The 115,343-nt window shown below is 37.9% G+C and carries 96 protein-coding genes, 2 pseudogenes and 2 riboswitches (2 of these 100 cut by a window edge); of the genes and pseudogenes, 80 read left to right on the top strand and 18 right to left on the bottom strand.

The genetic code is table 11. The features are described 5' to 3' along the window. The 4 genes from BQ7352_RS13675 to BQ7352_RS13660 form a co-directional block, all read left to right on the top strand. On the top strand, nt 1–718 hold the 3' end of the coding sequence (locus BQ7352_RS13675) for an HAL/PAL/TAL family ammonia-lyase (protein WP_072449721.1). It extends 824 nt beyond the left edge of the window; 718 of the gene's 1,542 nt are visible here — the last part of the coding sequence; the start codon falls outside the window, past its left edge; its stop codon occupies nt 716–718. 127 nt (nt 719–845) lie between these two features. Continuing rightward, entirely contained in the window at nt 846–1,229 is a 384-nt protein-coding gene (locus BQ7352_RS13670) for a hypothetical protein (RefSeq protein WP_072449720.1), read from the top strand. A gap of 20 nt (nt 1,230–1,249) precedes the next feature. Continuing rightward, complete coding sequence (locus BQ7352_RS13665; protein ID WP_072449719.1) at nt 1,250–1,804, top strand: CDP-alcohol phosphatidyltransferase family protein; 555 nt, start codon at nt 1,250–1,252, stop codon at nt 1,802–1,804. A 90-nt stretch (nt 1,805–1,894) separates the two neighbouring features. Next, complete coding sequence (locus BQ7352_RS13660; RefSeq protein WP_072449718.1) at nt 1,895–2,653, top strand: EFR1 family ferrodoxin; 759 nt, start codon at nt 1,895–1,897, stop codon at nt 2,651–2,653. A 217-nt stretch (nt 2,654–2,870) separates the two neighbouring features. On the opposite strand, the gene BQ7352_RS13655 is transcribed toward BQ7352_RS13660, so the two are convergent. Continuing rightward, nucleotides 2,871–3,320, bottom strand: coding sequence for a hypothetical protein (locus tag BQ7352_RS13655; RefSeq protein ID WP_072449717.1), 450 nt, complete (start codon nt 3,318–3,320; stop codon nt 2,871–2,873). Nucleotides 3,321–3,538: 218 nt separating this feature from the next. On the opposite strand from BQ7352_RS13655, the gene rsxC reads away from it, so the two are divergent. The 8 genes from rsxC to BQ7352_RS13615 all read left to right on the top strand — a co-directional run bounded on the left by rsxC (nt 3,539) and on the right by BQ7352_RS13615 (nt 10,211). Then, entirely contained in the window at nt 3,539–4,888 is a 1,350-nt protein-coding gene (gene rsxC / locus BQ7352_RS13650; protein ID WP_072449716.1) for an electron transport complex subunit RsxC, read from the top strand. After that, the gene (locus BQ7352_RS13645; RefSeq protein WP_072449715.1) at nt 4,888–5,835 is read left to right on the top strand and encodes an RnfABCDGE type electron transport complex subunit D; all 948 of its coding nucleotides are present in this window, start codon (nt 4,888–4,890) and stop codon (nt 5,833–5,835) included. Before rsxC ends, BQ7352_RS13645 begins: the two co-directional genes overlap by 1 nt. A gap of 12 nt (nt 5,836–5,847) precedes the next feature. Continuing rightward, entirely contained in the window at nt 5,848–7,146 is a 1,299-nt protein-coding gene (locus tag BQ7352_RS13640; RefSeq protein ID WP_072449714.1) for an FMN-binding protein, read from the top strand. An 18-nt stretch (nt 7,147–7,164) separates the two neighbouring features. Beyond that, complete coding sequence (locus BQ7352_RS13635) at nt 7,165–7,932, top strand: hypothetical protein (protein WP_072449713.1); 768 nt, start codon at nt 7,165–7,167, stop codon at nt 7,930–7,932. Between the two features lie 148 nt (nt 7,933–8,080). After that, on the top strand, nt 8,081–8,902 hold the full coding sequence (locus tag BQ7352_RS13630) for an Rpn family recombination-promoting nuclease/putative transposase (RefSeq protein WP_072449712.1): 822 nt from the start codon (nt 8,081–8,083) through the stop codon (nt 8,900–8,902). 153 nt (nt 8,903–9,055) lie between these two features. After that, entirely contained in the window at nt 9,056–9,418 is a 363-nt protein-coding gene (locus BQ7352_RS13625) for a VOC family protein (RefSeq protein WP_072449711.1), read from the top strand. A gap of 15 nt (nt 9,419–9,433) precedes the next feature. Continuing rightward, complete coding sequence (gene gloA2, locus BQ7352_RS13620; RefSeq protein ID WP_072449710.1) at nt 9,434–9,814, top strand: SMU1112c/YaeR family gloxylase I-like metalloprotein; 381 nt, start codon at nt 9,434–9,436, stop codon at nt 9,812–9,814. A gap of 13 nt (nt 9,815–9,827) precedes the next feature. Further along, nucleotides 9,828–10,211: a multidrug transporter gene (locus BQ7352_RS13615; protein WP_242948596.1), complete on the top strand. Its 384-nt coding sequence runs from the start codon at nt 9,828–9,830 to the stop codon at nt 10,209–10,211. 49 nt (nt 10,212–10,260) lie between these two features. After that, nucleotides 10,261–10,446, top strand: a riboswitch (cobalamin riboswitch). Nucleotides 10,447–10,638: 192 nt separating this feature from the next. Here the strand turns inward: BQ7352_RS13615 and BQ7352_RS14680 are convergent. Both BQ7352_RS14680 and BQ7352_RS13610 read right to left on the bottom strand, forming a co-directional pair. Further along, entirely contained in the window at nt 10,639–10,815 is a 177-nt protein-coding gene (locus tag BQ7352_RS14680) for a hypothetical protein (RefSeq protein ID WP_200791387.1), read from the bottom strand. Nucleotides 10,816–10,866: 51 nt separating this feature from the next. Continuing rightward, nucleotides 10,867–12,018 carry an IS91 family transposase gene (locus BQ7352_RS13610; RefSeq protein ID WP_072449873.1) on the bottom strand — a complete coding sequence of 384 codons (1,152 nt, stop codon included), beginning with the start codon at nt 12,016–12,018 and terminating at the stop codon, nt 10,867–10,869. Between the two features lie 213 nt (nt 12,019–12,231). On the opposite strand from BQ7352_RS13610, the gene BQ7352_RS14675 reads away from it, so the two are divergent. Together BQ7352_RS14675 and BQ7352_RS14935 are read left to right on the top strand one after the other, a co-directional pair. Continuing rightward, nucleotides 12,232–15,072: a hypothetical protein gene (locus tag BQ7352_RS14675; protein WP_242948594.1), complete on the top strand. Its 2,841-nt coding sequence runs from the start codon at nt 12,232–12,234 to the stop codon at nt 15,070–15,072. Between the two features lie 28 nt (nt 15,073–15,100). Then, nucleotides 15,101–16,219, top strand: a complete 1,119-nt coding sequence (locus tag BQ7352_RS14935) for an N-acetylmuramoyl-L-alanine amidase family protein (protein ID WP_072449707.1) — start codon at nt 15,101–15,103, stop codon at nt 16,217–16,219. Between the two features lie 144 nt (nt 16,220–16,363). Here the strand turns inward: BQ7352_RS14935 and BQ7352_RS13595 are convergent, their stop codons facing one another. After that, the gene (locus BQ7352_RS13595; protein ID WP_072449706.1) at nt 16,364–17,401 is read right to left on the bottom strand and encodes an FAD:protein FMN transferase; all 1,038 of its coding nucleotides are present in this window, start codon (nt 17,399–17,401) and stop codon (nt 16,364–16,366) included. Between the two features lie 101 nt (nt 17,402–17,502). Between BQ7352_RS13595 and BQ7352_RS13590 the strand changes: the two genes are divergently transcribed. From BQ7352_RS13590 to BQ7352_RS13535, 12 genes are all read left to right on the top strand, one after another. After that, the gene (locus BQ7352_RS13590) at nt 17,503–18,162 is read left to right on the top strand and encodes a polysaccharide deacetylase family protein (RefSeq protein ID WP_072449705.1); all 660 of its coding nucleotides are present in this window, start codon (nt 17,503–17,505) and stop codon (nt 18,160–18,162) included. A gap of 16 nt (nt 18,163–18,178) precedes the next feature. After that, the gene (locus tag BQ7352_RS13585) at nt 18,179–19,498 is read left to right on the top strand and encodes a replication-associated recombination protein A (protein ID WP_072449704.1); all 1,320 of its coding nucleotides are present in this window, start codon (nt 18,179–18,181) and stop codon (nt 19,496–19,498) included. 56 nt (nt 19,499–19,554) lie between these two features. Then, nucleotides 19,555–20,775 (top strand): aminotransferase class I/II-fold pyridoxal phosphate-dependent enzyme, encoded by a 1,221-nt coding sequence (locus BQ7352_RS13580; protein WP_072449703.1) that lies wholly within the window; start codon nt 19,555–19,557, stop codon nt 20,773–20,775. Between the two features lie 248 nt (nt 20,776–21,023). Then, nucleotides 21,024–21,470, top strand: coding sequence for a MarR family winged helix-turn-helix transcriptional regulator (locus BQ7352_RS13575; RefSeq protein WP_242948593.1), 447 nt, complete (start codon nt 21,024–21,026; stop codon nt 21,468–21,470). A gap of 18 nt (nt 21,471–21,488) precedes the next feature. After that, on the top strand, nt 21,489–23,600 hold the full coding sequence (locus tag BQ7352_RS13570) for an ABC transporter ATP-binding protein (protein ID WP_072449701.1): 2,112 nt from the start codon (nt 21,489–21,491) through the stop codon (nt 23,598–23,600). Next, entirely contained in the window at nt 23,593–25,419 is a 1,827-nt protein-coding gene (locus BQ7352_RS13565; protein ID WP_072449700.1) for an ABC transporter ATP-binding protein, read from the top strand. The genes BQ7352_RS13570 and BQ7352_RS13565 overlap by 8 nt, the downstream gene beginning before the upstream one ends. 126 nt (nt 25,420–25,545) lie before the next feature. Beyond that, nucleotides 25,546–26,262, top strand: coding sequence for a polyphosphate polymerase domain-containing protein (locus BQ7352_RS13560; protein WP_072449699.1), 717 nt, complete (start codon nt 25,546–25,548; stop codon nt 26,260–26,262). 17 nt (nt 26,263–26,279) lie between these two features. After that, nucleotides 26,280–26,897 carry a DUF4956 domain-containing protein gene (locus BQ7352_RS13555; protein WP_022239103.1) on the top strand — a complete coding sequence of 206 codons (618 nt, stop codon included), beginning with the start codon at nt 26,280–26,282 and terminating at the stop codon, nt 26,895–26,897. Between the two features lie 15 nt (nt 26,898–26,912). After that, nucleotides 26,913–27,767, top strand: coding sequence for a ComEC/Rec2 family competence protein (locus BQ7352_RS13550; RefSeq protein ID WP_072449698.1), 855 nt, complete (start codon nt 26,913–26,915; stop codon nt 27,765–27,767). A gap of 9 nt (nt 27,768–27,776) precedes the next feature. Continuing rightward, nucleotides 27,777–28,418 carry a DUF4956 domain-containing protein gene (locus tag BQ7352_RS13545; RefSeq protein ID WP_072449697.1) on the top strand — a complete coding sequence of 214 codons (642 nt, stop codon included), beginning with the start codon at nt 27,777–27,779 and terminating at the stop codon, nt 28,416–28,418. Between the two features lie 36 nt (nt 28,419–28,454). After that, nucleotides 28,455–29,123 carry a sigma factor gene (locus BQ7352_RS13540; protein WP_072449696.1) on the top strand — a complete coding sequence of 223 codons (669 nt, stop codon included), beginning with the start codon at nt 28,455–28,457 and terminating at the stop codon, nt 29,121–29,123. Next, nucleotides 29,113–29,991 carry an anti-sigma factor domain-containing protein gene (locus tag BQ7352_RS13535; protein ID WP_072449695.1) on the top strand — a complete coding sequence of 293 codons (879 nt, stop codon included), beginning with the start codon at nt 29,113–29,115 and terminating at the stop codon, nt 29,989–29,991. The genes BQ7352_RS13540 and BQ7352_RS13535 overlap by 11 nt, the downstream gene beginning before the upstream one ends. A 172-nt stretch (nt 29,992–30,163) precedes the next feature. Here BQ7352_RS13535 and BQ7352_RS13530 read toward each other — a convergent pair whose 3' ends face one another. Further along, the gene (locus BQ7352_RS13530) at nt 30,164–30,685 is read right to left on the bottom strand and encodes a shikimate kinase (RefSeq protein ID WP_072449694.1); all 522 of its coding nucleotides are present in this window, start codon (nt 30,683–30,685) and stop codon (nt 30,164–30,166) included. 30 nt (nt 30,686–30,715) lie between these two features. Further along, on the bottom strand, nt 30,716–32,716 hold the full coding sequence (locus tag BQ7352_RS13525; protein ID WP_242948592.1) for an immunoglobulin-like domain-containing protein: 2,001 nt from the start codon (nt 32,714–32,716) through the stop codon (nt 30,716–30,718). 175 nt (nt 32,717–32,891) lie between these two features. Here BQ7352_RS13525 and BQ7352_RS13520 point away from each other — a divergent pair, with 175 nt between their 5' ends. From BQ7352_RS13520 to BQ7352_RS13510, 3 genes are all read left to right on the top strand, one after another. Then, the gene (locus BQ7352_RS13520; protein ID WP_072449692.1) at nt 32,892–33,416 is read left to right on the top strand and encodes a nitroreductase family protein; all 525 of its coding nucleotides are present in this window, start codon (nt 32,892–32,894) and stop codon (nt 33,414–33,416) included. Then, nucleotides 33,403–33,912 (top strand): GNAT family N-acetyltransferase, encoded by a 510-nt coding sequence (locus tag BQ7352_RS13515; protein WP_072449691.1) that lies wholly within the window; start codon nt 33,403–33,405, stop codon nt 33,910–33,912. The genes BQ7352_RS13520 and BQ7352_RS13515 overlap by 14 nt, the downstream gene beginning before the upstream one ends. Before the next feature lie 97 nt (nt 33,913–34,009). After that, nucleotides 34,010–34,651: a phosphoribosyltransferase gene (locus tag BQ7352_RS13510; RefSeq protein ID WP_072449690.1), complete on the top strand. Its 642-nt coding sequence runs from the start codon at nt 34,010–34,012 to the stop codon at nt 34,649–34,651. 87 nt (nt 34,652–34,738) lie between these two features. On the opposite strand, the gene BQ7352_RS13505 is transcribed toward BQ7352_RS13510, so the two are convergent. Continuing rightward, nucleotides 34,739–34,933, bottom strand: a complete 195-nt coding sequence (locus tag BQ7352_RS13505) for a hypothetical protein (RefSeq protein WP_072449689.1) — start codon at nt 34,931–34,933, stop codon at nt 34,739–34,741. A 395-nt stretch (nt 34,934–35,328) separates the two neighbouring features. Between BQ7352_RS13505 and BQ7352_RS14465 the strand changes: the two genes are divergently transcribed. The 23 genes from BQ7352_RS14465 to BQ7352_RS13385 all read left to right on the top strand — a co-directional run bounded on the left by BQ7352_RS14465 (nt 35,329) and on the right by BQ7352_RS13385 (nt 67,811). After that, complete coding sequence (locus BQ7352_RS14465; protein WP_143143402.1) at nt 35,329–35,487, top strand: 5'-methylthioadenosine/S-adenosylhomocysteine nucleosidase; 159 nt, start codon at nt 35,329–35,331, stop codon at nt 35,485–35,487. 18 nt (nt 35,488–35,505) lie between these two features. Continuing rightward, nucleotides 35,506–36,654 (top strand): DUF4178 domain-containing protein, encoded by a 1,149-nt coding sequence (locus BQ7352_RS13495; protein ID WP_072449688.1) that lies wholly within the window; start codon nt 35,506–35,508, stop codon nt 36,652–36,654. 25 nt (nt 36,655–36,679) lie between these two features. Further along, a complete protein-coding gene (locus BQ7352_RS13490) occupies nt 36,680–37,102 on the top strand; it encodes a DUF350 domain-containing protein (protein ID WP_072449687.1) in 423 nt (140 codons plus the stop codon). Then, nucleotides 37,102–38,628, top strand: coding sequence for a polyamine aminopropyltransferase (locus BQ7352_RS13485; RefSeq protein ID WP_072449686.1), 1,527 nt, complete (start codon nt 37,102–37,104; stop codon nt 38,626–38,628). The genes BQ7352_RS13490 and BQ7352_RS13485 overlap by 1 nt, the downstream gene beginning before the upstream one ends. 83 nt (nt 38,629–38,711) lie before the next feature. Then, entirely contained in the window at nt 38,712–41,630 is a 2,919-nt protein-coding gene (locus BQ7352_RS13480; protein WP_072449685.1) for an insulinase family protein, read from the top strand. Nucleotides 41,631–41,641: 11 nt separating this feature from the next. After that, nucleotides 41,642–42,547 carry a GTPase Era gene (era, locus tag BQ7352_RS13475; protein ID WP_004223108.1) on the top strand — a complete coding sequence of 302 codons (906 nt, stop codon included), beginning with the start codon at nt 41,642–41,644 and terminating at the stop codon, nt 42,545–42,547. Further along, nucleotides 42,547–43,290: a DNA repair protein RecO gene (gene recO, locus BQ7352_RS13470; protein WP_072449684.1), complete on the top strand. Its 744-nt coding sequence runs from the start codon at nt 42,547–42,549 to the stop codon at nt 43,288–43,290. The genes era and recO overlap by 1 nt, the downstream gene beginning before the upstream one ends. Nucleotides 43,291–43,507: 217 nt before the next feature. Next, the gene (locus tag BQ7352_RS13465) at nt 43,508–49,009 is read left to right on the top strand and encodes a beta-N-acetylglucosaminidase domain-containing protein (protein WP_242948591.1); all 5,502 of its coding nucleotides are present in this window, start codon (nt 43,508–43,510) and stop codon (nt 49,007–49,009) included. A gap of 116 nt (nt 49,010–49,125) precedes the next feature. Next, nucleotides 49,126–50,520, top strand: coding sequence for a glycine--tRNA ligase (locus BQ7352_RS13455; protein ID WP_072449683.1), 1,395 nt, complete (start codon nt 49,126–49,128; stop codon nt 50,518–50,520). A 316-nt stretch (nt 50,521–50,836) separates the two neighbouring features. Then, nucleotides 50,837–52,633, top strand: coding sequence for a sensor domain-containing diguanylate cyclase (locus BQ7352_RS13450; RefSeq protein WP_072449682.1), 1,797 nt, complete (start codon nt 50,837–50,839; stop codon nt 52,631–52,633). Then, nucleotides 52,630–54,852: a bifunctional diguanylate cyclase/phosphodiesterase gene (locus tag BQ7352_RS13445; RefSeq protein ID WP_083429910.1), complete on the top strand. Its 2,223-nt coding sequence runs from the start codon at nt 52,630–52,632 to the stop codon at nt 54,850–54,852. Before BQ7352_RS13450 ends, BQ7352_RS13445 begins: the two co-directional genes overlap by 4 nt. 21 nt (nt 54,853–54,873) lie before the next feature. Continuing rightward, nucleotides 54,874–56,157, top strand: coding sequence for a CapA family protein (locus tag BQ7352_RS13440; protein WP_072449681.1), 1,284 nt, complete (start codon nt 54,874–54,876; stop codon nt 56,155–56,157). Nucleotides 56,158–56,297: 140 nt separating this feature from the next. Further along, nucleotides 56,298–57,545 (top strand): 6-phosphofructokinase, encoded by a 1,248-nt coding sequence (locus tag BQ7352_RS13435; RefSeq protein WP_072449680.1) that lies wholly within the window; start codon nt 56,298–56,300, stop codon nt 57,543–57,545. A gap of 148 nt (nt 57,546–57,693) precedes the next feature. Then, nucleotides 57,694–58,617, top strand: coding sequence for a nucleotidyltransferase family protein (locus BQ7352_RS13430; protein WP_072449679.1), 924 nt, complete (start codon nt 57,694–57,696; stop codon nt 58,615–58,617). An 87-nt stretch (nt 58,618–58,704) separates the two neighbouring features. Further along, nucleotides 58,705–60,051, top strand: coding sequence for a phosphoglucosamine mutase (gene glmM / locus BQ7352_RS13425; protein WP_072449678.1), 1,347 nt, complete (start codon nt 58,705–58,707; stop codon nt 60,049–60,051). 18 nt (nt 60,052–60,069) lie between these two features. Next, entirely contained in the window at nt 60,070–61,104 is a 1,035-nt protein-coding gene (locus tag BQ7352_RS13420; protein ID WP_242948590.1) for a tetratricopeptide repeat protein, read from the top strand. Nucleotides 61,105–61,146: 42 nt separating this feature from the next. Next, nucleotides 61,147–62,247: a DUF3048 domain-containing protein gene (locus BQ7352_RS13415; protein ID WP_072449677.1), complete on the top strand. Its 1,101-nt coding sequence runs from the start codon at nt 61,147–61,149 to the stop codon at nt 62,245–62,247. 134 nt (nt 62,248–62,381) lie between these two features. Beyond that, entirely contained in the window at nt 62,382–63,275 is an 894-nt protein-coding gene (locus tag BQ7352_RS13410; RefSeq protein ID WP_072449676.1) for a DegV family protein, read from the top strand. 115 nt (nt 63,276–63,390) lie between these two features. After that, nucleotides 63,391–63,867 (top strand): COG2426 family protein, encoded by a 477-nt coding sequence (locus BQ7352_RS13405; RefSeq protein WP_072449675.1) that lies wholly within the window; start codon nt 63,391–63,393, stop codon nt 63,865–63,867. Nucleotides 63,868–64,324: 457 nt separating this feature from the next. Further along, the gene (locus BQ7352_RS13400; protein WP_072449674.1) at nt 64,325–64,810 is read left to right on the top strand and encodes a GNAT family N-acetyltransferase; all 486 of its coding nucleotides are present in this window, start codon (nt 64,325–64,327) and stop codon (nt 64,808–64,810) included. Between the two features lie 3 nt (nt 64,811–64,813). Next, nucleotides 64,814–65,686, top strand: a complete 873-nt coding sequence (locus BQ7352_RS13395; protein WP_072449673.1) for a methionyl aminopeptidase — start codon at nt 64,814–64,816, stop codon at nt 65,684–65,686. Nucleotides 65,687–65,728: 42 nt separating this feature from the next. Beyond that, nucleotides 65,729–65,807, top strand: a riboswitch (ZMP/ZTP riboswitch). A gap of 85 nt (nt 65,808–65,892) precedes the next feature. Next, the gene (locus BQ7352_RS13390) at nt 65,893–66,606 is read left to right on the top strand and encodes an IMP cyclohydrolase (RefSeq protein ID WP_072449672.1); all 714 of its coding nucleotides are present in this window, start codon (nt 65,893–65,895) and stop codon (nt 66,604–66,606) included. A gap of 20 nt (nt 66,607–66,626) precedes the next feature. Further along, the gene (locus tag BQ7352_RS13385) at nt 66,627–67,811 is read left to right on the top strand and encodes a phosphoribosylaminoimidazolecarboxamide formyltransferase (protein WP_004223071.1); all 1,185 of its coding nucleotides are present in this window, start codon (nt 66,627–66,629) and stop codon (nt 67,809–67,811) included. Between the two features lie 217 nt (nt 67,812–68,028). Here the strand turns inward: BQ7352_RS13385 and BQ7352_RS13380 are convergent, their stop codons facing one another. Continuing rightward, the gene (locus BQ7352_RS13380; RefSeq protein ID WP_200791386.1) at nt 68,029–68,649 is read right to left on the bottom strand and encodes a type II toxin-antitoxin system PemK/MazF family toxin; all 621 of its coding nucleotides are present in this window, start codon (nt 68,647–68,649) and stop codon (nt 68,029–68,031) included. Nucleotides 68,650–68,935: 286 nt separating this feature from the next. Continuing rightward, nucleotides 68,936–69,127, bottom strand: coding sequence for a DUF4230 domain-containing protein (locus BQ7352_RS14460; RefSeq protein WP_143143401.1), 192 nt, complete (start codon nt 69,125–69,127; stop codon nt 68,936–68,938). A gap of 39 nt (nt 69,128–69,166) precedes the next feature. Between BQ7352_RS14460 and BQ7352_RS13370 the strand changes: the two genes are divergently transcribed. The 4 genes and pseudogenes from BQ7352_RS13370 (at nt 69,167) to BQ7352_RS13355 (ending at nt 72,949) form a co-directional block, all read left to right on the top strand. Further along, nucleotides 69,167–70,326, top strand: a protein-coding gene (locus BQ7352_RS13370) for an IS3-like element ISRgn1 family transposase (RefSeq protein ID WP_118401458.1) whose coding sequence is annotated in 2 segments (ribosomal slippage) — nt 69,167–69,419 and nt 69,419–70,326 — 1,161 coding nt in all. Because the reading frame shifts where the segments join, the coding sequence is not laid out codon by codon here. Nucleotides 70,327–70,338: 12 nt separating this feature from the next. Further along, nucleotides 70,339–70,872, top strand: a pseudogene (locus tag BQ7352_RS13365) (ATP-binding protein); the annotation flags it as partial. Nucleotides 70,873–71,071: 199 nt separating this feature from the next. Continuing rightward, nucleotides 71,072–72,058: a diaminopimelate dehydrogenase gene (locus BQ7352_RS13360; protein ID WP_072449669.1), complete on the top strand. Its 987-nt coding sequence runs from the start codon at nt 71,072–71,074 to the stop codon at nt 72,056–72,058. Nucleotides 72,059–72,070: 12 nt separating this feature from the next. After that, nucleotides 72,071–72,949, top strand: coding sequence for a YitT family protein (locus BQ7352_RS13355; protein ID WP_072449668.1), 879 nt, complete (start codon nt 72,071–72,073; stop codon nt 72,947–72,949). Nucleotides 72,950–72,986: 37 nt separating this feature from the next. On the opposite strand, the gene BQ7352_RS13350 is transcribed toward BQ7352_RS13355, so the two are convergent. Then, nucleotides 72,987–74,405, bottom strand: coding sequence for an amidophosphoribosyltransferase (locus BQ7352_RS13350; protein ID WP_072449667.1), 1,419 nt, complete (start codon nt 74,403–74,405; stop codon nt 72,987–72,989). Between the two features lie 167 nt (nt 74,406–74,572). Here BQ7352_RS13350 and BQ7352_RS13345 point away from each other — a divergent pair, with 167 nt between their 5' ends. Genes BQ7352_RS13345 through BQ7352_RS13330 form a run of 4 tightly spaced genes read left to right on the top strand, consistent with a single transcriptional unit; the run spans nt 74,573 to nt 77,275 of the window. After that, nucleotides 74,573–75,328 carry an exodeoxyribonuclease III gene (locus BQ7352_RS13345; RefSeq protein ID WP_072449666.1) on the top strand — a complete coding sequence of 252 codons (756 nt, stop codon included), beginning with the start codon at nt 74,573–74,575 and terminating at the stop codon, nt 75,326–75,328. Nucleotides 75,329–75,351: 23 nt separating this feature from the next. Next, a complete protein-coding gene (locus BQ7352_RS13340) occupies nt 75,352–76,629 on the top strand; it encodes a DNA polymerase Y family protein (RefSeq protein WP_072449665.1) in 1,278 nt (425 codons plus the stop codon). Beyond that, complete coding sequence (locus BQ7352_RS13335) at nt 76,626–76,838, top strand: ubiquinone biosynthesis protein UbiE (RefSeq protein ID WP_072449664.1); 213 nt, start codon at nt 76,626–76,628, stop codon at nt 76,836–76,838. Before BQ7352_RS13340 ends, BQ7352_RS13335 begins: the two co-directional genes overlap by 4 nt. Then, nucleotides 76,832–77,275: a GNAT family N-acetyltransferase gene (locus BQ7352_RS13330; protein ID WP_072449663.1), complete on the top strand. Its 444-nt coding sequence runs from the start codon at nt 76,832–76,834 to the stop codon at nt 77,273–77,275. The genes BQ7352_RS13335 and BQ7352_RS13330 overlap by 7 nt, the downstream gene beginning before the upstream one ends. On the opposite strand, the gene BQ7352_RS13325 is transcribed toward BQ7352_RS13330, so the two are convergent. Beyond that, nucleotides 77,272–77,808: an ECF transporter S component gene (locus BQ7352_RS13325; RefSeq protein ID WP_072449662.1), complete on the bottom strand. Its 537-nt coding sequence runs from the start codon at nt 77,806–77,808 to the stop codon at nt 77,272–77,274. The genes BQ7352_RS13330 and BQ7352_RS13325 overlap by 4 nt on opposite strands. A 106-nt stretch (nt 77,809–77,914) precedes the next feature. Further along, the gene (locus tag BQ7352_RS13320; RefSeq protein ID WP_072449661.1) at nt 77,915–78,487 is read right to left on the bottom strand and encodes a xanthine phosphoribosyltransferase; all 573 of its coding nucleotides are present in this window, start codon (nt 78,485–78,487) and stop codon (nt 77,915–77,917) included. A gap of 109 nt (nt 78,488–78,596) precedes the next feature. Here BQ7352_RS13320 and BQ7352_RS13315 point away from each other — a divergent pair, with 109 nt between their 5' ends. The 5 genes from BQ7352_RS13315 to BQ7352_RS13295 all read left to right on the top strand — a co-directional run bounded on the left by BQ7352_RS13315 (nt 78,597) and on the right by BQ7352_RS13295 (nt 83,045). Next, nucleotides 78,597–78,836 (top strand): hypothetical protein, encoded by a 240-nt coding sequence (locus BQ7352_RS13315; RefSeq protein ID WP_072449660.1) that lies wholly within the window; start codon nt 78,597–78,599, stop codon nt 78,834–78,836. A gap of 68 nt (nt 78,837–78,904) precedes the next feature. After that, nucleotides 78,905–79,240 (top strand): metal-sensing transcriptional repressor, encoded by a 336-nt coding sequence (locus tag BQ7352_RS13310; RefSeq protein WP_072449659.1) that lies wholly within the window; start codon nt 78,905–78,907, stop codon nt 79,238–79,240. Nucleotides 79,241–79,260: 20 nt separating this feature from the next. Continuing rightward, a complete protein-coding gene (locus BQ7352_RS13305) occupies nt 79,261–80,103 on the top strand; it encodes an Mrp/NBP35 family ATP-binding protein (RefSeq protein WP_072449658.1) in 843 nt (280 codons plus the stop codon). A gap of 270 nt (nt 80,104–80,373) precedes the next feature. Beyond that, nucleotides 80,374–80,601: an HPr family phosphocarrier protein gene (locus BQ7352_RS13300; RefSeq protein WP_072449657.1), complete on the top strand. Its 228-nt coding sequence runs from the start codon at nt 80,374–80,376 to the stop codon at nt 80,599–80,601. 89 nt (nt 80,602–80,690) lie between these two features. Next, complete coding sequence (locus tag BQ7352_RS13295; protein ID WP_072449656.1) at nt 80,691–83,045, top strand: ATP-dependent DNA helicase; 2,355 nt, start codon at nt 80,691–80,693, stop codon at nt 83,043–83,045. Here BQ7352_RS13295 and BQ7352_RS13290 read toward each other — a convergent pair. After that, nucleotides 83,042–83,935 carry a LysR family transcriptional regulator gene (locus BQ7352_RS13290; RefSeq protein WP_072449655.1) on the bottom strand — a complete coding sequence of 298 codons (894 nt, stop codon included), beginning with the start codon at nt 83,933–83,935 and terminating at the stop codon, nt 83,042–83,044. The genes BQ7352_RS13295 and BQ7352_RS13290 overlap by 4 nt on opposite strands. A gap of 446 nt (nt 83,936–84,381) precedes the next feature. Here BQ7352_RS13290 and BQ7352_RS13285 point away from each other — a divergent pair, with 446 nt between their 5' ends. The 7 genes from BQ7352_RS13285 to BQ7352_RS13255 all read left to right on the top strand — a co-directional run bounded on the left by BQ7352_RS13285 (nt 84,382) and on the right by BQ7352_RS13255 (nt 99,492). Further along, nucleotides 84,382–88,149 carry a phosphoribosylformylglycinamidine synthase gene (locus BQ7352_RS13285; RefSeq protein WP_072449654.1) on the top strand — a complete coding sequence of 1,256 codons (3,768 nt, stop codon included), beginning with the start codon at nt 84,382–84,384 and terminating at the stop codon, nt 88,147–88,149. A 170-nt stretch (nt 88,150–88,319) separates the two neighbouring features. Beyond that, nucleotides 88,320–93,326 (top strand): immunoglobulin-like domain-containing protein, encoded by a 5,007-nt coding sequence (locus BQ7352_RS13280; RefSeq protein ID WP_242948589.1) that lies wholly within the window; start codon nt 88,320–88,322, stop codon nt 93,324–93,326. 232 nt (nt 93,327–93,558) lie between these two features. Further along, nucleotides 93,559–94,524: a glycosyltransferase family 2 protein gene (locus tag BQ7352_RS13275; RefSeq protein WP_072449652.1), complete on the top strand. Its 966-nt coding sequence runs from the start codon at nt 93,559–93,561 to the stop codon at nt 94,522–94,524. After that, complete coding sequence (locus BQ7352_RS13270; RefSeq protein WP_242948588.1) at nt 94,502–96,991, top strand: YfhO family protein; 2,490 nt, start codon at nt 94,502–94,504, stop codon at nt 96,989–96,991. The genes BQ7352_RS13275 and BQ7352_RS13270 overlap by 23 nt, the downstream gene beginning before the upstream one ends. Before the next feature lie 24 nt (nt 96,992–97,015). Further along, nucleotides 97,016–97,960, top strand: a complete 945-nt coding sequence (locus BQ7352_RS13265) for a tRNA dihydrouridine synthase (RefSeq protein ID WP_072449650.1) — start codon at nt 97,016–97,018, stop codon at nt 97,958–97,960. 3 nt (nt 97,961–97,963) lie between these two features. Next, the gene (locus tag BQ7352_RS13260; protein WP_072449649.1) at nt 97,964–98,563 is read left to right on the top strand and encodes a YdcF family protein; all 600 of its coding nucleotides are present in this window, start codon (nt 97,964–97,966) and stop codon (nt 98,561–98,563) included. 170 nt (nt 98,564–98,733) lie between these two features. Further along, nucleotides 98,734–99,492: a methyltransferase domain-containing protein gene (locus tag BQ7352_RS13255; protein WP_072449648.1), complete on the top strand. Its 759-nt coding sequence runs from the start codon at nt 98,734–98,736 to the stop codon at nt 99,490–99,492. A gap of 19 nt (nt 99,493–99,511) precedes the next feature. Here the strand turns inward: BQ7352_RS13255 and BQ7352_RS13250 are convergent, their stop codons facing one another. Then, a complete protein-coding gene (locus BQ7352_RS13250) occupies nt 99,512–100,333 on the bottom strand; it encodes an Abi family protein (protein ID WP_256381165.1) in 822 nt (273 codons plus the stop codon). Nucleotides 100,334–100,692: 359 nt separating this feature from the next. Here BQ7352_RS13250 and BQ7352_RS13245 point away from each other — a divergent pair, with 359 nt between their 5' ends. Then, the gene (locus BQ7352_RS13245; RefSeq protein WP_072449647.1) at nt 100,693–101,277 is read left to right on the top strand and encodes a hypothetical protein; all 585 of its coding nucleotides are present in this window, start codon (nt 100,693–100,695) and stop codon (nt 101,275–101,277) included. 65 nt (nt 101,278–101,342) lie between these two features. Here the strand turns inward: BQ7352_RS13245 and pflA are convergent, their stop codons facing one another. The 4 genes and pseudogenes from pflA to BQ7352_RS13220 all read right to left on the bottom strand — a co-directional run bounded on the left by pflA (nt 101,343) and on the right by BQ7352_RS13220 (nt 106,554). Further along, nucleotides 101,343–102,092: a pyruvate formate-lyase-activating protein gene (gene pflA / locus BQ7352_RS13240; protein WP_072449646.1), complete on the bottom strand. Its 750-nt coding sequence runs from the start codon at nt 102,090–102,092 to the stop codon at nt 101,343–101,345. Next, nucleotides 102,079–104,421: pseudogene (grcA3, locus tag BQ7352_RS13230) on the bottom strand (autonomous glycyl radical cofactor GrcA3). Before grcA3 ends, pflA begins: the two are co-directional and overlap by 14 nt. A gap of 163 nt (nt 104,422–104,584) precedes the next feature. After that, on the bottom strand, nt 104,585–105,253 hold the full coding sequence (locus tag BQ7352_RS13225) for a YesL family protein (RefSeq protein ID WP_072449644.1): 669 nt from the start codon (nt 105,251–105,253) through the stop codon (nt 104,585–104,587). Nucleotides 105,254–105,279: 26 nt separating this feature from the next. After that, nucleotides 105,280–106,554, bottom strand: a complete 1,275-nt coding sequence (locus BQ7352_RS13220; protein WP_072449643.1) for an HlyC/CorC family transporter — start codon at nt 106,552–106,554, stop codon at nt 105,280–105,282. 208 nt (nt 106,555–106,762) lie between these two features. On the opposite strand from BQ7352_RS13220, the gene BQ7352_RS13215 reads away from it, so the two are divergent. The 7 genes from BQ7352_RS13215 to BQ7352_RS13185 all read left to right on the top strand — a co-directional run. Beyond that, nucleotides 106,763–108,745: an LPXTG cell wall anchor domain-containing protein gene (locus tag BQ7352_RS13215; RefSeq protein ID WP_072449642.1), complete on the top strand. Its 1,983-nt coding sequence runs from the start codon at nt 106,763–106,765 to the stop codon at nt 108,743–108,745. A gap of 58 nt (nt 108,746–108,803) precedes the next feature. Beyond that, complete coding sequence (locus BQ7352_RS13210; protein ID WP_072449641.1) at nt 108,804–109,178, top strand: TIGR04086 family membrane protein; 375 nt, start codon at nt 108,804–108,806, stop codon at nt 109,176–109,178. A 98-nt stretch (nt 109,179–109,276) separates the two neighbouring features. Continuing rightward, nucleotides 109,277–109,417: a six-cysteine ranthipeptide SCIFF gene (scfA, locus tag BQ7352_RS13205; protein WP_004222992.1), complete on the top strand. Its 141-nt coding sequence runs from the start codon at nt 109,277–109,279 to the stop codon at nt 109,415–109,417. 196 nt (nt 109,418–109,613) lie between these two features. Continuing rightward, complete coding sequence (scfB, locus tag BQ7352_RS13200; protein WP_072449640.1) at nt 109,614–110,984, top strand: thioether cross-link-forming SCIFF peptide maturase; 1,371 nt, start codon at nt 109,614–109,616, stop codon at nt 110,982–110,984. Nucleotides 110,985–111,002: 18 nt separating this feature from the next. After that, on the top strand, nt 111,003–113,240 hold the full coding sequence (locus BQ7352_RS13195; protein ID WP_072449639.1) for a protein translocase subunit SecDF: 2,238 nt from the start codon (nt 111,003–111,005) through the stop codon (nt 113,238–113,240). 107 nt (nt 113,241–113,347) lie between these two features. Then, nucleotides 113,348–115,063, top strand: coding sequence for a single-stranded-DNA-specific exonuclease RecJ (gene recJ / locus BQ7352_RS13190; RefSeq protein ID WP_072449638.1), 1,716 nt, complete (start codon nt 113,348–113,350; stop codon nt 115,061–115,063). 98 nt (nt 115,064–115,161) lie between these two features. Then, a protein-coding gene (locus tag BQ7352_RS13185) for an adenine phosphoribosyltransferase (RefSeq protein ID WP_072449637.1) crosses the window boundary here: on the top strand, nt 115,162–115,343 show its 5' end (the start). It continues 358 nt past the right edge of the window; 182 of the gene's 540 nt are visible here — the first part of the coding sequence; it begins with the start codon at nt 115,162–115,164; the stop codon falls past the right edge of the window.

The following is a 115,343-nucleotide window of genomic DNA, read 5'->3' as shown; positions in this document are numbered from 1 at the left end:
CCGTGTACAGGATGCCTTATCTTTAAGATGTATGCCCCAGCTTCACGGTGCGTCCAGAAAAACTTTGGAAGATGCAAGAAGAACATTGGAAATTGAAATAAATTCCTGCTGTGACAATCCGATTATCTGGAGCGAGCCGGGAGAGGAAGATGTGATTTCTGCTTGCAATGCAGACTCTTCCTATGTAGGGCTGGAGATGGATAGCGCCAGTATTGCTGCCTGCACTTTAGGTAAAATGTCTGAGCGGCGAAACAACAGAATTATTGATGAAAATCTGTCCGGATATCCGTGGTTCTGTATCAGCAAACCGGGGTTGAATTCAGGACTTATGATACCCCAATATACACAGGCGGGACTTCTCAATGAAATGAGAGTGCTATGTTCACCGGCAACTATTGATAACACACCTACCTGCGGAAATCAGGAGGACTATGTTGCAATGGGATATTTTGCCTGCAGAAAGGCAGTAACAGTAGCAGAAAAGCTGGAATACATTCTTGCCATAGAACTTTTATCCGACTATGAAGCCCAGCAGTTTCAAGATAAGGAGGTGGAAGTAAGTTCTGTGTCAAAAGCTGTATACAGTGAATTAAAAATGACAGTTCCTGTTATGGAAAAAGACATGATTTTGCATCCACATATTGAACATATTAAAAATCTTATTCATTCCGGAAGAATTTTGGAAATTGCGGAAAGCGTAGTAGGAAACTTAAAATAATATAGAAAGCATCATGGATATTTGGTATAATATGAAATATCCATGGTGCTTTTTGGATTTATAGAAAATTGTGTTCTATGAAATAAAAACTGCTCCATGAGGATTGCACTGCGCAGGGGAGGTAATTATGAAAAAGAAAAAAATTGTTTATTCAGGTATATTCATTGTAATTTTATTCTGCATTGCAGTGATTTTTTATTGTATAGGCTATGAGAAATCTTTAAAAGAAAATCAAACAGTAACTTTTCATGCTATTATTACGGATATAGGAGCAAATGATAGCTATATTCAGGTGGAAGGACTGGAAACTAATGATATCAACAGCCGAGGAGCATTTGAGTTTTCAATAGAAGACGATACAAAATTAGAATGGCATAATACCCCTATAAAGCTTTCGGAATTTGATGTGGGAGATTGTGTTGCCGTAACTCATACAGGAAGTATTATGGAAAGTTATCCGGGAAAAATTGAAAAGGTAACAAAGCTTCAGCTTTTAGATGATGAGAAATAAAGAAAGAGAGTGAGAATAAAATGGAAAAAATCAAAAAGGAAGAAATCTGGTCAATACCAAATTGTATGGGATATTTTCGTATTCTGCTGATACCGGTTTTCTGCGTAATTTATTTGAATGCAGACAGTGTGAAGGATTACTATCTGGCAGCGGGAATTGTTCTGGTATCAACGATTACCGATTTGTTTGACGGAAAAGTAGCACGAAAATTTAATATGGTAACGGAACTTGGGAAGTTCGTAGATCCTTTTGCAGATAAACTGACTCACGGGGCAGTGGCATTATGTTTGTGTACCAGATATAAGCGTATGATATGGCTGGTAGTGCTCATGGCAATTAAGGAAGGTTTTATGGCAATTATGGGATTGATAAATCTGCGCCGAGGCAAGAAATTAGACGGAGCAAAATGGTACGGAAAAGTATGTACCGCAACTTTATTTATAATTTTAGGTGTGCTGGTCTTTCTACCGGAAATTCCAAGTGGAATTGCAGATGTATTGATTTTAAGCGAAATGGTAATTATGGCGATTGTGCTGGTTTTGTATGCCTTTGAATTTCGGAAAATGGCAAAATGATTTTTCGGGAATTGGTTCTTGCATCTTTGGCAGAAAAGAACTATAATTGTCTATTTATAAGCAATAGTTTTAGGAAGGAATAGTGAAAGTATGAGTGTCTATGCAATTTATTTTAGCCCAACAAGAAGTACAGAAAAAATTGTGAAATTATTAGCTAAGGAATTTGGTACATATGGGGAAATTGATTTAAGCAAACAGAATTCAGGGGAAAACGTAAGAGCTTTTAAAGAAGATGATATCTGCATTTTCGGTGTGCCTTCTTATGGCGGAAGAGTACCTGCGCCTGCACTGGAGCGTATGAAAAAAATGAAGGGAAATAAGGCAAAGGCTGTTTTGGTTGCCGTATATGGAAATCGTGCTTATGAAGATACATTGCTGGAATTAAAGGAACAGGTGGACTTATGCGGATTTCACGTAACAGCCGCTGTGTCAGCCGTAGCAGAACATTCCATTATGCACCAGTTTGCAAGAAAAAGACCGGATGCAAGAGATAAAAAAGAACTAAAAGAATTTGCTCAGAAGATTATACATAAAATCAAATCCGGTGATGAGAAAGAGATTTCCGTACCGGGGAATAAGCCTTACCGTAAATATAATGGCGTTCCGTTAAAACCAAAAGCTGGAAAAGACTGCAAAGGCTGCGGCTTATGTGCTCAGGTCTGTCCGGTAGGCGCAATATCTTCCGAGTCACCGAAAAAGACGGACAAAAGTAAATGTATTTCTTGTATGCGATGCGTTCAGGTTTGCCCGAAAAAAGCAAGAAAAGTGAATAAGCTGAAATTAAAAATTGCATCTATGAAAATGAAGAAAGTTTGTGAAGACAGAAAGAAAGACGAACTGTTTCTTTAAGATTTGTAAAAATACAGCAGGATAAAGGAGAAGTGCCTTTTGTCCTGCTGTGTTTTAATTTATGGAGCTGTCATTTTAAGTGCATATCCGGAGATATTGATACATTTTATGCTCAGTCTGCGCTCACTTTGAGCTTGTAATCTCAAAGCGTGCTCGACAAATTCGTTAAAAGTGTATCAATATCTCGAACAATACTTAAAAATGACAGTTCCGTTTTTTATAATATAGTTTCTAAAATGTGCAACAGTAAAGGTAGATTTGCTGAAAACAGACCTCCATAAGTGGAAAACTTTGAAAAATGAATAGGAGTTTCTTTTTTATAGGCATAAAATGTACTTACATTGTTATCGACTTCAGGAGTTTCCTCTGTGAGAGGATGAGACTCTATTGTGACGTAAGGGGTTATATCTATAGGAGGTTCATCCTCAGAATGGTATTCAATATCTGGCTCTGTGGAAGTATCAGACTCCTCTTCTTCTGTCAGTGATTTTTCTAAATCTTCATAATAGGTAGACTCCGGTTTATCAGCGTTAAGCTCGTCAGGTGACATCAGAAAACCATTTTCATCGTATTCAGGTCCAACGTAATCTTCGGCTTGTACAATAAGACAGGAACTCATGCACAGAGATATTGACATCAGAAAACCTATCATTTTTCTTTTCTTCATAAAAACCTTCCCTCCGTTATTAAGACAGTAACATTCATGGTGACAAAAATTTTTTGTTTTATAAACTCATTATATCCTATATAGAGGGACATATCAAATTGTTTCGTCATTTCCAAATAGAAAAGTCAAAAAACAATCTTGCCAAAAGCGGTCTAATATGTTATTTTATTAAAGTATGTCAATAATTTAACGATAAAAACAGTGGAGGAAGACAGAGTATGTGGAAAAAGAAGCAGAATAAATTCCCCGGCGGAATTCATCCCACAGATGGTTATGACAAGGCAATGACCATGGACCTGCCTGTCCATGAATATTGGCCTGAGACAGTTACGATTTTGTCAGAGCAGTCTTTTGGCGGAAAATGTCAGTTGTTAGTCAAGCCACAAGATAAAGTAGAAGCAGGACAGCAAATCGGAATTCCTGAGGCATTTATGGCAGCTCCTTTACATGCAAGTGTAAGCGGAGAGGTTCTCCGAGTAGAAGAAGTAAACAATCAGGGAAGAAATATTCTGGCGTGTATTATTAAAAGAGGGGAAACCTCAAAACAGGATGCACAGGAATATGAAAGCAAACTGGTAGATATTGAGAATTTTACAAAAGAAGAAATTATTGCGGGAATTCGTGACGGCGGTCTTACAGGAATGGGCGGCGCAGGATTTCCGACTCATAAGAAATACGAAACAGATAAAAAAATCGATGCGCTGCTGATTAATGCAGCAGAATGTGAGCCGTTTTTAACATGTGATTATCGCTTGATGCTGGAATATAGCTATGCAGTAGTAAATGGTATTCGTCTTTTGTTAAAGGCTTCCGGCGCTCCAAAAGCATATCTTTGCATGGAAGACAATAAACCGGAGGCGGCAAAAATTCTTGGTAAAATTTTAGAAAATACAAAAGATATAGAAGTAAAGGTACTGCCGACACAGTATCCTCAGGGTGGAGAGCGTCAGCTCATTCAGGCTGTTATGGGCAGAGAAGTGCCAATGGGAGGACTTCCGGCAGAGGCAGGAGCGATTGTGTCCAATGTAGGAACAGCCAAAGCCACAGCAGATATGCTTCTTGGAAAGACACCTCTTATCAGAAGGATTGTGACAGTAACAGGCTGTGTGAAAAATCCGGGGAACTATTTGGTTCCAATCGGAACTTCAGCAAAAGAGCTGGTAGAGCTTTGCGGAGGAGTGACAGTAAAGAATAACAGAGTCATTGCAGGCGGACCGATGACAGGTCCTTGTGTAGCTTCTGACTGGAATGGTGAAAGTGAACTTTTCTATGTAACAAAGAACACTTCCGGAATTTTAGTTCTTCCTGACAGTCAGTATGAGGAACAGCCATGTATTCGATGTGCAGGCTGTGAAAGTGTGTGTCCGGCGGGATTAGTTCCTTATCAGATTGAATTTGCATATTTAGAAGAAGATTACGATTTGTGTGAGAGCTTATACGCCAGTGAGTGTATTGCCTGTGGCTGCTGCTCTTATATCTGCCCTGCCAAGAGAGAACTGTCTGTAAGGACAAGAATGGCAAGAGATATGGTGAAACAGAGAATGAGAGAAAGGGCGGTGAAAAAATAATGAGTCAGACAAGAGTAATTAACGGACCGCATCTTCGTACTCCAAGAACAACCAGAAATGTTATGATGCACGTAACAATTTCCTTAATTCCGGCACTTTTAGGAGCAATATATTATTTTGGAATTCAGGCATTATACTTGTCAGGTCTTTCTGTGGCAGTATGTGTGCTGACAGAATTTATATGGCAGAAAATTACAAAAAAGCAGGTGACAGCAGGGGATTTCAGCGCTGTGGTTACAGGTCTTTTATTAGCCTTTAATATGCCGGTTACGGTTCCGGTGTGGACACTTGTTGCAGCAGACGTATTCAGTATTTTAGTTGTAAAGCAGATGTTCGGCGGAATTGGAAATAACTTTGTAAATCCTGCTCTTATGGGAAGACTTCTTGTTATGGTAGCATGGCCGGCAGCCGTAATGCAGTATGTGGTGCCGAGAACAATTTCCGTAGATGCTGTTTCAGCGGCAACTATTCTGGGAACAGCGAAAAGCGGTGCAGAAACAGGTTACAGCTATCTTCAGATGTTTTTGGGCGAAATGCCGGGAGCAATGGGAGAAACAAGTAAATTACTGCTTTTAATCGGTTTTGCTTACATGTGTTATAAAAAAATCGTAAATGCGGAAGCAGCAGTTACCTATATCGGAACAGTTACAATTTTAACGTTTATCTTCGGACCGGATGGTCTCTTTACAGGCGATATTTTATTAAATCTTTTCGGCGGCGGTCTGATTATGGGCGGTTGTTATATGCTGACAGATTATGCCTTTGCATCCAGAAAAGGTAAGTTGATTTATGCGGCTGTGGCAGGTATTATTACTGCGGCAATCCGAATTTTCAGCGTTTATCCGGAAGGTATTTGTTTCGGTATTTTAACAGCAAACTGTATGGCAGGTATGTTGTCTGTGCTTTATAAAAAGCATGTGTATGGAATGAAGAAAAAAGAAGCGTAGTGGAGGAAAAATATGAAGAATAAAAACGTAAGAGGGATTATTGCATTAGCAGTTGTTACAGCACTTTCTTTCGGAGTGATTATGGGCTCTAAGGCTCTCGCAAAGGACATGGGAACAGGTGCTTCTAATACAGCAGAAGAACAGGTAAAAGAAGAAATCGATACCAAAGGTGCAGAAGGTATTGAAAAAGCTGTTAAGACAGAAAATGGTTACATGGTAACTGCAAAAGTAAAAGGATATGGCGGAGATATTGTGATGAACGTATCCTTTGATGCAGAAAAGAAAAAAGTAACAAAAGTAGAAGTAACAGAACAGAAAGAAACAGAAGGTCTTGGAGCAAAGGTTGCAGACGCAGAATTCCTCAGCCAGTTTGAAGGTGTGGAAGCTCCTGTATTCTTACCGGGCATGAGCCTTGAAAAAGAAGAAAAAGTATCTGATGAAGAACTTTTAAAAGAATTAAAAGACGGAACTTATGAGGCAAAAGCAGATGCTCCTGACAATAACGGATTTACAGATGTAGTAACAGTAACCGTAAAAGACGGAAAAATTGCAGAGGTAACCTGGGAAGCAGTGGGAGCAGACGGAAGTACAAAGAGTGTGCTGTCTGAAAACGGAGAATATGTAATGACAGAAGACGGACTTACATGGAAGGAACAGGCAGAAGCTCTTGCAAAAGCAGTAGTAGAAAATCAGTCTTTAAGCTTTTTAAATTTAGATGAGCAGGGAAAAACAGATGCGGTTTCCGGTGTAAGTATTTCTATCGGCGGATTTACAGCTCTTGCAGAGAAATGTTTACAAGAAGCAGCAGGAATTGTTCAGACTTTAGAATTGAAAGACGGAACTTATGAAGCAAAAGCAGAAGCGGCAGATAATAACGGATTTACAGATGTAGTAACAATGACTGTTGCAGACGGAAAAATTACAGAAGTAAACTGGGAGGCAGTAGGAGAAGACGGAAGCAAAAAGAGTGTACTGTCTGAAAACGGAGAATATGTAATGACAGAAGACGGACTTACTTGGAAAGAACAGGCAGAGGCTCTGGCAAACGCTCTTATTGAAAATCAGTCCTTAGATTTCCTTCAGGTAAATGAACAGGGAAAAACAGATGCAGTTTCCGGTGTAAGTATTTCTGTTGGCGGATTTATCAGTCTTGCAGAAAAATGTATGAATGAAGCAGCTGGTGTTGAAGAAACAGAAGAAGCTCCTGCAAACGGAACACAGGTAGATGTAGTATCAGGAGCAACGATTTCTTCTACGGCAGTAGTAACAGGAATAAACAAAGCATTTGAATTTTTACAGACAGTGAAATAAGAAAACGGAGGATATAACATGAAATTAAGATATCCGGCAGAAGCCTTTGCTTTTGGGATTGTATTATTTTCAGCAGGAATGAAGGAAGCCTTTGCGGCAGGTATTCTTGTGATTTTGTCCGTAGTATTTGCTGAATTTCTGAAAAATCTTTTACAGGATTTTGTACCTGACTGGAGCTTAAAACTCTGTGTATTTATTGGGACAGGAGCGGTAAGTTCATCAGCATTTTTGCTGGCATTTTCCTATCTGGGAACTTCAGTAAGTACAGGACTTTGGATTATGACTGTTCTTCTGGGACTTTTTGCAGCAAAGCATGTATTGGCAGATAATATAGAAGCAGAGTACGGAGAGCTTTTCTGGGAATGTGCCATTGCATGGGGATTTTGGATACTTTTAAGTATTGCCAGAGAATTCTTCGGCTCAGGAATGGTCTTCGGAAACATGATTTTGGAAGCGGAAATGCAGTCTAAAGTATTTTTAGAAACAATTTTCGGATTTTTGACAGCAGGTATGACGCTTGCCTTTACCAACGGAATTATCAAGAAAAAGATTACAAATACACACAGCTTGCTGTTAGTTATTCCATTGGCAATGTTCATCAGACCATTTGATATGGAAAGCTTCGGAGAAATTGTGGGATTAGTATGGACTATTCTTGTTCCGATTATTTTATTTATTTCTGTAAAGAAAACCTTGAAATTTGCAAGAACAGGAAAAGCGTTCCGTGGATTACCGGTGGAAATGCTGGCAATGGGATTTATCTATATGATTTTAAGTATTTATTAAAAGAAAACTGTCGTCTTTGCAGTTGAAAACTGCGGGGCGGCAGTTTTTGTATAACTTGATTTAGAAATGGAATTATTCATCTTTGACACTATAAAATCTGCATGTTATAATTTTTTCATAGAATTCCTCTGGGAGATAGAGGAAGAATATGCAGAAAAGATGTTTAAGTGATCTTACAATTAAGAATGATTTTATGTTTGGTGCAGTGATGATAAATCCTGAAAATTGTAAAGAGTTTTTGGAAAGAGCATTGGAAATAGAAATTGACCATGTAGATGTCAGTCGGGAAAAAAGTATGGTCTATCACCCTGATTATAAAGGTATTCGTTTAGATGTCTATGCCAAAGATGAGAAAAATACTTGCTATAATGTGGAGATGCAGATGACGAAAAAACCTGCACTTGGCAGACGCAGCAGATATTATCAAAGTCAAATGGATATGGATATTCTTTTGTCAGGAAGAGAATATGCAGAATTACCCGATAGTTACGTGATTTTTATCTGTGATTTTGATCCTTTTGGTGAAAGAAAATATCGTTATACTTTTCAGATGCAGTGCAAAGAAAGCAATCGAACACCATTGGAAGATGGAAGAAGAATTGTATTTTTGAGTACTTGCGGAGAGAATAAGGATGAAATTTCCAAGGAACTGTTGGCTTTTTTGAAATTTGTAAAAGCAGATTTAAAAGAAAGTCAGGGGGATTTTCATGATGACTATGTGAAAAAGCTTCAGGAGTTTATCAGGCATGTAAAAGAAAGTCGCGAGATGGAGGAACGCTTTATGACTTTAGAAGAAATGTTAAAAGATGAGCGAAAAGAAGGATTAAAAGAGGGGATAAAAGAAGGAACAATAAAAGCTCATAAAAAAATTGTATCGAAAATGTTATCTAAGGGGCTAAGTGACGAGGAAATCATGGAGCTTTGCGATATTTCTTTGGAAGAATTAGAAAATCTCAAAAATCATAGATAAAAACAACATCTCAAAAAATTCTAATATCAAATCTGTTTTATATCTATTGTTTATAAGTCATATCTATTAGTAACTTTTCAGACGAAGTTAAAAAATCAGGGGAATTCTATGATTGAAAGAGAATTTGGAAATCTTCTTTTTAGGAGGCGGAAGATGAAACTAAAAAATGTATTGATTGTTGTAAAGGACATAGAAAAATCCAAAAAGTTTTATAAAGATTTATTTGGACTTGAGGTTGTTCTGGACAGCGGGGGAAATGTAATTTTAACAGAAGGACTGGTTCTTCAAGAGGAAAGCCTTTGGAAAGAAACAATACACAGAGAGTTATGCTCGAAGCATAATAAAACAGAGCTTTATTTTACAGAAAGAGATATGGAATATTTTTTAGAAAAACTTCAATCTTATGAAGATGTTATAGAATATGTGACGCCTTTGACAAGAAATCCATGGGGAAGACAAGTTGTGCGATTTTATGATTTGGACGGTAATCTTATTGAGGTTGCCGGTGAAGAATAAGGAGAAGTGATAGTGATGAAATTAGATACCATGCACCATATTGCAATTATTGGCAGTGACTATGAAAAGTCTAAAAAGTTTTATGTGGATATTCTGGGGTTTGAAGTTATTCGGGAAAATTACAGGGAAGAGCGGAAGGATTATAAAATTGACCTTCGTCAGGGAAATATAGAAATCGAATTGTTTATTATTCCGGGATGTCCTAAGAGATTAAGTTATCCTGAGGCAAATGGTTTGCGTCATCTGGCATTTAAAGTAGAGTCGGTAGAAAAAACGGCAAAAGAGCTGGAAAAGTTGGGAGTAGAGACAGAGCCAATTCGAATAGATGAATTTACAGGAGAGCAGATGACATTCTTCTTTGATCCTGATGGATTGCCTTTAGAATTACATGGATAAAGGAGGACGCAAAATGGATAAAAAGAAAAAATTAAGAAAACGGACATTGATTTTTGCTGGAATATCAGTGATTTGTATTGTCGTGGGAGCATTAAGCTGGGGATATTACAAGAAAGTAACAGAGTTTAAAACTTCAAAATGTGATTTTATACCATCGTCTACTTTTGACGCAGTAGTACAGAAGATTGATATAGAAAACAGCCAAATGGAGGTCATCATAGAAGAAGATACAGCAATACAGGAAGGGACAGAACCCCAAAGTGTGATGCTTGATTGTGAAAAGGTAGATTACAAATTGTATAATACAGAGCAGGGAGATAGGATTGAGTTTTCCTGTAAAGAAGAAAGGCTGGATGACGATAGTGTGAAAATATCTAATTTCACCAGAAAAGAGTGAAAATCACGTGCTTGACATATTTCTTTTAATTATGTACTATAAGAGTATATAACTGCATAGTCTAAGTGGTCGTTGAACCTTAGGTTCAAGGTTAAAAGGGAAACCGGTGCAATTCCGGTACAGTCACCTCTGCTGTGAAGCGGACGAGGAAATAGAAGCCATTGAATAGCAATTCGAGAAGGCATTTCCAAGGATGAAGCAAAGTCAGAACACCTGCCATGTATATAGAGTATTTCCGGGCTGAGGAGATTTTTTTGCGTACAGCAATATGCAGTGATAAAATTCATATTGAATGATTGAGTGAGAGGTTCTTTTGCCGATATGGGAAAAGAACCTCTTTTTATATAATAGGAAATTCCGACTTTTGTTGGAACAATGAATGAAAATAGCCCACACAAAGGTGGGCATAGGAACAAGATGACGCTCGTTAGAAGATATAAAAACCTTCTACACCAGCCTCATCGGCAAATAAATCATCTTCGTTTAAAAAGTAATCCATATCCAGAAGCTCCTCCTCGCTCATATTGCGAATGTCCTTAGGAGTCATTCCTTCTGGTGGATTGTCAATGTATTTTTTGCGTAATTCCTCGATATCTGTTTTCATGGGAACCATCCTCCTTTTAGAGGATTATAGCATAGAATGTAAAAAAAGAAATCATGCAGAAGAACGCTTTCCGAGAAATTTGGACATTGCTTTCTCATAAAGTTCTTCGAGGGATACGCGTTGGTGATTATAATAAAGTTCCAGGAACTCCATTTTGTGCCTGCAGCCGGGACATTCCAAAGGATCATAGCCGAAGGAAGAAAGAATGGCATTGCGCCACAGGTTGAAGCTTCGGTAAATGCGGTGCCTGCTTTTGGGGATAGCCCGGTAGAGTTTTGCATCTGTTTTTCTGTGTCTGGCATATAAGCCGCCATAACGGATCATTTTAAAGTGCTTTTCGGGGATATGGCGGATCAGCCTTTTTATGAAATCCATGGCAGGAATAGTTTCCTGTATATATTGATCATCCTCATGGCGGTTATAATGAAAAGTCACCATTTCGCCATCATAGGAGTCAATTCTGGAGACGGCGATGACAGGTCGGCCAAGATACCGGCCAATATAGCGGATGACTGCTTTAGGGTCACAGAGGTTTGGTCTGGCATAAACATAGAAGCCCTGCTTGTGTTCATCATAACATTTGGCTTTTACTTTTTTAAAAGAAGAACCGAGGAGAGTTTCCATCTCATTGAGGAGAGCGGTGCGGAAAGCATTCCGAAGAAAGGTGTAGTTAAAATGCTTTACGGGTTTCCAGAGTCCATCATCACTAAGACCGCCTTCGGAAATAAGGCAGTGAATGTGAGGGTTCCATTTGAGATCCCTGCCAAAGGTATGCAAAACCATGAGAAAGCCGGGGGTAAAATTTTTGGATTGATTGATTTTGAAAAACATACGGGAGACGACACTGTTGACGGAATGAAAAAGGCAGTCAAGGAGTGTGCGGTCTTTGAGAAAGAAATCCCGAAGGTTTTTGTCAATGGTAAAAACACAGTGGCGATGGCTGGACTGTATGAGTTTGAAAGCCATGCTGGTAGAGCGCTCCATGGAATATTTGATGCCGCAGGTAGGGCAAAAGCGGCTGTGACAGCGGAAAGGAACGAATTTTAGGTTACCGCAGTGGGTGCAGGCATACATGGCACCGCTGAAGGAAGGATCACCGCAGTGGATCATTTTATCAATGTTTTCCATTTCCGTTTTTCTGGGATGGAGGGTATATTTAATTTCTTCATAATAGTCGGTAAAAATTTTTTGAAGTATATTCATGAGAGTATTATGACAGATAGGGAAGGAAAAAGAAAGCCCCAACCCCTCAAAGATTGAGGGGCAGGGGAGTTGAAGTGTCGAAGACACTTTTTTATATAGGAAATTATGTCCTATACAATAAAAATGTTCCGCAAGGATTGTGCTGCGGTGGGCGGGGATTATGTTGCTTTTTTTGAGGATGCATATTATGCGTATGAAAGGGGAAAAGAAGATATGAAACAAAAGAGATATTCTTTTGGAAAACAGTTGCTCAGTATGATTTTAGCAATAGTTTTGTTTTTATCAGGATTTACAGTTCCAGTAAAAGCAGATAACAGTCAGAACGAGCAGTCAAACGCAGCAGAAAAGCCATACGTCTATTTTCAATATGACGATGGCAGAATTCAGGAAATGGGTGAGGATCAAACCTTTACCTTAAATTTATTTGATGCAGGAAAGTTTGTTCTTGCAGGAACAGATAAGGAAGCAGATTGGCAATTTTCAGCTGAGGTGCAGGTCACAGACACAGAATATATGACACATTACTGGGTTGACAGTGATGGAACTTATATTCCGTTTGATGTGAGAAAAATTGAGGGATATGTTTGTAACGCAGACAATCCTGACGAAATTTTTCAGGAATTTTCTATTGACAATGTTTCGGCAGAAGTTGAGGAAGTAAAAGCTTTTGTAGAAGAACAGGAAGTTTCTATGGATAAGCCATATCAGATGGCGGGAAACAGTGAGGGCAATGTAGTTGTAAAAGGAAGAGTAAAAGGAACAAAAGAGTTTAAAACTATTCCGACTGATGCTTTATACTATGAAAAGATAAGCGGCCCTGGTATGATTTTTGGAGCAGGAAGTTTCATGATGTTGGGAGATGGAGAAGCAGTATTCAAAGCTTCCCTTTATGAGGATAGAAGTCTTACTGTAGAATTTAAGGTGGTTTCCGGTGCGGTACAATTGCAGGATTTTGCAGTAAACGTCCCTGAGGTATGGTATATTGACTCTTGGAATGCTTTGGGGGGATATTATGTGGGAATTATTCAGGGACAGAACGCAGAGAATAATTTTAATTGTAGTTTTGTTCCAGAGAATGCTACAAATCAAAAGCTTGTATGGGAAGCATTGACACCGGATATTGCAGAATATATGGAAGCTTTCGGAAATGGAATTGTTCCGAAAAAAGCAGGTTTGGCAAAATTTAAGATTTCCAGTGAAGAAAATTCAAATATAGCTCATGAAGTCAGCGTGGAATTCCGTTATAAACATCCTTTAGAAGAGGCAAAAACAGAAAAGGAAGTTTATGAATTAGAAGAGGGAAAGAAAACTGAATTTAAAATCAATACAGTACCTTCTGAAGCAACAGAACAGAGATTTCAGTGGTCTTACAGCAACGAAGGAATTGTAAAAGTAACGGACAATGTAGAAACAGAAACAGGAAATGTAAACGCACCAAAGAAAACAATTCATTACCTGGAAGCCTTGAAAGCAGGAGAAGTTACAGTAACCGGTGTTCCATATGATACAACTGCCGACTGCAAAAATGTAGAATTTACTGTACGTGTTACAAAAGACGGAATTGTTCCGGAAGATATCAATTATCTGGAAATGGCAAAAAAAGATATTGAACATGGAACAGCATATTTGTCTAAGCAAAGTATGGAAAAGTACGGAGATGAATGGAACATTTTTACTGTTTTACGTTCCGGAAAAGAAATAGACCAGAAGACATTGGATAAATATTATGAGAGCGTAGAAAAACAGGTAAAAAAGAGTGCGGATAAAATGCGTGCTACAGATTTAGCCAGAGTAATTATTACATTAGAGGCTATGGGAGAGAACCCGGCGGATGTAGGTGGTGTGAACTTACTGGAAAAATTGTATAACAGTAAGACCATAGCATCTGATACATCGAACTGTCCGATTTGGGCATTGATTGCTTTAGATGGATGGAAGTCAGAAATTCCTGCTGATGCAATATGGACAAGAGAAGAGTTGATTGAGCAAATTCTTAGTTTTCAGACGGAACAGGGTGGATTTGGTTTATTTAATAATAAAACTTCAAGTATTGACATGACAGGTATGGCATTACAGGCGCTGGCTCCTTATTACAAAGATGATACATATCCTGAAGTGAAAAAGGCAGTAGATAAAACTTTAGAATATTTAAAGAGCCAGAAGACGGATAAAGCAGGATATTTAGATGGAGGCAAGGAAAACAGCTGTACAACAGCACAGGTACTTACCGCAGTTACTGCATTACAGATTGATCCAATCAGTGCAGAAACAGGATTTACATCAAATGAGAATAATATGGTGAAAAATCTTCACAGCTATAAAACAGAGGATGGATTTGGCTGGCAGGATGCAAAACAGACAAATGGTATGGCTGTTCAGCAAGTAACATATGCACTTGAAGCATACAGACGTTTTGCAGAGCAAGAAAATAGTTTATATGATATTACAGACACGAAAGTACAGAATGGTTGGGAAGAAACAGAAAACGGCTGGCAGTATTATGAAAACGGGAAAAAGGCAGTTGGTTGGAAATTAATTTCCGGATCATGGTATTATTTCAATGAAGACGGATATATGGAAACCGGCTGGGTACCGGTAGGAAATCACTGGTATTATATGAATAGCAGTGGAGCAATGGAAACCGGCTGGGTACTGGTAGGAAATCACTGGTATTATATGAATAGCAGTGGGGCAATGGAAACTGGCTGGGTATTGGTAGGAAATCACTGGTATTATATGAATAGCAGTGGAGCAATGGAAACCGGCTGGGTACTGGTAGGAAATCATTGGTATTATATGAATAGCAGTGGAGCAATGGAAACCGGCTGGGTACTGGTAGGAAATCACTGGTATTATATGAATAGTGATGGAGCAATGGAAACCGGCTGGGTATCAGTGGAAAACAACTGGTATTATTTGTATGGAGACGGAAGTATGGCAACTTCTCAGTGGATTGGAAATTATTATGTAAAGTCTGATGGAAGTATGGCAACTAGCCAATGGATTGGCGGATATTATGTAGATGCATCCGGAAAATGGGTACAAAATGCTTAAAATTTAAAATAAAAAAAGGAGAAAAGTTATGAAACAAAAAAAGCAACATATAAGTGGAAAAATTTTTAGTTTAATTTTAGTTATGTTTCTTATGATTATTGGTATTGCTTTTCCGATAAAAGCGCAAGCCGCAGAGAAAACAGGTCATGTAGTTATTTCCGTAGAACGTTTTACTATAGGACAAGGATATATTTATGAGCCGGTTTTTGTTCCGTTTGAAGAAGGGGATAATGCGGCAACTTTGTTGAAAAAAGTGATTGGTAAAGAGAACTTTGTAGGGCAAGACTCATATTTAGAAGCTATTGTAGGTGGTGATTTAGGAACAGATAAGGTAGTAGTACCTGAATATATTGAAAAACTTAGTAATGGGATGGTGACAACAGAAACAGCCAAAGAATATGGGAATGATGATGATGCGTTGGGTGAATTTGACTACAGTAATCTTTCTGGATGGATGTATCATGTAAACGGCGAAGAAGTAGGATATGGAATTTCTGCTTATGAACCTAAAGATGGGGATGTATTGAGATTTCAGTTTACTATGTATGGCTATGGAACAGATTTAACAGGTTATGAATGGGGAAATCCAGAACCTGTTATCGATATTTGCAATAAAGATGAGATTACAAAGTTAATGGCAGAAGTAAATGCAGATAGAGAAAAATTGATGGCAGTGCCTGAAGTAAAAGCAGCATATGATGAAGCGGTCCAATTAATATCTGCGGTAATTACACCAAAAGAGGAAATTGATTTAGCAACAGCAAAATTAAGAGAAGCAGTAGAAAATGTTAAAAAGGAAGGCTGGCAGGAAACTGCGGAAGGCTGGCAGTACTATGAAAACGGAAAAAAGGCAGTTGGCTGGAAATTAATTTCCGGAACATGGTATTATTTCAATGAAGACGGAGCAATGGAAACCGGCTGGGTACTGGTAGGAAATCATTGGTATTATATGAATAGTGATGGAGCAATGGAAACCGGCTGGGTATCAGTGGAAAACAACTGGTATTATTTACATGGAGATGGAAGTATGGCAACTTCTCAGTGGATTGGAGATTACTATGTGAAGTCTGACGGAAGTATGGCAACTGATCAATGGATTGACGGATATTATGTAGACGCCTCTGGAAAATGGGTAAGAAATGCATAAGTAAAGGACAAACATAATTCGAAACCGGGCAGAGAATAAGAGAAAAATTTGAAAAATAAGGCTGTCACATTAAGCAGTAATCAGGAATGCATATACATTTTTGATATACACTTAAAGTGACAGCTTTATAAGTGTTTCGATGTTTTATTTCATATAAGTAATCTTTAATTCTTCTTGAAAATGATCACTGTAATGCAGTTGATAATCGTCTGTAATGAAAACTGCATGAACATCAGGAAGGCTGTTGATTAATTCCAAACCTTTGTCCAGACCAAGAGCAAAGCAGGAGGTGCTAAGTCCATCTCCATCTACAGACTGGTCGGAAATAATCGTTACAGACACCAGATGATTATTGTAAGGATAGCCTGTATCAGGATTTAAAATATGATGATAGAAAGCTCCGTCTTTTTCAAAATAACGTTCATAAATACCGGAGGAAACTACGGATTTATCTTCAATATCAAGGACTGCAATGGTTTCACTTCTGTCTGCAAAAGGTTTTTGAATTCCAATACGAAAAGGGGTATTATCCGGCTTTTTGCCGATACAAAGAACATTTCCGCCGAGATTGATAGTAGCGCTTTTTACTCCTTTTGATACCAGAAACTCTTTCATTTTATCTGCAATATATCCCTTTGCAATCGCTCCCAAATCAAGCCCCATGCCTTCTTTGGCAAAAGTCAGTTTGTTTCCTTCTATTGATACATCTTCATAGTTTACTAAAGGAAGAGCTGCCTGGATAGCTTCGTCAGCAGGCACTTTTTTTTCTTCTGAGGTAAAATCCCACAGAGAAGATATGGGTGCAATGGCAATGTCAAAAGCACCATCTGAGAGACTTCCATAGTAGAGTCCCTTTGAAATTAATTCTGCTGTCTCAGAGGAAAGGATGAAAGCACCGTTTTCCTGTTTTAGAGTTTGATTGTTTAGCTGGGAAATTTCACTGGAGCTTAATGTTCTGCTAAAAAGTTTTTCATATTGATCGCATAATTCCATCACTTCATCCAGAAGTTTTTTATCTGCAGAGTCATAAATATTTACGGTGACAACAGTATTTAATTTAAAAGCAGTGGCAGAAATGGGTTCATCCGGCTGCTGTTTTTTTTCATAAATCGCAGCGAAACCTAAAAGGGTTACAAATAATAGTCCAATGGTAAATAGAAATAATGATTTTTTGTTTTTCATAAATGCTCCTCTTATTTGTTTAAATCAAAAATATTGTAAGGTTAAGGTGTTGTTTCTGTCAAGAAAGAATATAATAGAGTGATGATAATCAGAGGGTAATTATGAAAAAAATAGTTTTAATCCTGTGTTTTTTTGTTCTGTTTTGGGTAGGGGAAAAAGGAATGGAACGGGCCGTAGAAACAGTAAATGAGCTTTCGGATCAGGATCACCCGGAAATTGCATTGACCTTTGATGATGGTCCGCATGAAATTTATACGGAGAGACTTTTAGACGGATTAAAAGAGAGGGGTGTGCAGGCAACTTTTTTTCTCATTGGGCAGAACATAGAAGGAAGGGAAGATGTAGTAAAGAGGATGAAAGCAGAAGGTCATCTTATTGGAAACCATACTTATCATCATGTGAATTTAAAGGGAATTTCAGAGAAAGAGGCAGAAGAAGAAGTTATAATGGCTTGTAATAAAATTTATGATACTGTAGGCATTTGTACCTCTTTTGTACGTCCGCCTTTTGGAGAATGGAAAAAAAACTTAGATTTTGATATTACTATGATACCGGTGTCATGGAATGTGGACTCATTGGACTGGACAACAGAAAATGTAGAGAAAACTGTAAAAAGGGTAGTGAAAGATGTGAAAGAAGGTGATATTATTTTAATGCACGATATTTATGCTTCCTCTGTAGAGGCAGCGCTTCGTATTGTAGATATTTTACAGGAAAAAGGATATGAGTTTGTTACTGTAGATGAATTACTTTTAGAATAGAGGAGAAGAAACAGAGATGGATTTATTTGATTATATGAAGGAGCAGACACTGGAAAATGAGTCACCTCTGGCAGCCAGAATGAGACCTGTTACTTTAGAGGAAGTGGCAGGGCAGGAACATATTATCGGCAAGGATAAGTTGCTATACCGGGCCATTAAAGCAGATAAGCTGGGCAGTGTTATTTTTTATGGACCACCGGGAACAGGAAAAACTACCTTGGCAAAAGTCATTGCCAATACCACCAGCGCCAGATTTAAGCAGATTAATGCCACAGTAGCCGGCAAAAAGGACATGGAAGAAGTGGTGAAGGAAGCCCAGCAGTACTTGGGAATGTATGGAAAGAAAACGATACTTTTTGTAGATGAAATTCATCGTTTTAATAAAGGTCAGCAAGATTATTTACTGCCATTTGTAGAAGACGGTACCTTGATTTTAATAGGGGCAACAACAGAAAATCCTTATTTTGAAGTGAATGGAGCGCTTCTTTCCCGTTCCATTGTTTTTGAATTGAAACCTTTGGAAAAAGAGGATATCTGTAAACTTTTAGAGAGAGCGGTTTCTGATTGTGAAAGGGGCATGGGAAGCTATCACGCAGTTCTCCATGAGGATGCCAAAAATTTTCTGGCAGATATTGCAGGAGGAGATGCAAGAGCTGCTTTAAATGCCCTTGAATTGGGTATACTTACCACACAAAAAAGTGAAGATGGCAAGATACATATTGATTTAGAAACGGCTTCCCAGTGTATTCAAAAGAGAGTTGTCCGCTATGATAAGACTGGAGATAATCATTATGATACTATTTCTGCTTTTATTAAAAGTATGCGAGGTTCAGATCCGGATGCAGCAGTATTTTATTTGGCAAAAATGCTGTATGCAGGAGAAGATATTAAATTTATTGCCCGCCGTATTATGATTTGCGCTGCAGAAGATGTTGGAAATGCAGATCCTCAGGCGCTGCAGGTTGCAGTGGCAGCGGCACAGGCGGTGGAGCGTCTTGGCATGCCGGAGGCACAAATTCCATTGGCACAGGCAGTGACTTATGTAGCATCTGCGCCAAAGAGCAATGCAGCTTATATGGCTATTGCAGAGGCTATGGAAGCGGTGAAAAATACAAAAACTACTGTGCCGGTACATTTGCAGGATGCTCATTATAAAGGGGCATCTAAAATGGGACATGGAGCAGGATATAAATATGCTCATGATTATCCTAACCATTATGTAGAACAACAGTATATGCCTTCGGAACTTCAGGGAAGAGTATTTTATAGTCCTACTGAGAATGGATACGAGCAAAATATCAGGGATTATTTCAAAAAAATCAAGGAAAACAGTTGAGTTTCTTAAAGTAAAGTGATAAAATCAATCCAATAAAAACAAAGTGAGGCAGAGTTATGAGAACATTTCAGAAATCATCAAAACTAGAAAACGTATGTTATGATGTAAGAGGACCGGTTTTAGATGAAGCAAACCGTATGCAGGAAAGTGGTATTGACGTTTTAAAACTGAATATTGGAAATCCTGCGCCATTCGGATTCTCAGCCCCGGAAGAAGTGATTTTAGATATGATATATACGCTTCGGGATTCACAGGGTTATTCAGATTCCAAGGGGATTTTTTCTGCGAGAAAAGCGATTATGCAGTATTGTCAGATTAAAAAAATTCCCAATGTGACAATTAATGATATTTATACGGGAAATGGTGTCAGTGAGTTAATTAATATGGTGACACAGGGACTCTTAGACAATGGCGATGAAATCTTAGTGCCGTCACCTGATTATCCACTTTGGACAGGCTGTGTTTCTTTAGCAGGAGGAACACCGGTACATTATATTTGTGATGAGCAGTCAGAGTGGTATCCTGATATTGAAGATATTAAGAGCAAAATAACAGATAAAACAAAAGCAATTGTATTGATTAATCCCAATAATCCTACAGGAGCAGTATATCCAAAAGAGCTTTTGCAGGAAATTGTAGAAATCGCAAGAGAGCATGAGCTGATGATTTTCTCTGATGAGATTTACGACAGACTGGTGTTTGACGGAATTGAACATACTTCCATTGCTTCTTTAGCACCGGATGTATTTTGCATTACCCTAAACGGACTTTCAAAATCTCATATGATAGCAGGATTTCGATGTGGCTGGATGGTGTTAAGCGGTGCGAAGGAAAAGGCAAAAGGTTATATTGAAGGCTTAAATATGCTTTCTAATATGCGTCTTTGTTCCAATGTTCCGGGACAGGCAATTATTCAGACTGCTTTAGGTGGTTATCAGAGTGTAAATGAATATTTAATGCCGGGGGGCAGAATTTATGAGCAGAGAGAATATATTTATAACGCAATTAATGACATCCCCGGATTATCTGCAGTGAAACCAAAAGCAGCGTTTTATATTTTCCCGAAAATGGACACAAAAAAATTCAACATTTTAGATGATGAAAAGTTTGCTTTAGATCTTTTAAAAGAAAAGAAGGTACTTATTACACATGGAAAGGGATTTAACTGGGGAGAGCCGGATCACTTCAGAATTGTGTATCTGCCAAGTGTAGAGGAATTGAGAAAGGCAACGGGAAAATTAAGAGACTTTTTTGCAGGATATCATCAGAAATTATAAAGAAAAACGAACGTTATAAACAGAACTGTCACATGAAGAAATAATCGAGTGGCAGTTCTTTTCTCGTTATATAAGAAATTAAATTAGCTGACTAATAAATATCATGTGACTTATTTCTAAAAAAAGTGTAAAATATCAAAAATCTGCTTGATATTTCATAACTTCTGCCATAATATAAGTTAGTCGACTAAATAATATAGCGAAAACTTCGTATTCACTGTATGAAGGAAAGGAGCATAAAAATTAAAATGGAGAAGGATGACAGTCTGCATGGAAAATTTGTGCAGCTTACCCATCTGTATTACAGAAATACATTTAAGATTTTAAGTGAAACAGGCATTCATCCCAAGCAAATTCCACTGCTGATTTTATTGGATAAGCGGGATGGTATGAGCCAGAAGGAAATCTCAGAAGAACTGCATATCAGCGCCCCTACCGTGGCAGTTTCCATGAAGCGTATGGAGAAAGCAGGGATTATTGAGAGAAGAAATGATGAGCATGACCAGAGAATGGTGCGTATTTATCTTACGGCACAGGGAAAGAAAATGATTGAAAAATCCAGAAAATGTGTGGAAGAAAATGAAAAAATGGTCTTTTCCGGTTTTTCAGAGAGTGAAATGTGTCTCATGAAACGCTTTTTTGACCAGATGATTAAAAACTTGGGCGGAGATGATAAGCACCATTGTTGTATGTAGGCAGTAAAGGAGGACACTATGTTAAAAATGTTTCATTATATGAAAGAACGATGGCATTACATTGTAATGATTATCCTTCTTTTATTTGTTCAGGCATTTTGCGATTTGTCTTTGCCGGATTATACATCTAAGATTGTAAATGTAGGAATTCAGCAAAAAGGCGTGGAAGACGGAGTGCCAGAGACCATTGAACAGAAAAATTTGGAAACACTGCTGTTGTTTATGGAGCAGGAGGAACAGGATACGGTATTAAACGCTTATGAAATAGAGGATGAGCAGTATCGGTTAAAGAAAACCACAAAAGAGGAAAGAGAGGAACTCAATAGCATTTTGGGTATTCCGGAGCTGATTGCAGGCAGTATGAAGGAAGAGGAGCTTCAGGCAGCAGCGCAGATGCCCAAGGAGCAGAGAGAAGCTTTTTTAGAAGATGCCAGAGCAAAGCTTGAAGAAATTCCGGACTCTATTATTACGCAAAAAGCCGTAAGCTTTGTGCAGGAGGAATATAAGCAGCAGGGGCAGGATATGGATAAGCTCCAGACGAATTATATTTTATTCAGTGGTTTAAAGATGCTGGGACTGGCATTTCTTGCCATGGCAGCAGCCGTTATGGTTACCTTCTTGTCTTCACAGGTTGCGGCAACATTGGGAAGAAATTTAAGAAACAGTGTTTATCGCAAGGTGATTTCTTTTTCAGGAGAGGAATTAAACCATTTTTCCATTGCTTCTTTGATTACCAGAAGCACCAATGACGTGCAGCAGGTACAGATGCTCTTTACCATGCTGTTTCGTATTGTTCTGTATGCGCCGATTTTAGGAATTGGCGGTGTATATAAGGTGTTCCAGACAGACGCATCCATGACATGGATTTTAGCGCTGGCAGTGGTTGTGATTACACTGTTTGTTTTCCTTGTTTTCAAGCTGGTTATGCCGAAATTTACAAAGCTTCAGTATTTAATTGACGAGTTGAACCTGGTAGCAAGAGAAATCCTTACCGGTGTGCCGGTTATTCGAGCTTTCAGTCGAGAAAAGCATGAGGAAGAACGTTTTGAGGATGCCAATGCAAAGCTGACAAAAACCAATCTTTTTGTAAACCGCTGTATGACATTTATGATGCCGTTTATGATGCTTTTGATGAATGCCATTACCGTTTTAATTGTGTGGAACGGTTCTCATGCCGTAGACGCGGGCAATATGCAGGTAGGTAATATGATGGCATTTATGCAGTATGCAATGCAGATTATTATGGCATTTCTGATGATTACTATGATGTCTATTATGATACCGAGAGCCAATGTAGCGGCAAAACGTATCAATGAAATTATGGAAACAGAAGTCAGCATTAAAGACGAAGAAAATCCGGTGCAGCCGAAAGAAGAACAAAAAGGTGAAGTGGTCTTTGAACATGTGGGCTTTGCTTATCCCGGTGCAGACGGAAATTCTCTTACGGATATTAGTTTTTCTGCAAAAAGAGGAGAAACGGTTGCGTTTATCGGAAGTACAGGAAGTGGCAAGAGCACGCTGGTAAATCTTATTCCGAGATTTTTTGATGTGACAGAAGGAAGAATTTTGGTAGACGGTGTGGATATCCGACAGATGCCGTTGCATGAATTAAGAGAACGAATTGGCTATGTACCGCAAAAAGGTGTGCTGTTTTCCGGCACTATTGACTCCAATATCCGTTACGGAAAAGAGGCTGCCACAGAAGCAGAAGTACAAAGAGCAGCTGAAATTGCGCAGGCATGGGATTTCATAGAAGAAAAAGAAGACGGTGTGCAGTCAGCCATTGCACAGGGAGGAACCAATGTTTCCGGCGGACAGAAGCAGAGATTGTCCATTGCAAGAGCCATTGCAAAAAATCCGGAGATTTATATTTTTGATGACAGCTTTTCTGCATTGGATTATAAGACGGATGTAGTATTGCGAAGGGCATTGAAAAAAGAAACAAAGGATGCCACTACACTGATTGTAGCACAGAGAATTAGTACCATTCTTCATGCAGATAAAATTTTAGTTCTGGATGAAGGTCATGTGGTAGGACAGGGAACTCATAAGGAGCTTTTGAAATCCTGTGATGTATATCGCCAGATTGCCATGTCACAGTTATCAGAGGAGGAATTAGCCGATGAGTAATGGAAGACCAAGAGGACATGGAGGACACATGTCCGCAGAAAAAGCCAAAGATTTTAAGACAGCAATGAAAAGGCTGTTAAACTATATGAAGCGTTACAGACTTCAGCTTGCCGTGATGATGGTATTTGCAGTGGGAAGTACGATTTTCAACATTGTAGGTCCTAAGGTTTTGGGAAAGGCAACCACCGAGCTGTATGAAGGTCTTGTTTCCAAGATAAGCGGAGGAGCAGGCATTGATTTTGGAAAAATCGGTGAAATTCTTCTGTTTGCGTTGGGCTTGTATTTAATCAGCTCTGCCTTCTCGTTTATTCAGGGCTTTATTATGACGGGAATTTCCAATCAGGTTACTTATAATCTGAGAAAAGACATTTCCGTAAAAATCAATAAAATACCTTTGAAATACTTTGAGAGCAGAACACACGGAGAAATTTTATCACGTATTACCAATGATATTGATACCCTGCAGACCAGTATTAACCAGAGCTTTACCCAGTTGATTACCTCTGTTACCATGCTGATTGGTGTTCTGATTATGATGCTATCCATTAACGTATATATGACTGTGGCGGCAATTCTGATTTTGCCGATTTCCATGATGATTATCGGAAAAGTCATGAAACATTCGCAGAAATATTTCCAGCAGCAGCAGAAATATCTGGGAGAAGTCAACGGGCAGGTAGAAGAAATTTACAGCGGCCACAATGTAGTCAAAGCATTTAACAAAGAAGAAGATGTTATCCGTGAATTTGAGAAAACCAATGAAAAGCTGTATACCACAGGATGGCGTTCTCAGTTCTTCTCAGGAATGATGATGCCGATTATGCAGTTTGTGGGAAATCTGGGATATGTTATGGTAGCTCTTTTAGGTGGATTTTTAGTAATTAAAGAAAAGGTTATGGTAGGTGATATTCAGGCATTTTTCCAGTATATTCGAAACTTTACTCAGCCTATTCAGCAGATTGCGCAGGTTACCAATATGCTTCAGTCATCTGCAGCAGCGGCAGAGCGTGTCTTTGAATTTTTAGATGAGGAAGAAGAAGACCAGACAGCAGAAAATCCTGTGGATATCACAACCATAGAAGGAAATGTAGAAGCCCGTCACGTTGCGTTCGGCTATCAGCCGGAGCATTTGATTATTCACGACTTCAGCGGTGACGTGAAAGCAGGACAGAAGGTTGCCATTGTAGGACCGACCGGAGCAGGAAAAACTACCATGATTAAGCTTTTAATGCGCTTCTATGATGTAAATTCCGGTGAAATTCTCATTGACGGTCATAACATTAAAGATTTTAACCGCATTCAGTTAAGAGAATTATTCGGAATGGTATTACAGGAAACATGGCTGTTCCACGGAACAATTATGGAAAATATCCGCTACGGACGTTTGGATGCCACGGATGAAGAGGTTATTGCAGCAGCAAAGGCAGCGCATGCCCATCACTTTATTATGTCCCAGCCGGGAGGCTATCAGATGGTTTTAAATGAAGAGACCAGCAATATTTCACAGGGACAGAAGCAGCTTCTTACCATTGCAAGAGCGATTTTGGCTGACAATAAAATCCTGATTTTAGATGAGGCAACTTCCTCCGTAGATACCAGAACAGAGGAACGTATTCAGGCGGCTATGGATAACCTGATGAAAGGCAGAACCAGCTTTGTCATCGCACACAGATTATCAACCATTCGTGATGCAGACTTAATTCTGGTTATGAAAGACGGAGATATTATTGAACAGGGAACACATCAGTCCCTTTTGGCAGCAAACGGATTTTATGCAAATCTGTATAACAGTCAGTTTGAAAAAGCGGAAAGCATATAAAGAAAATATAGTAAAAAATGGAGAAAAGATAGTTTTTTTATCTTTTCTCTATTTTTTTGCAAAAAAGGGCCCGAAATAAAAAAAGCTCTCGGTATTATATAGTAAAAGACGAGAGGAGGTTTTTCTATGAGTCAGGAAAAGCAGACAAAGCTTTCTGTATCCAGAAAAGAAGTAAAATATTTGCTGTCATTGCAGGACCGTTTATTTTTATTAGATGCCCTTGACCATATCTTAACACCGGACGCTTACGGAGGATATGACGGCTATACCGTACGTAGTGTATATTTTGACAGTATTACAAATGAGGACTATATAGATAAGAAAAGAGGGGCAGATGAAAAAAAGAGAATTCGTGTGAGGATTTACCATACGGAGGATGCCACAGCGAAATTTGAACTGAAAAGGAAAAGCTTTGGAAGAGAACTAAAGGAGAGCTTAGTAATATCCAGAGAAGATGCGCAGCGGCTTTTAAAGAGAGATTTTACAGCGCTTTTAAATTATGACAGCGATGTGGCAGGATACGCCTATGATTTGATGACAAGCAGGCTGTACCGCCCTGTTTCCCTTATTGAGTATGACAGGAGGGCATACACACACGAGAATTTTAATACCAGAATTACGCTGGATAATCATTTAAGGTATTGTGATTTTTGCTATGACTTATACAGTGATAAATTAAATTTTAAATCAGCCATGCCAAAAGACCAGACAATTTTGGAAATCAAATACGACCGATTTTTATTTAAACAGATACAGGATGTGTTGGCACAATGCGACTTGAGTAAAAAGCCTCCCAGCAAATTCGGAACGTCAAGGCAGCTTTTAAAAGAATATTATTATTAACGGAAAGGGTGAAAAACATGAATGGAAATATAGAATTGGCAATCAGTATTGTATTTACACTTTTTACAGGAGGTTTGATGATGCTTGTGTATCGTTTTTGCCACGATGCACTGACCTATAACAGGCGGTTTAATATTACACTTTTGATGCTGGCATTTGTTTCTACAATTTTACTGACTTTAATTCAGGACAATCCTATGCTGTCCTTAGGCGTGTTGGGTTCTTTATCTATTTGCAGAATTCGAACCAATACAAAAGACCCTAGGGATTTAGGATTTGTCTTTTGGGCATTGTCCATTGGAATTTCTTCGGCAGTAGGTGCATTTGCAGTTTCCTTTGTCAGTTCCTTGCTGTTGGGTACGGTATTGCTGATTTTTAATCACAGCTTTGAGCGGAAAAAATCCAGAATGGTGATTGTACGTGGGGAAAAGCAGACCTTAGAGCCTGTACAGGAAATGCTGGGACAGGCGCAGGGCAGCTCTGTGCAGAGTAAAAATGTATTTGCAGATACCTTTGAACTGGTATATAAGGTGCGAGTAGAAGAAAAGGAGGAAGAAAATCTGCTGTGTAAAATCAGCAAAATGGAAGGTATTCACGGCGTAAATATTTTATCGCCGAAGACAAAGGTTGCATAAGAGCAGGAGGGCATTATGAAATATAGATTAGGATTGTGTGTGGGAATATTATTTTTCAGCTGTCTGTTGTTTGGATGCAGAGAAAAAGAAGAAAAATTTGAAGGAACCTTGACGATTTCTTTTATCACAATAGGAAAAGGAGACGCTTTTTTAATCGAAACACCGGATAAAAATTTTTATATGTGGGATACAGGAAAAAAGGAAGACAGAGAGCAAATTTTGGCAGTGCTTCAGAAAAAGGGAGTAAAAGAGCTGGAAGGAATTTTTCTCTCCCACGGACACAAGGACCATGCTGGAAATTTGGAGATGCTGTTACAGGAATATTCGGTAAAAAAGCTTTATCTGTCAGGGAAAGATGATGTTTCGTATAAAAAAACAGATGCAAAAGCTCTGGCAAAGGAATACGACGTATCGGTTACAGAGCTGGCAGGCGGAGAAGCCCTTGACTTGGGAGGTGCAACCGGAGAAATCTGGCTTCCCGATAAAACAAATTATGAAAATGAAAACAATAATTCGGTAGTAATGCGTTTAGTTTATGGGAAAACAGCTTGCCTTTTTACAGGAGATATGGAAGAAGAGGAAGAAGCAGAGTACCTGTCAGAAAATCGAAAAATTTCTGCAAATATTTTAAAGCTGGGCCATCATGGAGAAGAGGATGCAACAAGTCCTGCGCTTTTAAAACGAGTAAATCCGGAATACGGAATAATTACCGGAAATGCAGAAGAAAATCCGGAGTCCGTAAATACCAAAACGCAGGAAAATTTAGAAAAATGCGGTGTAAAACCATATTATTCAGAGGGAAATCAGCTTGGTATTGATTTTATTTTAGATGGAAAAGAAGTAAATGTTTGTTTGATTGAGAAAGAATGAGGTGGCAATATGAAAGAAATATTTAATATGATTAACCAGAAACCCGAACCTATAACAATTTTAATCAGTCTTGCGGCAGCGTTGCTCCTTTCTGTGATTTTGTATGGCGCATATCGGCTGGCAAATACCAAGGAAAGCTATCAGCCCCAATTTGCCGTTACCTTAGTGACAATGGCGCTGATTTCTACGGTGCTGATGGATTTGATACAATCCAATCTGGCGTTGTCTCTGGGGATGTTGGGCTCACTTTCCATTGTACGTTTTCGTACCAATATTAAAGACACCCGAGATATCGGATTTATTTTTTGGTCTATGGCAATCGGTTTGGCAGCGGCTACTCAGAGTTATTTTATCGGTGCAGCCGGTTCTCTGATACTGGCATGTGTGATGATTGGAACAAAGAAAAGAGCGGCAAAGCAGGCAGCCATGCTTATGGTAATTCGAGGCAGTCATACGGATTTGGACAAAATGCAGGAGTTGGTAAAAGAACAGACAGAAAGTGTAAAGATTAGAGCAAAAAATATTCTGGCAGAGTCTTTTGAGATTGTTTATGAGGTACAGCTTCCTGAAGAAAGAGGCAATCAAATCATAGAGGCAGTTTTTGGCATGGGAGGTATTGACAGCGTTAATCTTCTGGCTCAAAATAGTTAAGAAAATATACGGCAGGAAAACGGAAAAGGAGTTACCATGGGGCAGGAAGAAGAAATCAGTATAGAAAATATAGAATACCTGATTGAAAAGTATATGGCTTTTTTGATAAAAACAGTCAGCAGCTTTACAGGACGTTATATTTCTATTGAAAATGATGAAGAGTTTGAAATTGCACTTTTGGCATTTACAGAAGCCATAGAAAAATATCAGCCGGAAAAAGGTGTATTTTTAGCTTTTGCAAAGCTGGTAATTGTCAGCAGATTAAAAAATTATGTGGAAAAAGAAAAGAAGCACGAAAAGGTGGTGTCTCTGGATGCGCTTTATGAGACAGGGCAGGATTTTCAGGCAGAAGAGGCAGAGGAGCAGGATAATCATCTGAAACAGGAAATTTTAAAATATCAAAAGGAGCTTCTTTTCTTTGGGCTGACCTTTGAAAAACTGGCAGATGAAGCGCCTCGCCATAAGGATACAAGAGAAACAGCTTTAGATGCAGCCGAAAAAGCAGGAAAGGATGAAGAAATCGTAGAAGAAACGTACAGAAAACGAAAACTTCCCATACGAAGGGTAGCTGTTCTGGCAGAGCTTACAGAGAAGGTAATCAAACGAAGCAAAAGCTTTATTCTTGGCGCAATGATTATTTTTGCAAAGGAATTTCCAAGTCTTTTGTATTGGATAAGGGGAACGAGGTGTAAAAATGTATCATAAAGTGATTATTTTGGAAATAAAAGACGGATACGCATTAGCAATGACAGAAGATGGGGAGATTATTCGTATAAAAAAGAAAGCGGGAATGAAAGTAGGAGCTGCTGTCTATGTGCTGGAAGAAGATCGGTACAAAAAGGTGCGGACATTGCAGTGGCAAAAAGCAGCAGCCATTGCGGCAGCTATCCTTCTTTGCATCACTTCTTTGCTGCTGCCACAATTTAGCCAACAGGTATATGCTATGGTGGAATTAGAAGGTGTAAAATCAGTCAGCGTGAAAATTGATAAAAATTATAAAATTCAAGATGCTTATTCTTACGATGATACCGTGTCTTTAAAAGCCTTAAAGGATTTAGAAGGTCAAAAACTTCAGGATTTAAAAGAAATCGCAGAAGAACTCCGTGATGCGGATGGTAGCTTGACAGTTGTTTACGCAATGTATAAAGAAGACGAAAAGGTTTCAAAAGAACTTGAAGAAGCTTTACAGAAAATTTTCGGAAACGAGAATGTAACTTATATGAAAGGAAAAATAGAAGAAATTCAAGAACCTGATAAAAAACAAAAAACAGATATTATCACGGGAAAGAAAATCATAGCAGAACCAAAACCGGCAGAGGAAGATGACGAGGAGAATACAGAAACGGATATAGAAGATGCAGAGGAGCCGGAAAATGAAGAAGATGAAAGCTTTTCAGAGGAGGATGAACCTGACAGTGAGGAGACGGATATAGAGCCGGAAACAGAAGAACCGGAAGAGCCGGAGGTGACGGAACAGGAAAATAAGAAACCGGAGACGTCGGCACAGGAAAATCAAGAACCGGAGGATACAGAGGAAGAAGAACAAGAAGAAACGGAAGACGAGGAAGACTAAGAAATAAAAATGACACATTAGGAGATTGCGCTGTTGCGCAATCTCCTATGAAACAAAAAATATTGATACATTTTTAGCGAATTTGTCGAGCACACTTTGAGATTACAAGCTCAAAGCGAGCGCAGACTGAGCATAAAATGTATCAATATTTTTTTCATGAAGTTATGAAAAATTATTTTGTAACCATAGTTGTGATTTCTTCACAAATCTGAGAAAGCGATTTTCCGTCTGTGGAAATGAGAATATCGGCAGCCATGTGGTAGCGTTCTTCTCTTTCTTTCATCAATTTTGTGATATCGTCGATATTTTTCTTTCCGTTTAAAACAGGGCGGGATTGGTTATGCTGCACTCTTTTTAAAATGGTTTCCGGTTTTGCAGTGAGAAGAATAACAGTGCCGTGCTTTTTCATTGCCTGAATATTTTCGTCACGCAGTATAATTCCGCCGCCGCAGGACAGAATTCCTTTTTCTTCTTGGAGAAGCTTTTTTAAAAGCGCTGTTTCTAAATCACGAAAGTAAGCTTCTCCTTTTTCCTGAAAAATATTGGAAATTTCCATTCCCTGTTCCTGAACAATCATTTCATCCATTTCAAAAAACGGAAGTTCTAATTGTCTGCTTAACTGGCGGGCAACGGTGCTTTTTCCTGTTCCCATAAAACCAATTAAGATTAAATGTTGCTTTTGCAAAGAGTTCATATAAAATCCAGCCTTTCTGTGATGTTGTTTTTATTTGTTGTTTCTTCTGCGTTTCTTTCCGAGAGATAAGGACAAGACACCCGCAGAACCGGCAAACATGGAGCCAAGCAGACCTATATTTGCCATATCAGCTGTTTTCGGAGCTGTTTTTTTCTCGGTTTTCTTTTCCTTTATGGTTACTTTAATGGTCTTTTCCACAGAAGTGCCGTCTTTATCTGTAACCTTATAGGTAACAGAATAAGTTCCTGCCTTGGAGGTGTCCACATTATTTTTTATTACGTTATCCTTGGTAAGCTTCAGCTTTCCGTCTTCTTTATCGGTTGCGGTTACTTTGTCTAAAGGATTAAACTTATCGCCGACCGTCAATGTGATATCTTTTGCATCGATAACAGGCGGTGTGTTGATTTTGGCAGGTTTTGGATTGACGGTTATGGTGATTGTTTTTTCTGTTGAAGCACCGTTTTTGTCCGTAACCTTATAAGTGACATGGTAAGTACCTGCTTTTGCAGTGTTTACGTCATTTTTTATTACATTGTCATTGGTAAGTTTGATTTCGCCGTCTTCTTTGTCGGAAGCAGCTGCGTAATCCAAAGGATTAAAGGTATCGCCAACGGTTAATGTTATGTCGTTTGCTGTAATTGTCGGCGGGGTATTTGCAGCAGCTTCTTTTTCCCAAAGGGCATATAATGTAATATCCTTTGTCACAGGTGTGGTAAAATCATAAGGATTTGAAAATTCCTTATCCAGATACCATCCTTTAAAAAGGTATCCATCTTTTGTAGGAGCCGATGGTTCTGTAGCTGTTTTTCCATTGGCAATAATCTGGTCTTCTACAATACTTCCACCCATAGTGTCAAACTTTACAGTACAGTCATTTACAGCAGTAATTTCAGTATAGAATGTCCAATGGGTTGGTTTGTTGTTATTATCTTTTCCTGCCTGTAAGATTGTTTGTTTATCGCCGGCAGGTATGGTAAGGATACTTGTATCTTTGTTAAAAGAGGAGTGATTTTCCTTTGCCAAAACGTTGATGAGGGCAGGAGAAATCACTTTACTTAAATCTACGGATTTACTGCCATCTGGATTTACTGTGTAAAATCCATCCAAGTCAATAACCATATTGCCGGTATGATAGGATACAAGGTTACAGCCGACATATTTTGTCATACCGGCTGAGATATAAACTGTTTCCTGGCTGACAGAGTGGTAACCGACTTCTAAGCTATCGCAGCCTCTAAAATCAAGAGTAGTGAGTTCGAGATTGCCATGATAGTCTATTTCACGAAGCTTTTTGAAATTGGAAACATCAATGGAAGACAGATGATTACTGTAACAATCCAAAATTTCCAAATTCGGTAAATCAGAAAGGTTTAGAGTAGTCAGTTTTTTATTAGATGTTATCGAGAGCTTTGTTAATTTTTTTAGTCCTTTTAAGGAAAAAGAGGACAAATTAGAATTATAGATGCTGAGAGTCTGTAATTCTGTAAAGTATTCAATTCCCTTTGTATCTGAGATGTCTAAACTGGAAAGCATCATAGAGGTCACGCTATTGATTTCAGCTTGTGTTAAAATACCTTTTGAATTGTTTTCCTTGTCAATTTTATTTTCTATATATTTGCGGAAAACGGCATCAGGAAAGTTTTTCTCATCAATAGAAATACCTGTTGGTTTTTCCTGAGCTTCGGGAGTTGTTGCGGGTTCTTGAGCTTGCGGTTTTTCCTGAGCTTCAGGAGTAGTGGTCGGCTCTTGAGTTTGCGGTTTTTCTTGAGCTTCAGGAGTAGTAGTCGGCTCTTGAGTTTGTGGTTTCTCTTGAGCTTCAGGAGTAGTAGTCGGCTCTTGAGTTTGTGGTTTCTCCTGAGTTTCGGGGACTGTTGAAGGTTCTTGAGCTTCCGCTTTTTGACCTTCAGTTGCAGTTGCTTCTTCTGTTACAGTTTGCTCTTGCGCTAATGTGGTGGTAGGCATTCCTGTAAGTGCAGTTGATACACCAAAAATGATTGCAGAACTGATTGCTGCTATTTTTTTCGCTTTCATAAAAACAACTCCTTTCATCTTATATTTGTATATAAATTATACCATAAATGGAAGGAAAGGGAACTAAAATTTGCAGAAAATAATAGATTTTTAGAAAAGTTTTCTTGTTATATACGGTCCAATGCGGTAAAATATTGTAAAAAGTATAGATTGATAGGAAAGAGGGGATTTGTTTATGAATTTATTACAGATAATGCAGAATAGAAGAAGTGTAAGAAATTATACAGGAGAAAAAATCCCAAAGGAAAAACTGGATAAAATTTTACAGGCAGGACTTTTATCAGCGTCAGGAAGAAATAAAAAACCATGGGAATTTGTGGTAGTGCAGGAGAAAGAAACACTTGAAAAACTGTCTCACTGCAGAGTCGGAGCAGCAAAGATGTTGAAAAATGCCGGCTGTGCAATTTTGGTATTTGCAAATCCGGACAAAACAGATGTGTGGGTGGAGGATTGCTCCATTGCTATGAGCAATATGCATTTAATGGCAGACAGTCTCGGACTTGGAAGCTGCTGGATACAGGGAAGACTGCGGGAAGCAGAAAACGGAGAAAGTACAGAAGCATATTGCCGCACATTATTAAGTGTACCCAACGAGTATGTTTTAGAGGCTATTCTTTCCATAGGGATTTTGGAAGAACATCCGAAAGCGCATACTTTGGAAGAATTGGAGAGGGGAAAAATACATTATGAAGCTTATTAAACCAGATAAGAAGTATGCAGAAAGTTATTATAGGGCAGCAGAAATATATAAAGAAAAGAATATCAAATTATATGAATTTTTTGATATGCCTTTTGAGCAGATGGCAAAATACACAGAAGATATGGAAAAGGGAAAAAACTTGCCAAATGGCTGGGTTCCTGCTACCTGTCTTTGGTTTGTAGATGAACAGGAATTTTTGGGTGAAATAAGCATTCGCCATGAACTTACAGAAAATTTAGAACGACTGGGCGGACATGTAGGTTATGGTGTGCGATATGATAAATGGGGGCAGGGAATTGGAACGGAAATGCTTCGGCAGGCCATTCTTTATATTAGGAAAAATTTGCCGTTAAAAAAAATATTGCTTACCTGCAAAGATGATAATTATGGTTCTATCGCTGTTATTGAAAAAAATGGTGGAGTGATGCAAGACAAAATAGAGAATGTGGTAGATGGGAAAAAGAGATTGACGAGGAGATATTGGATAGAGATATAGAAAAAGATTAGAAAATATAAAGAAAAACATTCTTTATTTCTTCTTAAAAAGCTGATAAAATATAATTATCAGAAAACTTTAGCAAGGAGGGATTTTTATGGAGAAAAGGATGTTTAAGGTGTACGCGAAAAGCGATGAAAAAATCCAGTTAAAGGTTATTCCAGGACATTTTGTAACTTCACAGTCTCATATTACTCATTATTTGGACATGACTACTATGAAAACAAGATGTGCGGAAGCTGGTAGAATTGCCGCTGTATTAGCAGAGCGATATGAAACTACAACTCCGGTAGACTCTATTATCTGTCTGGACGGACTTGAAGTTGTAGGAGCATTTCTGGCAGAAGAGCTGGCACAGGCAGGAGTGCTTTCCATGAATGCACATAAAACCATTTATATTGTAACTCCTGAATTTCATCAGAATGGTCAGATATTATTCCGTGATAATGTCCAGCACATGGTAAGAAATCGAAACGTAGTTATTTTAATGGGTTCCATTACCACGGGGGAAACACTTCGCCAGTGTATGGAAAGTGTTTTGTATTACGGAGGAAAAATTCAGGGTGTATCATCTATTTTCAGTGCGGTAAATAAAGTGGTAGGAATTGACATTAATGCAGTTTTCCACAAACAGGATATTCCAAATTATGAGTCCTATCATGCACAGGATTGTCCGATGTGCAAGAGACATGAAAAAATTGATGCCATTGTAAACGGATATGGGTATTCTAAATTGTAAACAAAGAGAGCTGTCGCATTAAATACATATTCAGAATTTTTCTGAACGATATTTAACGTGACAGCTCTGTTTTGTGATTTTTATGTTTTACAAATCCCAATCAATGTCATTATGAGAAATTGTTCCATTTTCTTTTCTATCTTGTCTTCCCTCTAATAGAGCAGCCAGTTCATCTGGTTCTGGCTCAACTTCTGGAATGAATTTGATAATAACCTTATAGAGTACATCAATATCGCTTTCAGGTACTAGTTCAATTAGATTTTTTAACGTTTCCAGACTCATATTTAAAACCCCCTACAATCTTTTATATGCCTGACCTCGTGGGATAATATTTTCGATGTAAATAATATCGTTTTTCATTGAAAAAAGAATTCTTAAATCACCAACACGAAGCCTATAAGCTTCATTTATACCTTTTAATTTTTTAATATCACCTAAAGGGATTTTTTCAATTGCTTCTTTTAAGCGCTTTTTTCGTAAGTTTATCCGCAGAGTTTATATATTTTACTGCTTTTTTGCTGTATTCTATTTGTACTGCTTCAACCTTCTTTCTTTTATTATTATAATATCCCACTTTTTCATCCATAGCAATAGCGTAAATCATAAAAAAATTTCTGGCTATATTTTCCGTTTTCCTGTATACTGAAACCTATAAAAACACAGTGAATTTATGCAAAGTGAAAGAGGGGAGAAGAAAAGCTCCTTTTCTGGCAGTAAGAGCAATTACAGGTTGTACCGATAAAGAAGCAAAAGATAATTTTGAGGAAAACTGTAAAAAAGTATCGGAAAAGTCGGCAGAGTTTGTGAGACTGCTGTTAAAAAAGTGGAAAGAATAAGGAGAGAGGGGGAATAAGATGGAAGAAGCACTGAAATTCAGAAAAGGCGACCGCATTAAAATCGAAGGAGAACTTTATCAGGTTTTAGGGGGCATTGAGCTTGTAAACCGCAGTGACGGAGCCCGCTGGACAGAATATTATGTACAAAATCTTCAGAACGGAAAGGAACGCTGGTTAAGCGTGGATGAAATTTATGATGAGTATGCAATTTATACATCATGCGACAGTAAGGGATTTTCAGAAGAAGAATTGGATGCCCAAGGCTGGAAAAATGCAGACTCCGGTGTAGAAGAGGTGTTAGGCTGGTTTGGCAATGTGGACGCAGAGCAGGGGGAGAAAGCTTCTTATACAGAGTACGAAGACAGTACAGGGGAATATTTGATGTCCGTGGAACATTGGGACGGTGAAACAGAGTACGCAAAGGGCTATTATCTGGATAAAGATGAGATTGAAGTTGCCAGTGATTTGCAGCAGGCAGGAAATCGCCAGTTTCGTGTGGATTATAATAATTGCCAGCCAAGACATCCCCAGTCGGTGAAAAATAAGAAAAGAACTACCAATAAAATCATTGCATTAGTTCTAATAGCAGTCATGGCGTGGGGAATATGGGCAATTACCAGAAGTGTATCAAAAAAGGAAATTCGAAATTACTTGAAAGACTCATCTTTTTATTCTTATGAAACGTCCATTACTTCAGATTTGAATGAAGATGAGAAAGCGGATGTATATAGCACCCATCGCTCCATAGAAATGGCGGCAAAAGATATTATTATGGCGATTGATGGAAAAACCGAAGATGTACAGGAAAATACAGAGGATGAAAGTGTGGCAATTCTAACAAAGTATGAGTACTGTCTGGTGTATGAGAGCGAAGAAGGAAAAACTATGATACAGGTAAGCAGCAGGGCTTATACATATCAAAGTACCACAGACCCTTACCATGCCACACCTACAACATCAAGGCATTATCATAGTTTCTACTATTTCAGGGGATTTTCAAGAGATGCTTCCAGATATAACAATCGGGCAAGTGGTTATCAGAATTACAGTGGCACAGCGCCTGAGTATAATTACTCAGATACATATCAGAATTATTCTAATACGGTGCGTCAGGGGAGTACAGGCACAAGAACTTCTTCCGGAGGCGGAACTGGTTTTGGAAAATAAATAGAAAAAGATGGAGGACTATTTTATGGAAGAATTATTGTTAATTGTTATTTATTGTGTACTGGGAACCGGTTTGATGCTTTTAGGAAATATGGTGGTGGACTGGGTAATTCCCTGTCACTTTCCCACAGAAATTAAAAAAGGAAATGTGGCTGTAGGATGTGTGACTGCCGGTATTTCTGTAGCTATCGGTATTATTATTAAGGCAGCCATTATGTCTCCGCAGGCGGCAGTAGTGGAGGAAAGCATTTTAGAAGGCGTGGCGTCTACGGTTTATTATTATGTAATTGGACTGATTTTCTGTATTATCGGATATTTTATTACGCTGCTTTTAAACCGTAAATATGATTTGAATAAAGAAATCGGTGACGGAAATCCGGCGGCTGGTATTATGACAGCCGGTATTTTTGTAGGACTGGCAATTGTAATCAGTGGAGTAATTATGTAATGCAGGAAAAGAAATTTTCATACAGACGTTTAATGTTTACAACTTTTGTGATTTCCGGCTGTTCCATGGTGTATGAACTTTTAATCAGTTCTGTAAGTTCCTATCTTTTGGGAGACAGCATTTTGCAGTTTTCCATTACCATAGGACTTTATATGTGCGCCATGGGACTGGGTTCTTATTTATCCAAGTTTGTAAAGGTACAATTATTTGACTGGTTCATTTTCGTGGAAATCGGCGTGGGAATACTGGGAGGAACCAGCTCCATTTTGCTGTTTCTTGCAAATGTATATTTAGAAAGTTATTCCCTTGTCATGTACAGTGAAATTATTTTAATTGGTGTATTGGTTGGACTGGAAATTCCTCTTTTAACCAGAATTATTGAGGAAAATGCAGGGAATTTGCGTATTACCCTGTCCAGTATTTTCAGTTTTGACTATATTGGCGGATTGGCAGGTTCTATTGCTTTTCCACTGCTTTTGCTTCCCCAGCTGGGATATTTTTCTACGGCATTTTTAGTAGGAGCAATGAATTTGGGAATTTCTCTGTTTATTTTGTATTCTTATCGCCAATACATAAGAAGAACGGTTCTCTGGAAGGTGATGATTTATATTGCCGGTGCAGGAATGATACTGGGAATGTTGTTTTCAGAAAATCTGGCATCGAGTATTGAGCAGGGATTGTATCGTGATAAGATTATTTATTCGGAACAGACACCTTATCAGAAATTAGTGCTTACCAAGCATAAAGATGATGTGCGTCTTTATATTAACGGAAATATTCAGTTTTCTTCTTCTGATGAATATCGTTATCATGAGGTTTTAGTCCATGTGCCTATGTCAGCGGCAAAGAAACGGGAAAAGGTGCTGATTTTAGGAGGCGGAGATGGGCTTGCCGTGCGTGAAGTGCTGAAATATAAAGAAGTACAGCAAATTGATTTAGTGGATTTGGACGCAGGGGTAACAGAGCTTTGTAGAAGTCATAAAGATATTAAAAAATTAAATGAGGGCTCTTTAGACAGCCCTAAATTAAAGATTTATAATGAAGATGCCTATGAATTTCTGGAGAATAATGCTGGAAAAAGGACTTATGATGTTATTTTGGTAGATATGCCTGACCCCAACAGTGAGACTGTAAATAAATTGTATACGGATTTATTTTATCGCCTGTGCAGCCGTAATCTTTCTGAGGAGGGAGTTATGGCTGTTCAGTCTACCAGCCCTTATTATGCCGGAGATGCTTTTTGGTGTATTCATGAAACCGTAAAGCAGGAGCTGCCCTTTGTATATCCTTATCATGTGCAGGTTCCTTCTTTTGGAGACTGGGGATTTCAGCTGGCATCCAAAACAGAGATACAGACTGAAGGTTTGACCTTGCAGCAGGAGGGAAAATTTCTGACACAGGATAATCTGCAGGGGATTTTTCTTTTTGGAGAGGATGAACGTTCCCAAAAGGAACTGGGGGTAAATTCTTTGTCAAGTCCGAAGCTTTTACAGTATTATCTGGAAGCAGAGAAAAATTGGGAATAAAGTAAATGAGACAGTACCCTAGGAGAACAGGGCAATTTGTGCTATACTGTTATTTTAGAAAAAAGTAGTTTGGAGGAATTGCCATGAATATGGATAGAATACCGGCTTATGAGTTGATTTTAAAGGAAGAAATTTCGGATATTCATTCCGAAGGTTATTTGTTAAAGCATAAAAAAAGCGGTGCAAGAGTGATGGTGCTGAAAAACGAGGATGACAATAAGGTGTTTAATATTGCTTTTCGTACACCTCCCGCAGACAGCACAGGAGTGGCGCATATTTTGGAACACAGTGTATTGTGCGGCTCTGAGAATTTTCCATTAAAAGACCCTTTTGTGGAACTGGTAAAGGGTTCTTTAAATACCTTTTTAAATGCCATGACTTATCCGGACAAGACCATGTATCCGGTGGCAAGCTGCAATGAACAGGATTTTAAAAACCTGATGCACGTTTATCTGGATGCTGTGTTTTTTCCGAATATTTATGAAAAGGAAGAAATTTTCCGTCAGGAGGGCTGGCATTATGAGCTGGAAAACACAGATGCCCCTCTTACTTTAAACGGAGTTGTTTATAATGAAATGAAGGGTGCGTTTTCTTCACCGGAGGATGTGCTGGAAAGAGAAATTTTTAATTCCCTGTTTCCAGATACACCTTATGGTGTGGAGTCAGGAGGAGACCCTCAGTGTATTCCTGATTTGAAATATTCTGAATTTTTATCCTTCCACAGCCGTTATTATCATCCGGCAAACAGCTACATTTATCTGTATGGAAATATGGATATGGAAGAACGCCTGAACTGGATGGATGAGGAATACTTAAGCAAGTATGATGAAATTCCCGTTACTTCTGAAATCGGACGTCAGGAAGCTTTTTCGGAAATCAGAAATGTGGAAATGGAGTATTCTGTAACAGAAAGTGAACCGGAAGAAAATAATTCTTACTTATCCTATAATATTGTTGTAGGTGACAGTCTGGATATTGAAAGAAGCGTTGCTTTTGAAATTCTGGATTATACACTTTTAAGCGCTCCTGGAGCTCCTTTAAAAAAGGTTCTTTTGGAAGAAGGAATTGGAAAGGACATTATGGGCTCTTATGAGGACGGAATTTATCAGCCGTTTTTCTCTGTTATTGCGAAGAATGCAGACCCGGCAGATAAGGACAGATTTCTTTCTCTTATCCGCAGCACATTAGAAGATATTGTAAAGAACGGGGTAGATAAAAAAGCCATTGAAGCAGGAATTAACTATATTGAATTCCGTTTCCGTGAAGCTGATTATTCTTCTTTCCCTAAAGGGCTGATGTACGGAATTGATGTATTTGATACATGGCTGTATGATGATACAAAGCCATTTGAGCGTTTGAAATGTCTGGATATTTTTGATGCGCTGAAGAAGAAGGCGAATACAGGATATTTTGAAGAACTCATTGAAAAATATCTGCTTTCCAATACTCACGCATCTGTTGTAGTGGTAAATCCAAAGCGAGGCTTGGCAGCGGAAAAGGAAAAAGCTTTGGCAGATAAGCTGGCAGAGTATAAAGCATCCTTGAGTCAGGAACAATTGGAAAAACTGGTGGCTGATACAAAACATCTGAAAGAGTATCAGGATGCAGAAGAAACAGAGGAAGCTTTGAAAACCATTCCTCTTTTAAAAAGAGAGGATATCAGCAGAGAAAGTGCAAAAATCTATAATACAGAAAAGCATGTGGACGATACCTTGGTGCTTCACCACGAGATTGATACCAATGGAATTGGATATTTAGAACTGCTTTTTGACATGAAATATGTTCCGGAAGAATTAGTTCCTTATATGGGAATTTTAAAATCTGTCTTGGGATATGTAGATACAGAGCATTACGATTACGGAGATTTGTTCAATGAAATCAATGCCAGAAGCGGTGGTATTCTGTTTGGAATTAGTGTGTTTACAGACTCGAAAGACAATCAGAAATTCACACCAATGGCGGGAATAAAGGCAAAAGCACTTTACAAGGATATTCCTTTTGTTTTTGAAATGATAAAAGAAATTTTAAAAACATCAAAATTAGAGGATGAAAAGCGTCTGTATGAAATTATTGCGAAAATGAAGTCAAGGCTGCAGATGAGTCTGGTATCTTCCGGACATACCACAGCGGCTATGCGTGCGCTGTCATATTTTTCAGCAGGTTCTTGTTTTCAGGAAAAAATCAGCGGTGTTGATTTTTATCAGCTGGTAAATGATATTGAAGAAAATTTTGAACAGAGAAAAGCAGATGTTATTGCAAAACTAAAAGAATTACTGGAATTTGTTTTCAGGGCAGAAAATCTTATGGTAAGCTATACATCAGAAGAAAAAGGATATGAAGGTCTGGAAAAGAAAATCAAAGAATTTAAAGAAATTCTTTATACAGGTGAAAAACAAAATGCAGCTTCTTATTCATCCTGCGTTGTGAAAAATGAAGGTTTTAAGACGGCAGGACAGGTACAGCATGTAGCAGCGGCAGGTAACTTTAAAGAGGCAGGCTTTGAATATACAGGAGCACTGCGTATTTTAAAAGTGATGTTAAGCTATGAATATCTGTGGATGAATATCCGTGTAAAAGGCGGAGCTTATGGATGTATGAGCTCTTTCAGAAGAAATGGGGACGGATTTTTAGTTTCTTATCGAGATCCGAATTTGGGAAAAACACTGGAAGTATTCAGGAAAACAGGCGATTTTATCCGTTCTTTTGATGCAGATGAAAGAGAAATGACAAAATATATTATTGGAACGATTAGCGAATTGGATGTTCCTATGACACCTTCTGCAAAAGGAAATATGTCTTTAAATGCATGGTTTTCTAAAGTAACAGAAGAAGATATGCAAAGAGAGCGTCAGGAAATCTTAAATGCGCAGCCAAAAGATATTCGGGAACTGGCAGGGATTGTAGATGCCATGATGGAACAGAACCGTATTTGTGTAGTAGGCAGTGAAGAAAAGATAGAACAAGAGAAAAAGGTATTTGGAGAAACCAAACATTTACTGTAAAAGGAGAATTTATGAGGGCAGATTTTAAATCAGGATTTGTGGCAATTATCGGAAGACCAAATGTGGGGAAATCAACCTTGATGAACCACTTAATCGGACAGAAAATTGCCATTACTTCCAGAAAACCACAGACAACAAGAAACAAGATACAAACTGTGTATACAGGGGAAAAAGGACAGATTGTTTTTTTAGATACTCCCGGTATTCACAAAGCCAAGAATAAATTGGGAGAATACATGGTAAATGTAGCCCAGAGAACTTTTAAAGATGCAGATGTGATTTTGTGGCTGGTAGAACCAACTTCTTATATTGGAGCAGGAGAGCGGCATATAGCAGAACAGTTAAAAAACTGCAAGCTTCCGGTTATTTTAGTAATTAACAAAGTAGATACGGTAAAGAAAAGTGAAATTGCAGGCTTTATTGACGGATATCGAAAGCTGTATAATTTCTCTGATATCGTACCGGCATCCGCACTTCGGGCACAAAATCTGGATACTGTATTGGACTGTATTTTTAAATATCTGCCGTACGGACCGATGTTTTACGATGAGGATACCATTACAGACCAGCCTCAGAGACAAATTGTGGCAGAGATGATACGAGAAAAGGCACTTAGAACTTTAGATGAGGAAATTCCTCACGGAATAGCCGTTACCATTGACCAGATGAAGGAACGTACAGACAAAGATCTGGTGGATATTGACGCTACTATTATCTGTGAGAGAGACTCCCACAAGGGAATTATTATCGGAAAACAAGGGGCAATGCTGAAAAAAATCGGCAGTGCAGCCAGATATGAAATTGAACATTTCTTAGAAAAACCGGTAAATCTGAAATTGTGGGTAAAGGTAAAAAAAGATTGGCGTGACAGTGATTTTCTCATTAAAAACTTTGGATACGATAAGAAGGAAATTTAATGAATGATTTCATTACAGTAACGGGTATGGTTTTATCTGCCATGCCCGTAGGAGAATATGACAAACGTCTGGTGATTTTAACACGAGAAAAAGGGAAAATCACAGTTTTTGCAAAAGGTGTAAGAAGACAGAACAGCACGATGATGGCTGCCGCAAATCCTTTTGTGTTTGGCTCTTTTTTGATTTATGAAGGGCGCACAGCATATCAGCTGCGTTCTGCTTCTGTTAAAAATTATTTTTCAGAACTGGCAGGTATTCAGCCAGAAGTCTACTATGGATTTTATTTTTTGGAGCTGGCAGATTTTTATGCAAGAGAAAATACAGACGAAAAAGAAATGTTGAATTTATTATACATTACTTTGAAGGCATTGATTGCCCAGAGAATAGATCCAATACTTATTCGCTATATTTTTGAGTTAAAAACTGTTGCAATTAATGGGGAAGCTCCTTATGTGTTTGCCTGTGAAGAGTGCGGTACAACGGAGGGGCTGCAGTGGTTTTCTGTAAAGGAGTCCGGTGTTTTCTGCAAAACTTGTGGTAATGGAAAAAAAGGTGTAATGTATATCAGTCCTTCTGCTCTGTATACCATGCAGTTTGTTATTGCAGCAAAACTGGAAAAGCTCTATTCTTTTACTGTAACAAAAGAAGTACAGGAAGAATTGGGAAAGATTATGCGCTCCTATATGAAAGAGCAGATTGATAAAAATTTAAAAAGTTTGGAAATTTTACAGATGATGATTTAAAAGAGGCATTTGCTGAAGAAATTCAGAGAATGCTTCTTTTTTTACCAATAATTAAAAATAAACAAAAAATAGTATATAAATATATAAAAAATAAACAAAATGCCAAACGTTTGCTGAAAAATAGAGATAAAACAACGAAAAATTCATTGATTTATAATGCTCTTGTAGGTTAATATGGAAAACATGAAAACTATATATCAAAATGGAGGAGCATAATATGAAGCGATGGAAACAAGTTTGTAGTACCATGCTGGCAGGAACAATGTTATTTCAAATTCCGGTAGTGGCGGCACCGAAGGAAGAGAAAGAAATAAGGTCTCCTTGGGCATCTGATTGGAAACCGGAAGATGGTACAACTACAGGCGATGCCTATCAGATTTATCCGGTTCCGCAGGATATCCAATATCCGTCAAAAACAGAATTTGACATGGATAAGAACGTGGGAGTTATAAGTGGTGAAGATGTGGATAAAGCCACAAAAGACTATTTAAATGAAGTGTTGGAAGAGTTTGGAAGAACACCAAAGAAACAAAAGAAAGCTGGAAATGGCAGTGACATCATTGTTGGTGTAAAAGGCAGTGGGGATGAGGCAGATCAATACTTTGCAGATAAGGAGCTGGATAACAAGCTTTTTGGACAAAGTGGTGCGTATGCATTAAGTGCTGATGGAGAGGATATTATTATTTTAGGAAAGGATACAGAAGCAGCATTTTACGGAGTTGCTACTTTAAAAATGATGTTTTCTTCCTTTAACGGAGAGAAATTTTATCCTGTAGAAATTCGGGACTATGCTTCTATTGATGCCAGAGGCTATATTGAAGGATTTTATGGAAGCTGGACACACGAACAGAGAAAGAGTCTGATGGAATTTACCAGAGATGTAAAAATGAATTTGTATGTATACGCTTCCAAAACAGATGAGTACCATACTTCTAAATGGGCTGAAATGTATCCTGAGGACATGCTAAACCAGTTTAAAGAATTGGTAGCATTACAGGAGAAAAATAAAACAGAATTTTCATGGGCAGTACATATTGGAGATATGTTAAGAGGCCTACAGGATAATCAGGAGGAAGAATATCAGGCAAGAAAGAAAAAACTTATGGCGAAATTTGATCAGTTATATGATATTGGAGTGCGCCGTTTTTGTATCTTAAATGATGACTTTGGAGCAGGTTCGCCGGAATTGGTGGTTCGTCTTATCAATGAATTAAATCAGGAGTACATCAAAGCAAAAGGATGTAAACCGATTATTTACTGTCCGCAGGGCTACAATGTGGCATGGTCACAGGGAGCAAACGGACAGAAAGAACTGGAAACTATGAAACAGTTTGACAAAGACGTTCTGATTTTCTGGACAGGACAGGATGTAAACTCTCCGTTTACACAGGAGTCAATTACTTATGCAAAAGAAAAGACAGGGCACTCTCCGGTGTTCTGGGTAAATTATCCATGTAATGAGCATGCAAAATCAGGTATCTTTTTAGGAAGCAGCGCACATTACATCCGAGATAATATTACAGGGCTGGCAGGTGCGGTATCCAATCCTATCCACTTTGCAGAAGCGGATAAAGTGGCATTATTCCAGCTGGCATCTTATTTCTGGAATGTAAACGACTATTCACAGCATACAGAAGAAGTATGGGAACAGTGCTTTAAATACTTAGAGCCGGAAGTTTATGATGCATACCTGACCATTGCAAGAAATGTATCTAACTGCCCTGGTTCAGGACGTGTACCGGAAGGATTTGAAGAGTCCTTATATCTGGCAGATACCTTAGATGCAATCAAAAAAGCAGTAGAAGGAAATGCGTTTACTGCAGATATGCAGGAAGTGAAAGATTTAAAAGCAGAATTTGCTCATATTCTTTCTGCAATCAAAACTTTTAAAGAAGAATGCACAAATAAAGCTTTGGTACAGGAGCTTACCAATCCGGGAAACCGCGAAGGTGGAGAAGGCTGGCTGCAGGCTCTTGAAAATGTAGTAAAAGCAGGACAATACATTTTGCAGGCACAGGAAGAAATGGCAAAAGCAGAGCCGGATATGGGTATTGTATGGCAGAACTTCTCTGATGCATCAGCAGAGATGGATACTTATAATAAACGTACTTACGAATTCCCGGCAGGCGGTACACAGTCTGTAAAAGCGGGAAGCCGCAGACTGGTTCCATTTGTAAATGCTTGTATGAATGATGTGAAGGCAGTTGTAGACGAACTCCTGGCAACAGGAAATGCGGAAACACCTGCTGACAGAATTTATACAAATATAAGCAAATATGCAGCGACACCATTGACCATTGATGAAAAAGAATATGGTGTTCGCAATGTAAAAGTAACTTTAGAAAAAGGCCAGTACATTGGTATTAAGACAAAAGAAATTGCTGAAATTTCCAAAGTCATTCTGGAAGGCTCTGACTTAGCAGGACTGACTGTAGAATATGCTCTTTACGGTAATGACTGGAAAGAAGTAGAACCGGGAGATTTACAGGAAAACTTAGAAGCAAGATATTTACGTCTGGTAAATAAAGGAGAACAGCCGGTAACTGCTATGGTGAAAAAGCTGGCAGCAGTGATTGAAAACAGAGCAGTTTCCATGTCTGTAAAAGGAACAAATATCAAAGAGCTTCAGTCCGGTTCATGGGATATGATGTTTGACGGCAATGTAGAAACTTTTGTAATGACAAAAGGAGCACAGAAAACAGGAGATTATATTACCATTGACTTAGGAAGAACACAGGCAATCAATGACATTACTTTCCAGACAGCAGATGGAGACCAGAAAATTTATGATGCCAAGGTATCTATTTCCAAAAATAATAAAGATTTTGAGGAAGTTGCCACATGGAACAGCAACAGCGGAACTGTAAATCCTCCTCGCAGAGAGTACAAAGCCGATGCAAAAGGAAAAGAAGGACGCTATGTTCGTTTGCAGATAGCATCAGATAATAAAAATCAGTTAAAGATTTTTGAAGCAGAAGTAAATAAAGGTCAGAAAGCTCCGGGAACTATTTCTCCTGATTTTGCTCTGACAAGTGATGAAAAAGCAGATAAGAAAGCTCTGACAGATAAAAATCTGGCAACTGTATTCCAGATTTCTGAAACAGACAACAAGAGTTATCTGGAATATAGAATTACCGATAATATAAATCTGGATGGCTTTACTGTATTACAGGCAGGTTCCTGTGAAGCAAAAGTTACTTTAAAAACAGCAGACGGAAAAGCAAAAGATTTAGGAAAGCTGACAAAGAGTACACAGGAATTTACAGGCTGGGAAGAAAATGTTCATGCAGTGAGATTTGAATTCCCTGCAAAAAAAGATGTAAAACTTAACGAGATTATTCTTAAATATGGAGAAAATCCATCCGGTGATGTGGGACAGGTAGTTGAAAACATTCCTGTTGATCCGGGAGTAGAGGACTCAAAAGAAACGGTAAACCTTGCACTGAACCAGCCGGTAGAAGTGTCAGGTATTGAAACGAATAACGTAAAACCGGAAAGTGCAGTAGATGGTGATGAAAATACAAAATGGGACAGTGCTGCATTAAAAGGAAGCGGTGCTAAGAGCCCACAGTGGATTATTGTTGATTTAGGAACTTATACAAATATGATTTCTGAAATCAAAATGAGCTATTATAACAAAGTATATCCAACGGATTATGATGTACAGGTATCCAATGATAAGGAAAACTGGGTAACCATAAAAACTATTAAAAAAGAAAATAATGGTGCACCAAATCCGGTAGATACTGTAAAAGAAGAATTTGCACAGCCGGTAGAAGCCAGATATGTGAGAATTCTTTTTAGAAGTATCAATGCAGACGCAGCCGGTAACTGTATTGGATTAAAGGAACTTACTGTAAATGGTGTAAGACGTCATGTGCCGGTAAGTTATGTATCTGTTGCTGAGTTAGAAAATGTAAATGTAGAAGTGAATGCAGAAAATGTAGCATTACCTGCACTGGCAGAGACAACTGTAAAAGCAGGAGAAGAAAAAGAACAGTCATTACAAGTTATTCCTGTGTGGGAGACAGAAAAAATAGATACTTCTAAACCGGCAGATATTTTAGTGAAAGGTATGTTGCCGATCAATTATAGTCTTGTAAATCCAGAAGCTGTGGAAGCTCAGGTTCATGTAATTGTAGGAGAGGGAGAACAGCCGGAAGAACCGGAAAAACCAGAAAGAAGCAATCTGGCATTGAACCAGAAAGTAGAAGTTTCAGATGTGGAAACGGGATTTGACGGAAACAAAATGGAACATGTGGGTGAACATGCTGTTGATGGAAAAGCAGATACAAGATGGAGCAGTGGTCCTTTAAATGATAAGATGGGATTAGGTGGAGAACCAGGAGATCAATACATTTTGGTGGATTTAGGGGAAGGCAAAAATACGATAGATGAAATTAGGGTTTCTTATTTCAATAAAGTATGGCCAACTAATTATACTGTGGAGATATCAGCAGATAAAAATACATGGGAAACTGTAGCAACAGTAGAAAGAGAAGCTGAAAATATTTCTGGTGTTATAGATGAATTTAAATTAGAAGAAACTAAAAATGCAAGATATGTGCGCTTATCTTTCCCGAAAGATGGTTTGAATACCAATGCGGCAGGAAGCAGTGTTTCCATTACAGAGTTGGAAGTATATGGAATAAAAGAAAATGTTGAACAACCAGACAAAGAAGAATTGCTTAAAATTATTGCATTGGCAAAAGAAAAGCTGGCTAATAAAGATCAGTATACAGAAGACAGTGTAAAAGCGTTAGAGAAAGCTTTAAAAGAAGCAGAAGAAGTTGCAGCAAATGAAAAAGCAACTGCAGAAGAAGTTGCAGGATGTATGGAAAGTTTAAAAATTGCTATAGAACGTCTTGTTAAGGATACCAGTGAATTTAAAATTACTGCACAGGCAAGTATAGGAGGTTCTATTGAACCAGAAGGCATTATTGAAGTGAAAGCTGGTGAAAATCAGAAATTTACTATGATACCGGAAGACGGATATTTTATAAAAGATGTGTTGGTAGATGGAGAGAATATTGGTGCACAGGCAGAATATATCTTTGAAGCAGTAGAGGAGAACCATACAATTTATGTAGAATTTACAAAACAGGCAGATAAAAGTCTTTTGGAGCAAAAATTAGGAGAGGCAAAAGGATTGTTAGGACAGACGGATAAGTATACAGAAGAGTCCTTACAAAATCTTCAGAATGCTGTGACAGAGGCGGAAAAAGTTCTGGCAGATGAAACAGCAACAAAAGAAGCGGTTGATGGTGCAGTTGTTGCCTTAGATGAAGCCATGACCGGTTTACAGGAAAAACCAGAAGAACCGGGTAAGCCAGATCCGGAACCGCCGGCAGATAAGAGTAGATTAGAAGAAAAAGTTCAGGAAGCAGAAAAATTTTTGAGCCGGAAAGATGTATATACACAGGAAACATTAAACAATCTGGAAGCAGAGATAAATAAAGCAAAAGAACTTCTGGCAAAAGATGATGCTTCAAAAGAGGAACTTGCAAAAGCAGAAGAAGCTGTACAGAAGGCAATGGATGGATTGGAAAAGAAGGCAGCGCAACAACCATCAAAGCCATCAAAACCATCTCAGAAACCAAGCGGCAAACCATCCTCGGGTGTGAAAACAGGAGATGAGGCAATGCCTGTAATTTTCTTAGGTTTGGGGGCAGTTGCGCTGCTTGTAGGTGTCAGCGCTTTTAAAAAGAGAGAAGATTAAAAGAAAATCTCTTCTTTAGAGGTTGAAAACCTGTTGCTTAACAGGTATAATAGGCTTCATAAACAAAAATGCCATAACAGTATTTTGAAAAAATGTAAGATAGAGGAGATTGTACAATGGAAAAGACAATGGAAAAGATTGTTGCACTTGCAAAATCCAGAGGATTTGTATATCCGGGTTCTGAAATTTACGGAGGTCTGGCAAACACATGGGATTATGGAAATCTCGGTGTTGAATTAAAAAATAATGTAAAAAAAGCATGGTGGCAGAAATTCGTAATGGAAAGTCCATACAATGTAGGTGTTGACTGTGCCATTTTAATGAACCCTCAGACATGGGTTGCTTCAGGACATTTGGGAGGTTTTTCTGATCCTCTTATGGACTGTAAAGAATGTCATGAGCGTTTCCGTGCAGATAAGATTATTGAAGATTATTGTGCAGAAAATGGAATTGCTATTGAAGGAAGCGTAGATGCATGGTCACAGGAACAGATGAAAGATTTCATCGAAGAACATCAAATTCCATGTCCTACCTGCGGAAAACATAACTTTACAGATATTCGTCAGTTTAACCTGATGTTTAAAACTTTCCAGGGTGTTACCGAAGATGCAAAAAACACAGTATATTTAAGACCGGAAACAGCACAGGGTATCTTTGTAAACTTCAAAAACGTACAGAGAACATCCAGAAAGAAACTTCCTTTCGGTATTGCACAGATTGGTAAATCTTTCCGTAATGAAATTACACCGGGTAACTTTACATTCCGTACTCGTGAATTCGAACAGATGGAGTTAGAATTCTTCTGTAAACCAGATACAGACTTAGAATGGTTTGCATACTGGAAACAGTTCTGCCTTGACTGGTTGCATAGCTTAGGATTAAAAGATGAAGAAATTCGTTACCGTGATCACGATAAAGAGGAATTAAGTTTCTATAGTAAGGCAACTACAGACGTAGAGTTCCTTTTCCCATTTGGCTGGGGCGAACTTTGGGGTATTGCTGACAGAACAGATTATGATTTAACACAGCATCAGAACGTTTCCGGACAGGATATGACTTATTTTGATGATGAAACAAATCAGAAATACATTCCTTACGTTATTGAGCCGTCACTTGGTGCAGACCGTATGGTACTTGCATTCCTTTGCAGTGCTTATGACGAAGAAGTGTTAGATGCAGAAAAGAATGATGTTCGTACTGTACTTCGTTTCCATCCTGCACTGGCACCTGTGAAAATTGGTGTACTTCCGTTATCTAAGAAGTTAAATGAAGGTGCATTAAAAGTATTTGAACAGTTATCTAAGAAATATAACTGTGAATTTGATGACAGAGGAAACATTGGTAAACGTTACCGTCGTCAGGATGAAATTGGTACACCATTCTGTGTAACTTATGACTTTGACTCTGAAACAGACGGAGCAGTTACAGTACGTGACCGTGACACAATGGAACAGGAAAGAGTAAAAATTGAAGATTTAAAAGCATATTTCGAAGAAAAATTTGTATTCTAAGAAATGCTTGTAAAGGAAACAGGAGCTGCTGTAAGCGGTTCCTGTTTTTTTGTTACATAGGAAATTGTGTCCTATGCAATCTGGTATGCAGAAAAAAGGAATTTTTTGTTGAAAAATGTTTTGGATGATGTATTATGGTTATAATAGGCTAATTTTCTGAAGAGTGGAGGAGTTATATGAAAAGCAGCAGTATTAAAAAACGCTGCCGAGATTGCTGCGGTGGATGATGATATTCTTTTTAGTATTAATATTACCTGTGAATATATGTTTTCAGCTATATATGCAGCACCAGAACCAAAAGGAAAGTTCCCGGGAAATGTTTGGCCAGCTGGAACAATTGATTTATACAAATGAAGAAGATATTAAAAGTCAAAAAGATGAGTTTTCCAGGCAATGTATTCAAACAGCAGAAATGGCTGTATATTTTGTAGAGCATTATCCGGAAACTATATCCAGTATTACACATACAAGAGAATTGGCGAAAAAGCTGGGAGTAGATGAAATCCATTATTTTACACCGGAAGGAGAAATCTATGCAGGTACTCATCCGGAATATTATGGATTTACGTTTCATTCAGGGGAACAGATGGAGTTTTTTGCACCAATGCTAGAAAATCGTTCTTTGAAACTGTGTCAGGATATTACACCGAATACAGCTAAAGGAAAGGAAATGCAGTATGCGGCAGTATGGATGACGGACGGAAGCGGGATTGTGCAGATTGGAATGGAACCAAGGCGATTATTGCAAAAGTTAGAAGAAAAAAGTCTGCCAAATGTTCTTGCTATGATGCCCTTTGAGTTAAATGGGTATTTACACGTTGTAGATAAAAAGACCGGAAAAGTTATTGCATCTACGGCAGATAATTTAATTGGAACAGATATGACGAAAGAAATTTCGAAATATAATCGGGATACTTCCATAAATACCTTTCACTATAACTTTCAGGGGAAAAGGTATTGTGTCTATACAAAAAATTCAGGAGATTATATTTTGGTCAGAACGTATTTATCGCTCTATCCAATAAAGGAAATGTTTAATTCTACTGTCTTGATATTGCTGTATATTATATTGGTTTCTGTTAGTATTATTGGAATTATTAAATGGTACGTAAATAAGAAGCTGACAAAAAACCTGACTTTAGTTATAGACGAGCTGAAAAAAATCGAAGATGGAAATATAGAAAATATTACTTTAAAGACAGGGATTATAGAGTTTGATGAATTGCTGTTTTATATTAATCAAATGTTGGATAATATTCGTTCCAATTGGGATAAAATTTCTTATATTATGGATAAGGGAAAAATTCCGGTGGGGATTTTAGAAAAAAATTTATTTTATAAAAGAACTTTTGTAAATGAGAGAATGCTGGATATTTTGGGAATAGATGACTATGATGAAATAGAACTTCAGGAAATGTCCGCTTTTGTACAAAGGAAAATCGAAGAAGCAGAAGCCCATGAAATAGATTTTGCAGAACACATTTATGAGTATGACAAAAATGGCGAAAAAAGATATCTTCGTATTGAAAAAGATGTAGAAAAACAGAGCGTTACATATTATGTGACAGATATTTCCTTGTGGTGGGAAGAAATCTATCAACTGCGTGAACAAAGTGAAATTGATTTACTCACCGGACTGTATAATCGAAGAGGTTTTCATGAGAGAATAAATCGTCTTTTTATGGAGCCGGAAAAATTAGGATGTGCTATGATGATTATGGCAGATGCTGACAATTTGAAAAAATTTAATGACATTTATGGACATCACGTAGGAGATGAATACTTAAAAAGTATTGCAGAAATTTTTCAAAGTATTTCAGGTAAAAATTCAATCTGTGCCAGATTGGGAGGAGATGAATTTATTATTTTTTTATATGGATTTTCATCCATGCAGGAATTGGAAAATGCGGTTTGTAAAATAAGAGAAAAACGCGGAGAGCCATTTATCAGCCGACAGACAGAGTTAAAGGATACATTTCAATTTTCTATGGGTACAGCATTTTATCCTATGGATGGACAGGATTTTCATTTACTTATGCGTGTTGCAGATGAAAATATGTACCAGGAGAAAAAGAAGCGAAAATTTTCGGGGGGGGGGTATAGTCATATATGAAAATTGAAAAACAGCTTATAAAAAAGTACAAAGATTTTATTCAATGGGGAATTATAGTGCTGGTAATTACTGCGTTGTTTGTATGTCTGATTGTAAATACTATGCAAATAAATCAGGTTATGCAGAAGGAGACGGAAAGTTATGTAGATGATATCACAAATCAGATGAACAGAGAAATTTCCAATCGCATGCAAAGTTATGAACGCTATGTTGAAGAATTAGGAAACTCTTTTTCTGAAATGCCTGGTTACATACTGACAGAACGTGTTTTAGAAAAGAAGAAAAATCCATTGTTATTTGAAAATCTGGTTGTTGTAGATAAAGAAGGAAGTGTGCTGCCAAAAGACTTTGAATGTGAGTGTTTTGATAAATATCTTCAGGAAAATCAGGATATTTTTGATGAGGCGAAAACAATTTCTGTAGATAATGATAAAATTTTCTTTTCTACACCCTTCAAAAAAGATGGAACCTTAGACCGTGTTTTAATCGGAATACAGAGCAGTGAAGACATACAAGCTGTTTTATCAGAGATTAATTGCAAAAAAGGCGGCTTTAGCTGTATTGTCAGTGAAAAAGGAGAACTGATTGTAAATGCAGAAAATCAAAATGGCAATCCTGAAAACAGGCAGGCTCTTTTAGAAAAAGCAAATGGTGATTTAGAGAAATCTATAAACAAAGTCATTGTAAATACGGAGGAAAAAGGGCAAAAGATTTTTGAATTGGGATTAGATGGCGGAAAGACCATGATTATGGCTTGCAATTCATTGGAATTTAACGACTGGTATCTTCTTTCTTTTATACCTTCTACGATATTAGAAGAAAATACAAATCAATATATAGAGAAATATTGGCTGATTACATTGCTGAGCGTATCTGCCTTCGTTATCGTATTGTTTAAAATACGCCGTGTTTATAAAGAAAATGTAAAAAAGATTGAAAAAGTTGCTTTTACAGATTTTATTACCGAAGGAAGAAATGATGCAGCATTTCTAATAGAGGCACAACAGATAATAGAAGAGAATATAAAAAAGAGATATGCCATGGTTTTTTTGAATATTTTAAGATTTAAAAATATTAATGAAAAATATGGTGTGGCAGCCGGCAATCATGTTTTGAAATATACCTATCAAATATTAGAAAGCTGTATTGATGAAAATGAGTTGGTTGCAAGAAGTGAGAGTGACCATTATTTTATACTTCTTCAGGAAGAAACAGAAGAAGGTGTTCAGAGACGAATTGATGTTATGATGCAAAAATTATATGGGATTGCAGGCGAAACAGCTTATGGATATGGAGTCAGCTTTTCCCAGGGGGCAAGCTTTGTCGAAGAAAACAGTGAGGATCTTCGCACGTTTCAAAACAGGGCAGTAGTAGCCAGTGAATACTATGATAATGACAAACGTTGTGTATTCTATAACCATGAACTTTATGTAAAATTAAATAAGGAAATTGTATTAAATGACTCTTTTGAGAGTGCTGTTAAAAATCAAGAATTTGAAGTTTATTTGCAGCCTAAGGTAAATTTGAAAAATGAAAAGACCGGCAGTGCAGAAGCGCTGGTTCGGTGGCATCATAAGGATTATGGTCTGATATCTCCGGCAGAATTTATTTTGCTGTTTGAAGCAAATGGAAAGATATGCCGTTTGGATTATTATGTTTTTGAAAAGGTATGCAAATTGTTAAACGATTGGAAGAAACAAGGTCTGCCGCAAATCAAAGTATCAGTAAATTTATCCAGAGTGCATCTTATGGAAAAGGGAATTAAATGTCTGGAAGAATTGAAGAATATAAAAGACAAATATCATATTCCGGATGGACAGATTGAGCTGGAACTTACAGAGTCTATGTTTATTGAGATAAAACATTTAGAAAAAATCAAAAAAATAATAGCACAGATGAAGGAATATGGATTTTTATGTTCTTTAGATGACTTTGGCTTTGGATATTCTTCTTTATCTCTGTTAAAGGAGTTTGATGTAGATACAATTAAGCTGGATAGACTGTTTTTTGTGAACAGCAATGAAAAAAGCTGGATTGTATTAAAAACATTTATTTCTTTAGCCCATGAATTGGGAATTACAGTTGTGGCAGAAGGGGTAGAAGAAAAAGAACAGATTGATAAATTAAGAGAAATGAACTGTGATTTAGTGCAGGGATATTTTTATTCAAAGCCATTGCCGGTGGAAAAATTTGTAAGCTGGATGGAAGAAAGAATGTAGTAGTATAGGTAAGGAGAAGTTATGGACGAAAGAGAAGAATTGTTGAAAAAAGACAGGGAAAGACAGAGGAAAAGGGAGGAGCTGCGGGAAAGACGAGAAAAAGAACTTAAAAAGAAAATTGCGATTTTTTCTGGAATAGCTGCTTTGCTTGTTTTGATTTTGGGTTTCGGTATCTTTGCAGGCGTGCAAACGCACAAAAAAGCGGAAGCAGAGAAGAAGAAAGAAAAAGCAAGACAGGAGCAACTGGCAAAAGAAAAGGCACAGGAAGACTTAACCATTGACTTTCTGGCTGTTGGAGATAATATAGCTCATGGTCCTGTTTATAAATCAGGGCAGCAAAATGGAGATGTATGGAATTATGATCATATTTATGAACCTCTAAAGAATGATATAGAGGAAGCTGATTTATCTTTAGTTACTCAGGAAACAATTTTCGTAGAAGACAGGGAAGACGTTTCCGGCTATCCTGCTTTTGGAACTCCGGTGGAAATTGGAGATGCTCTGGTAAATGCCGGGTTTGATGTGATCGCCCATTCCTCCAATCATGTTCTGGATAAAGGTACAAAATCGATTGAGTATACCTTAGACTGGTGGAAACAACAGCACCCGGAAACAGAAATTCTGGGTATCCATGAAAATGAAGCAGCAGCAGAAAAGATTTCTGTAGTTCAGTGCAAAAATTTGAAAATTGCTATGTTAGATTATACATACAGTTTTAATGGGTTGGAAATGCCGGAGGATAAGGAGTACCTGGCAGATTTGTTTGAGGAAGAAAGAGCACGTAAAGATATTCAAAAGGCAAAAGAAGTGGCAGATGTTGTCATGGTGGTCATGCATGTGGGAGATGAATATGTGCAGGAGGTAGATGATCAGACGGCTGATTGGATAGAGTTGTTTTTAGAAGAGGGAGTGGATATTGTTATAGGTTCTCATCCTCACGTACTGCGGCCGATGGAAACTCTCACAGGAGAAGACGGACATAAGATGCTGGTATATTATTCTCTTGGAAATTTTGTAGCAACGCAAAATGATTTGCCTTGTCTTTTAGGAGGAATGGCTAAAATTACCATTCGTAAGGATTTGGAAACCGGAGAGATACAGATACCAAACCATGAGTATATACCACTTTTGATGTATTATGAAAGAGAAAATCCGAAAGCGGCAGTCTATAAACTGGAGGAATATCCGGAAGAATTAGTGGAAAAACATTCTGTATACAAGAAAAATCCCGGAGAGTTTTCATTGGAATATTATCAAAACCTGTTTAATAAAATAAAAGAACAGGGGAATGAAGACGCGATTTAAAGAAAAATGTTAAAAATGCACAAAAATAATTTAAAAATAAGAAAAAAACATACATAAAAACCATAAAAGTATTGAAAAAGCAGTTTCTTTTTGTTACAATAGTAATCACATTGAGTGACTTGTAAGGAGGGAACGGCAAAATGACGAAAAAAAGAAATATTATTGTCGGACAATCAGGTGGTCCAACAGCAGTAATCAATTCAAGTCTTGCAGGGGTTTATAAAAATGCCATTGAACGTGGATTTGATAAGGTATATGGTATGCTCCATGGTGTTCAGGGGTTATTGGATGAACAATATGTGGATTTATCCACACAAATTCATTCTGAGTTGGATATCGAGCTTTTAAAGAGAACACCCTCAGCGTTTTTGGGGTCTTGCAGATTTAAATTGCCGGAAATTCATGAGGACAAAACAATTTATGAAAAACTATTTAATATCTTAAATAAGCTGGATATTGATACCTTTATTTATATCGGTGGAAATGATTCTATGGATACCATTAAGAAGTTGTCTGACTATGCGATTATTACAGGACAGAGCCAGAAATTCTTGGGTGTGCCAAAGACAATTGATAATGATTTGGCATTGACAGATCATACACCGGGATTTGGAAGCGCTGCTAAATATATTGGCGCATCTACAAAAGAAGTAATTCGTGATGCTCAGGGATTGAATTACAAGAAAAATACGATTACCATAATGGAAATCATGGGAAGAAACGCAGGATGGCTTACAGGTGCCACAGCCCTTGCCAAGACAGAAGACTGTGATGGTCCGGATTTAATTTATCTGCCGGAAGTTCCTTTTGACACAGAGCGTTTCCTGAAGAAAGTAAAAGAACTGCTGAAGAAAAAATCATCTATTGTTATTGCGGTTTCTGAGGGGATTAAGCTTCAGGATGGAAGATATGTATGTGAACTGGGCAGCGTTGGGGATTATGTAGATGCTTTTGGACATAAACAGCTTCAGGGAACAGCTACTTATCTTGCAAATTTCCTTGCAGCAGAATGCAACTGTAAGACAAGAGCAGTAGAACTTTCCACACTTCAGAGAAGTGCTTCACACATGGCTTCTCGTGTAGATATAGAAGAAGCTTTTATGGTAGGCGGAGCAGCAGTAAAAGCTGCGGATGAAGGCGATACAGGAAAGATGATTGTCATTGACAGAGTTTCTGATGATCCTTACATGAGTGCAACCGGTATTTATGATGTTCATAGAATTGCAAATGAAGAAAAACTGGTGCCAAGAGAATGGATGAATAAAGAAGCCAATTATGTGACAAAAGACTTTATTGACTATATCAAACCATTAATTCAGGGCGATTATCAGCCGATTATGGTAAATGGTCTTCCAAGACATTTAGTGTTAAAGATGAAAAAGAAATAATAATACAGGAAGTAAAAACTTTGGAGAAGGTTTTTATAGAGGAACAGTCCGAATTGGGGAATTCGGGCTGTTCTGTGTTTCTGGGGGTTGTAGTTTATCTGGCAATATAGTATCATTATGTATATTGTAAACGAAAAGGAGAACGAACATGAAACAAACAGCACTGGTAATTATGGCAGCTGGAATTGGCAGCCGTTTTGGTAAAGGAATTAAACAGCTGGCAAAGGTAGGGCCAAGTGGGGAGATTATCATGGACTATTCCATTCATGATGCATTGGAAGCCGGATTTAATAAGGTTGTTTTCATTATTCGCAAGGATATTGAAGAAGAATTCAGAGAAGTTATTGGAAACAGAATTGAAAAAATCACACAGGTAGAATATGTATATCAGGATATTCAGGATTTACCGGAAGGTTTTACCTGCCCGGCAGAACGTACAAAACCATGGGGAACAGGACATGCCGTTTTAGCAGCAAAAAAAGTGATAAAAGAGCCTTTTGTAGTAATCAATGCAGATGACTATTATGGAAAAGAAGCTTTTGTAAAAATTCATGAATACCTTACTGCGGACAGAGAAAAGACAGACAAGATGGATATCTGTATGGCAGGATTTATTCTGGAAAATACGTTAAGTGATAATGGTGGTGTTACAAGAGGAATTTGTGCATTAGATGAACAAAAGAAGCTGGTAGGTATTACTGAAACCTATAACATCCAGAAAACAGAAAATGGACCGGCAGCAGTAGATGAAGAAACAGGTGAGAAGACAGCTCTTGATGAAAAAACACTGGTTTCTATGAACATGTGGGGCCTGACACCGGAGTTTTTGGAAGTATTAGAAAAAGGTTTTAGAAAGTTTCTTGCAGAAATAAAACCGGGGGAATTGAAAAAAGAATATTTACTGCCGTCTGTAGTAGATAGTATGATTAAAGAAGGAACGGCTCAAGTGTCTGTACTGAAAACTCACGATACCTGGTTTGGGGTAACTTATCAGGAAGATAAAGAAAAAGTTATGGAGTCTTTCAAAGAATTAGTGAGAAAAGGTATTTATAAAGAACAGCTCTTTTCATAAACTGCGTGACAAAATTCTTATTTTGTGGTATTTTAATATATGACAAAAATACAAAAAATAAGAATGATTGTGCAAAAAGGAGCGATTATGGGTAAATATTTTGGAACAGATGGTTTTCGAGGCGAAGCAAATGTAAATCTGACAGTAGAGCATGCTTTTAAAGTAGGACGCTTTTTAGGATGGTATTTTGGAAAAGATCACAAAGCGCAAATTGTTATCGGAAAAGATACCAGAAGAAGCAGTTATATGTTTGAATATTCTTTAGTAGCAGGTCTTACAGCGTCTGGTGCAGATGTATATCTTCTTCATGTTACTACAACACCAAGTGTGTCTTATGTAGTCCGTACAGAGAATTTTGACTGCGGTATTATGATTTCCGCCAGCCATAATCCTTTCTATGATAACGGAATTAAAATCATGAATGGCAATGGACAGAAGATGGAAGCTGCTATAGAAGAACAGATTGAGAAATATATTGACGGTGAGTTGGAAGAACTGCCTTTGGCAAAAAGGGAAGACATTGGAAGAACTGTGGACTTCTCAGCAGGACGAAACAGATACATTGGATATTTGATTTCTATTCCTACTCGTGCGTTTAAGAATGTAAGAGTAGGGCTGGACTGTTCAAATGGAAGTGCATCTGCGATTGCAAAAAGTGTTTTTGATGCGTTAGGTGCGAAAACTTACGTTATTCATAATGAACCGGATGGTACGAACATTAATACAAATTGTGGTTCTACCCATATTGAAGAATTAAAAAATTTTGTGAAAGAAAAACAATTAGACGTAGGATTTGCCTACGATGGTGATGCAGACCGCTGTATTGCCGTTGATGACCAGGGTGAGGAAGTCAATGGGGATTTAATCATGTATGTATGTGGAAAATACATGAAGGAATGCGGAAAGTTAAATAACAATACAATTGTTACAACAGTAATGTCAAATTTAGGACTTTATAAAGCATGTGACAGAGAAGGAATTGCATATGAAAAGACTGCAGTAGGAGATAAATATGTTTGCGAAAATATGATGGCAAATGGTCATTCTATTGGAGGAGAACAGTCCGGACACATTATCTTTTCTAAACATGCTACAACAGGAGATGGAATTTTGACTTCATTAAAATTAATGGAAGTGATTATTGAGAAAAAACTTCCATTAAGTGCATTGACAAGAGAAGTAAAGATTTATCCCCAGGTCCTTAAAAATGTAAGAGTACATGATAAAAAAACGGCAAGGGAAAATCAAAAGGTAATAGAGGCTGTTCACAAAGTGGAAACAGAGTTAGGAGAAGATGGAAGAATTCTGGTAAGAGAAAGTGGAACAGAACCTTTGATCCGTGTCATGGTGGAAGCGCCTACTGATGAAGTATGTGAAAAATATGCAGAACAAGTAGTAGATGCCATGAAAGAGGAAAATCTGATTGCCGAATAAGGAAATGAGGTTAAAAGGGTGAAAAAACAAGTCGTACTGATGGTTCTTTTAGGTGTTTGTCTGTTGAGCGGATGCAAAGGGAAAGAACCTACAGATTATGAAAAAGGCATGGAAAATCTGAAAAAACAGAATTATAAAGAAGCACTGGAAAATTTTCAGGGAGCAATCAGCGCCGGTGAGGATGCCGCAAAAGCATGGAGAGGTGCAGGGATTTCCTGGAGCGGCCAGGGAGCTTTTGATAAAGCAGAAGATGCCTTTTTAACGGCTTTGGATTTCACGGATAAATCGGAGGAAAACCTCAGGACAGACTTGAATTTTTACCTTGCAGATGCACAGTACCATCAAAAAGAATATCGGGCATGTATTAAGACTTGTGATGAAATTTTAGATGAAAAAAAAGAAAAAAACGGGTATTTTCTTCGAGGGAGTGCATATCTTCATTTAGATGAGTATAAAAAAGCAGAGAAGGACTTTTCAAAAGTAATTTCCGGTTCTAAGGAATATGAAGATTATCTGGATATCTATCGAATTTATCGGGAGTGTGACTTAAATGCAGACGGAGCAGAATATTTAGAAACAGCTCTGGAACTAAAAGCCAAATCTCCTGAAGATTTCTATAACAGAGGAAGAGTATATTATTACTTATCGGAGTTTGAAAAGGCAGAAAAAGAACTGAAAACAGCATGGGAAAAAGAATATGCACCGGCGGCTATTTATCTTGGAAAAGTATATGTAGAAGCGAAAGAGCCGGAAAAAGCGGAAGCTATGTATCAGAAATGTTTAAAACAGGAAGAACTAAAAGCAGAGGCTTATAATGGCTTGGCATATTGCTCTATGGAGTTGGAAGATTATGAAAAAGCTTTAGAATATATTCAAAAAGGATTAAAAGTGAACGACAAAGAAGTAAATCAGGCATTACTTTTTAATGAGATTGTTATATATGAAAAAAATCAGGATTTTGCTTCCGCAAAAGAGAAAATGCAGCAGTATTTAACGTTATATCCTGCAGATGATACAGCTGTAAAAGAAAATTATTTTTTGCAGACCAGATAAGAAGGGACACATGAAAATTTGTGTAGAAGGAATGGTGACGATATGAAGCTAAAAAGAGTAATGTTCATTACTGCAGTGATGGTAATGGTAGGGGTTTTTACAGGCTGCGGTAAAAAAGAAGAAAAAACGGAACAGCCAAAGGTAGAAGAGAAAGAGCCTGAAATAGAAAAAACTGTAGGTGAAGTAGTAGAGGAGCCGGAAATTCCGGCAAATCAAAATTTACTAACCGGTTTGGGAGATTTATCAGAGGAGGCAATCGGAAAACGTCCTGTGGCGGTTATGGTAAATAATGTAGAGAAAGCTATGCCTCAATATGGAATTGGGCAGGCAGACATTATTTTTGAAATACCGGTAGAAGGGGATGTAACCCGGTTTATGGCACTTTACGGAGACTATACAAAAGTTCCTAAAATCTGCCCAATTCGAAGTTGTCGTTATTATTTTCCGGCGATTTCTCAGGGATTTGATGCCTTTTATGTAAACTGGGGAATTGATGAGACTGTTTCTGATTATTTGAATTCTCTGAATATGGATCAGATTGAAGGAATTACCAATACAGGAGGTCTTTTCGGAAGGGATCAGGATAAGAGAAATCAGGGATATGCGCTGGAGCATACAGGATATTTCGATGGTACACAGTTAACTTCTTACATTGAGTCAAAAGGACTTCGCACAGATTTAAAAGAAGATAAGACAGGGTCTGCATTTTCCTTTAATGGTATGGAGGAACAAATAAAACCTGTTTCTTCAGATTGTACTTCTGTTCAAATTGATTTTGGCTCACAAAGTGCGGCTTTTACTTATGATGCTGAAAAAATGCAGTATTTAAAGCAGATTAATGGAAATCCGCAAATTGATGCAGTGACAGGAGAACAGCTGGGATTTACCAATGTATTTGTTTTAGAAACAGAGATTTCCGTAAGAGATGATGTGGGACATAAGAGTTTAGACTGGGACGGCGGTGCAGATGCCAGGGGATATTATGTTTCAAATGGTGGCATGCAGCCAATTACATGGTCAAAAGAAGAAGGAAATGAAAATTCTTATTTGACTTTTTATGATGAGGCAGGCAATGTATTGAATATTAATAGAGGAAAGAGTTACATTGCTCTGAATTATAAAGATAAAGCAGCATTTCAGTAAATAAATGGAGAGACAGGAGAAAGACATTTAAGAACAGTCAGTCTCCTGTCTTTTCTCTTTTATAGAAAAATGTTTAAAAATGCTATGAAATTACAAAAAGAAGTGTTAAAATAGGTATTATTTAAGAGGAGGGCATGACATTGAGCGAATATAAAATAACTTGTTGTTCTACAGTAGATATGCCGGCGGCATATTTTGAAGAAAAAAAGCTTCCATTTGTATGTTTTCACTTTCACATGAATGGGGTAGAATATCCTGACGATTTAGGAAAATCTATGCCATTTGAAGAATTTTATAAAAAAATAGAAGAGGGTGCAGAGCCTACCACAGCTCAGGTAAATGTCCAGCAGTATATGGAATTATTTGAGCCAATTTTAAAGGAGGGAATGGATATTCTTCACCTGACTTTGTCAAGTGGTATAACCGGTAGTATTAATTCAGCTAATATTGCAAAAGAGCAGTTAGAAGAAAAGTATCCTGAAAGAAAAATTTTTGTTGTAGACTCTTTGGCTGCGTCTTCCGGTTATGGAATGTTGGTGGACGCTGCTTTAGAAAATCAGGATCATGGATTTTCGCTGGAAGACAATGTAAAATGGATAGAAGAAAATAGAAACCGCCTTCATCACTGGTTTTTCTCTACAGATTTAACCAGCTTTATAAGAGGTGGAAGAATATCAAAGGTTTCCGGTTTTGTGGGGCAGGCTTTGAATATTTGTCCTCTTATGAATGTTAATACAGAGGGGAAATTAATTCCACGAAATAAATACAGAGGGAAGAAGCAGGTTATGCGTGAAATGGTGAAACGAATGGAAGAGCACGCACAAAACCAGACACAGTATAGCGGAAAGTGTATGATGTCCTGTTCTGCATGTGAGGAAGATGCCAGAAAAGTAGCGGATACAATAGAGGAAAAATTTCCAAATCTCAATGGAAAAGTTCAGATTAACAGCATTGGTACAGTCATCGGTTCGCATACAGGGCCGGGAACCGTAGCGCTGTTTTTCTGGGGAGATGAGAGAACTGAGTAAAATCTATGTAAAATTTTTCTAACGTTTTTGAAAAACACTTGCAGGACCGGAGAAACAATGATATATTGAACCTCGATAGTGTTTGAAATTTGATAAGGAGAAAAAGGAGAATTTTATGTTAGAGAAGTACCTGATTGTGTTTTTTGTATCTATGGTACCATTAATCGAATTAAGAGGTGCAATTCCCATTGCAGAGGGTATGCAGCTGCCATTTGTACAGTATTATATTATTGCAATTTTAGGAAATATGCTGCCAGTACCAATTATTTATTTCTTTGCCAGAAAAGTTCTGGTGTGGGGAAGCACCAAACCGGTAATAGGGAAATTCTTTTCCTGGTGCCTTGATAAAGGGGAACGTGGAGGAAAGAAATTACAGGAAAAAGCAGGAAAAGGTTTGTTTGTTGCATTGCTTTTATTTGTAGGAATTCCGCTTCCGGGAACAGGGGCATGGACAGGAACTCTGGCAGCCAGTATTTTAGATATGGATTTTAAATCCAGTGTAATTGCGGTTATGCTGGGAGTTTTATTGGCAGGTATTATTATGGCTGCTGTAAGTATGGGTGCATTTGGAGCATTAGGCGTACTTTTTTAGAGGATAGTTATAAGAAAATTGAACAAATAACAGATAAAAGAAAAGGCATCATTCTTAATTTATTTTTGAGAATGATGCCTTTTTAATGTATTTCGTTGTCCATTGGAAAATACCTCACATTGAATAATGAAAAAATTTTTGTTTAGGTTTTAAAAATTTCTGGTGGTCCGTACCTCTCTTTCTTTAAATTATGAAAGTTGTTTTAATCTTTTGGTGGTATCAGTCCTTTCTAATCTTTTTCTTCTCTTTCGATTTATTTTATGGTTAAACTATAACATACGAATGCCTAAAAGTCAATAAGAAAACAGAAAAAAATATAAAAAATTTTTAAAAGACTGTATTAAAATAATATATATTATAAAATATCAGAAAATTTAAGAAAACTCCAAAAGTGGAAAAAAAGAAAAAATAATGATACAATAAGGTTTAAAAGAAAACAACAGAAAGGTCGCAGAATATGGAAATAAGAAAGGCATTATTAGAAGAAATTCCTGAAGTTATGAAAATATATGAAACAGCAAGGTGTTTTATGGCAGAACATGGAAATCCAACACAGTGGGTAAATGGCTATCCTTCGGAAGAACTGGTAACAGAAGACTGTAAAAACGGAGAATTGTATGTATGTATTTCTGATGAACAGATTGCAGGTGTTTTTATGTTTACCCAAAAGCCGGATATTACATACAGAGAAATCTTTCAGGGAAAATGGTTAAATGAGAAGCCTTATGGAACGATGCATCGAATGGCATCATCAGGAATAAAAAAAGGAGTATCATCTTTTTGTCTGGATTGGTGTTTTAAGCAGTGCGGAAATGTAAGAGGGGATACTCACGAAGATAATTACGTCATGCAAAATGTATTTGAAAAAAATGGTTTTAAACGATGTGGAATTATTTATGTAGCAGATAAAACACCAAGAATTGCATATCAAAGGGAGAATTAAAAAATGGAATTATTAGAGAGAAATGCACCATGCTGGTGTGGAAGTGGAAAAAAATATAAGAAATGTCATTATAATTTTGATGAGAAATTAAAGCTTTATGAAAGTAAAGGTGTTTTAATTCCATCTCATGATATGATCAAGACACCGGAACAGATTGCGGGAATTAAAGAAAGTGCAAAAGTAAATATTGAAATTTTGGACTATGTGGCAGAGCACATAAAGGAAGGTGTTACCACACAGGAAATTGATAACTGGGTAGCGGATATTACGGCAAAAGCAGGAGCTGTGGCAGCGCCTCTTAACTATGATGGATTTCCAAAAAGTGTGTGTACATCTATAAATGAACAGGTATGCCACGGAATTCCCTCAGATGATATTGTGCTGAAGGATGGCGATATTATTAATGTAGACGTATCTACGATTTTGAACGGATATTATTCAGACTCATCCCGTATGTTTTGCATTGGAAATGTCAGTGAGGAAAAAAAGAAACTGGTAGAGGTGACTCGTCAGTGCGTGGAGAAAGGTTTGGAACAGGTAAAGCCGTGGGGATATTTGGGAGATATGAGTCAGGCAGTTTATGAGCACGCTCACGCTAACGGATATTCTGTAGTAAGAGAAATTGGCGGACATGGAATTGGACTGGAATTTCATGAAGACCCATGGGTAGGATATATTGGAAAGGCAGGCACAGGGATGCTGCTGGTTCCGGGAATGATGTTTACCATTGAGCCGATGATTAATATGGGAAGCCACGAGATATTTGTAGATGATACAGACGGATGGACGATTTATACAGAAGACGGTAAACCATCTGCCCAGTGGGAAATTATGGTGCTGGTGACAGAACAGGGATGTGAAGTTATTTGCTATTAAAAGAAAAAGGGTTGACATTCTATTTTTTTAATGGTATGTTGTAATTGCTTATATGACTGACGGAAGTGGAAATGACCACAGGGAGTATAAGCCAAGGAAGCCGACCGTCTGGGCATATATGCTCGGGCAGTGGGCTTTTTTGTGTATCAAAAATCCTGTTCTGTTTCACCGAGTATATCGTTCATTGAAAAAAAGGAGAAAAATTCATGGAAATGTTATCATTAACAAAAGAATTGAAAGAAAATGCATATCCGGGCAGAGGAATTGTTCTGGGAAAATCAGAGGACGGAAAAAAAGCAGTAGCTGCTTATTTTATCATGGGAAGAAGTGAAAACAGCAGAAATCGTGTATTTGTAGAAGATGGCGAAGGAATTCGTACACAGGCATTTGACCCTTCTAAACTGGTTGATCCAAGTCTGATTATTTACGCTCCTGTACGTGTTTTAGGAAACAAAACCATTGTAACAAACGGAGACCAGACAGATACGATTTACGAAGGTATGGATAAACAGCTTACTTTTGAGCAGTCTTTAAGAAGTCGTGAATTTGAACCGGACGGACCGAACTATACACCTAGAATTTCAGGAATTATGCATGTTGAGAATGGAAAATATAATTATGCAATGTCCATTTTGAAAAGCAATAACGGAAATCCACAGGCATGTAACCGTTATACATTTGCTTACGAAAATCCGGTAGCAGGAGAAGGACATTTTATCCACACTTATATGCATGATGGAAATCCACTTCCAAGTTTCGAAGGAGAACCAAAGCTGGTGGGTATTCCAAATGACATTGATGAATTTAAAAACAGCCTCTGGGAAAGTCTGAATGAAGAAAATAAAGTATCTTTATTTGTTCGTTTTATTGATATTGAAACAGGTAAGTATGAAACAAGAATTGTAAATAAAAATAAATAAGAAGTAGAATGGAGAAAATCATGAAAGAATTAGCTTTAAAATACGGTTGTAATCCAAATCAGAAACCATCCAGAATTTATATGGCAAATGACAGTGAACTTCCTATTCAGGTATTATCCGGAAAACCGGGATATATCAATTTCTTAGATGCGTTTAATGGCTGGCAGTTAGTAAGAGATTTGAAAAAAGCAACAGGTCTTCCGGCTGCAACATCTTTCAAACATGTATCTCCGGCAGGTGCAGCAGTAGGTCTTCCTCTTACAGAAACTCTGGCAAAGATTTACTGGGTAAATGATATGGATTGGAAGAATTTTTCGCCAATCGCCTGCGCTTATGCAAGAGCAAGAGGCGCTGACCGTATGTCTTCCTTTGGTGATTTTATTGCCTTGTCTGATGTATGTGACAAAGACACTGCATTACTGATTAAAAGAGAAGTATCTGACGGGGTTATTGCACCGGGTTATACAGAGGAAGCTCTGGAAATTCTGGGACAGAAGAAAAAAGGAAACTACAATGTGATTGCCATTGATGAAAATTATGTTCCGGCTCAGTTAGAGCATAAAGAAGTGTTTGGTATTACTTTTGAGCAGGGACGTCAGGAGCTTTGCATTGATGACGCATTGATTTCTAATGTAGTTACAGAAAACAAAGAGCTGACAGAAGAAGCCAAAAGAGACTTAAAAATTTCCCTGATTATTTTGAAATATACACAGTCTAACTCCGTATGTTTTGTAAAAGACGGACAGGCAATCGGTGTAGGCGCCGGACAGCAGTCTCGTGTACACTGTACACGTCTGGCAGGTCAGAAGGCAGATAACTGGTGGTTAAGACAGTGTCCGAAAGTTTTAAATCTGCCATTTAAAGAAAGTATCAGCCGTGCAGAAAGAGATAATGCTATTGACGTATATATTGGTGAAGAATATATGGATGTTCTGGCAGACGGAGCATGGGAAAATACTTTTACAGAAAAACCGGAAGTGTTTACGAGAGAAGAAAAGAGAGAATGGCTGGATAAAATGCAGGATGTTATTCTCGGTTCTGACGCATTCTTCCCGTTTTCTGATAATATTGAAAGAGCACATAAAAGCGGTGTGGCATATATTGCACAGCCGGGCGGCTCTGTACGTGATGATGCAGTAATTGAAACATGTAATAAATATAATATGGTGATGGCATTTACAGGTATTCGCCTGTTCCATCACTAAGAGGAAAGAAGAAACGGAGATACCATTTGTTAGTATCTCCGCTTTCTAAAACTCTGAATATCCTATCCAGAGTTACTTTGTGTTTATAGTATATACAATAAATCAGAGTTTTATGAAAAGTAAAAAGGAACTCTTCCAGAGTCCCTTTCTTTTGAATAAGTAATAATATCTTTCTCACTCCGGAAAAAGACTTCTTTGTACTTATATACTACCGATTTTATTGATTGTTGTCAAGAGCAATTTTTATTTTTGAAATTTGTTCTGTTAAAGAGTCATCATCCGATAATTCAAGAATTTTTCTTAATTCAGCCAGTTCGTCTTGTGCTTTATTACGTGCTTGCTTTATCTTTGAAATATATTCTAATTTGTCATCTAATCGTTTAGTTAAATCAGAATAATATCCCATCAAACCAACGGTTTTTGCAATTGCTTCATCAATCTTCCTCATGTCAGTGTTTGATAAAGAACCTACAAAACCACCAAGTCTTGCTTTACTAACACACATCATATTTGAAGCATTGGCTTGGCCATCAAGGATAACGTTTCCTTCTGCATCTGTTAGAGGTGTAATATTTGCAACGCAAGGTAACGTGCTGATATCATGTGTAATTGGAATTACGATGGTGTTACTGGAGTGGGTGTTAGCAATATCATTTTGAATAATAACAGAAGGTCGTTCTTTTTGCATTTCGCTTCCAATTCCGCAACCAAAATTACAACGATATACTTGCCCTCGTTTTACTGTACGAGAACGAGCATTCTGTGCAATGGAGTCTAAATATAATTTTGTTTTTAACCATTCAAGCATCTTTTGAACTTGTCCAAGTTCTATTTTCATTGGCATCCCTCCCAGAATTTTATATGGTACAAACAATATTTTGCGATAAAGAAAGGAAGAGAGTTTCAGCAATCTCTTCCGATTATAGGATTGACAAGTATCTGTAGCCTAATTACTAACACTATAGATTATTTTCAAATGAAATGCAATAAAAGTCATTAATAATATTCAGTATTAAATATATTAAGCTGTGAAGAACAAATAAATGTAAAATATGAGGATTATTGCTACTATTCCACCTATGATATATAACATTTTTCTTTTCATTTTATTTTGTTAGCCTCCTTTATTGAAAGTTAAATTCATATTTATATTCTTCTGGATCAAATTGGTCTGCAAATAATCCAGTAATAACACTTTTTGCATTTTCTTTTGCTCCATCTAGTAATCCATTGGCAATAGCATTTTTCTCTGCGTTGTCTTGCATTTTGATAAAGGCTTTGTTGCTCTCTGTTGTGATATAACATAGTTGTAACATCTCGACCTAATAAGATATAATCTTAGGAGGAAACGAGGTATGTTACAGATGAGTCAATACTATGAACCAGAATTCAAGAAGAAGATAGTCCGTCTTCATCTTGAAGAGGGAAGATCCCTCAAAGGTCTTGCTGAAGAATATGGTGTATCCAAAGCAAGTATATCTATTTGGACAAAACAATTCCGTGAAGAATGCCAAACAAACGACGAAGCCAAAGCCGATTATGATTACATGAAAGAGAATCTACAGCTTAAAAAGCAACTTGCAGAACTCCAAAAGGAAAATGACTTCTTAAAAAAAGCAGCGGCATTCTTTGCGAAGGAAATCGATTAGAGGCTTATCGATTCATTCAGAAATACAACAAAGACTTTGGACTCAGATGGCTTCTTAGAAAGTTTAACATCTGTCCAAATGCTTATTACAATTATCTAAAAAATCGAAAAGCTGATTATCATCAACAGAAAGATGAGATCAAAGATTCCATTCGAGAAATCTATCATTCTCATGGCGGAGTTGATGGATACAGAACTATACATGCCTATCTTATTCGTAAAGGATACGATATTAGCCGCTTAACAGTTCACAAATATATGAATACTGAAATGCAGTTGTTTTCAATTTCAAGAAAAAAGAAAACAACATATGAACATGGCGTCGCTCACAAAGTATACGAGAACAAACTGAATCAGAATTTTCGAGCAGATGAAATCAATCACAAGTGGTGTACAGATTTTACTTATCTTTTCCTGACGGATGGCAGCAAGCGTTATAATTGCACGATTATAGATCTACATGACCGAAGCGTTATTGCAAGTATAACGGACAGAAATATAACCGCTGATTTAGCGAAAAGAACGTTGGAAAAAGCAATTCATTCTCAACCAGGAATTGACTTGAGCAAGCTTCTCGTGCATTCGGATCAAGGAAGCCAGTACACATCAAAAGAGTTCACTGAATTTTGTGAGGAGCTTGGCATCACTCAAAGTATGAGTAAGGCTGGATATCCATATGATAATGCTCCTATGGAAAGATATTTTAATACATTGAAAAATGATCTTATTTACCAGCATTATTATCGTACAGAGGAAGAACTTTACACAGCAATCGAAGAATTTGCGTATGTACAATATAATCATGTACGACCGCATTCTTATAATAACTACAAAACGCCTTATGAGGCACGCTACGGGAGTGTATAACTCCTGTAGTGGAAATTAGGTCGTAGTGTTACAAAAAAGCTTGACCACAACAAATACATTACAGAATACCGGAACATCTTTATTACTGGAGCAACTGGAAGTGGCAAAACTTACATGGCCTGTGCCTTTGGCATGGAAGCATGCAAGCGCTATTACTCAGTGCGATATGTACGACTTCCTGATTTGTTATTGGACTTACAGGCTGCCAGGGACGATGGAACTTTTTCGACTGTCCTGAAAAAATATACCAAGCCAATAGTGTTGATTATCGATGAGTGGTTGCTTCTTAAACTGACAGAAGCTGAAGCCAGAAATCTTTTTGAACTGATACATAAAAGACGTAAAAAATCTTCAACAATCTTTTGTTCCCAGTTCCGTGAAAGTGAATGGTACCAGCAAATCTGTGATGGTGAAAGTACTCTTGCCGATGCCATCATGGATCGTATATCGTATGATTCCTATAAGATCGATATTGAAAGTGTTGACCCATCTAAAGACCTCTCTATGAGAGAAGTATATGGACTGGATCCAGCAATGGCAAAGTAACTTAATAAACAAAATGGGGTGGCTCCGTTAGTCCGGACAGGTGGCTCTCGCCACACCGGACTGGCGGCTCTGCCGCACCGTAATATTCAATAGTTTTAGAGGAATATTTGATGCAGCATAAAAAACATTGACAAAGACCAGGTTTTTGATATACTTTGAGAGTAAATAATATGTCAAAGAACAGATAGGAGAGTGAAGTATGAGTATTAAAATTGGTATTTTAGGATATGGTAACTTAGGTCGAGGTGTGGAATGTGCAGTGAAGCATAACCCTGATATGGAGCTGACAGCAGTTTTTACACGCCGTAATCCTGCAGACGTTCAAATTTTGACAGAGACAGCAAAGGTTTATCACGTAGATGAAGCTGTAAAAATGAAGGATGAAATTGATGTTTTAATTCTCTGTGGTGGAAGCGCTACAGATTTACCGGTTCAGACTCCTGAATTTGCACAGTATTTTAATGTGGTAGATAGCTTTGATACTCATGCAAGAATTCCAGAGCACTTTCAGGCGGTAGATGAGGCTGCTAAGAAGGGAAATAAGGTTGCTATGATTTCCGTAGGCTGGGATCCGGGTATGTTTTCTTTAAACCGCCTTTATGCAAATGCAATTTTACCGGGAGGAAAAGATTATACTTTCTGGGGAAAAGGTGTTAGTCAGGGGCATTCTGATGCAGTTCGAAGAATTGAAGGAGTACTGGACGCAAGACAGTATACAATTCCTGTAAAGGAAGCTTTAGATGCAGTAAGAGAAGGGAAAAATCCAGAACTTTCCACACGTCAGAAGCACACAAGGGAAGTATTTGTAGTTGCTCGTGAAGATGCAGATAAGGCAAAGATTGAGCAGGAAATTAAGACAATGCCAAATTACTTTGACGAATATGATACAACTGTATACTTTATTACAGAAGAAGAAATGAAAGCAGAACATATGGGACTTCCTCATGGTGGATTTGTAATTCGCAGTGGAAATACAGGATGGGAAGACGAACATAAGCATGTGGTAGAATACAGCCTGAAGTTGGACTCCAATCCTGAATTTACATCATCTGTTATTACAGCTTATGCAAGAGCTGCTTATCGCATGAGTCAGGAAGGACAGAGCGGCTGCAAAACAGTGTTTGATGTAGCTCCTGCTTATTTAAGTCTTCAAACACCGGAAGAACTTCGTGCAAAAATGTTGTAAAGTACAGAGAAAGTGAGTAAAAAAGTGAGTTCTAAAGTAGATGCGAAAAAAGAAACAAAGAGAATTCTGTTTGGTCTTATTGGTGCGGTGATTATGGCAGTAAACATTAAAACTTTTGTGCGGGCAGGAGGGCTGTATCCCGGTGGATTTAACGGTGTCACGCTGTTGTTCCAGACCATTTGCGACAGATTTTTCGATATTACAGTGCCGTTTTCTCCGATTAGCCTGGCATTAAATGCCATTCCGGCAATTATCAGCTTTAAAGCGATAGGAAAGAAATTTACAGTTGTTACCAGCTGTATGATTGTTGCTACCAGTATTCTGACCGATATTGTTCCGGCAGTTCCTATTACGGAAGATATTCTGTTAATCAGTATATTTGGTGGGTTGATTAATGGAGCAGCAATCAGTATTTCACTGATTGGAGGAACTTCAACAGGCGGAACTGATTTTATTGCCATTTACTTTGCGGAAAAGAAAAATAAAGATGTGTGGAATTATATTTTATTGGGAAATGCGGTTGTGCTTTTAATTGCCGGTTATCTTTTCGGATGGGATAAAGCGCTTTACTCCATTATTTTCCAGTATACTTCTACACAGATGATACATTTACTGTATCAAAATTATAAAAAGGTTACGTTGTTTGTGGTTACAGAAAATGCGGAAGCTGTTTATCAGGCTATTTCAGAAGTTACAAACCACAGTGCAACAGAATTTTCAGCAACGGGAATGTATTCTAATGAAAAACGAAAAATGATTTATTCCGTTGTGTCCACAGTAGAGGCGAAAATGCTGACCAGAAAAGTTATGGAGGCAGATGCCCATGCTTTTGTAAATATTGTAAAAACAGATACTTTGCTGGGACGTTTTTATCAGGAAAATAATTACTAAAAAAGATTGTGCAACAGCACAATCTTTTTTAGTAATCTTATTTTTTACCGCTGAAGCAGTAAGTACATATTTTACACGGTTCAATTGGAATGGAAGATAATAAATCGTCAAGACGATGGAAGTGCAGAGTTGTGAAGTTTAACTGCTTTCCGATTTCTTCCAACATTTCTTTATAGTTTTGGGAGTCTGGATCAGCATAGGACTCTAAAATTTCACGACTTACATTTTCTCCTTCTCTTGCAGCAATAATTCTTCTTGTGATTAAATCCATTTCGGATTTAGAACGGGAGAAGTTCAAATAAGGGCATCCAAACATTAAAGGCGGGCATGCCGGACGAATATGTACTTCTTTTGCACCGCTGCTATATAAAAATTCAGTTGTTTCGCGAAGCTGTGTTCCGCGGACAATAGAGTCGTCAATCAGTAAAAGTTTACGATTTTTAATCAATGCCTCAACAGGAATTAATTTCATTTTCGCAATGAGATTACGCTGTTCCTGACGGGATGGCATAAAGGAGCGAGGCCACGTTGGAGTATATTTAATAAATGGGCGGGCAAATGGAATGCCGGACTGGTTTGCATAACCGATAGCGTGGGCAATACCGGAGTCCGGTACACCTGCTACTAAATCTGGTTTTACATCGTCGCGCTGTGCATCACGCTGCGCCAGTTTTTTACCACATTCGTAACGCATGTTCTCTACATTGATACCTTCGTATGTGGAGGTAGGATAGCCATAATATACCCATAAAAAGGAACATATTTTCATTTCATTTAATGGTTCTGATACAGTTTCGCAGCTTTCAGGAGTCAGATAAACAATTTCTCCCGGTCCTAATTCTTTTAAGGTTTCATAACCCAGATTGAGATAAGCAAAACTTTCAAAAGAAACACAATGTGCTCCGTCTTTATGTCCTACAATAAGAGGAGTTCTTCCCATGCGGTCACGGGCAGCGTAAATGCCTTCCGGTGTCAGAACAAGAAGCGTCATAGAACCTTCAATTAATTCCTGTGCGTAGCGAATACCGTCTACAATAGTTTCCTGCTGGTTGATTAAAGACGCAACAATTTCTGTCGGATTGATACAGCCGCCGCTCATTTCTAAGAAATGTGTACAGCCGTTTTTGTAAGAAATATCAACAAGTTTCTCTGTATTGTTAATTTTACCTACTGTTGTAATGGCAAAACTGCCTAAATGGGATTGTACCAAAAGAGGCTGTGGCTCATTGTCCGAAATACAGCCAATACCGCAATTTCCTTCCAATTCATCTAAATCACCATCAAATTTTGTACGGAATGGTGTATTTTCGATGTTATGGATTGAGCGGCTAAAGCCATTTTCTCCATGGACTGCAAGTCCTCCGCGTTTGGTACCTAAATGAGAATGATAGTCTGTTCCGAAAAATAAGTCCAGGGTACAACTGGACTTAGATGTTACTCCAAATATTCCACCCATTGCTGTTCTCCTTTTCTTGGAATTACCAATTTAGTCTTCTCCTTATTATATACTCTCAAATTGCCTTTCGTAAAGAGATTTGAAGAAAGTTTTTCACTTCGCAAAGGAGAAAAAATAGTGTATAATAGAGAAGCAGATGTGCAAATAGACAAGAAAAGGAGAAGAAAATGAAATTTATTTCATGGAATGTAAATGGTCTGCGGGCGTGTGTGAAAAAGGGATTTACAGAATTTTTTGAACAGGCAGATGCAGATTTTTTTTGTATACAGGAAACAAAGCTTCAGGAAGGACAGATTGATTTTGCACCGGAGGGATATTTCTGTTATTGGAATTATGCGGTGAAAAAAGGTTATTCCGGTACAGCAATTTTTGCAAAAAAAGAACCATTAAGTGTACAGTACGGTATTGGCATAGAAGAACACGATCAGGAAGGGCGTGTGATTACTTTAGAATATGAGAACTTTTATATGGTTACAGTCTATACACCAAATTCTCAAAGTGAGCTGGCAAGGTTATCTTATCGTATGCAGTGGGAAGATGATTTCAGGGATTATCTGCAAAAGCTAGATGAGAAAAAACCTGTGATTATGTGCGGTGATTTAAACGTGGCACATAAGGAAATAGATTTAAAAAATCCGAAAACCAACCGTCATAATGCAGGATTTACTGATGAAGAAAGAGAAAAATTTACCGCATTTTTAGAAGCCGGATTTACCGATACTTTCCGTTATTTTTACCCTGATAAAACAGAGATTTATTCCTGGTGGTCCTATCGTTTTAAAGCCAGAGAAAAGAATGCAGGATGGAGAATTGACTACTTTTGTACTTCAAAAAGACTGGATGAAAAGCTGCTTTCCGCTTCCATTCATACAGAAATTTTTGGTTCAGACCATTGTCCGGTAGAGGTTCAGATTGAATTATAAACAAAGAAAATGGGGGCAAAGATATGTCAGATTGCGAAAAGGTAATTTTTCATATTGATGTAAACAGCGCTTTTTTATCATGGGAGGCAGTTTATCGTTTGGAGCAGGGCGGAACAATAGATTTAAGAGAAATCCCATGTGCTGTAGGTGGAGATAAAACCAAGAGAAGGGGCATTATTCTGGCAAAATCTTTGTCTGCAAAAGCCTGTGGTGTAAAAACAGGAGAACCATTGACAGAAGCTCTGAAAAAGTGTCCGTCTTTGATTGTAGTCCCTGCGCATCATAGTATGTACCGCCAGTATTCTCAAAAGTTTCTGAATATTTTAAGAGAATACAGCCCTCAGGTGGAGCAGTACAGCATTGATGAGGCATTTATGGATATGACGGGAATGGAAAAGATTATAGGAGACCCGATAGCTTTTGCCCATAAATTAAAAAACAGAATTAGTAAAGAGCTGGGTTTTACTGTAAATATTGGAATTTCCAGCAACAAATATCTGGCAAAAATGGCATCGGATTTTGAAAAACCGGACAAGGTACACACTTTATTTCCAACGGAAATTAAAGGGAAAATGTGGCCTCTTCCGGTATCAGACCTGCTGTTTGTAGGAAGGGCTACAGCGCAGGTTTTAAAGAAGCTGGGTATTTATACCATAGGAGACCTGGCTAATACAGATGTGGAAATTTTAAAATGCCATTTGAAAAAACAGGGAGAGAGCATTTGGAATTTCGCCAATGGCAGAGATACTTCCCTGGTGGAAAGCGAAAGTCAGGGGAACAAAGGATATGGAAACAGTACAACCATTGCCTTTGACGTGTCAGATGAAGGCACTGCAAAAATGGTTCTTCTTTCTCTGTGTGAAACAGTGGCAGCAAGACTTCGAAAGGATGATGTAAAGGCAGAAGTAGTGTCTGTTTCTATTCGGAATTTTGAGATGAAAACAGTTTCCCATCAGAAGGTTATGACAGCGCCTACCAATATCACAGGAGAAATTTATGACATGGTCTGTGTACTCTTTGACGAACTGTGGGACGGTACGCCTATTCGTCATTTAGGCGTTCATACCAGCCGTGTTTCCAGAGAAGAACGGGGACGACAGATGTCTTTGTTTGATTTAAATACCAACTATGAAAAAATGGAAAAAATGGATATGGCGGTAGACAAAATCAGGAAAAAATTTGGCAACAATGCCATTATGAGAGCCTCTTTTCTGGATAATAAAAAGGTTGAGAACATGACAGGCGGTCATCCAGACGGAAGACAGGTAGATTTGAAAACATTGAAAGAGAAGAAAAAATGAGTGAGATAATCGAAGAATTTTTTAATGGATATTGCAAAAATTATGATATGGCAAGAACTGCCATAGGAGAATTTACAGATGAAAACGGAGTTTTACAGTTGGAACAGATTGATTGTGATTATGGGAAATGTCCATACAGCGAAGACTGTGAAATGATGCACAAAGTATTTGAATTTATGAAAGAAAGGGAAGGGAAAGAGAAATGTTAAATATCAGGGATATTCAGAAAAGTGACAGACAGGAATTCTTTCAGATGGCTAAGGAGTTTTACGGGGGTCCTGCATGTGACCATGACGTTCCGGAAGAACATTTTGAGGCAACTTTGCAAGAATGTATGAGAAGCAGGGAATATTCCCGTACATTGATGTTGGAGGATGAAACCGGTGTAGTAGGATATTTCCTTATTGCAATTACCTGGAGTAATGAAGCAGGAGGAATTACAATCTGGCTGGATGAATTGTTCTTTAAAAGCAGCTCCAGAGGAAAAGGCTATGGTACACAGGTGTTTGACTGGGTGGAAAAAGAATATCCACAGGCAAAGCGTTTCCGTCTGGAGGCAACTTACAGTAATGAAAGAGCAATTTCTCTTTATAACCGTTTGGGTTATGAAGAATTGCACTATTATCAGATGATTAAAGACCGTTAAATATTACTTCCGCTGTTTGCTGCAATCATGCGTTTTACATCGGGCACTGCACAGAGAACAGGATAGAGAAGCTGGGAAATGAGAAGTCCGCTTATTCCCTGAATAAGATTGGCAGGAATACTGGCAGCCGCGCCTTGTCCGTACAGAAAAAACTCAAAGAGGAAATATCCTCCGGCTACCAGTACAATGTCTGCAATTCCTCCAAGAGCTAATGGCAGATAGTGTTTTTTAGAAGAACCTGCAAGTTTCTGAAAGGCAAGAGCAGAGAGAAAAGCGATCACTCCTTTGATAAAAAAGGTAATGGGAACATAGACCAGATATCCACCTAATAAGTCTGCCAGACAAGAGCCAATTCCGGCAATGAGAAAGCCCCATACAGGTCCGAAAAGCGCTCCGGACAGAATAACAAGAGCATCTCCGGGATGGATATAACCACCTGTTCCGGGGGTGGGAATACGGATAGACATGGTGGCTGCACAGGTCAGCGCCATAAAAAGGGCGGACAGAACTAATTTTTTTGTTTGAAATTTCATAAAACCAGACTCCTTTATCTAAATTTGTTGTGATTACTATAATATAAAACTGGCTATGTATAAATAGCCAGTTTTATAAAAGATAAGCAGTCCAGTATATTGCTTTTTATTCGCGGAAAGTTAAAGATGTGTCAGTCATGGAGTCAATAATTGCCAGAGACTCTACGCGGATACCTCTTTCACGAAGCATATCGCCGCCTCTTTGGAACCCTTTTTCAATTACAATTCCTGTACCTTCTAAGGTTGCGCCTGAAGTATGTACAATATCAATCAGTCCGTTTAATGCGCATCCGTTTGCAAGAAAATCGTCAATAATCAGCACATGGTCTTCAGGACTTAAAAATTTCTTTGCCAGAATAACATCATAAACTTTTTTATGTGTGAAAGACTCAATTTTGGTTGTATACATTTCTCCGTCAAGGTTTACACTTTTTGCTTTTTTTGCAAAAACAACAGGTACATTGAAATACTGTGCTGCAATACATGCAATTCCAATACCGGATGCCTCGATAGTCAGAATTTTTGTAATCGGTGCATCTGCATAAATCCTTTTAAATTCTTTTCCGATTTCGTTAATCAGTGGAATGTCCATCTGATGATTTAAAAAACTGTCTACTTTCAGTACATTTCCCGGTTTTACTGTACCGTCTTTTAAAATACGTTCTTTTAAAAGCTCCATTTGTATTCCTCCTGTGTATTGTCATTTAAACAATCATACGATATATTTATTAGAAAGGCAATTTATTTTTTTGCTTTTTAGCAAATTCAAAGAGAAAAGGAGCAAAATTATGAAGGAATATGAAATTATAAGAGAGATTATTAACCTGTGTCCGGGAAATCATACAAGAGATACTTTTATTGAGGAAGCGGAGCTTCCTGACGATGCAGATTTGGAAGCTTATGTAAGAGAAAAATTTAAAAATGAAGCAGAACTGAAAATTGAGCGTATTGACAGGGAAGATGGCAGTGTGGTCTTTGATGTAATGACAGCAGCCATACATCAAAGATATACGTTCTCAGAATTTTAAACGGGATTTTACATTGCTTTTTTGAACAGGTTTGTTATAATGAAAGGAGTGCGAGAAAGGAGGATATTATGGCTAATAATCATGAACATACCCACGTAATGGAAGATGGAACTGTTGTTACGCACACCCATGGACATACTCACAGCCACGCGCATACGAAAGCAGTTCTCAATCGACTTTCCCGCGCAATCGGTCATTTAGAGTCTATTCGCCGCATGGTAGAAGATGGCAGAGACTGCAGTGAAGTCCTCATACAGCTCTCAGCAGTGAAATCAGCTATTAACAATACAGGGAAGGTAATTCTGCAGGATCATATTGAGCATTGTATTGTAGATGCCATTGAAAGTGGTGATCACGAGGCTTTAGATGAGTTAAATAAGGCTATTGACCGTTTTATGAAATAAAGGAAGAAAGGAAGAGAGCAATGAGTGAAGAAAAGAGACAGTGTGACAGCAAAAGCTGTACAAAGGAAGATTGTGCAGGATGCAGCCACGCAAAGGGTGCAGGAGTTCCAAAAGAAAATTTAAATGCATACTCTAAAATTAAAAAAGTAATTGGTGTTGTCAGCGGCAAAGGAGGAGTAGGAAAATCATTAGTAACTGCTTCTTTGGCAAATGAAATGGCATTTCAGGGTTACCATGTAGGAATTATGGATGCAGATATTACAGGACCTTCTATTCCGAGAATGTATGGTTTAAAGGGTTCTGCGGTAGCAAATGACAAAGGCATTTATCCAATGGAAACAGGCAATGACGTAAAAGTAATGTCTGTGAACCTTTTACTTCCGCAGGAGGATGCACCTGTTATCTGGAGAGGACCGATTTTGGCAAATATGGTAAAACAGTTCTGGACAGATGTTGTATGGGGCGAACTGGACTATCTTTTTGTGGATATGCCGCCGGGAACAGGAGATGTACCTCTTACTGTATTTCAATCTCTTCCAATTGACGGAATTGTGATTGTATCTTCTCCTCAGGATTTAGTACAGATGATTGTAAAGAAAGCGTATAACATGGCAAAAATGATGAATGTGCCTGTTTTCGGATTAGTAGAAAATTACAGTTATGTAAAATGTCCGGACTGTGGAAAAGAAATTTATATCTTCGGAGAGAGCAAAGTGGAGGCAGCAGCAGAGAAAGTAAATGTTCCTGTAATCGGAAAAATGCCATTGGACAGAGACATTGCAGCAGCAGTAGATGCAGGGCAGTTTGCAGGGGTTGTCAATACTTATCTTTCAGGTGCAGGTAAATATCTGCCGGAGGTTTAAAGCTTTTGCTTTTATATGGAGAAAAAATAGAATATTTTATAAGAAAAATAGTCGGTCTTTCGGAGGAAAGACCGATTTTTTAAATTTCAGGAAAAAACATTGTTAAAAGTGTATAAAAACAAATGGATATATGTCAAAAAAATGTAAAGAAGCAATGAAAAAAACGAAACAACTGGTACTACCAGATAAGAGCCGAAAACAGGCGACTTTTGTTGACAAAGCGTATATTTGGTGTGATAATGGCAAAGATATAGAAAGGGATGAATATTTATGGTAGAGCGCCAAATCAAGCTTACTGCAAATGAAGACGTAAAAGAATTCGTAAATCAGGCCAGTAAATGTGACTTCGATATTGATATTTTTTACAATAGAGTGGTAATTGACGCAAAATCAATATTAGGAGTTTTAAGTATGGATTTGACTAGAGTTTTAACAGTCAGATGCAATGGTCATGATGAAGGTTTTGATAAGTTTTTAAATAAATTTGCAGTAGCGTAGGAAACAGGGAGCTGTCGCAGGAGTTGCGGCAGCTTTTTGTTTTTGTTATACTGGCTATAGAAAAATCTTAGTAGAAATATGGTAGAAACATGGAAAAAGAAAGAATAAAAATTTCTGTCCGAAATCTGGTAGAATTTATTTTGAGAAGCGGAAATCTGGATAACAGAAGAACAAGTGCGGCAGACAGGGAGGCAATGCAAAAGGGAAGCAGAATACACAGAAAGCTTCAAAAGCAGATGAAACCTTCTTATAAAGCGGAAGTTCCCCTAAAATGGGAAGAAGAATATCCCGATTTCATCATTGAGATAGAAGGCAGAGCAGATGGAATTATAGATGACGATGGCGAGTGTGTCATTGATGAAATAAAAGGTGTATACAGAGACTTATATTTTCTGGAAGAGCCTGTGCCGGTTCATAAAGCACAGGCTATGTGTTATGCTTATTTTTATGCCAGCCAGAAAAAAATTTCGAAAATCGAAGTACAAATGACATATTGTCATTTGGAAACAGAGGAAATTAAGCGGTTTCGGGAAGAATTTTCTTTTTCTTATTTGAAGAAATGGTTTGAGGATTTGCTCAGTGAATACTATAAGTGGGCAAATTTTCAGTATCAGAGGAGAATAGAAAGACGCAGCTCCATGGAAGGATTGGAGTTCCCTTATCCATACAGAAAAGGGCAAAAAGAACTGGTATCAGGAGTATATCATACCATGCGGACAGAAAAGCAGCTGTTTATTCAGGCGCCTACGGGTATCGGAAAGACTATGGCAGCTATTTTTCCGGCAGTTCGTGCGGTAGGAGAAGGATATGGAGATAAAATTTTTTATCTTACTGCAAAAACTATTACAAGAACGGTGGCAGAGGAAGCTTTTCATATTTTAAAAGAAAAGGGATTGTCTTATAAAACTATTAGTATTACGGCGAAAGAGAAGCTGTGTCTATGTGAAGAAACGGACTGCAATCCGGAGAAATGCCCTTATGCAGAGGGACATTTTGACAGAGTAAATGTAGCAGTATTTGAGATTTTAAATGCAAAAGATACCTATTTACGGGAAGATTTACTGGATCAGGCAGAGAAACACAGGGTATGTCCTTATGAAATGTGTCTTGATATTTCTTCTTGGGTAGATGCCGTTATTTGTGATTATAATTATGTTTTTGATCCAAACGTATATTTGAGACGTTTTTTCGGTGACAGTGTAAAAGGTGAGTACCTGTTTTTGATTGATGAGGCTCACAATCTGGTAGAGCGGGGACGAAAGATGTACAGCGCTGTTTTATGTAAAGAAGATTTTTTAGAAACAGCCAAAATTGTGAAAGAACACAGCGCAAAGTTGTATAAGATTTTAAAGAAGTGCAATCGGCTGATGTTGGAATATAAGAGGGAATGTGACGAATATACCGTGATGGAAAATATTGCAGGACTTTCGTTGCAGCTTATGAATTTATTGGGAGAGATGGAGAATTTTTTGGAAAAAGACCATGAGGAAAGAGTACAGAAGGCTGTGCTGGAATTTTCTTTTTCTGTTCGGCATTTTCTGAATATGTATGACCTTGCAGATGAAAATTATGTGATTTACAGCCATTATGATGAAGAACAACGGTTTCTTGTCACTCTTTATTGCGTCAATCCCAAAAGAAATCTTCAGGAATGTTTAAATAAAGGAAAAGGAACAGTATTTTTCTCAGGAACATTTCTGCCGTTGCCTTATTATCGTTCTTTATTCAGTGAGAGACGAGATGATTATGCAATTTGTGCCAGTTCACCGTTCCTTCGGGAAAACTTAAAGCTTTTGGTTGCCTGTGATGTAAGTAGTAAGTATACAAGGCGCAGTGTTTCGGAATATGAGAAAATGGCTGAGTACATTTATGCGATGGCAGCAGGAAAACAGGGAAATTATATGGTGTTTTTTCCTTCGTATCGCATGCTGGAGGATATTTATGAGATTTTCCGAGCTAAGGCGGAAGAACGACAATTTAAAGTATCCTGTATTTTACAGAGCAGTAATATGACAGAAAAAGAGCGGGAAGAATTTCTGGAGGCTTTTCAGGAAAATACCACAGGAACTTTAATTGGTTTTTGTGTGATGGGCGGAATTTTTTCAGAAGGAATTGATTTAACCGGAGAGCGGTTGATTGGCGCCGCCATTGTGGGAACGGGACTTCCACAGGTTGGCTGCGAAAGAGAAATTTTGAAAAATTATTATGATGAGAAAGCGCAGAACGGCTTTGCCTACGCATACAGATATCCGGGAATGAATAAGGTGTTGCAGGCGGCAGGCAGAGTCATTCGTACAAAAGAGGACAGAGGTGTGGTACTCCTTTTAGACGAGCGTTTCCTGCAAAGGGAATACTTAGAATTATTCCCACAGGAATGGCAGGGCTATGAAAAGTGTACCATCAAAAATGCAGGGCAGAAAATCAAAGCTTTCTGGGATAACTAAGCCATGAGGTCATCACAATGGAGATAGTTCAGAAACTTCTTGGCAGCAGGAGAGGACAAAAGCTTTGGATTATAGGCAAGGACAAGTCGGCGTTTTGGGATGGTTTCCTTTAATTTCAACGGATAAAAATCCTTTTTATGAGATTTCAGAACATAGTCGGGAACAACGGTAATCCCCAGTCCGATACGGGCGAAGTCAAGGAGCAGGTCATTGCTGGAAAGCTCTGCCTCAGGTGTGAGGGACACGCCGTTTTTAATAAAAAACTCATGGAGAAATTCACTGGTTGTGCTTGTTTTATCGAGCATCAGAATGGGATATTGAGCAAGCTGTTTCAGAGAAAGACTCTGTTCCTGAAGGTTGAAAAATTTCTTTCCTGCCACAAAGACATCCTGAAATTCTTGTATAGTACAGTACATATCTTTATTGGTAAGATGCGGGTTTGGCGCATTGGTCACAATAAAATCTACCTTATTATTATGCAGTAAAGAAACGCAGCCTCCTGACGTGGAGTTGGTTACTTTAATAGGAATGTTCGGAAATTCCTTGTGAAAGCGTTTGAAATAGGGAAGGAGAAAATAACGGCAGATGGTATCCGAAGCTCCCATGCGCAAAGGCGCTTGTGAGGGCTGAGCGTGAGAAATCTGCCGTTCTGCATTGTAGAGCAGGTTGACCGCAGGTTCTACATAGCGAAGCAAAGCCTCTCCTTCCGGTGTCAGAGTGACTTTTTTTGTATTCCTTAAAAATAAAGGGTGTCCCAGCTTACTTTCTAAAGATTTTACAGCCTGACTTACCGCAGACTGGGAGATGTAGAGCTGACGGGAGGCTTCTGAGAAGTTTAAGGTGGTGGCAACATAGTAGAAAACTTTGTATAATTCGAAACTGATATCCATGATTGTTCCTTTCTATTGCTTTGGGTATATAGGTGCTCAGCTATTTCGTCGCAAATTGCTCCATTTTTTTATTTTTCTCCGCCACTTATCGATGCTTTGTACGCAAAACTCGTGCTTACGCACTCAGACACGGCTTCCAAAGCATCATTATGCTCGAAAAATTGCAAAAATGTTCGCATCATTTGCTAAGAAATACTGAGCCTATATATACGGAAAGTAATAGAAATGGGGAGGGTAAAAGAGTTTAGGGTGAGAAGAAGCTGGCTATATATAATTTGATTATACTATATTAGAAGTTAATTAAAAAGTCAATAAGTATTGCTAATAAATAATATAAGTTATATTAATTTTACTAATAAAGTGAAATGTGATAAGCTAAGAACAGAAGTGGCACAAGAAAACTATACGAAAGCCATTGCCTTACAGGCAGAAAGGAGCGAGCCCACATGAGCAGTGTAAAACGCGTCTATGTTGAAAAGAAGCAGGACTTTGCGGTTCAGGCAAAGGAATTAAAAAGTGAGATTGAAGGTTATTTAGGTATTAAAGATGTAACAGGCGTGCGTGTGCTAATTCGCTATGATGTAGAGAATATTTCTGACGAGGTATTTGAAAAAGCATGTACTTGTGTATTTTCAGAGCCTCCGGTAGATGATTTATTTAGAGAAACTTTTGAAATGACAGAGGGAGCAAAGGCATTTTCTGTGGAATATCTTCCGGGACAGTTTGACCAGAGAGCGGACTCCGCAGTGCAGTGTGTGCAGTTTTTGAAAGAGGACGAAACACCGATTATCCGTTCTGCAACTACTTATGTAATTGAAGGTAATATTTCTGATGAGGAGCTGGAAGCAATTAAAAATCATTGCATTAATCCGGTAGACTCCAGAGAAGCAGAAGCTGCAAAACCGGAAACACTGGTAACAAATTTTGAAGAGCCGGAAGATGTTAAGATTTTTGACGGCTTTATGGAAATGCCGGAAGCAGACTTACAGGAATTATACAATTCTTTAAATCTGGCTATGACATTTAAGGATTTTCTTCATATTCAGAATTACTATAAAAATGAAGAAAAACGCAATCCTTCCATGACAGAAATCCGTGTGCTGGATACTTATTGGTCTGACCATTGCCGTCATACAACATTCTCCACAGAATTGAAGAATGTTACCTTCGGCGAAGGCGATTACAAAGAGCCAATCGAAAAAACTTACGAAAAATATCTGGAAGACCGTCAGGTACTTTACAAAGACAGAGATGATAAATTTGTTTGCCTTATGGATTTAGCTTTAATGGCAATGAAAAAGCTGAAATCTGAAGGAAAATTACAGGATCAGGAGGAGTCTGATGAAATTAACGCATGCTCCATCGTTGTTCCGGTAGATGTAGACGGAAAAGAAGAAGAATGGTTAATCAACTTCAAAAATGAAACACATAACCACCCAACAGAAATCGAGCCTTTCGGTGGCGCTGCAACCTGCCTTGGCGGTGCAATCCGTGACCCGCTTTCAGGACGTACTTATGTATATCAGGCAATGCGTGTGACAGGTGCGGCAGACCCAACTGTTTCCGTAAAAGAAACTATGAAAGGTAAACTGCCTCAGAAGAAGCTGGTTCGCGGCGCTGCTCACGGATATTCTTCTTACGGTAATCAGATTGGCCTTGCAACCGGTTATGTAAAAGAAATCTATCATCCGGATTACGTTGCAAAACGTATGGAAATCGGCGCTGTTTTAGGCGCTGCTCCAAGACGTGGCGTTATTCGTGAAAATTCTGATCCGGGCGATATCATTATCTTATTAGGCGGACGTACAGGACGTGACGGCTGCGGCGGTGCAACAGGTTCTTCTAAAGTACATACAGAAGAGTCTATTGAAACCTGCGGTGCAGAAGTACAGAAAGGTAATGCGCCTACGGAAAGAAAAATTCAGAGATTGTTCAGAAGAGAAGAAGTCAGCAAGATTATTAAAAAATGTAATGACTTTGGTGCCGGCGGTGTTTCTGTTGCTATCGGTGAGCTGGCAGCAGGGCTGAAAATTGATTTAGATAAAGTTCCAAAGAAATATGCAGGACTTGACGGTACAGAAATTGCTATTTCCGAGTCACAGGAGAGAATGGCAGTTGTGATTGACCCGAAAGATGTAGATAAATTCCTTGGATTTGCAAAAGAGGAAAACTTAGAGGCAATTCCTGTTGCAACGGTAACAGAAGAACCAAGACTGGTAATGAATTGGAGAGGTAAAACCATTGTAGACTTATCCAGAGCTTTCCTTGATACAAACGGCGCTCATCAGGAAACAGACGTATTTGTAGAAATTCCGGGTAAAGAAGACAATGCTTTGACAAAGACAAAAGAAGTGAAAGACGTAAAAGAAGCATGGCTTTCTACTTTAGCTGACTTAAATACCTGTTCTCAGAAGGGACTTGTGGAAATGTTTGACGGTTCTATCGGAGCAGGCAGCGTATTTATGCCTTACGGCGGTAAATATCAGCTTACAGAAACACAGACTATGGTAGCAAAGGTTCCTGTATTAAATGGTAAAACAGAAACAGTTACTATGATGAGCTATGGATTTGACCCTTATGTATCAAGCTGGAGTCCATATCACGGAGCTGTTTACGCAGTGACAGAGTCTGTTGCAAGAATTGTGGCAGCAGGTGGTGATTACAGCAAAATCCGTTTTACTTTCCAGGAATACTTCAGAAGAATGACAGAAGACCCACATCGCTGGAGTCAGCCATTTGCAGCGCTTTTAGGTGCTTATGCGGCACAGCTTGGATTTGGACTTCCGTCTATCGGCGGAAAAGACTCCATGTCAGGAAGCTTTAATGAAATTGATGTGCCTCCTACATTGGTATCTTTTGCAGTTGATGTGGCAAAACAGAAGGATATTATCACACCGGAACTGAAAAATGCCGGAAATAAATTAGTATGGCTTCGTGCACCAAAGGCTTCTTATGATTTACCTGATTTTGAAGCTTTAAAAGAACAGTATGACAAGCTTCATGAAGACATTCAGGCAGGCAGAGTTGTTTCTGCTTACGCTTTAGACCGTCAGGGTATTGCGGCAGCCGTATCAAAGATGGCATTCGGTAACCAGATGGGTGTAAAGCTTTGCGACAGCGTAGAAGAAGCAGCCGTATTCGGAGCAGGCTTTGGCGATATTATCTGTGAAGTGGCACATGATAAAGTAAATGAACTGAAAATGGATTGTGTTGTAATCGGTGAAGTAACAGATAAAGCAGCATTTGAATATAAAGATATGACAATTTCTATGGCAGAAGCTTTGGAAACATGGAAAGCGCCATTGGAAAACGTATTTAAAACACGTTCCGGTTCTGAAACAGACGATGCAACAAAGAGCATGGACAGAGGCTTATATGATACAAAAGAAGTTCATATCTGTTCTCATAAAATTGCACAGCCGACTGTATTTATCCCTGTATTCCCAGGAACAAACTGTGAATACGACAGTACAAAGGCATTTGAACGTGCAGGTGCAAAAGTGATTACAAAAGTATTCAAAAATCTGGATGCAGCAGATATCCGTGACTCCGTAGACGCTTTTGAAAAAGCCATCGACCAGTCTCAGATGATTATGTTCCCGGGCGGATTTTCCGCAGGTGACGAACCGGACGGTTCTGCAAAATTCTTTGCAACTGCATTTAGAAATGAAAAGATGAAAGAAGCGGTTATGCGTCTGTTAAATGAAAGAGACGGTTTGGCTCTTGGTATTTGTAATGGTTTCCAAGCTCTTATTAAACTGGGCTTAGTACCTTACGGAGAAATTGTTGGACAGACAGAAAATTCTCCGACACTTACCTTCAATACAATCGGACGTCATATTTCTAAGATTGTATATACAAAGGTTGTAACAAATAAATCTCCATGGCTGTTAAAAGCAGAGCTTGGCAAGGTTTATGCAAACCCTGCTTCTCATGGTGAAGGTCGTTTCGTAGCAAATGATGAATGGCTGCAGAAGCTGTTTGCAAACGGTCAGGTAGCTACACAATACTGTGATATTAACGGCAATGTTACGATGGACGAAGAATGGAATGTCAATGGTTCTTACTGTGCAATTGAAGGTATCACAAGTCCTGACGGACGTGTGCTTGGTAAGATGGCACATTCTGAAAGACGTGGTGATGGCGTTGCCATGAATATTTACGGTGAACAGGATATCAAGATTTTTGAGTCTGGTGTAGAATATTTTAAATAAAGAAAAATGATAGGAGTATCCGGCAGGAAGTTATCTGCCGGATACTTTTTTCTAGAAAATTAAATTTACATGGATTTAAAAAAGTATTAACAAATTAAAGATAGAAGCAGGGAATGGTGTATGTTACCTTTATCATAAAGAAAAATGCAGTCAAAATGATGGAGGTAAGTATGAAGAAATTAGACAGGAAATCTATAACTATGAGCATGCTGGGGCTGGTTGCTATTGTAGGAGTTGGTCAACAGGTTTTAGCTCAAGATATAGAGAAGACCTCTCAAGAGGTTCAAGCACCAATTCTTGTTACTGAGGTTGTACCTAATACAGATAACTTAAATAGTCTTGATGCGTATGAATATTTTGAATTAACCAATATTACAGATCAAAGTGTAGATATGGAAAATTATGATTTGGTTTATTTAAATGGTGAGAAAACAAGTGTTTGGACTCCTGATTTTGAAAGTATTCCCGCAAAGTCCAGTGCGATTGTTTGGATTAGAAATGAAGGGAATACCGAAATTACAAAATCTGATTTCTGTGCATATTATACCGAAAAAGGATATGGAGAAATAGAAGAAAATTCTCTTATAGGAGAACTGGAGTGTGATGGGTTAAGTAATTCGGGAACCAGACAACTTCAAATTCTGTCAAAAACAGGAAAAATTCTTACGACAGTGGAATACAATACAGATGAGTCGGAGAATAAAAAAATAGATGTAGATGAAGCTATTTGCTTTTCTTATGATAATAGTAATGTTACATCAAAATATGATTGTGAACCAACGCCTTTAACAGTAGCTCCGGAAGACATAAAATGTGGATTTACCTTTCCATCTAAAGTAGATGCAGCAAATATGATAGCAACAGAGGTTTCTAATTTAGATGAGAATACAGACTTAAATATTGAAGTGACGGATACGAATTTAGGGATAGATCAAATCCTTTCAGGGAAAATTATAATTGATGGAGAAAATGAATATCCCCTTCATTACAATGAAAAAGGAAAATTAGTAGGGACAGTTCCGTTTTCAGATTTGGAAGACAAAGAAAGTTTTTTTTATCAAGCTACAATATTTGATGGAACAAACACAGCCAAAACTCAGGAACGGCAGGTAGTGATTCATAAGGACGCAGAAAAGCCAGAGATAGATATTACAAAGGTACCACCGCTTACGATAACGGAGGTTCTTCCGGATACTTCAAATGTAGAAGGCGCAGATGCGTATGAATTTATTGAAGTAAGTAATAACTCGAATCAGGAAATTAATTTAAAAGATTATGGGATTTATTACGTATATCCGGATACCGGAGTTCAGACGGCATGGTGGGAAACAAATAAAGATAAAAAAATACAGCCGGGAGAAGCACTGGTGTTTTGGATTAAAAATGGCTCGAATGATTATCTGACAAGAGATGATTTTAATGCAAATTTTGGAGTAGAGTTATCAGAAAATGAATTGATTGAGGTTTCCAGTGGTGGTATGGCGAATAGTGGGAAAAGAGGAATTCGGATTTGTACAAATGTAGGAGACGAAATTGATAGTATTGTTTATAATGATGCAAATGCAGACAATACAATAGCAGATAAGTCAATTACATATCAAAATCAGTATACCAATGGCATTTTTCAAACAGTTATGACAAGTGATGAGGCAGAACCTACGCCAGGGACAATTACTGATAAAGAAAAGGCAACTTATCAGGCGCAGTTGACAGTACCAGCAGATTCCCCAAAAGTGGTGGACCATACAGGTACAGCCTTTGATAATTCAACAGAGTCATTTCCGTTTTCAGTAGAGGCTTTTTCAAATGAAACTACAATTAAAACAGTGATGCTATATCTAAAAAATAATAATCAATCCCAATTTGAAAGTTATAAGCTGGTTCGCAGCGGAGAAAACCAATTTGAAAAAGTATTAAGTAATGTGGATTTGTTAAATAAGAAAAACTTTACATACTATTTTGAAGTAAGCGATGGATATTCTACCATTCAGACAGAAGAAAAAGAAATTTATAATACAGATGCAGAAATAATGGAAAGCTTAAATTTGAAAGACGGGGATATTGTTACCGATAAACAGCAAATTATTGCAAACGGCAATCAATTACAGATTGACGGCGTGGATGTTTCTGAAAAATCACAGAAATCAATTAATGGAAATGGAAAAATTGCCTTTGAGGCAACTGATACAGATGTATTTTTTAAAAATGCGGTAGCCGTTGATGGAGAAGTTGTAGGAGTATTCAATGAGGGAACTTATAGTGATGTGGCTACCTATGTATACGATATTCATGCGGAAAAATTTGACGTAGAAAATAAGACAATTACCGTAGAATTTCATGCGGGAAATAAGGCAAATGTTCTGGAGCATAATATAGAAAATAATGATGACTTTACCATTCGGAATATTCGCTTGATATTGCCAAACGGAAAGACATTATTTCCAATTTCTTATCAGGCGAAAAAAGGCTTGGGGGCTGTTGAGCATGATAATATGGATCAAGCGCCGATGATAGATGTATCCATACCATCGCAGGAAACCGATATTTCTATGGGAGACGGAACATCAAAATATGAAATATTATATGCTACTTTTCACTTAGAAGATACCGATTTTGATGCAATACGATACTTGTGGGATACAACACAGGAAACAGATGGTGAACATGTAATTTCCAATGGAAAAAGCCAAATTTCTGTAAGAGTAGATAATACGGCACCGGAAATTATCAGTAATATAGAAGAAGGAAAGCTGTACCATAGCGGAACAATTGAAGCAGAGGTAAAAGATACAATTAGTAATCAAGTATCTATGGCGGTACTTTTAGATGGTAAGAGTATTTCAGTTCCGTATGAATTTCGTGCACTGGAAATGAAGCAGGGAGAACATATTATTCAGATTACAGGTAGAGATGAAGTAGGAAATATGGCAGAAAAAGAAATTCATTTTGCCACACCGGTAGAGTCAGCAACCATAGATGAAAATGTTTTGCCTGAAAATGGTACAACAGTACAGACTGCTCCAATATTGTCAATAAAACCAACAGATGAAACAAATGATGATATGACAGTTACTTTTAAAAAAGGTGAACGATATCAGTTGGGCGACAGCAACATTGTGAAAGATAGCGGAATTAGCAATCAAAGTGGAATAGTAGAAAAAGCTTTTGAAGAAAATATAGGAAATGGTTTTCCGTATGACAGCTTCCAGCTTCAGTTAGATGATACAGTAGATGAGAATACAGTTATTTCCTTAGAATGGTCTGGAAATAGTAACAATGAAAAGACATTTATGTATGTATATAATACAGCCTTAGAACAGTGGGAAAAAATAGAGGCACAACAGACAATCATAGAAGAAGGAATGAAATTAACAGGAGATGTAACGTTAAAAGACCATATTTTAGATGGCAAAGTGAATGTCATTGTACAGAATGGAGAAGGGTATACACCTACACAGTATGATGAAAATTCAGGAGCTTCAAATTATTCTATTAATGAAACACCGGACAATGTTGAAACCTTCAATGAGAATGATACACCAAGAAACGAGTATGATTTTACATTTGCAGTAGAAAGCGATACGCAATATTATAACGAGGATTATGAAGACAATCAAGATCAGACGGTAGACGGAGCGTATCAGCATCAGTTGAATATTCATAATTGGCTATTAGGAAATCGGGAAAGAATGAATATTCAGTACTTGTTCCATGATGGAGATATTATTGATGACGAACCAAATCAAAAGGAATGGGTTCAGGCTGACGAAGCGTATCAGAAATTAGATGATGCAGAGTTTCCTTATGGAATTCTTGCAGGCAATCATGATGTAGGACATCTCAATGGTGATTATGGAAATTATCAGCAATATTTTGGAAAAAGCCGTTATGAAAATAATCCATGGTATGGGGAGAGCTATAAAGATAATCGGGGACATTACGATTTGATTACTGTTGGTGGAATTGATTTCATAATGATTTATATGGGCTGGGGAATTGGAGATGAGGAAATTCAATGGATGAATGATGTATTGGCACAATATCCGGAGAGAAAGGCAATTTTGAATTTCCATGAATATCTTTTAGCAAGTGGGGGATTAGGAGAAGAACCACAGCGTATTCATGATGAGGTTGTTGCAAAAAATGAAAATGTATGTATGGTTTTATCCGGTCATTATCATAATGCAAAAACAACGGTAGATACTTTTGTTAATGAAGATGGAACACAGAGAAAGGTTTACAATTTATTATTTGACTATCAGGGCTTAATTGAGGGTGGTGCAGGATATATGAGATTGATGCACTTTGACTTAGATAATGAAAAAATTATTATTCGTACATTTTCTCCTTCTCATGGCGGTACGGAATATGAAAACTATGGTGATTATGATGCGAAACCGTCAGAAAATCCCAATGTTGGAAATGAATTTTGCATCGAAGATGCAAATCTAAATGATGCAGAAACGTTTGAAATTCCTTTTGCAGAGCTTGGTATTCAGCCGGAAATAAAAACTTTAGAAACAACCAGTTTAAATGTGAATGTTTATAATGATGATGTAATTGGCAGTGTAACAGATGTTAAAAGCGGAACCGATGCTTCCTATGTTTGGGAAACAGCAGAAGAAGGAATGAATGGCTGGTATGCAGAAGTTACAGATGATAATGGTGGATTTTCCAGAACAAATGTGCATTATATAAATGTACAATATGATACAGAAAAACCGATTTTAACAGTTCCGACAGATACAAAATTAAAAGAGGGAGATTGTTTTGATGAGTGGGAAGGAGTAAGTGCGGTTGATAATGTAGACGGTGACATCACAAAGAATATTATTATAACGGGTAAAGTCAATACTAGTATAGCAGGTGAATATGAACTTATTTATGAGGTTACAGATTTTGCAGGAAATAAGACATCCATTAACAGAAGTGTTGTAGTAGAACCGAAGAACGCAACGCATATAAACCCAGAAGATAACACGTCTGGCAACGGGAAACCGGATGGAGGAAACGATGATAATACTACAGCTGGTTTGAAACCACAGAGTACAGTACATAATAGCACAAATGTAAAAACAAAGGATGAAAATGAGGTTGGAATTTTGTTAGGAATAGCGTTTCTTGCATTTGTTACAGGAGGAAGTATTTTTGTGTATACATTAAAAAAACACAGATAACAGATAAGGGTAAGAAATAAATCCCTCTTGAAATAGCATAAATTTGTTATTTCAAGGGGGGATTTTTGAATTTTTTTACAAAAAATTAAGAAAAAAGTCAGAGTTTCATTAAAAAAAAATATGATTTAGTTGCTATAATAAACCAAGTCAAGAATGAAATTTTATATGATGAAAGGATAGTTATCACAAGCAAGAATAAAATTCCTTATACAAAAGAAAATGAGGTGTCAATATGGACAAGATATCAATAGTAATTCCTTGTTTTAATGAAGAGGAAGCAATTCCGGTATATTACATGGAAATGAAAAAAATTATGAAAGAAATGTCCTATGTAGGTTTTGAACTGTTTTTTGTGGATGATGGTTCTTCCGACAGAACATTACAGGAATTAAGAGCGTTATCCGATAAAGACGAGAGATGTAATTATCTTTCTTTTTCCAGAAATTTTGGGAAAGAGGCTGCCATTTATGCAGGACTTTCTCATATTACAGGAAATTATGGAGTTGTTATGGATGTGGATTTACAGGATCCTCCTGCACTTTTGGCAAAGATGTATGAGCTTTTGCAAAGTGAGGATTGGGATTGTGTTGCCACGAAAAGAGGCGATAGAAAAGGAGAGCCGAAACTCCGTTCTTTCTTATCTGACAGTTTTTATAAAGTCATTAATAAAATGTCAAAGACAGAAATTGTCAATGGGGCAAGGGATTTCCGAATGATGAAAAGAACCATGGTAGATGCAGTGCTTTCCATGAGCGAGTACAATCGTTTTTCAAAAGGAATTTTTCAATGGGTGGGATTTCGCACTACATGGCTGGAATTTCCAAATACCAGTCGTTGTGCGGGAACAACAAAGTGGTCTTTACGAAAGTTGGTGTCTTACTCATTGGAAGGGATTACAGGTTTTTCAGTAGCTCCCTTGTCATTGGCATCTGTGGCGGGAATTACTTTTTGTGGAATTTCTTTTCTGCTGATTATTTTTATTGTTATTCGTACATTAGCATTTGGAGATCCTGTTCCGGGATGGCCTTCTTTAGTTTGTATCTTGTTTTTTGTAAGTGGAATTCAATTATTTTGCACAGGAATTGTAGGGCAATATTTGTCAAAGACCTATTTGGAAACAAAACACAGACCTCTTTATATTTTAAAGGAGTCCCATGAGCAGAAGGAAGATGCAGATGAAGAAAACAGAAAAAATTAAAATACCTTTGCTGCTGTTTGTTATATGTCTGGCAGTATGCTGGATTTTTGTATTACAGTATGGAATTTTTGGCTCGAATTTAGACTGGATAAATCAGCACAGTGTACTGCCGGACTATTTTAGACAGAGATTTTATGATACAGGACAGCTTTTTCCCGATATTGCGTGGAACTTAGGTGCGGGACAGAATATCTATAATTTTTCTTATTATGGTCTGTTTAATCCTATTATTTGGATTTCTTATCTCCTTCCCTTTGTTCCCATGAGTCTATATATTCAGATTACCTCCATTTTATCCTATGGTGCGTCTGTGGTGATTTTTTACTGCTGGTTAAAGAAGAAATGTGATGACAGAATTACTCTGGCATGTACGTTTCTGTTTCTGTTGGCAGCGCCTTTGGTGTATCATTCCTATAATCAACTGATGTTTGTCAATTATATGCCTTTTCTGTGTGCTGCCTTTTTAGGTGTGGATAAATATGTAGAGGAAAAGAAGAAAGCATTGCTGTTATGCGGCGTGTGTGGAATGATACTTACCAGTTTTTTCTTTAGCATAGGCGGACTTCTGGCGTTGGGGATTTATGGAGCTTCCAAATTTACAGAGAAAGGAATAAAAGAATTTTTTAAAAACAGTGTCTCATTAGCCGGTGTGCTTCTTCACGGCGTGCTTTTGTGTGGGATTTTGCTTATTCCTACGGCATTTGTACTTTTTGGTCGAGGCGGAAGCGGTTCACAGGCAGGAATGGCAGTATCGCTTTTTACTGTTCAGCCTATGCGATTTCTGTACACATCTCATGGTGTGGGGATGTCTGCACTGGCGTTGATTGCCTTATTTGACGACATGATATGCAGGAGAAAATGGCAGGAAAAATTTCTTTCAGTCAGCCTTTTTTTGATTTTTACTGTTCCTCTTGCGGGATATGTATTAAACGGCGGACTTTATGATAAGGGAAAGGTTTTTATTCCGTTTCTTCCGCTTATGTGTATGGAAGTTGCCAAATACATAGACCGCATTAAGAAAAGGGAAAGCACTTTTCGGGATATTCTTCCGTATCTGATAACGGCAATTTTCTTGATTGCAGGAAAAACATTCTGGGCGTTGTTAGACTGCGGAGTAATGCTGCTCTGCTTTCTTATCAGAAAGAGATTTTCAGCGTTTCCTTTGGCTGTATGGGTTTCCTGTGTGATTTTGTTTTGCTCTGGTTGGACAATCAACAAGGGGAGCGACCATATTATTCCAAAAGAAGATTATGAAAAGATTTTAGATAGAGATACTAAGGCAGAAGTAGAAGAAATTTTAGGCAAAGATGCAGGCTGGTATCGCATGGAGGAACAGCAGGGAGGGAAAAAAGAATTACAGGACATAAACAGAATAGAGGATAGCAGACAACTGATTACCTCTGTATATTCATCTGCTTACAATGAGGAATATGATAAATTTCGCAGGGAAACCTTTGATATAAACCAGCATTTTCGAAATAATATGATGCAGGCAGTGTCAGACAATCCATTGTTTTTACAGCTTATGGGTGTGAAATATGTAATTGGAAAGCACCCTTTGGCAGGGTATGAGCTTTTAGAAGAAGGAAAAAACGGAAATCTTTATGTCAATTCTCATGTAGCGCCCATAGGGTATGTAACCAATGAGGTGGTGGCGGAAAAGAATTATCAGACCTTGGATTTTCCTGCAAATCAGACAGCCTTCTTGTGGAAGGCTGTGGCAGAGAGCGCCCAGAGTGAGGAGGATTTTCCTACTATGAATACGTATCCTTTGGAAATACCGGAAATCAACGAAGGAGAAAACCAGATTAAGAGGACTTCTTTTGGCTGGAGCTTTTCTCTTTCAACAGAGAAAAAAGTCAGTATACCCATAAAAGATATACCGATGACAGAAGATTTGTTGTCTGTGAAATTTCAGGTGAAGAATAAAAAAGACAAGGATATGTATATACGGCTTTGCGGGCAGACCAATCGTCTTACTGCAAAATCTCATGAATATGCCAATCACAATGAGTCCTTTGCCTATACGGTTACTCTTAATCAGGAAAACCAGACAGCAGATTTTATTTTTGGACCGGGAGAATATGAGATTTCTAATTTAGAAGCATTTACTGGAAATTTAAGTGAATTAAGCAATGAAAAATTGTATGAAACACCTTTAAAATTAGAAAAAACAGAAGGCGATACGCTGATTTGCAGTGTGAATAATAAAGAAGCAGGATATCTGATTACTAGTATTCCTTATGATGAAGGGTTTGAAATACACATAAACGGAGAAAAAACTTCTGTGGAAAAGGTAAATACAGCATTTGTAGGCGCAAAAGTGCCGAAGGGAAAATGCACCATTGAAATTTCTTATAAGGCAGAGGGAAAGACATTGGGATTTCTCTGCACAGGTGCGGGGATATTGCTTCTTTTTGGGTACAAAATTCGTTGTAATAAAAAGGGGAGAATGGTACAATATTGAAAAGTATAAAAACAGGAGATAATTATGAAATACTATTTTGCCCCTATGGAGGGAATTACAGGATATATTTACCGACAGGTTCATCATCAGTTTTTTCAAGGAATAGATAAATATTTTACTCCATTTATAACACCGGGAAGTAAAAAGCTGATGACACCCAAGGAATTGCGTGATATTTTACCGGAAAATAATGAAGGATATGCTCTTGTGCCTCAGATTTTGACAAATCAGGCACAGGATTTTATTCGATTGGCAAAAGAATTACGAGAATACGGTTATGAAGAAGTGAATTTGAACTTAGGCTGTCCTTCCGGAACGGTAACAGCGAAAAAGAAAGGTTCCGGATTTTTAGAATTTCCTGCCAAGCTTGAGAAATTTCTGGATGAAGTATTTGAAAATCTGGATATGAAGATTTCTGTTAAGACAAGGATTGGAAAGGATGAGCCGGAGGAATTTACAGAACTGCTTCGGATTTACAATCGATTTCCTTTGGAAGAACTGATTGTGCATCCCAGAATTCAAAGCGATTATTATAAAAATGAGCCTAGAATGGAACAATTTCAAGAGGCGGTGAGATGCAGTCAAAATTCCTTATGTTATAATGGAGATTTGTTTACAAGGTCAAAATGTGAAAAGTTCTTTGAAGAATATCCTTCCATAGAGAAAGTGATGCTAGGACGGGGACTTTTGGTAAATCCGGCGTTGGTACAGCAGGTGCAGAAGGGAACAGTGTTAGAAAAGGCAACGCTAAAAGCTTTTCATGACAAGTTGTGTGAGGAATACACAGAAGTCATGTCGGGGGACAAAAATGTTTTGTTTAAGATGAAAGAATTGTGGTTTTATATGGGAAACCTGTTTGCAGATAATCAGAAATATTTGAAGAAAATAAAGAAATCTCAGAACTTGAAGGAATATCGGGCAATCGTAGAAGAAATGTTTCAGGTATGCTCGTTGGGAATAAAGGAATAATTTATGAACGATAAGTTTTTAAATCAGATTACAGAGTTTATTTTTGTAGAAGATAAGCCTGAAAAGTCAGATGTGATTTTCATACCGGGAAGCGGGTTTCCGCAGTTGGCAGAGGAAGCAGCAAAGCTGTATCATCAAGGACTGGCGCCTTATATTTTGCCTTCAGGAAAATATAGTGTTTTAAACGGGAAATTCGCAGGAGTACAGGAAAAGAAAGAGATTTATGACGGAGAATATGAGACAGAATGGGAATTTTTAAAAGAAGTTTTGAAGAAAAATCATGTTTCGGAAGAATATATTTTAAGAGAAGACAAAGCAACGTATACTTATGAAAATGCTATTTATTCCAGAAAAGTAACGGATTACTTGGGAATGGAAATAAAAAAGGCAATTTTGTGCTGCAAGCCTTATCATGCCAGACGAAGCCTTTTGTACTATCAGCTTTTATATCCGGAAACACAGTTTTTCGTGCGTCCGATACAGGACAGTGACGTAAAGAGAGAGAACTGGTATCTGACGGAAAAGGGAATTCGACTGGTGTTTGGGGAAGTGCAGAAGATTGGAGAGCAGTTTGAGGATATTACAAGGGAAATGGAGAAATGATTGAGATAAACATTGCAGGAGGTTTCAGGTGAGAAAACGAATTAATAACTCGGTGCAGTTTTAAAAACTGGCAGCGGATTGTATCGAGGTAAATGAAATTGAAAGGCGCTGACAGGAACTGCACCGAATATTTATTTTCTTTAAAATGAAATAGAGAGGAAGCAGTTTAGATGAGAGAAACAGAATTAAGAGAAATATGGAAAAAAGAAGAACAAATAGCGCATATAAAGGGATGGGATTTTTCACATATTGATGGAAAATATGATGAGGAAAAGGATTTACCATGGGATTATAAAAATATAGTAAGCCAATATTTAAAAGATGATATGGAGCTTTTGGATTATGATACTGGTGGCGGCGAATTTTTACTATCATTAAATCATCCGTTTGAGAAAACATCAGCCACAGAAGGATTTCAACCTAATGTAGAGTTATGCAGAGAAAAATTATTGCCACTGGGAATTGATTTTAGAGAATGTTGTAATCCTGCGGATATTCCTTATGACAGTGAAACCTTTGATGTGATTATCAATAGACACGGTGCTTTTAATGCGAGGGAATTGTATCGTTTACTAAAAAAGAACGGCATCTTTGTTACGCAGCAGGTAGGTGGCGATAATGACAAAGACTTGGTAGAAATGGTGCTTCCCGGAACAAAAGGTTTATTTTCGCATTTGCGTTTAAAAGAGCAGATAAAAGTATTTGAAGAGGCAGGCTTTCAGATTGTTCGTGCAGAAGAAGCGTACAGACCGATTAAATTTTATGATATTGGAGCATTTGTGTGGTTTGCACGTATTATTGAGTGGGAGTTTCTGGATTTTTCCGTAGACAGATGTTTTCAAAGATTGCTTAAAATGCAGGAAATATTGGAAGAAAAGGGAGAAATTGAAGGAACGATACATAGGTATTTGATTGTAGTAAGGAAGTAAATGCAGATAGATGAAATAATCAATATCGAGCAATCGTTTTCCAATTTTGGGGAAATCCCATTTTTTCTAGTAAATCATGATTGTTTAGGTGGGTAAGTTTTTTTGAAATGGCATTGATTAATTGTATTAAACGTTTTCTAAAAATAAGAAAGTCCTTATCAGGAAGAAGATATCGGAAAGCGATTACTACTGCAAACAAATCATTTTTTCCGTATTGATATTGTATTCCCTGTTTTGGAATAGACATGTTATGATGTAGCGGTAAATCAGAAATAGCATCTCGTGTGCGGTATGTAAAAAGCCGTTCACTGTGAGCACAAACATTTCTAAATTTGGTAAGCACAGATAGAAATTGTTGCATTTGTTTTCTATTAACATTTTCAAAATTTTTACAAACCTTTGTTTGTAGAGATTGGGGGAATACTTGATACATTTTTGAGAGATTACCAAATGTAAGGATAGAAACTAATATCCAAAGTGGGATATTGTTGTAGATAGTTCGATAATAATTGATAAATTCATAATCAGTGGTATTTACGGCACGCTGTAATGTAGAAATTAATCTTGAAATAGTTCCTTGGGTGGATTTATTTAGATTATAATTTCTATTATCTAAATAAGCAGTTTGTAATTCACCGTATTTCTCTGTAAAATAATATGATGTAAGAGAACGGAGATGACGTTCGATTTGAAGCAAATATTTAAAAAATAATTCTCTTAAATCGGAGTCAAATTCATATAATGCAACAATTTCATTAAAAGTAGTGCCTTGTTTATAGGTTTTAGTAAAAGGAATTCTAAATAGCTGTTTATAGCCATCAATTAAAGGAAAATAACCAATTTGCTTAAGCGTGGCTTTGGCATATTCTTTATCTGGTATAATAAGTCCTTTGCTTTTTAAATGATTTATTTGTTACTCAAAAGTGTAAAAAGTTTTTTGGGGCATAGGCAGTATCCTCCTTGATAAAGTAAAAAAGGAGAGACCCGAAGGCTCTCCCTTGGTTACAGGCTTCGCAAGTTTCTGTAACACGATCGCTGAATTCAATGTAACAAATTTTTATAGAACTGTCAACAGTTCAAAAAAATTTCGGCAGTTATTTATAATATGTTTGAAAAGGTAGTATGTGTAATTTGTGAATAAGTGATATAATAAGAAAACGTAGTTACAAAAAATGAAGATGAAGAAAAGGGGAAATTGCCATGAAAATTACAAAAATAATATTAACTACAATCATGATTATGGTTGTCGCACTGGGAGTATTCCGAATTTTACCCTTCAATATAACAAGGCCCATTATGTTTACTTCACTTGCCACTTTATTCTTGCTAAGAAGTATAGAGTGCAAAAAGAGCAGAGATAAAACAGGATTTCTTTTTACACTTATTGCCTCCGTATTTATTTATATCATTGTTATTTTCAACATTTGTTCTTCATTTCTTGGTTATGAGAAAGTTGATAATCGAGACTGCTTGAAAAATATAAATCCTTCAGAAATAGTTGAAATTAAATGTTCAGGAACAACCGGTGGAAAAGACGGAGATTTTGAGTATTTCTTAGATAAGGAGCAGCAAGAGGAGTTTGTAGAATTATTAGGAAAAGTGAAATTGGGAAGAAAAGCAGCAAGAGAGGAGACGTTGTCTTCAGGAGCAGTTACCTATTATACATTGGAGTTTGAAGATGGAGAGGTGTTAGAAGTCAGCCCCGGGACATTTTTTATGGTAAATGACGATTATTATTATTTTTTGAATTATGATAAAATATGGGATGAATTTTTAGAATTGTAGATAAAATTACAGGCTGATATTTCACGCAGAAATTATTGTGAAATATCAGCCTTTTTGTAAGAAAATTATTTTCCTCGATATTTTTTATAACTTTCCAAAATATAGGAGCGTGCTTTTTGCGCTTCTTCTTTTGGAAGATTTTCCATACCTCTTAGAGGATATTCCATGTTTAATTCGGAATATTTCTGTTCTCCCATGTTGTGATAGGGGAGGACTTCCAGCCCTTTTATATTTTTATGGGAAGCGAGAAGCTTTCCGATACCGTCCAGTTCTTCTTTGGAATTTGTAAATCCTTTCACAATGACATGACGGACAACCACGGGAATTTTTGCTGTCTCAGAAGCTTTCAGAAAATCAAGAACGGGCGAAAGGGGGTGTCCTGTTAATTTTTTATGTTCTTCTGAAATACTGTGCTTAATATCCAGTAAAATCAAGTCTGTATAAGAAAACAGCTTTTTATAAGCCTCGGATTGTTTTTCTCTATAAAGAATACCGGAAGTGTCAAGGCAGGTATGGATATTTTTTGTCTTTGCAGCCTGAAACAAGTCTGTGACAAATTCCAACTGCATCAAAGGCTCGCCTCCGGTAACGGTAATTCCTCCATTCTGATAAAATCCTTTGTTTTTTTCATAGATTTCCAGAATTTCCTCTACGGTCATAGATTGTCCTTTTTTGGGAGCCCAAGTGTCCGGATTATGACAGTACAGGCAGCGCATAGGACAGCCCTGCAAAAAGACTACAAGTCTGATGCCGGGGCCGTCTACTGTGCCAAAGGTTTCAATGGAGTGTACAAAGCCTGTTTTACATTCCGTCATGGAAGGTTCTTGAGATAACCTCATCCTGCTGTTCTTTTGTCAGCTTGTGGAAGTTTACTGCATATCCGGACACACGAACAGTAAGCTGCGGATATTTTTCAGGATGTTTCTGTGCATCTAAAAGGGTTTCCTTTGTAAATACGTTGACATTTAAGTGATGTCCGCCTTTTTCTGCATATCCGTCTAATAAATTTACTAAGTTATCGATTTGAGCATTACTGATATTCATTGAAAATTCCTCCTGTAAAAAGTATTATTGTAAGTCAATGTTTGGTTCGCAGCAAGCGCAGTCCGGTTCTAATTCAAAAGCAATATCATTAAAGAAAACTGCATCATCTTTTCCCAGAGCGCCCGGAATAATGGAAAAGGTATTGGAAATACCGTCCTGTGCGTCCTTAAACGGAAGCTTGGAAACAGAATTTAAGGATGCAACAGCGCCGTGGCTGTCTCTGTGGTGCATTGGGTTAGCGCCCGGAGCAAATGCCTGTCCTGCTTTTCTTCCATCCGGTGTAGAACCTGTTGCTTTTCCATACACTACGTTAGAAGTAATGGTAAGGATAGAAGTTGTAGGAATTCCTCCACGGTAGGTATGATTTCCTTTAATATATTCCATAAAGGTGTGAACAATATCATAAGCAATATCGTCAACTCGGTCATCATCATTTCCGTATTTTGGAAAATCTCCTTCGATTTCATAATCTACGGCAATGCCGTTTTCATCACGAATGGCTTTAACTTTGGCATATTTAATTGCGGACAGAGAGTCGGCAACAACAGAAAGCCCTGCAATACCTGTTGCAAACCAGCGTGTGACTTTTTTATCATGAAGCGCCATCTGCAATCTTTCGTAAGAATATTTGTCGTGCATATAGTGAATGACATTTAAAGTATTTACATAGACACCGGCAAGCCATTTCATCATATCCTGAAATCTGCCCATAACCTCATCGTAATCTAAATATTCGGAAGTAATAGGACGGAATTTTGGACCCACCTGTTTTTTGGATACTTCGTCAACACCGCCGTTGATTGCGTATAACAAACATTTTGCAAGGTTTGCACGAGCGCCGAAGAACTGCATTTCTTTTCCGATGCGCATAGAAGATACGCAGCAAGCAATGGCATAGTCATCGCCGTGAGTTACACGCATTAAATCGTCATTCTCGTACTGAATGGAAGAGGATGCGATAGAAGTTTTGGCGCAGAAGCGCTTAAAGTTTACAGGCAGCTTTGTAGACCATAAAACCGTTAAGTTTGGCTCCGGAGAAGTACCCAGATTTTCCAGTGTATGAAGGTAACGGAAGGACATCTTTGTCACAAGGTGGCGTCCGTCAATTCCCATACCGGCGATGGACTCTGTTACCCAAGTAGGGTCACCGGAAAACAGCGCATTGTATTCAGGGGTTCTTGCAAATTTCACAAGACGCAGCTTCATGATAAAATGGTCGATAAATTCCTGAATTTGTTCTTCTGTGAAGGTATTGTTCTTTAAGTCACGTTCTGCATAAATGTCAAGGAAGGTAGAAGTACGTCCAAGTGACATAGCAGCACCGTTCTGCTCTTTAATAGCAGCAAGATAGCCCAGATATAACCACTGGATAGCTTCCTGGACGTTGGCAGCAGGGCGGGAAATATCAAATCCGTAAATTTTACCCAGCTCTTTTAATTCTTTTAAAGCACGGATTTGCTCGGATAATTCTTCACGTTCTCTTGTTACATCAGAGTACATGGTAGTACGTGTGGTATTTTTTTCATTTTCTTTATCTTCAATCAGACGGTCTACACCGTAAAGAGCCACACGGCGGTAGTCACCGATAATACGTCCTCTGCCGTAAGCATCCGGAAGTCCTGTAATAATATGGCTGGAGCGGCATGCACGCATTTCCGGTGTGTAAGCGTCAAATACACCGTCATTATGTGTTTTGCGATGCTTGGTAAAAAATTCTACAACCTCAGGGTCTACGTGATAACCGTTGTCCTCACAGGCTTTCATTGCCATACGGATACCGCCGTAAGGCTGTAAGGAGCGTTTGAAAGGTTTGTCTGTCTGAAAACCTACGATTGTTTCTAAATCTTTATCTAAATATCCCGGTCCATGGGAAGTGATGGTGGAAATGATTTTTGTGTCCATATCCAGTACACCGCCCTTTTCCTGTTCCTGCTTTGTAAGTTCCATAACCTGATCCCAAAGTGTCTGTGTAGCTTTTGTAGGACCTGTAAGGAAGGCATCGTCACCGTCGTAAGGAGTGTAATTCTTCTGAATAAAGTCCCTTACATCTATCTCTTTTGTCCAATTTCCTTTGTTAAAGGAAATCCATTCTTCTCTCATAAGTCTGTGTCCTCCTATATCTTGTGGTTAGTTATACATAACTTTTCTTGTATAGGTGGATTTTATAATATTGGACTAAGAAAGTCAAGGTGGTATTGTGTTTATAATTCAATACAAAAAAAGAGCTTCTTAATTAAAAGAAACTCTTTTCATAGAAAAACTCTTATTTTTCGGAGATTTCAGGAAGTTCATTTTCTTCTTCTTCCTCATGGGGCTCATATTTTTCGAAGACTTTTCTTAAAATAATGGAGCATACGTAAGCCACACTGGCAAAGCCCAAAAGTAGCCACAGCATACTGCCGTATACCAGTGTTGAAGCTGTTAAGCAGGTAAGAAATCCCAGTCCCAGAGGAATAAGCATTAAAAGAATGGTCCAAGGGAGATTTAAAATTGCAATTAACAGGGAATTCTTAAAAATATTTTTAATATTATTTATGAAACGTGCCGTATATGGGAAAACATATACCAGTATCATAAAATAAAGAATACCTAATGCACCGATTAAAATCTGGAAAATTGTGCTCATATTCCCCGGAAGGAAGGCAGTGGCACGATAATCAACATAAATAAAAATTCCGATAGCTGCCATAATCAGCCAAATAATGGTAGACTGTTTGAAGTTTTCTTTAAAAGCTTTTAAGAAGCCTTTGAAAATATAAGACTCTTCTCCGCGTACCATTTTCAGAGTAACAGTATACATTGCGGTGACAGAAGCGCCGGCAGTAATAATAGGAATACAAAATACAATACATAAAATATTTAAAATCATAATGTCACATACACGGGACAGAAAACGCATAACCGGACTGTCCATATTAAATAAGCTGCTCATAATAAAAATCCTTTCCTGCTTTAAATTTATTCGTCAAAATTTTCTTCGGTTTTTTCAGGAAGATAAATATGAACGGTTTCGATACGATTTCGTTCTGCTTTATCCACAACAAGTCTTATGCCGCCATCTGTGGTGACGGACTCGCCGGCAGTAGGAAACCTGTCGAGCTGTTCAATAATATAGCCTCCAATGGAGTCGTAATCATCAGAAGCAATATTCAAATGAAGTATTTCATCTAAATCATCAAGGCGGGCAGAGCCGAGAGCTATATATTCCCGATCTGGGATGATTTCACGAAGCTCTTCTTCCTCTGAGTCATATTCGTCATGAATATCCCCGACAATTTCCTCAATTAAATCTTCCAGAGTTACAATACCGGAGGTTGCTCCGTATTCATCCAATACAACGGCAAAAGTTACTGAATTTTCTTTCATTTCCATCAGAAGCTCAGAAGTTTTTTTGTACTCGTAAGTGAAATAAGCCTCTCTTAAAATTTTTCGTACAGAAAAATCTTCTTTACCTGTAAGAAGAAGGTCTTTTACATTGACAATACCGATAATATTGTCGGTGGTATCTTCAAAAACAGGAAAACGAGTATGCTTTTCGTTACGAAACAGAGCTACTAAATCTTCGTATGAACTGTTTACATCAGCGAAGGTTACATCAATACGCGGAATCATAACATCTTCTGCCTGAGAATCGCCGAAATCAAATACATTGTAAATCATTTGGCGTTCTTCACTTTCAATGACTCCCTCTTCGTGTCCTACATTTACTAAAGTTCGAAGTTCATGTTCGGTAATGGTATTTCCTTTTGCGCTGGCATCAATTCGCATAAGTGTCAGTACACCCTGGGCTAGCTTATTAACAATAAAGATAACCGGAGTCAGGATAAACATTAAAATATGAATGATCTTTGCATAGGACAGTGCCATTTTTTCAGCATGTACAGTTGCCAGAGTTTTGGGGGTGATTTCTCCAAAGATTAATACCAGAAGAGTAATAATACCTGTACTGATACTTACGGCAGCATTTCCGAACAGACGCATAGTAAGCGTAGTGGCAAGGGAAGATGCACTGATGTTTACAATGTTGTTACCGATAAGAATGGTACTCAGGAGTTTGCCGGAATCTTCAATTACTTTTAAAAGTGTCTGGGCTTTTTTATCACCCTGATCGGCTAATGCCTGAATACGAATTTTGTTCACTGTTGTCATAGAAGTTTCTGCTGATGAAAAGAAAGCCGAAAGGCAAATGAGAATTATCAAAATCAGAAACTGTATGGCGTCACTGGAATCCAATATGTTCAACTCCTTTGATAATAAATTATAGCTGTGGCTATTAAAATCTAATATACATGATTTTTGTTTGGATTGCAAGAAATCTGTATGAAATCCCTGTGAAAAAAGTTGATTTTTGGGGTGTCGGAAACAAGAAAATTGTGTTATACTAAATCAGAATGGAAAAGCAGAACTTGTTCACATTTAACTTAGAAAGGGAATAAGGGAAATGAATAGAAATAAAAAAAATTTACATAAAGTGGCAGCCAATGTGCTGGGAGTTACCCTTGCTTCTGCACTGGTAACAGGAGCAGTAGCAGAGACAGCGGCTCCAATCCCTGTATTTGCCGCACAACAGGAAACACAGACACAGGAAAAAGTTGTTTATTTGAATGGAAGTATTCAGGCGGGAGAAAAGGCTGACGGAACCAGTCAGGCACAGGCAGTGGACTCTTTTGAAAAGGCGTTTAGTCTGGCAGGAGGGCAGGGAACTGTTCTGGTTTGCGGTACAGTAAATGTCAGCACGGAAAAGAAGTTACACATTCCGGCAGGCGTTAAAATAAAAAAAGATAATGGATTTACCGGAGCTTTGGTAAAGGTCACAGGAAAAGGAAAACTTACAGTAACCGGAAATGGAATTACAGCTCAGGATGTAGATGTTTCAACAGCAGAAAGCGGAAAAGACGCATTTGTAATAGCGAAAGTGCCGCAGGTAGTTATGCCGGAACAGATTACATTGAATAATTTAGCAGAATGGAATACTTGCAGTTTTGCTCTGTTGGGATTTGCAGGAGAGGGAACTTTTGCATGGGGAACACAGACACCTCCGTCTTCTTATGAAACAGAGATGAAGGTGGTGTTTACACCAAAAGATACAGAAAATTACGATTACTCTCTGGTTTCCGGCTGGGACAGTCAGAGTAAAACAGTAACCAGAAGCATAAAAGTTTTCATCGAGGCATTAAAGCCTCAGGAAGAAAAGCCGGCAAAACCAATGGCAGAGGTTCAAATTCCTGCTGAATTAAAATTTGCTACAAAGGAAGAATTTAAAAATCTGGATTTTATAAATGCCGGATTTACAGGGGAAGGCGTTTTTGCATGGGAAACACAGACAGAGCCCTCTTCTTATGAGACAAAGCTGAATGTAGTATTTACTCCTTCTGATACAGAGAAGTACGACTATACACAGAATGCAGGATGGAATGCCGAGAATAAGACGGTTGTCAGAGAGGTGAAAGTGCTTGTTGAGGAGTTGAAGGAGGATTTGGGAACTCCTGAGATACCGGAAACAGAAGTGCCGGAAATTCCGAACGGACCGGAAACATCTCTTCCAACAGAGCCGGAAACAGAAACTCCGGAAGCACCAGAAGTACCGGAAACAGAAATGCCGGAAAAAGATGACGTACAGATTGAATATATAGATTTAGAACAACCGGCAGAACCGGAAGTGGAAGAAGAAAAGGAAGAAGTTGTCTATCAGGCAGAAGAAGGACAAACAGGAGAAATTGCACAAGAGGTTCCGGAAGCGCTTCCTGTAGGAAGCCTGATTGATGAAACAGGTGTGCAGGTATCCGGTGATTTTATTCCTTATTATGTAGATTTACAGGTTACTTATAATGAGGCAGTAAATGAATTGCCGGATGCAGGAATTGGAGAAATCCTTTCAGCCTATGAGTTAAAACTTTGGGACTTAAAAGAGGATAAAGAATATCAGGTTCCGGAAGGAAGGAAAGTAAAAGTCCTTATTCCTCTGCCGGAAAATGCAAACTGTTTTTCTGATTTATCCATTGCACATTATCTGGGAAATAACCAGTACGAATATTTTGTGTTTTCCAAAGACGGAAAAACAGGGAATATGACAGTAGAAGAAAAGGACGGAGTAGAATATCTGGCTTTTGAAACAGCTTCTTTCAGCCCGTTTAATGTAGGCGGCCATCAGATTGTAGGTCCTGGTGTAAACAGTGATAATCATAAACCTTCAACAGGAACGTCTCAGTCAACGACACAGACGAATACTTCTGCATCGAATTCTTCTACGCAGAGTACAGTAAAACCAAATACACAGAAAAAACCTGCACAAAAGAATACAACATCGGTTGTTCAGATTGTGAAAACAGGAGATGAGTCAAAAACCGTAGTTTATGTACTGATTGGTTTAGGAGCTTTGATTATTGCAGGGCTTGCTGTCTTTTTTGGAAAGAAGAAAAAATAGAAAAAGGTTATGAGCAATAAATCCTTCCCATATACTGATATATGGGAGGGATTTTTCTATGGAAGAAAGAATTTCAAAAAATGTAAAACCTATGCTAATGATAAAAGCGCTTTTGCTTGCTTATGTAGCAACCGGAGTTTTACTGCTTGTTCTGGCCCTTTTGTTGTATAAGATAGGACTAGGGGAAGGTCAGATAAACATAGGGATTATGGCTACATACATTATATCCTGCCTTCTGGGAGGGTTTTATTTGGGGAAAAAGATGAAATTCAGGCGATTTGCATGGGGGATGGGAGTGGGGACAGGATATGCCCTTCTTCTTATGGCTGTTACCTTTCTTACCGAGCATCAGATAAGTGGAGATTTTAAGGAAATGCTCATGATGTTTTTCCTGTGCTTTTTCGGAGGAACGCTAGGGGGGATTTTATCTTAATACAGCAGACAATTTCTACTTGCTAGGCGGTTGCAGCTATGCTATAATACCGCTAGATGCTATATCTTAAATTATATCATACATGGGAGGATTATGTTATGGAACATATCAAAACATTAAATACAAAAAGCTTACAGAATACAGTAAAAAAAGGTGGATGCGGTGAATGCCAGACATCTTGTCAGTCTGCATGTAAAACATCCTGCACAGTAGGAAACCAGAGCTGCGAACATAAATAAAATAACACAGTGCGTTTTTTTCTGGGCACATGGCTGAATGGCAGCGGTGTAAAAGCCGCTGCTTAATTATTGCATAGGAAATTGCATCCTATGCAATAATTAACGCTCCGCGAGGATCGCACTGCGGCAGAAAAGAATTCTGTTGCGGGAGCAACCGGCTGCAGGCGGAGAAATTGCATAAGAAAGGAGAAACACGGTGATACATCGTTATAAGAATAATGGCTACAATATTGTACTGGATGTAAATAGTGGTTCTGTACATGTAGTAGATGAGCTGGTTTATGATGTAATCGGACTTCTGGATGAAGGACAGGAAGAAACTGTTGTTTATGAGAAGTTAAAAGATACATATAAAAAAGAAGATATTCAAACAGCATTGGAAGAAATTCAGGAGTTAAAGGATGCTGAAATGCTGTTTACAGAAGATATTTACAGAAATGCCATTGAGCATTTTAAAGAAAGAGAAACAGTGGTAAAAGCGTTGTGTCTGCATATTGCCCATGATTGCAATTTAGCATGTAGATATTGTTTTGCTGAAGAAGGGGAATATCACGGAAGACGAGCTTTGATGACTTATGAAGTAGGAAAGCAGGCTTTAGACTTTTTGATTGCAAATTCCGGCAATAGAAAAAATTTAGAGGTAGACTTCTTTGGCGGAGAGCCTTTGATGAACTGGCAGGTTATTAAAGACTTAGTTGCTTACGGAAGAGAGCAGGAAAAAATTCATAATAAAAATTTCCGTTTTACTTTAACTACAAATGGTGTGCTTTTAGATGATGAAATCATGGAGTTTGCCAATAAAGAAATGGCAAATGTGGTATTGAGTATTGACGGAAGAAAAGAAGTACATGATTTTATGCGTCCTTTTAGAAAAGGAGCAGGAAGTTATGATTTAGTAGTGCCTAAATTCCAGAAGTTTGCAAAGAGCAGGGGAGAGAAGAGCTACTACGCAAGAGGTACTTTTACACGTCACAATTTAGATTTTTCCGAAGATGTGCTGCATTTGGCTGATTTAGGTTTTGATCAGATTTCTGTAGAGCCTGTAGTGGCTGATGAAAAAGAGGAATATGCACTGAAATGGGAAGATGTTCCGAAAATCTGCGAAGAATATGACAAACTTGCCAAGGAAATGATAAAGCGTAAAAAAGAAGGAAGAGGATTTAATTTCTTCCATTTCATGATTGATTTAACAGGCGGTCCTTGTGTATATAAACGTTTGTCCGGCTGTGGTTCAGGTACAGAGTATCTGGCAGTAACTCCATGGGGAGATTTATATCCTTGTCATCAGTTTGTAGGTGAAGAAAAGTACCTCATGGGAAATGTATGGGACGGTGTAAAACGTACAGATTTATGTGAAGAATTTAAAAATTGCAACGTATATGCAAAAGAAAAATGTCAGAACTGCTTTGCAAAATTTTACTGCAGCGGTGGTTGTGCGGCAAATTCCTATAATTTTCATGGATCTATCAATGATGTTTATGAACTGGGATGTGAGCTTCAGAGGAAGCGTGTGGAGTGTGCCATTATGTTAAAGGCAGCAGAGGCGGCAGAAGAACAAGAAAATTAAGCAAAGAAGGGAAAGACAATGAAGAAAAACAGAGGGATACTTGTACTGGTTTTAACAGCAATCATTACAGGATTTCTGATTTTTACCTCAGCAGTGGGATTTGGACCTACCGGTACAGGTGCTGCAAAGAATATTAAGACAGGTCTGGATTTATCCGGCGGTGTAAGTATTACATATGAAGCATCAAAAGAGTCACCTACAGAAGATGAAATGGCAGATACCATTTACAAACTTCAGAAACGTGTGGAAAACTATAGTACAGAAGCGCAGGTTTACAAAGAAGGAGAAAACCGTATTATCGTAGAAATTCCCGGAGCAAAAGATGCTAATAAAATTTTAGAAGAACTGGGAAAACCTGGTTCCCTGTATTTTATTGAGCACAAAGACTCTGCCGGTGAAGAGAACTATACATATAATGCAGAAACAAATGAGTATGAACTGACAAAAACGATTGAAGAAATCGAAGCGGATGGCGGTATTGTTCTTACAGGAACAGATATCAAAGATGCAAAAGCTGCAGTAGCTCAGGATGACTTAAAAAATAATGTCAATGTAGTTAGTTTATCTTTCACAAAAGAAGGAACAGATAAATTTGCTGCTGCTACAAAAGAAGCAGTGGAAGCGGGAAATGATACCATTGGTATTTATTATGACGGAACTTTTGTCAGCGTTCCAAGTGTAAAACAGGAAATCAAAGATGGTCAGGCACAGATTGATGGTATGAAAGATGCAGCAGAAGCAGAAAATCTGGCATCTACTATCCGTATTGGCGGATTGAAGTTAGAATTAAGTGAACTTCGTTCCAGCGTGGTTGCGGCACAGCTTGGTGAAAAAGCAATTTCCACCAGTTTAACAGCAGCAGCTATTGGTCTTGCATTAATCATTTTATTTATGATTTTTGTATATCGTATTCCGGGACTTGTATCCGGTATTGCTTTGATTATTTATGTATGTCTTGATTTGATTGCTTTAAATGCTTTTGATTTGACATTAACTTTGCAGGGTATTGCAGGTATTATTCTGTCAATCGGTATGGCGGTAGATGCCAACGTTATTATTTACGCTCGTATTCAGGAAGAAATTGCAGCCGGAAAGAGTGTCAGAACTGCGCTTCAGAATGGATTTAAGAAAGCGTTTTCTGCAATCTTCGATGGTAACATTACTACTTTAATTGCTGCCTTTGTATTGAACTGGCTGGGTTCCGGAACGGTAAAAGGATTTGCACAGACTCTGGCGCTTGGTATTGTACTGTCTATGTTTACAGCATTAGTAGTATCTAAATATCTGATGTATGCAGTATATGCAGTAGGTGTAAGAGATGAGAAATTTTACGGAAAGAGAAAAGAAAGAACACCAATTCCTTTCCTGCAGAAGAGAAAAGTATTTTTTGCTGTATCTCTTATCCTAATTTTATGTGCGCCTGTTTCTATGTTGATTTTCAAAGGTACAACAGGTGAGTCCCTGAAATATAGTCTGGAATTTAAGGGCGGTACTTCTACAAATGTAGAATTTGACAAGGATATGAGTATTGCAGAAATCGATGAAAAGCTTACACCTTTAGTAGAAGAAGTTACAGGTGATAAAAATGTTCAGGCGACAAAAGTAGTAGGAAATAATCAGGTTATTATTAAAACAAGAACTTTAAATGTAGAACAGAGAGAAAAATTAGAGACAGCTTTAATAGATAACTTTGGTGTAGCACAGGAAGATATTACATCAGAGAGCATTTCTTCTACTGTCAGCAGTGAAATGCGTGCAGATGCAGTAAAAGCCGTTATTGTAGCTACTGTACTGATGCTTTTATACATCTGGTTCAGATTTAAGGATATTCGTTTTGCAAGCAGTGCGGTTATTGCTTTGCTTCATGACGTATTAGTAGTTCTTGCATTCTATGCAGTGGCAAGGGTTTCTGTAGGAAATACTTTTATTGCATGTATGCTGACTATTGTAGGTTACTCTATCAATGCAACGATTGTTATCTTTGACCGTATCAGAGAAAACCTTGCAGGTGCAGGTAAGAAATTTGATTTGGAAACATTAGTAAATGCCAGTATCACACAGACACTTACAAGAAGTGTTTATACTTCCCTGACAACCTTCATTATGGTATTCCTGTTATTTATTATGGGAGTTTCTTCTATCCGTGAATTTGCATTGCCTCTTATGGTAGGTATTGTATGCGGTGGATATTCTTCTGTATGTATTACAGGTGCTCTTTGGTATGTTATGAAGAAAAAATTTAAAAAACAGAATTAAACTTAGAAAAAAGGAGTTGTTACATTAAATAGCAATCAGGGTATTTAAAATATTCTGTATATGCACTTAAAGTGACAACTCCTTTTTTGGAATTATAAGGTGATAAAATGGAAAAATGGGTAGTTTCTGCAAAAAAAGCAGATTTTCAAGGGATTAGTAATCGTTTTGGGGTAGACCCTGTGATTGCAAGATTAATCAGGAACAGAGAATATATTACAGATGAAGAAATTGATCGGTACCTTCATGGGAAAATCAGAAATTTACATTCATGGAAACAATTGAAGGGAATTGAAGACTTATTAAATATTTTAATTCAAAAGATAAAGCAGAAGAAAAAAATCAGAATTATCGGAGATTATGACATTGATGGCGTTTGCTCTACATACATTCTTCTTCAAGGATTGAAAACAGCAAATGCGTTGGTGGATGTAGATATACCGGACAGAATGAAAGATGGATACGGCATTAGTAAAGAACTTATTGAGCGGGCATACGAAAAAGGAATTGACACGATTATTACCTGCGACAATGGGATTAGCGCCATAGAACAAATTGCATTTGCAAAAGAGAAGAATATGACAGTTTTGGTAACAGATCATCATGAAATTCCGTATGAAGAAAAAGAAGATGGAAGTATTCAAAGATTTTTGCCGAATGCAGATGCTATTGTAAATCCAAAGCAGGAAGGCTGTCCTTATCCTTTTAAAGAAATTTGTGGAGCAATGGTTGCATTTAAGGTGGTATGGGGATTGTTTGAAAAAATGCAGATTTCTTTTTCTGAAATAGAGAAGCTTATTCCTTTTGCAACAATTGCTACTGTAGGAGATGTTATGGATCTGGTAGATGAAAACAGGATTTTGGTGAAAGAAGGATTAAGGCGCATCCAGAACACGGATAATGAAGGTTTAAAAGCGCTTATTCGTGTCAACAATTTAGAGAACAGAGAAATTACAGCATATCATATTGGATTTGTATTAGGACCATGTATTAATGCCAGCGGAAGATTAAGTACGGCAAAAAGAGCTTTGGAGCTGCTGCTTTCAAAAGATACAAAAGAAGCATCTGTATTAGCAGAAGACCTGAAAGAGTTAAACGACAGCCGTAAGGATATGACAGTAAAAGGTGTAGAGAAAGCTGTGGAGATAATTGAAAACACAGAGCTGAAAGAGGACAGAGTATTGGTGGTTTATCTTCCTGAGTGTCACGAAAGTCTGGCGGGAATTATTGCAGGGCGTATTCGGGAAAGGTATACAAAACCGGTTTTTGTGCTTACAAAAGGAGAAGAAGGTGTAAAAGGTTCAGGACGTTCTATTGAGGCATATCACATGTTTCAGGAAATGGTAAAATGTAAGGAACTTCTTACAAAGTTTGGAGGACATCCCATGGCAGCGGGGCTTTCTATGAAAGAAGAAAATATTGAAAAGTTTCGCAGAAAGTTAAATGAAAACTGCACACTAACGGATGAAGATATGATAGAAAAAGTGGTGATTGATGTTCCTATGCCAATGTCCTATGTAACGATTCCTCTTATCCGCCAGCTGGGACAGTTAGAACCCTTTGGAAAAGGAAATACAAAGCCTGTTTTTGCACAAAAAGATATTCGGTTTTCTAAATGCAGAGTTTTGGGAAAGAATAGAAATGTGGTAAAAATGACGGCTCAGGATGGATTTGGCTTTTCAGTAGAATGCGTTTGGTTTGGGGACGGAGATGAGTTTGCAGAAAGATTGAAAGAAAAGGAATTGTGGGATGTAATTTATTATCCATCTGTTAATTCTTTTCAAGGCAGAGAGAATATTGAAATGATTATTCAAAATATCCGATAAGAAAAATAAAATTTGCGTCAGCAGAAAAAAGATGATATACTAAACCACATAAAAATCACAAAAACGACACAATTTGATATAAAGGGCAGGGGAAAATGATGGAAAGTTGTAAAAAGAAAAAAATTGAAGAATATATCAGAAGTATTCCTGACTTTCCGCAGGAAGGAATTATTTTTCGAGATGTGACCAGTATTTTGGAAGATGCAGATGGATTTGCGCTTGCAATTAATTCTATGCAGAAGTTATTAGAAGACGTGGATGTTGATGTTATTGTAGGAAC

This window comes from Blautia sp. Marseille-P3201T (assembly GCF_900120295.1).
Classification (GTDB): domain Bacteria; phylum Bacillota; class Clostridia; order Lachnospirales; family Lachnospiraceae; genus Blautia.
The sequence above is the reverse complement of the archived record's forward strand: the minus strand, read 5'-3'. Positions and strand labels throughout refer to the sequence as shown.

Coding starts and splice junctions, on each gene's coding strand:
- BQ7352_RS13545 (WP_072449697.1), top strand. CDS start 27,777: ATGAAAGAAATATTTAATATGATTAACCAGAAACCCGAACCTATAACA.
- BQ7352_RS13660 (WP_072449718.1), top strand. CDS start 1,895: ATGAGTGTCTATGCAATTTATTTTAGCCCAACAAGAAGTACAGAAAAA.
- recO (WP_072449684.1), top strand. CDS start 42,547: ATGAATGATTTCATTACAGTAACGGGTATGGTTTTATCTGCCATGCCC.
- BQ7352_RS13665 (WP_072449719.1), top strand. CDS start 1,250: ATGGAAAAAATCAAAAAGGAAGAAATCTGGTCAATACCAAATTGTATG.
- BQ7352_RS13255 (WP_072449648.1), top strand. CDS start 98,734: ATGAGAGAAACAGAATTAAGAGAAATATGGAAAAAAGAAGAACAAATA.
- BQ7352_RS13350 (WP_072449667.1), bottom strand. CDS start 74,405: ATGGGTGGAATATTTGGAGTAACATCTAAGTCCAGTTGTACCCTGGAC.
- BQ7352_RS13315 (WP_072449660.1), top strand. CDS start 78,597: ATGAAGGAATATGAAATTATAAGAGAGATTATTAACCTGTGTCCGGGA.
- BQ7352_RS13610 (WP_072449873.1), bottom strand. CDS start 12,018: ATGAATATACTTCAAAAAATTTTTACCGACTATTATGAAGAAATTAAA.
- recJ (WP_072449638.1), top strand. CDS start 113,348: ATGGAAAAATGGGTAGTTTCTGCAAAAAAAGCAGATTTTCAAGGGATT.
- BQ7352_RS13330 (WP_072449663.1), top strand. CDS start 76,832: ATGTTAAATATCAGGGATATTCAGAAAAGTGACAGACAGGAATTCTTT.
- era (WP_004223108.1), top strand. CDS start 41,642: ATGAGGGCAGATTTTAAATCAGGATTTGTGGCAATTATCGGAAGACCA.
- BQ7352_RS13480 (WP_072449685.1), top strand. CDS start 38,712: ATGAATATGGATAGAATACCGGCTTATGAGTTGATTTTAAAGGAAGAA.
- BQ7352_RS13625 (WP_072449711.1), top strand. CDS start 9,056: ATGAAACTAAAAAATGTATTGATTGTTGTAAAGGACATAGAAAAATCC.
- BQ7352_RS13555 (WP_022239103.1), top strand. CDS start 26,280: ATGAATGGAAATATAGAATTGGCAATCAGTATTGTATTTACACTTTTT.
- pflA (WP_072449646.1), bottom strand. CDS start 102,092: ATGACGGAATGTAAAACAGGCTTTGTACACTCCATTGAAACCTTTGGC.
- BQ7352_RS13670 (WP_072449720.1), top strand. CDS start 846: ATGAAAAAGAAAAAAATTGTTTATTCAGGTATATTCATTGTAATTTTA.
- BQ7352_RS13640 (WP_072449714.1), top strand. CDS start 5,848: ATGAAGAATAAAAACGTAAGAGGGATTATTGCATTAGCAGTTGTTACA.
- BQ7352_RS13495 (WP_072449688.1), top strand. CDS start 35,506: ATGGAAGAAGCACTGAAATTCAGAAAAGGCGACCGCATTAAAATCGAA.
- BQ7352_RS14675 (WP_242948594.1), top strand. CDS start 12,232: ATGAAACAAAAGAGATATTCTTTTGGAAAACAGTTGCTCAGTATGATT.
- BQ7352_RS13440 (WP_072449681.1), top strand. CDS start 54,874: ATGGACGAAAGAGAAGAATTGTTGAAAAAAGACAGGGAAAGACAGAGG.
- BQ7352_RS13455 (WP_072449683.1), top strand. CDS start 49,126: ATGGAAAAGACAATGGAAAAGATTGTTGCACTTGCAAAATCCAGAGGA.
- BQ7352_RS13560 (WP_072449699.1), top strand. CDS start 25,546: ATGAGTCAGGAAAAGCAGACAAAGCTTTCTGTATCCAGAAAAGAAGTA.
- BQ7352_RS13445 (WP_083429910.1), top strand. CDS start 52,630: ATGAAAATTGAAAAACAGCTTATAAAAAAGTACAAAGATTTTATTCAA.
- BQ7352_RS13215 (WP_072449642.1), top strand. CDS start 106,763: ATGAATAGAAATAAAAAAAATTTACATAAAGTGGCAGCCAATGTGCTG.
- BQ7352_RS13405 (WP_072449675.1), top strand. CDS start 63,391: ATGTTAGAGAAGTACCTGATTGTGTTTTTTGTATCTATGGTACCATTA.
- BQ7352_RS13630 (WP_072449712.1), top strand. CDS start 8,081: ATGCAGAAAAGATGTTTAAGTGATCTTACAATTAAGAATGATTTTATG.
- BQ7352_RS14680 (WP_200791387.1), bottom strand. CDS start 10,815: ATGAAAACAGATATCGAGGAATTACGCAAAAAATACATTGACAATCCA.
- BQ7352_RS13340 (WP_072449665.1), top strand. CDS start 75,352: ATGTCAGATTGCGAAAAGGTAATTTTTCATATTGATGTAAACAGCGCT.
- BQ7352_RS13295 (WP_072449656.1), top strand. CDS start 80,691: ATGGAAAAAGAAAGAATAAAAATTTCTGTCCGAAATCTGGTAGAATTT.
- BQ7352_RS13435 (WP_072449680.1), top strand. CDS start 56,298: ATGACGAAAAAAAGAAATATTATTGTCGGACAATCAGGTGGTCCAACA.
- BQ7352_RS13575 (WP_242948593.1), top strand. CDS start 21,024: ATGGAGAAGGATGACAGTCTGCATGGAAAATTTGTGCAGCTTACCCAT.
- rsxC (WP_072449716.1), top strand. CDS start 3,539: ATGTGGAAAAAGAAGCAGAATAAATTCCCCGGCGGAATTCATCCCACA.
- BQ7352_RS13490 (WP_072449687.1), top strand. CDS start 36,680: ATGGAAGAATTATTGTTAATTGTTATTTATTGTGTACTGGGAACCGGT.
- BQ7352_RS13485 (WP_072449686.1), top strand. CDS start 37,102: ATGCAGGAAAAGAAATTTTCATACAGACGTTTAATGTTTACAACTTTT.
- BQ7352_RS13510 (WP_072449690.1), top strand. CDS start 34,010: ATGGAGAAAAGGATGTTTAAGGTGTACGCGAAAAGCGATGAAAAAATC.
- BQ7352_RS13310 (WP_072449659.1), top strand. CDS start 78,905: ATGGCTAATAATCATGAACATACCCACGTAATGGAAGATGGAACTGTT.
- BQ7352_RS13385 (WP_004223071.1), top strand. CDS start 66,627: ATGAAAGAATTAGCTTTAAAATACGGTTGTAATCCAAATCAGAAACCA.
- BQ7352_RS13325 (WP_072449662.1), bottom strand. CDS start 77,808: ATGAAATTTCAAACAAAAAAATTAGTTCTGTCCGCCCTTTTTATGGCG.
- BQ7352_RS13410 (WP_072449676.1), top strand. CDS start 62,382: ATGACATTGAGCGAATATAAAATAACTTGTTGTTCTACAGTAGATATG.
- BQ7352_RS13360 (WP_072449669.1), top strand. CDS start 71,072: ATGAGTATTAAAATTGGTATTTTAGGATATGGTAACTTAGGTCGAGGT.
- BQ7352_RS13270 (WP_242948588.1), top strand. CDS start 94,502: ATGAAGAAAACAGAAAAAATTAAAATACCTTTGCTGCTGTTTGTTATA.
- BQ7352_RS13380 (WP_200791386.1), bottom strand. CDS start 68,649: ATGAAAATAGAACTTGGACAAGTTCAAAAGATGCTTGAATGGTTAAAA.
- BQ7352_RS13305 (WP_072449658.1), top strand. CDS start 79,261: ATGAGTGAAGAAAAGAGACAGTGTGACAGCAAAAGCTGTACAAAGGAA.
- glmM (WP_072449678.1), top strand. CDS start 58,705: ATGGGTAAATATTTTGGAACAGATGGTTTTCGAGGCGAAGCAAATGTA.
- BQ7352_RS13590 (WP_072449705.1), top strand. CDS start 17,503: ATGAAAAAAATAGTTTTAATCCTGTGTTTTTTTGTTCTGTTTTGGGTA.
- BQ7352_RS13285 (WP_072449654.1), top strand. CDS start 84,382: ATGAGCAGTGTAAAACGCGTCTATGTTGAAAAGAAGCAGGACTTTGCG.
- BQ7352_RS13275 (WP_072449652.1), top strand. CDS start 93,559: ATGGACAAGATATCAATAGTAATTCCTTGTTTTAATGAAGAGGAAGCA.
- BQ7352_RS13245 (WP_072449647.1), top strand. CDS start 100,693: ATGAAAATTACAAAAATAATATTAACTACAATCATGATTATGGTTGTC.
- BQ7352_RS13565 (WP_072449700.1), top strand. CDS start 23,593: ATGAGTAATGGAAGACCAAGAGGACATGGAGGACACATGTCCGCAGAA.
- BQ7352_RS13595 (WP_072449706.1), bottom strand. CDS start 17,401: ATGAAAAACAAAAAATCATTATTTCTATTTACCATTGGACTATTATTT.
- BQ7352_RS13400 (WP_072449674.1), top strand. CDS start 64,325: ATGGAAATAAGAAAGGCATTATTAGAAGAAATTCCTGAAGTTATGAAA.
- BQ7352_RS13645 (WP_072449715.1), top strand. CDS start 4,888: ATGAGTCAGACAAGAGTAATTAACGGACCGCATCTTCGTACTCCAAGA.
- BQ7352_RS14460 (WP_143143401.1), bottom strand. CDS start 69,127: ATGTTACAACTATGTTATATCACAACAGAGAGCAACAAAGCCTTTATC.
- BQ7352_RS13655 (WP_072449717.1), bottom strand. CDS start 3,320: ATGAAGAAAAGAAAAATGATAGGTTTTCTGATGTCAATATCTCTGTGC.
- BQ7352_RS13210 (WP_072449641.1), top strand. CDS start 108,804: ATGGAAGAAAGAATTTCAAAAAATGTAAAACCTATGCTAATGATAAAA.
- BQ7352_RS13225 (WP_072449644.1), bottom strand. CDS start 105,253: ATGAGCAGCTTATTTAATATGGACAGTCCGGTTATGCGTTTTCTGTCC.
- BQ7352_RS13300 (WP_072449657.1), top strand. CDS start 80,374: ATGGTAGAGCGCCAAATCAAGCTTACTGCAAATGAAGACGTAAAAGAA.
- BQ7352_RS13345 (WP_072449666.1), top strand. CDS start 74,573: ATGAAATTTATTTCATGGAATGTAAATGGTCTGCGGGCGTGTGTGAAA.
- BQ7352_RS13570 (WP_072449701.1), top strand. CDS start 21,489: ATGTTAAAAATGTTTCATTATATGAAAGAACGATGGCATTACATTGTA.
- BQ7352_RS14935 (WP_072449707.1), top strand. CDS start 15,101: ATGAAACAAAAAAAGCAACATATAAGTGGAAAAATTTTTAGTTTAATT.
- BQ7352_RS13515 (WP_072449691.1), top strand. CDS start 33,403: ATGAAGCTTATTAAACCAGATAAGAAGTATGCAGAAAGTTATTATAGG.
- BQ7352_RS13580 (WP_072449703.1), top strand. CDS start 19,555: ATGAGAACATTTCAGAAATCATCAAAACTAGAAAACGTATGTTATGAT.
- BQ7352_RS13395 (WP_072449673.1), top strand. CDS start 64,814: ATGGAATTATTAGAGAGAAATGCACCATGCTGGTGTGGAAGTGGAAAA.
- BQ7352_RS13450 (WP_072449682.1), top strand. CDS start 50,837: ATGTTTGGCCAGCTGGAACAATTGATTTATACAAATGAAGAAGATATT.
- gloA2 (WP_072449710.1), top strand. CDS start 9,434: ATGAAATTAGATACCATGCACCATATTGCAATTATTGGCAGTGACTAT.
- BQ7352_RS13260 (WP_072449649.1), top strand. CDS start 97,964: ATGAACGATAAGTTTTTAAATCAGATTACAGAGTTTATTTTTGTAGAA.
- BQ7352_RS13540 (WP_072449696.1), top strand. CDS start 28,455: ATGGGGCAGGAAGAAGAAATCAGTATAGAAAATATAGAATACCTGATT.
- BQ7352_RS13525 (WP_242948592.1), bottom strand. CDS start 32,716: ATGAAAGCGAAAAAAATAGCAGCAATCAGTTCTGCAATCATTTTTGGT.
- BQ7352_RS13465 (WP_242948591.1), top strand. CDS start 43,508: ATGAAGCGATGGAAACAAGTTTGTAGTACCATGCTGGCAGGAACAATG.
- scfA (WP_004222992.1), top strand. CDS start 109,277: ATGGAACATATCAAAACATTAAATACAAAAAGCTTACAGAATACAGTA.
- BQ7352_RS13335 (WP_072449664.1), top strand. CDS start 76,626: ATGAGTGAGATAATCGAAGAATTTTTTAATGGATATTGCAAAAATTAT.
- BQ7352_RS13415 (WP_072449677.1), top strand. CDS start 61,147: ATGAAGCTAAAAAGAGTAATGTTCATTACTGCAGTGATGGTAATGGTA.
- BQ7352_RS13320 (WP_072449661.1), bottom strand. CDS start 78,487: ATGGAGCTTTTAAAAGAACGTATTTTAAAAGACGGTACAGTAAAACCG.
- BQ7352_RS13535 (WP_072449695.1), top strand. CDS start 29,113: ATGTATCATAAAGTGATTATTTTGGAAATAAAAGACGGATACGCATTA.
- BQ7352_RS13430 (WP_072449679.1), top strand. CDS start 57,694: ATGAAACAAACAGCACTGGTAATTATGGCAGCTGGAATTGGCAGCCGT.
- BQ7352_RS13280 (WP_242948589.1), top strand. CDS start 88,320: ATGAAGAAATTAGACAGGAAATCTATAACTATGAGCATGCTGGGGCTG.
- BQ7352_RS13585 (WP_072449704.1), top strand. CDS start 18,179: ATGGATTTATTTGATTATATGAAGGAGCAGACACTGGAAAATGAGTCA.
- BQ7352_RS13290 (WP_072449655.1), bottom strand. CDS start 83,935: ATGGATATCAGTTTCGAATTATACAAAGTTTTCTACTATGTTGCCACC.
- BQ7352_RS13615 (WP_242948596.1), top strand. CDS start 9,828: ATGGATAAAAAGAAAAAATTAAGAAAACGGACATTGATTTTTGCTGGA.
- BQ7352_RS13635 (WP_072449713.1), top strand. CDS start 7,165: ATGAAATTAAGATATCCGGCAGAAGCCTTTGCTTTTGGGATTGTATTA.
- BQ7352_RS13530 (WP_072449694.1), bottom strand. CDS start 30,685: ATGAACTCTTTGCAAAAGCAACATTTAATCTTAATTGGTTTTATGGGA.
- BQ7352_RS13195 (WP_072449639.1), top strand. CDS start 111,003: ATGAAGAAAAACAGAGGGATACTTGTACTGGTTTTAACAGCAATCATT.
- BQ7352_RS13505 (WP_072449689.1), bottom strand. CDS start 34,933: ATGAGTCTGGAAACGTTAAAAAATCTAATTGAACTAGTACCTGAAAGC.
- BQ7352_RS13550 (WP_072449698.1), top strand. CDS start 26,913: ATGAAATATAGATTAGGATTGTGTGTGGGAATATTATTTTTCAGCTGT.
- BQ7352_RS13520 (WP_072449692.1), top strand. CDS start 32,892: ATGAATTTATTACAGATAATGCAGAATAGAAGAAGTGTAAGAAATTAT.
- BQ7352_RS13265 (WP_072449650.1), top strand. CDS start 97,016: ATGAAATACTATTTTGCCCCTATGGAGGGAATTACAGGATATATTTAC.
- BQ7352_RS13390 (WP_072449672.1), top strand. CDS start 65,893: ATGGAAATGTTATCATTAACAAAAGAATTGAAAGAAAATGCATATCCG.